The 111004-nt window shown below is 66.6% G+C and carries 106 protein-coding genes, 3 pseudogenes and 1 riboswitch (2 of these 110 only partly in view); of the genes and pseudogenes, 61 read left to right on the forward strand and 48 right to left on the reverse strand.

From position 1 onward, the window contains the following. The 3 genes from ACZY0R_RS15630 to ACZY0R_RS15640 all read left to right on the forward strand — a co-directional run. A protein-coding gene (locus ACZY0R_RS15630) for a hydrolase (protein ID WP_488859243.1) crosses the window boundary here: on the forward strand, window positions 1–114 show its 3' end. 573 nt of this gene lie to the left of the window's left edge; only the last 114 of its 687 coding nucleotides appear in the window; its start codon lies off the left edge, out of view; its stop codon occupies window positions 112–114. Between the two features lie 166 nt (window positions 115–280). Then, window positions 281–568: a XapX domain-containing protein gene (locus ACZY0R_RS15635; protein WP_488859244.1), complete on the forward strand. Its 288-nt coding sequence runs from the start codon at window positions 281–283 to the stop codon at window positions 566–568. 111 nt (window positions 569–679) lie between these two features. After that, entirely contained in the window at window positions 680–934 is a 255-nt protein-coding gene (locus ACZY0R_RS15640; protein WP_045240166.1) for a hypothetical protein, read from the forward strand. 48 nt (window positions 935–982) lie between these two features. Here ACZY0R_RS15640 and pstS read toward each other — a convergent pair whose 3' ends face one another. Together pstS and ACZY0R_RS15650 are read right to left on the reverse strand one after the other, a co-directional pair. After that, the gene (pstS, locus tag ACZY0R_RS15645) at window positions 983–2014 is read right to left on the reverse strand and encodes a phosphate ABC transporter substrate-binding protein PstS (protein ID WP_488859245.1); all 1032 of its coding nucleotides are present in this window, start codon (window positions 2012–2014) and stop codon (window positions 983–985) included. Window positions 2015–2265: 251 nt separating this feature from the next. Further along, window positions 2266–2769, reverse strand: coding sequence for a hypothetical protein (locus tag ACZY0R_RS15650; RefSeq protein ID WP_488859246.1), 504 nt, complete (start codon window positions 2767–2769; stop codon window positions 2266–2268). A gap of 17 nt (window positions 2770–2786) precedes the next feature. Here ACZY0R_RS15650 and ACZY0R_RS15655 point away from each other — a divergent pair, with 17 nt between their 5' ends. From ACZY0R_RS15655 to ACZY0R_RS15665, 3 genes are read left to right on the forward strand one after another with little or no spacing between them, the layout of a single operon-like run. Beyond that, entirely contained in the window at window positions 2787–6428 is a 3642-nt protein-coding gene (locus ACZY0R_RS15655) for a hydantoinase B/oxoprolinase family protein (protein ID WP_488859247.1), read from the forward strand. A gap of 11 nt (window positions 6429–6439) precedes the next feature. Then, the gene (locus ACZY0R_RS15660) at window positions 6440–6823 is read left to right on the forward strand and encodes a pyroglutamyl-peptidase I family protein (RefSeq protein ID WP_488859248.1); all 384 of its coding nucleotides are present in this window, start codon (window positions 6440–6442) and stop codon (window positions 6821–6823) included. Next, on the forward strand, window positions 6730–7701 hold the full coding sequence (locus ACZY0R_RS15665; RefSeq protein WP_488859249.1) for a Bug family tripartite tricarboxylate transporter substrate binding protein: 972 nt from the start codon (window positions 6730–6732) through the stop codon (window positions 7699–7701). Before ACZY0R_RS15660 ends, ACZY0R_RS15665 begins: the two co-directional genes overlap by 94 nt. Window positions 7702–7836: 135 nt before the next feature. On the opposite strand, the gene ACZY0R_RS15670 is transcribed toward ACZY0R_RS15665, so the two are convergent. Continuing rightward, window positions 7837–8658 (reverse strand): alpha/beta hydrolase, encoded by an 822-nt coding sequence (locus ACZY0R_RS15670; protein WP_488859250.1) that lies wholly within the window; start codon window positions 8656–8658, stop codon window positions 7837–7839. Window positions 8659–8717: 59 nt separating this feature from the next. Continuing rightward, the gene (locus ACZY0R_RS15675; RefSeq protein ID WP_488859251.1) at window positions 8718–9377 is read right to left on the reverse strand and encodes a helix-turn-helix transcriptional regulator; all 660 of its coding nucleotides are present in this window, start codon (window positions 9375–9377) and stop codon (window positions 8718–8720) included. A gap of 117 nt (window positions 9378–9494) precedes the next feature. On the opposite strand from ACZY0R_RS15675, the gene ACZY0R_RS15680 reads away from it, so the two are divergent. Then, window positions 9495–9959, forward strand: a complete 465-nt coding sequence (locus ACZY0R_RS15680) for a RidA family protein (RefSeq protein WP_488859252.1) — start codon at window positions 9495–9497, stop codon at window positions 9957–9959. A gap of 12 nt (window positions 9960–9971) precedes the next feature. Here ACZY0R_RS15680 and ACZY0R_RS15685 read toward each other — a convergent pair whose 3' ends face one another. Then, a complete protein-coding gene (locus ACZY0R_RS15685) occupies window positions 9972–10928 on the reverse strand; it encodes a LysR family transcriptional regulator (RefSeq protein ID WP_045240171.1) in 957 nt (318 codons plus the stop codon). Between the two features lie 340 nt (window positions 10929–11268). Between ACZY0R_RS15685 and ACZY0R_RS15690 the strand changes: the two genes are divergently transcribed. The 7 genes from ACZY0R_RS15690 to ACZY0R_RS15720 all read left to right on the forward strand — a co-directional run bounded on the left by ACZY0R_RS15690 (window position 11269) and on the right by ACZY0R_RS15720 (window position 20610). Further along, window positions 11269–12192, forward strand: a complete 924-nt coding sequence (locus ACZY0R_RS15690) for an alpha/beta hydrolase (protein ID WP_488859253.1) — start codon at window positions 11269–11271, stop codon at window positions 12190–12192. A 140-nt stretch (window positions 12193–12332) separates the two neighbouring features. After that, a complete protein-coding gene (locus tag ACZY0R_RS15695; protein WP_488859254.1) occupies window positions 12333–13640 on the forward strand; it encodes an efflux RND transporter periplasmic adaptor subunit in 1308 nt (435 codons plus the stop codon). A 223-nt stretch (window positions 13641–13863) separates the two neighbouring features. Then, complete coding sequence (locus ACZY0R_RS15700) at window positions 13864–17055, forward strand: efflux RND transporter permease subunit (RefSeq protein WP_488859255.1); 3192 nt, start codon at window positions 13864–13866, stop codon at window positions 17053–17055. A 35-nt stretch (window positions 17056–17090) separates the two neighbouring features. Continuing rightward, window positions 17091–18614: an efflux transporter outer membrane subunit gene (locus ACZY0R_RS15705; RefSeq protein WP_488859256.1), complete on the forward strand. Its 1524-nt coding sequence runs from the start codon at window positions 17091–17093 to the stop codon at window positions 18612–18614. A 173-nt stretch (window positions 18615–18787) separates the two neighbouring features. Further along, entirely contained in the window at window positions 18788–19348 is a 561-nt protein-coding gene (locus ACZY0R_RS15710) for an SRPBCC family protein (protein ID WP_488859257.1), read from the forward strand. Between the two features lie 77 nt (window positions 19349–19425). Beyond that, window positions 19426–19689 carry an oxidoreductase-like domain-containing protein gene (locus ACZY0R_RS15715; protein ID WP_488859258.1) on the forward strand — a complete coding sequence of 88 codons (264 nt, stop codon included), beginning with the start codon at window positions 19426–19428 and terminating at the stop codon, window positions 19687–19689. A gap of 60 nt (window positions 19690–19749) precedes the next feature. Further along, window positions 19750–20610 carry an NAD-dependent protein deacetylase gene (locus ACZY0R_RS15720; RefSeq protein WP_488859259.1) on the forward strand — a complete coding sequence of 287 codons (861 nt, stop codon included), beginning with the start codon at window positions 19750–19752 and terminating at the stop codon, window positions 20608–20610. Window positions 20611–20655: 45 nt separating this feature from the next. Here the strand turns inward: ACZY0R_RS15720 and ACZY0R_RS15725 are convergent, their stop codons facing one another. Then, a complete protein-coding gene (locus ACZY0R_RS15725; RefSeq protein WP_488859260.1) occupies window positions 20656–20853 on the reverse strand; it encodes a cupin domain-containing protein in 198 nt (65 codons plus the stop codon). Window positions 20854–21031: 178 nt separating this feature from the next. On the opposite strand from ACZY0R_RS15725, the gene ACZY0R_RS15730 reads away from it, so the two are divergent. The 3 genes from ACZY0R_RS15730 to ACZY0R_RS15740 all read left to right on the forward strand — a co-directional run bounded on the left by ACZY0R_RS15730 (window position 21032) and on the right by ACZY0R_RS15740 (window position 24135). Beyond that, complete coding sequence (locus ACZY0R_RS15730) at window positions 21032–21943, forward strand: LysR family transcriptional regulator (protein ID WP_035859863.1); 912 nt, start codon at window positions 21032–21034, stop codon at window positions 21941–21943. Window positions 21944–22105: 162 nt separating this feature from the next. Beyond that, window positions 22106–22801, forward strand: a complete 696-nt coding sequence (locus ACZY0R_RS15735; protein WP_488859727.1) for a hypothetical protein — start codon at window positions 22106–22108, stop codon at window positions 22799–22801. A gap of 74 nt (window positions 22802–22875) precedes the next feature. After that, window positions 22876–24135 (forward strand): MFS transporter, encoded by a 1260-nt coding sequence (locus ACZY0R_RS15740; protein WP_488859729.1) that lies wholly within the window; start codon window positions 22876–22878, stop codon window positions 24133–24135. On the opposite strand, the gene ACZY0R_RS15745 is transcribed toward ACZY0R_RS15740, so the two are convergent. The 5 genes from ACZY0R_RS15745 to ACZY0R_RS15765 all read right to left on the reverse strand — a co-directional run bounded on the left by ACZY0R_RS15745 (window position 24132) and on the right by ACZY0R_RS15765 (window position 28805). Continuing rightward, window positions 24132–24842 (reverse strand): GntR family transcriptional regulator, encoded by a 711-nt coding sequence (locus ACZY0R_RS15745; RefSeq protein ID WP_488859731.1) that lies wholly within the window; start codon window positions 24840–24842, stop codon window positions 24132–24134. The genes ACZY0R_RS15740 and ACZY0R_RS15745 overlap by 4 nt on opposite strands. 666 nt (window positions 24843–25508) lie before the next feature. Then, a complete protein-coding gene (locus ACZY0R_RS15750) occupies window positions 25509–25829 on the reverse strand; it encodes a Txe/YoeB family addiction module toxin (protein WP_488859261.1) in 321 nt (106 codons plus the stop codon). Next, window positions 25826–26089 (reverse strand): type II toxin-antitoxin system Phd/YefM family antitoxin, encoded by a 264-nt coding sequence (locus tag ACZY0R_RS15755; RefSeq protein ID WP_035859856.1) that lies wholly within the window; start codon window positions 26087–26089, stop codon window positions 25826–25828. The genes ACZY0R_RS15750 and ACZY0R_RS15755 overlap by 4 nt, the downstream gene beginning before the upstream one ends. A gap of 331 nt (window positions 26090–26420) precedes the next feature. Beyond that, a complete protein-coding gene (locus ACZY0R_RS15760) occupies window positions 26421–27401 on the reverse strand; it encodes a Bug family tripartite tricarboxylate transporter substrate binding protein (protein ID WP_488859262.1) in 981 nt (326 codons plus the stop codon). 42 nt (window positions 27402–27443) lie between these two features. Then, a complete protein-coding gene (locus ACZY0R_RS15765; protein WP_488859263.1) occupies window positions 27444–28805 on the reverse strand; it encodes a class-II fumarase/aspartase family protein in 1362 nt (453 codons plus the stop codon). A gap of 243 nt (window positions 28806–29048) precedes the next feature. On the opposite strand from ACZY0R_RS15765, the gene ACZY0R_RS15770 reads away from it, so the two are divergent. Together ACZY0R_RS15770 and ACZY0R_RS15775 are read left to right on the forward strand one after the other, a co-directional pair. Next, window positions 29049–29777: a GntR family transcriptional regulator gene (locus ACZY0R_RS15770; RefSeq protein ID WP_488859264.1), complete on the forward strand. Its 729-nt coding sequence runs from the start codon at window positions 29049–29051 to the stop codon at window positions 29775–29777. Between the two features lie 131 nt (window positions 29778–29908). After that, entirely contained in the window at window positions 29909–31402 is a 1494-nt protein-coding gene (locus ACZY0R_RS15775) for a fumarate hydratase (RefSeq protein ID WP_488859265.1), read from the forward strand. 20 nt (window positions 31403–31422) lie between these two features. Here ACZY0R_RS15775 and ACZY0R_RS15780 read toward each other — a convergent pair whose 3' ends face one another. Further along, window positions 31423–31635, reverse strand: coding sequence for a DUF3820 family protein (locus tag ACZY0R_RS15780; protein ID WP_035859850.1), 213 nt, complete (start codon window positions 31633–31635; stop codon window positions 31423–31425). A gap of 153 nt (window positions 31636–31788) precedes the next feature. Between ACZY0R_RS15780 and ACZY0R_RS15785 the strand changes: the two genes are divergently transcribed. Continuing rightward, the gene (locus ACZY0R_RS15785; protein WP_488859266.1) at window positions 31789–32259 is read left to right on the forward strand and encodes a DUF2127 domain-containing protein; all 471 of its coding nucleotides are present in this window, start codon (window positions 31789–31791) and stop codon (window positions 32257–32259) included. Here ACZY0R_RS15785 and ACZY0R_RS15790 read toward each other — a convergent pair. Beyond that, window positions 32251–34304 (reverse strand): annotated as a pseudogene (locus tag ACZY0R_RS15790) (ExeM/NucH family extracellular endonuclease). The gene ACZY0R_RS15785 and the pseudogene ACZY0R_RS15790 overlap by 9 nt on opposite strands. Window positions 34305–34511: 207 nt before the next feature. Between ACZY0R_RS15790 and ACZY0R_RS15795 the strand changes: the two are divergent. Further along, the gene (locus ACZY0R_RS15795; protein WP_488859267.1) at window positions 34512–35135 is read left to right on the forward strand and encodes an HAD family hydrolase; all 624 of its coding nucleotides are present in this window, start codon (window positions 34512–34514) and stop codon (window positions 35133–35135) included. A gap of 77 nt (window positions 35136–35212) precedes the next feature. Continuing rightward, window positions 35213–35845 (forward strand): CDP-alcohol phosphatidyltransferase family protein, encoded by a 633-nt coding sequence (locus ACZY0R_RS15800; protein WP_488859268.1) that lies wholly within the window; start codon window positions 35213–35215, stop codon window positions 35843–35845. Between the two features lie 50 nt (window positions 35846–35895). Here the strand turns inward: ACZY0R_RS15800 and ACZY0R_RS15805 are convergent, their stop codons facing one another. The 10 genes from ACZY0R_RS15805 to ACZY0R_RS15850 form a co-directional block, all read right to left on the reverse strand. After that, window positions 35896–38082: a phosphocholine-specific phospholipase C gene (locus tag ACZY0R_RS15805; protein ID WP_488859269.1), complete on the reverse strand. Its 2187-nt coding sequence runs from the start codon at window positions 38080–38082 to the stop codon at window positions 35896–35898. Between the two features lie 140 nt (window positions 38083–38222). After that, window positions 38223–39674: an aldehyde dehydrogenase family protein gene (locus tag ACZY0R_RS15810; protein WP_488859270.1), complete on the reverse strand. Its 1452-nt coding sequence runs from the start codon at window positions 39672–39674 to the stop codon at window positions 38223–38225. Between the two features lie 200 nt (window positions 39675–39874). Further along, window positions 39875–41698, reverse strand: coding sequence for an ATP-binding response regulator (locus ACZY0R_RS15815; RefSeq protein WP_488859271.1), 1824 nt, complete (start codon window positions 41696–41698; stop codon window positions 39875–39877). Between the two features lie 3 nt (window positions 41699–41701). Then, window positions 41702–42367: a response regulator gene (locus ACZY0R_RS15820; RefSeq protein ID WP_488859272.1), complete on the reverse strand. Its 666-nt coding sequence runs from the start codon at window positions 42365–42367 to the stop codon at window positions 41702–41704. Between the two features lie 443 nt (window positions 42368–42810). Then, window positions 42811–43710 (reverse strand): phosphodiesterase, encoded by a 900-nt coding sequence (locus tag ACZY0R_RS15825; RefSeq protein ID WP_488859273.1) that lies wholly within the window; start codon window positions 43708–43710, stop codon window positions 42811–42813. After that, window positions 43707–44774 carry an ABC transporter ATP-binding protein gene (locus ACZY0R_RS15830; RefSeq protein WP_488859274.1) on the reverse strand — a complete coding sequence of 356 codons (1068 nt, stop codon included), beginning with the start codon at window positions 44772–44774 and terminating at the stop codon, window positions 43707–43709. Before ACZY0R_RS15830 ends, ACZY0R_RS15825 begins: the two co-directional genes overlap by 4 nt. After that, window positions 44767–45651, reverse strand: coding sequence for an ABC transporter permease (locus ACZY0R_RS15835; RefSeq protein WP_488859275.1), 885 nt, complete (start codon window positions 45649–45651; stop codon window positions 44767–44769). Before ACZY0R_RS15835 ends, ACZY0R_RS15830 begins: the two co-directional genes overlap by 8 nt. Window positions 45652–45659: 8 nt before the next feature. Further along, a complete protein-coding gene (locus ACZY0R_RS15840) occupies window positions 45660–46478 on the reverse strand; it encodes an ABC transporter permease (RefSeq protein ID WP_488859276.1) in 819 nt (272 codons plus the stop codon). 273 nt (window positions 46479–46751) lie between these two features. Continuing rightward, complete coding sequence (locus ACZY0R_RS15845; protein WP_441629728.1) at window positions 46752–47774, reverse strand: ABC transporter substrate-binding protein; 1023 nt, start codon at window positions 47772–47774, stop codon at window positions 46752–46754. Between the two features lie 53 nt (window positions 47775–47827). Then, entirely contained in the window at window positions 47828–48901 is a 1074-nt protein-coding gene (locus ACZY0R_RS15850) for a substrate-binding domain-containing protein (RefSeq protein ID WP_488859277.1), read from the reverse strand. 514 nt (window positions 48902–49415) lie between these two features. Here ACZY0R_RS15850 and ACZY0R_RS15855 point away from each other — a divergent pair. The 8 genes from ACZY0R_RS15855 (at window position 49416) to ACZY0R_RS15890 (ending at window position 56626) form a co-directional block, all read left to right on the forward strand. Continuing rightward, the gene (locus ACZY0R_RS15855) at window positions 49416–50081 is read left to right on the forward strand and encodes a fumarylacetoacetate hydrolase family protein (protein ID WP_488859733.1); all 666 of its coding nucleotides are present in this window, start codon (window positions 49416–49418) and stop codon (window positions 50079–50081) included. Then, complete coding sequence (locus tag ACZY0R_RS15860) at window positions 50078–50842, forward strand: fumarylacetoacetate hydrolase family protein (protein WP_488859278.1); 765 nt, start codon at window positions 50078–50080, stop codon at window positions 50840–50842. Before ACZY0R_RS15855 ends, ACZY0R_RS15860 begins: the two co-directional genes overlap by 4 nt. A gap of 28 nt (window positions 50843–50870) precedes the next feature. Beyond that, window positions 50871–52331 (forward strand): 5-carboxymethyl-2-hydroxymuconate semialdehyde dehydrogenase, encoded by a 1461-nt coding sequence (gene hpaE / locus ACZY0R_RS15865; RefSeq protein WP_488859279.1) that lies wholly within the window; start codon window positions 50871–50873, stop codon window positions 52329–52331. 60 nt (window positions 52332–52391) lie between these two features. Further along, window positions 52392–53240, forward strand: coding sequence for a 3,4-dihydroxyphenylacetate 2,3-dioxygenase (gene hpaD / locus ACZY0R_RS15870; RefSeq protein WP_488859280.1), 849 nt, complete (start codon window positions 52392–52394; stop codon window positions 53238–53240). A 45-nt stretch (window positions 53241–53285) separates the two neighbouring features. Next, window positions 53286–53675, forward strand: coding sequence for a 5-carboxymethyl-2-hydroxymuconate Delta-isomerase (locus tag ACZY0R_RS15875; protein WP_488859281.1), 390 nt, complete (start codon window positions 53286–53288; stop codon window positions 53673–53675). 45 nt (window positions 53676–53720) lie between these two features. Then, window positions 53721–54524, forward strand: coding sequence for a 2-oxo-hept-4-ene-1,7-dioate hydratase (gene hpaH, locus ACZY0R_RS15880; RefSeq protein WP_488859282.1), 804 nt, complete (start codon window positions 53721–53723; stop codon window positions 54522–54524). 13 nt (window positions 54525–54537) lie between these two features. After that, window positions 54538–55341 carry a 4-hydroxy-2-oxoheptanedioate aldolase gene (gene hpaI / locus ACZY0R_RS15885; RefSeq protein WP_488859283.1) on the forward strand — a complete coding sequence of 268 codons (804 nt, stop codon included), beginning with the start codon at window positions 54538–54540 and terminating at the stop codon, window positions 55339–55341. Window positions 55342–55618: 277 nt separating this feature from the next. Then, window positions 55619–56626 (forward strand): Bug family tripartite tricarboxylate transporter substrate binding protein, encoded by a 1008-nt coding sequence (locus ACZY0R_RS15890; protein ID WP_488859284.1) that lies wholly within the window; start codon window positions 55619–55621, stop codon window positions 56624–56626. Between the two features lie 7 nt (window positions 56627–56633). Here the strand turns inward: ACZY0R_RS15890 and ACZY0R_RS15895 are convergent, their stop codons facing one another. After that, window positions 56634–57455 (reverse strand): DNA-binding transcriptional regulator, encoded by an 822-nt coding sequence (locus ACZY0R_RS15895; protein ID WP_488859285.1) that lies wholly within the window; start codon window positions 57453–57455, stop codon window positions 56634–56636. A gap of 133 nt (window positions 57456–57588) precedes the next feature. On the opposite strand from ACZY0R_RS15895, the gene ACZY0R_RS15900 reads away from it, so the two are divergent. The 9 genes from ACZY0R_RS15900 to ACZY0R_RS15940 all read left to right on the forward strand — a co-directional run bounded on the left by ACZY0R_RS15900 (window position 57589) and on the right by ACZY0R_RS15940 (window position 66010). Beyond that, entirely contained in the window at window positions 57589–58524 is a 936-nt protein-coding gene (locus tag ACZY0R_RS15900) for an alpha/beta fold hydrolase (RefSeq protein WP_488859286.1), read from the forward strand. Between the two features lie 35 nt (window positions 58525–58559). Further along, window positions 58560–60425: a bifunctional 3-(3-hydroxy-phenyl)propionate/3-hydroxycinnamic acid hydroxylase gene (locus tag ACZY0R_RS15905; protein ID WP_488859287.1), complete on the forward strand. Its 1866-nt coding sequence runs from the start codon at window positions 58560–58562 to the stop codon at window positions 60423–60425. A 1-nt stretch (window position 60426) separates the two neighbouring features. Beyond that, window positions 60427–61377: a 3-carboxyethylcatechol 2,3-dioxygenase gene (locus ACZY0R_RS15910; RefSeq protein ID WP_488859288.1), complete on the forward strand. Its 951-nt coding sequence runs from the start codon at window positions 60427–60429 to the stop codon at window positions 61375–61377. 17 nt (window positions 61378–61394) lie between these two features. Further along, complete coding sequence (mhpD, locus tag ACZY0R_RS15915) at window positions 61395–62186, forward strand: 2-keto-4-pentenoate hydratase (protein ID WP_488859289.1); 792 nt, start codon at window positions 61395–61397, stop codon at window positions 62184–62186. Window positions 62187–62237: 51 nt separating this feature from the next. Beyond that, window positions 62238–63215: a Bug family tripartite tricarboxylate transporter substrate binding protein gene (locus tag ACZY0R_RS15920; protein ID WP_488859290.1), complete on the forward strand. Its 978-nt coding sequence runs from the start codon at window positions 62238–62240 to the stop codon at window positions 63213–63215. Between the two features lie 26 nt (window positions 63216–63241). Then, on the forward strand, window positions 63242–64192 hold the full coding sequence (locus ACZY0R_RS15925) for an acetaldehyde dehydrogenase (acetylating) (protein ID WP_488859291.1): 951 nt from the start codon (window positions 63242–63244) through the stop codon (window positions 64190–64192). Between the two features lie 27 nt (window positions 64193–64219). Continuing rightward, entirely contained in the window at window positions 64220–65284 is a 1065-nt protein-coding gene (gene dmpG, locus ACZY0R_RS15930; protein ID WP_488859292.1) for a 4-hydroxy-2-oxovalerate aldolase, read from the forward strand. A gap of 66 nt (window positions 65285–65350) precedes the next feature. Then, window positions 65351–65494, forward strand: coding sequence for a hypothetical protein (locus ACZY0R_RS15935; RefSeq protein ID WP_488859293.1), 144 nt, complete (start codon window positions 65351–65353; stop codon window positions 65492–65494). Between the two features lie 12 nt (window positions 65495–65506). Beyond that, window positions 65507–66010: a hypothetical protein gene (locus tag ACZY0R_RS15940; RefSeq protein ID WP_488859294.1), complete on the forward strand. Its 504-nt coding sequence runs from the start codon at window positions 65507–65509 to the stop codon at window positions 66008–66010. A gap of 16 nt (window positions 66011–66026) precedes the next feature. Here ACZY0R_RS15940 and ACZY0R_RS15945 read toward each other — a convergent pair whose 3' ends face one another. Next, complete coding sequence (locus ACZY0R_RS15945; protein ID WP_488859295.1) at window positions 66027–66674, reverse strand: AraC family transcriptional regulator; 648 nt, start codon at window positions 66672–66674, stop codon at window positions 66027–66029. 133 nt (window positions 66675–66807) lie between these two features. Beyond that, complete coding sequence (locus tag ACZY0R_RS15950) at window positions 66808–67572, reverse strand: Crp/Fnr family transcriptional regulator (RefSeq protein ID WP_488859296.1); 765 nt, start codon at window positions 67570–67572, stop codon at window positions 66808–66810. A gap of 159 nt (window positions 67573–67731) precedes the next feature. Here ACZY0R_RS15950 and ACZY0R_RS15955 point away from each other — a divergent pair, with 159 nt between their 5' ends. Both ACZY0R_RS15955 and ACZY0R_RS15960 read left to right on the forward strand, forming a co-directional pair. Further along, window positions 67732–69369, forward strand: coding sequence for an acyl-CoA synthetase (locus ACZY0R_RS15955; RefSeq protein WP_488859297.1), 1638 nt, complete (start codon window positions 67732–67734; stop codon window positions 69367–69369). Between the two features lie 359 nt (window positions 69370–69728). Then, on the forward strand, window positions 69729–70172 hold the full coding sequence (locus ACZY0R_RS15960) for a hypothetical protein (protein ID WP_488859298.1): 444 nt from the start codon (window positions 69729–69731) through the stop codon (window positions 70170–70172). 150 nt (window positions 70173–70322) lie between these two features. On the opposite strand, the pseudogene ACZY0R_RS15965 reads toward ACZY0R_RS15960, so the two are convergent. The 5 genes and pseudogenes from ACZY0R_RS15965 to ACZY0R_RS15985 form a co-directional block, all read right to left on the reverse strand. Beyond that, a pseudogene (locus ACZY0R_RS15965) lies at window positions 70323–71496 on the reverse strand (IS3 family transposase); the annotation flags it as partial. 261 nt (window positions 71497–71757) lie between these two features. Then, window positions 71758–72942: a M20 aminoacylase family protein gene (locus tag ACZY0R_RS15970; protein ID WP_488859299.1), complete on the reverse strand. Its 1185-nt coding sequence runs from the start codon at window positions 72940–72942 to the stop codon at window positions 71758–71760. Window positions 72943–73004: 62 nt separating this feature from the next. Further along, on the reverse strand, window positions 73005–74312 hold the full coding sequence (locus tag ACZY0R_RS15975; RefSeq protein WP_488859300.1) for an MFS transporter: 1308 nt from the start codon (window positions 74310–74312) through the stop codon (window positions 73005–73007). A gap of 265 nt (window positions 74313–74577) precedes the next feature. Then, the gene (locus tag ACZY0R_RS15980; protein WP_488859301.1) at window positions 74578–75501 is read right to left on the reverse strand and encodes a LysR substrate-binding domain-containing protein; all 924 of its coding nucleotides are present in this window, start codon (window positions 75499–75501) and stop codon (window positions 74578–74580) included. Window positions 75502–75598: 97 nt separating this feature from the next. Then, complete coding sequence (locus ACZY0R_RS15985) at window positions 75599–76921, reverse strand: D-amino acid dehydrogenase (RefSeq protein WP_488859302.1); 1323 nt, start codon at window positions 76919–76921, stop codon at window positions 75599–75601. Window positions 76922–76969: 48 nt separating this feature from the next. Continuing rightward, a riboswitch (glycine riboswitch) is annotated at window positions 76970–77096 on the reverse strand. Between the two features lie 434 nt (window positions 77097–77530). Here ACZY0R_RS15985 and ACZY0R_RS15990 point away from each other — a divergent pair. Beyond that, on the forward strand, window positions 77531–78130 hold the full coding sequence (locus ACZY0R_RS15990) for an amino acid ABC transporter ATP-binding protein (protein WP_488859303.1): 600 nt from the start codon (window positions 77531–77533) through the stop codon (window positions 78128–78130). Next, window positions 78130–78372, forward strand: a pseudogene (locus ACZY0R_RS15995) (alpha-hydroxy-acid oxidizing protein); the annotation flags it as partial. The gene ACZY0R_RS15990 and the pseudogene ACZY0R_RS15995, both read left to right, overlap by 1 nt. Before the next feature lie 784 nt (window positions 78373–79156). Here the strand turns inward: ACZY0R_RS15995 and ACZY0R_RS16000 are convergent. The 5 genes from ACZY0R_RS16000 to ACZY0R_RS16020 form a co-directional block, all read right to left on the reverse strand. Continuing rightward, window positions 79157–79405: a GNAT family N-acetyltransferase gene (locus tag ACZY0R_RS16000; RefSeq protein WP_488859304.1), complete on the reverse strand. Its 249-nt coding sequence runs from the start codon at window positions 79403–79405 to the stop codon at window positions 79157–79159. An 18-nt stretch (window positions 79406–79423) separates the two neighbouring features. Then, on the reverse strand, window positions 79424–80458 hold the full coding sequence (locus ACZY0R_RS16005) for an IS630 family transposase (protein WP_488856757.1): 1035 nt from the start codon (window positions 80456–80458) through the stop codon (window positions 79424–79426). Beyond that, window positions 80427–80702, reverse strand: coding sequence for a GNAT family protein (locus tag ACZY0R_RS16010; RefSeq protein WP_488859305.1), 276 nt, complete (start codon window positions 80700–80702; stop codon window positions 80427–80429). Before ACZY0R_RS16010 ends, ACZY0R_RS16005 begins: the two co-directional genes overlap by 32 nt. Window positions 80703–81014: 312 nt before the next feature. Further along, complete coding sequence (locus ACZY0R_RS16015) at window positions 81015–81551, reverse strand: cytochrome b/b6 domain-containing protein (protein ID WP_488859306.1); 537 nt, start codon at window positions 81549–81551, stop codon at window positions 81015–81017. Between the two features lie 23 nt (window positions 81552–81574). Beyond that, window positions 81575–81841: a PepSY domain-containing protein gene (locus tag ACZY0R_RS16020; RefSeq protein WP_045240545.1), complete on the reverse strand. Its 267-nt coding sequence runs from the start codon at window positions 81839–81841 to the stop codon at window positions 81575–81577. Between the two features lie 291 nt (window positions 81842–82132). On the opposite strand from ACZY0R_RS16020, the gene hfq reads away from it, so the two are divergent. Then, a complete protein-coding gene (gene hfq, locus ACZY0R_RS16025; protein WP_045240544.1) occupies window positions 82133–82510 on the forward strand; it encodes an RNA chaperone Hfq in 378 nt (125 codons plus the stop codon). Window positions 82511–82796: 286 nt separating this feature from the next. On the opposite strand, the gene ACZY0R_RS16030 is transcribed toward hfq, so the two are convergent. From ACZY0R_RS16030 to ACZY0R_RS16045, 4 genes are all read right to left on the reverse strand, one after another. Next, the gene (locus tag ACZY0R_RS16030; RefSeq protein ID WP_488859307.1) at window positions 82797–83201 is read right to left on the reverse strand and encodes an FKBP-type peptidyl-prolyl cis-trans isomerase; all 405 of its coding nucleotides are present in this window, start codon (window positions 83199–83201) and stop codon (window positions 82797–82799) included. Window positions 83202–83467: 266 nt separating this feature from the next. Next, window positions 83468–84874, reverse strand: coding sequence for a short-chain fatty acid transporter (locus tag ACZY0R_RS16035; protein WP_488859308.1), 1407 nt, complete (start codon window positions 84872–84874; stop codon window positions 83468–83470). Window positions 84875–84884: 10 nt separating this feature from the next. Then, on the reverse strand, window positions 84885–85850 hold the full coding sequence (lhpI, locus tag ACZY0R_RS16040; protein WP_488859309.1) for a bifunctional Delta(1)-pyrroline-2-carboxylate/Delta(1)-piperideine-2-carboxylate reductase: 966 nt from the start codon (window positions 85848–85850) through the stop codon (window positions 84885–84887). A gap of 47 nt (window positions 85851–85897) precedes the next feature. Next, a complete protein-coding gene (locus tag ACZY0R_RS16045) occupies window positions 85898–89329 on the reverse strand; it encodes a molybdopterin-dependent oxidoreductase (protein ID WP_488859310.1) in 3432 nt (1143 codons plus the stop codon). Window positions 89330–89424: 95 nt separating this feature from the next. Between ACZY0R_RS16045 and ACZY0R_RS16050 the strand changes: the two genes are divergently transcribed. Together ACZY0R_RS16050 and ACZY0R_RS16055 are read left to right on the forward strand one after the other, a co-directional pair. Further along, complete coding sequence (locus ACZY0R_RS16050) at window positions 89425–90342, forward strand: LysR family transcriptional regulator (protein ID WP_488859311.1); 918 nt, start codon at window positions 89425–89427, stop codon at window positions 90340–90342. Between the two features lie 203 nt (window positions 90343–90545). Beyond that, the gene (locus tag ACZY0R_RS16055; protein ID WP_488859312.1) at window positions 90546–91778 is read left to right on the forward strand and encodes a bifunctional alpha/beta hydrolase/OsmC family protein; all 1233 of its coding nucleotides are present in this window, start codon (window positions 90546–90548) and stop codon (window positions 91776–91778) included. A 39-nt stretch (window positions 91779–91817) separates the two neighbouring features. On the opposite strand, the gene ACZY0R_RS16060 is transcribed toward ACZY0R_RS16055, so the two are convergent. Continuing rightward, complete coding sequence (locus ACZY0R_RS16060; protein ID WP_045240538.1) at window positions 91818–92219, reverse strand: OsmC family protein; 402 nt, start codon at window positions 92217–92219, stop codon at window positions 91818–91820. 167 nt (window positions 92220–92386) lie between these two features. On the opposite strand from ACZY0R_RS16060, the gene ACZY0R_RS16065 reads away from it, so the two are divergent. The 6 genes from ACZY0R_RS16065 to ACZY0R_RS16090 all read left to right on the forward strand — a co-directional run bounded on the left by ACZY0R_RS16065 (window position 92387) and on the right by ACZY0R_RS16090 (window position 97270). Then, window positions 92387–93037: a VTT domain-containing protein gene (locus tag ACZY0R_RS16065; protein WP_488859313.1), complete on the forward strand. Its 651-nt coding sequence runs from the start codon at window positions 92387–92389 to the stop codon at window positions 93035–93037. A gap of 265 nt (window positions 93038–93302) precedes the next feature. Beyond that, complete coding sequence (phnC, locus tag ACZY0R_RS16070) at window positions 93303–94142, forward strand: phosphonate ABC transporter ATP-binding protein (RefSeq protein ID WP_488859314.1); 840 nt, start codon at window positions 93303–93305, stop codon at window positions 94140–94142. Window positions 94143–94209: 67 nt separating this feature from the next. Then, window positions 94210–95202, forward strand: a complete 993-nt coding sequence (phnD, locus tag ACZY0R_RS16075) for a phosphonate ABC transporter substrate-binding protein (protein ID WP_488859315.1) — start codon at window positions 94210–94212, stop codon at window positions 95200–95202. Window positions 95203–95380: 178 nt separating this feature from the next. Further along, window positions 95381–96172, forward strand: coding sequence for a phosphonate ABC transporter, permease protein PhnE (gene phnE, locus ACZY0R_RS16080; protein ID WP_035860758.1), 792 nt, complete (start codon window positions 95381–95383; stop codon window positions 96170–96172). Window positions 96173–96233: 61 nt separating this feature from the next. After that, a complete protein-coding gene (locus ACZY0R_RS16085) occupies window positions 96234–96770 on the forward strand; it encodes a phosphonate degradation HD-domain oxygenase (RefSeq protein WP_045240534.1) in 537 nt (178 codons plus the stop codon). 11 nt (window positions 96771–96781) lie between these two features. Then, window positions 96782–97270 (forward strand): GNAT family N-acetyltransferase, encoded by a 489-nt coding sequence (locus ACZY0R_RS16090; RefSeq protein ID WP_045240533.1) that lies wholly within the window; start codon window positions 96782–96784, stop codon window positions 97268–97270. Between the two features lie 35 nt (window positions 97271–97305). On the opposite strand, the gene phnN is transcribed toward ACZY0R_RS16090, so the two are convergent. The 4 genes from phnN to phnF all read right to left on the reverse strand — a co-directional run bounded on the left by phnN (window position 97306) and on the right by phnF (window position 100905). Next, window positions 97306–97923 (reverse strand): phosphonate metabolism protein/1,5-bisphosphokinase (PRPP-forming) PhnN, encoded by a 618-nt coding sequence (gene phnN / locus ACZY0R_RS16095; protein WP_488859735.1) that lies wholly within the window; start codon window positions 97921–97923, stop codon window positions 97306–97308. A 35-nt stretch (window positions 97924–97958) separates the two neighbouring features. Continuing rightward, window positions 97959–98693: a DUF1045 domain-containing protein gene (locus ACZY0R_RS16100; RefSeq protein WP_488859316.1), complete on the reverse strand. Its 735-nt coding sequence runs from the start codon at window positions 98691–98693 to the stop codon at window positions 97959–97961. A gap of 36 nt (window positions 98694–98729) precedes the next feature. Beyond that, the gene (locus ACZY0R_RS16105) at window positions 98730–99926 is read right to left on the reverse strand and encodes an alpha-D-ribose 1-methylphosphonate 5-triphosphate diphosphatase (protein ID WP_488859317.1); all 1197 of its coding nucleotides are present in this window, start codon (window positions 99924–99926) and stop codon (window positions 98730–98732) included. A 244-nt stretch (window positions 99927–100170) separates the two neighbouring features. Further along, entirely contained in the window at window positions 100171–100905 is a 735-nt protein-coding gene (gene phnF / locus ACZY0R_RS16110) for a phosphonate metabolism transcriptional regulator PhnF (RefSeq protein ID WP_488859737.1), read from the reverse strand. 196 nt (window positions 100906–101101) lie between these two features. Here phnF and phnG point away from each other — a divergent pair, with 196 nt between their 5' ends. The 7 genes from phnG (at window position 101102) to ACZY0R_RS16145 (ending at window position 107171) form a co-directional block, all read left to right on the forward strand. Further along, window positions 101102–101602, forward strand: coding sequence for a phosphonate C-P lyase system protein PhnG (gene phnG, locus ACZY0R_RS16115; RefSeq protein WP_488859318.1), 501 nt, complete (start codon window positions 101102–101104; stop codon window positions 101600–101602). A gap of 70 nt (window positions 101603–101672) precedes the next feature. Further along, complete coding sequence (gene phnH, locus ACZY0R_RS16120; RefSeq protein ID WP_488859739.1) at window positions 101673–102251, forward strand: phosphonate C-P lyase system protein PhnH; 579 nt, start codon at window positions 101673–101675, stop codon at window positions 102249–102251. 1 nt (window position 102252) lies between these two features. Next, window positions 102253–103407, forward strand: coding sequence for a carbon-phosphorus lyase complex subunit (locus ACZY0R_RS16125; RefSeq protein ID WP_488859319.1), 1155 nt, complete (start codon window positions 102253–102255; stop codon window positions 103405–103407). Next, the gene (locus ACZY0R_RS16130; RefSeq protein ID WP_488859320.1) at window positions 103404–104300 is read left to right on the forward strand and encodes an alpha-D-ribose 1-methylphosphonate 5-phosphate C-P-lyase PhnJ; all 897 of its coding nucleotides are present in this window, start codon (window positions 103404–103406) and stop codon (window positions 104298–104300) included. The genes ACZY0R_RS16125 and ACZY0R_RS16130 overlap by 4 nt, the downstream gene beginning before the upstream one ends. After that, window positions 104297–105085, forward strand: a complete 789-nt coding sequence (phnK, locus tag ACZY0R_RS16135) for a phosphonate C-P lyase system protein PhnK (protein ID WP_488859321.1) — start codon at window positions 104297–104299, stop codon at window positions 105083–105085. Before ACZY0R_RS16130 ends, phnK begins: the two co-directional genes overlap by 4 nt. 2 nt (window positions 105086–105087) lie before the next feature. Further along, complete coding sequence (gene phnL, locus ACZY0R_RS16140; protein WP_488859322.1) at window positions 105088–105888, forward strand: phosphonate C-P lyase system protein PhnL; 801 nt, start codon at window positions 105088–105090, stop codon at window positions 105886–105888. Window positions 105889–105938: 50 nt separating this feature from the next. After that, the gene (locus ACZY0R_RS16145; protein WP_488859323.1) at window positions 105939–107171 is read left to right on the forward strand and encodes an alpha-D-ribose 1-methylphosphonate 5-triphosphate diphosphatase; all 1233 of its coding nucleotides are present in this window, start codon (window positions 105939–105941) and stop codon (window positions 107169–107171) included. Between the two features lie 60 nt (window positions 107172–107231). Here the strand turns inward: ACZY0R_RS16145 and ACZY0R_RS16150 are convergent, their stop codons facing one another. Beyond that, on the reverse strand, window positions 107232–107504 hold the full coding sequence (locus ACZY0R_RS16150; RefSeq protein ID WP_035860708.1) for a hypothetical protein: 273 nt from the start codon (window positions 107502–107504) through the stop codon (window positions 107232–107234). A 516-nt stretch (window positions 107505–108020) separates the two neighbouring features. Between ACZY0R_RS16150 and ACZY0R_RS16155 the strand changes: the two genes are divergently transcribed. Continuing rightward, the gene (locus ACZY0R_RS16155) at window positions 108021–109169 is read left to right on the forward strand and encodes an AGE family epimerase/isomerase (RefSeq protein ID WP_488859324.1); all 1149 of its coding nucleotides are present in this window, start codon (window positions 108021–108023) and stop codon (window positions 109167–109169) included. On the opposite strand, the gene ACZY0R_RS16160 is transcribed toward ACZY0R_RS16155, so the two are convergent. Beyond that, window positions 109166–109885, reverse strand: coding sequence for a Crp/Fnr family transcriptional regulator (locus ACZY0R_RS16160; RefSeq protein ID WP_488859325.1), 720 nt, complete (start codon window positions 109883–109885; stop codon window positions 109166–109168). The two genes, ACZY0R_RS16155 and ACZY0R_RS16160, sit on opposite strands and share 4 nt — an antisense overlap. A gap of 395 nt (window positions 109886–110280) precedes the next feature. On the opposite strand from ACZY0R_RS16160, the gene ACZY0R_RS16165 reads away from it, so the two are divergent. Continuing rightward, complete coding sequence (locus tag ACZY0R_RS16165) at window positions 110281–110940, forward strand: copper resistance protein CopQ (RefSeq protein WP_488859326.1); 660 nt, start codon at window positions 110281–110283, stop codon at window positions 110938–110940. Between the two features lie 30 nt (window positions 110941–110970). Here ACZY0R_RS16165 and ACZY0R_RS16170 read toward each other — a convergent pair whose 3' ends face one another. Further along, window positions 110971–111004, reverse strand: the final stretch of a protein-coding gene (locus ACZY0R_RS16170; RefSeq protein ID WP_035860700.1) for a LysR family transcriptional regulator. The gene runs 827 nt beyond the window's last position; the window shows 34 of its 861 coding nt (coding positions 828–861); its start codon lies beyond the right edge, outside the window — the gene reads right to left on this strand; it ends in the stop codon at window positions 110971–110973.

Consider the following 111004-nt stretch of genomic DNA (forward strand, 5'->3'; position numbering starts at 1 on the left):
GAGCATTCCGGCGCCTACGGCATGGGCGTGGACTACGCTTACACGATGGTGCACAAGGCCGCGCAGCGCACCAGCGGCAAGCACGATGCGCTGGCGCCGGTGCCCGCGCGCTAGCCAGTTCGATCCATCCGATTCCTGCTGCGAACACGCAGCGGGCAGCGTATCGCCGAGTTGGACGATGCGCTGCCGGTATTTGTCCGGCGCCGCCGCCTCATTGCACTGTCGCCACCGCCTGGCATGACTGGCGCTGTGGCACGCAACACTACCAAGGAGGAAAGTCATGAAGCTCTATCTGGTTTCGCTGGGCGCGGGAATCCTGGTTGGCATCATCTATGCGCTGTTGCAGGTCCGCTCGCCAGCTCCGCCCGCCATTGCCCTGGTCGGCTTGCTTGGCATGCTGATCGGGGAGCAGGTCGTGCCGACCGCCAGGCGCATCATGGCCGGGGAACCGATCACCGTGGCGTGGTTCCGCTCCGAGTGCATCCCGAAGATCAGCGGTGCACCCCCTGAGTCTCCGAAAGTAGTGACTGCGGCGGCGCCCACTGCGGGAGAGAAGGACGGCACGTGATCCGGGCGACGCGGCATTTTGATTTGCATCAGCGAAGAACAATGCCGGGGTTGTGATCCCATGCGCCGCTGCTAGAATGAATTTCCCCTTTCAGCATGCAGGAGCGCAGTCATGGCGACATACCAGCGCGGCGATCTTTTTATCGTCACTTCTGTCGAGGAACTGCCATGGGGGCGTTACCGGGGCTTTGTGACATTCACGGCGGGCGTACAGCCGGAGGCCTCCTCGCGGCACACCTGCACCAGATGCTGGGACAATCCGCTGCAGGCGCATGAGGACGCCGATGCCGAGGTCGAGTACGCCTACAGGCACTATCTGTCCGATCACACCGACTGGAGTTCCAGGGCCGGCAGTACCGAGCATTGACCGGCGCACCAGGCGCATCCCCTTGCCCGCTTGCGTGACTTACCACGCTTACTTGAAGTTGTCGCGCCAATAGGTTTCGATCTGCTTGACCAGTCCGGGTGGCAGCGCCACATAGTGCTCCGCAGCGGCGTCGGCCTGCCCGTCGTTGAGTGCCCATTTGAAGAAGGCAAGCGCACTCTGTGCGCTTGCCTGATCCTTCGGGAGTTTCGGCATGATCACGAACACGGCGCCGGCGATGGGCCAGGCCTGCGTGCCGGGCGCGTCCGTGATGACCTGGTAGAAATCCGTTTGCTGGGTCCAGCTCACGGATGCCACCGCAGCGCTGAAACTCTCGCGTGAAGGGCTGACGTATGCGCCGTCTCTGTTTTGCATTGCTGCGTAGGGCAGTTTGCGTTGCAAGGCGTAAGTCAGTTCGACATAGCCAATCGCCCCTTTGACATTCTTGATATAAGTGGCCACACCGTCGTTGCCGTTGGCCCCGACGCCGACGGGCCATTTGACGATCGTGCCGGCCCCCACGCTGTTCTTCCATTCGCCGCTGACCTTGGACAGATAGTCGGCCCAGTTGAACGTCGTTCCCGAACTGTCACTGCGATGCACGACCAGGATCTTCTGGTCGGGGAAGTGAATGCCCGGGTTGATTGCGCTGATGACGGGGTCGTTCCAGTTGGCGATCTTGCCGAGGTAGATATCCGCCAGCAACTGGCCGGTAAAGCGAATCTGGCCCGCCGCGACGCCATCCAGGTTCACAATCGGCACCACGCCGCCGATCACCAGCGGAAACTGCACCAGCCCGGCAGCGCGCAATTCATCCGGCTTGAGGGGCATGTCCGAGGCACCGAAGGTGACATTGGCCGCCTTGATCTGCCGGATGCCGTTGCCCGAACCCGTGGGCTGGTAGTTCACCTCCTGGCCTGTCTTGGTGTGATACGTGGCCGCCCATTTGACCAGCAAGGGGTAGACGAAGGTGGAACCTGCGCCGGTGATGTCGCCAGCGTGCGCAGCGAGTGCAAAGCCCGCGAGCGCGCATGCGAGGGTGGCTTGGCGCCACGTGTTCCGAAAGAACAGGGATCCAGTCATATCGCAACCTCCATGCCGGCGGATCGGGAGTGGGTAACGAGTAACGGAGAACGGGGAATGCGCCGGTGCATGCTCCGCCGAGGAGGTCACTTGCTCATCCTAGCACCTGGTCCCGTGCAGCCGGCAAGGCGTTTTTTTCGAATTCGCGCGGCGCTGTCACGAAACTGTCATACGCCGTGTTCGAATCCTTGCTGTTGTGCGCGTATCGGACGTATAGCGAAAAAATCGTGCAAAGGTGTTCGCGCATCGGATCAAACCTGGTGCACCGGCAAGCTCGCGCCGCGCGCTCCCCGATTCACCTCGCCGCCGCCTGCACCACCTGCGGCGTGAAGCCGTTGAAGCCGCATGAAGCCGCATGAAGCCGCATGAAGCCGCGCTATGCCCTGGCTTCGCAAGGGCCGTCCAAGTTGTTGCGGGCCGGCCTTAGGCGTCTTGGCGAGCTTGTCCATCAGTCCCTGTACTTCGGCTTGCAGCCGTCCTGCATCGTGATGCACGACCAGCGCGGGCACCGTGACCTTGCCGCCGTCCGCGAGCCGGATGGCGATGGCGGCCACCGACTGCGTACCGCGGCTGGTGCCGGCCAGCCAAGCGGGCAGGCGGGCATGGCTGCGCATTCCCTCCGATCTGCAGGGCGCGCCGGAAATCGCCGCCTGCCCGGTCCGCATCAGGTACTTAGGGAAATCCCCCGGTTCAAATGGTGCAAAACGTTGCCAATTTATCGACAAATCGTGGATATACTGCACGGGCATTTCCACTCGTAATGGCACACATCATGGCAAACGCAATCCTTCCCCGCTGGCAGTTCTGGATCGACCGTGGAGGCACCTTCACCGATGTGGTGGGGCGCCGTCCCGACGGCACTCTCGTCACGCACAAGCTGCTGTCTGAAAACCCGGAGCAGTACCGCGACGCGGCGGTGGCCGGCATCCGCCACCTGCTGGGCCTGGCGTCGGGCGAGCCGGTGACGGCGGACCTGGTCGAATGCGTGAAGATGGGCACCACGGTGGCCACCAATGCCTTGCTGGAACGCAAGGGCGAACCGACGCTGCTGATCACCACGCGCGGCTTCCGCGACGGGCTGCGCATCGCCTACCAGAACCGGCCGCGGCTGTTCGATCGCCATATCGTGTTGCCGGAACTGCTCTACAGCCGCGTGATCGAGGCCCAGGAGCGCATCGGTGCGCACGGCGACGTCGTCGAGCCGCTGGACCAGGACCACCTGCGCGAGCGGCTGTGGGCCGCCTACGATGCAGGGCTGCGCAGCGCGGCCATCGTCTTCATGCACGGCTACCGCTATGCCGCCCACGAGCAGGCCGCGGCGCGCCTGGCACGCGAGGTCGGCTTCACCCAGGTCAGCACCTCGCACGAGACCAGCCCGATGATGAAGTTCGTCAGCCGTGGCGATACCACCGTGGTCGATGCCTACCTGTCGCCGATCCTGCGCCGCTACGTGGACCAGGTGGCCGGCGAGATGTCAGGCGTGCGGCTGCTGTTCATGCAGTCCTCCGGCGGCCTGACCGATGCGCAGGCGTTCCAGGGCAAGGACGCCATCCTGTCCGGCCCGGCTGGCGGCATCGTCGGCATGGCGCGCACCGCGGGGCTGGCGGACCAGGCGCGCGTGATCGGCTTCGACATGGGCGGTACCTCGACCGATGTCAGCCACTACGCGGGAGAATTTGAGCGCGAGTTCGAGACGCAGGTGGCGGGCGTGCGCATGCGCGCGCCGATGATGAGCATCCACACCGTGGCGGCCGGCGGCGGTTCGCTCCTGACCTTCGACGGCGCGCGCTTTCGCGTGGGGCCGGAAAGCGCGGGGGCCAACCCAGGCCCGGCCAGCTATCGGCGCGGCGGCCCGCTGGCGGTCACCGATGCCAACGTGATGCTGGGCAAGATCCAGCCGGCCTGGTTCCCGCATGTGTTCGGCCACGGCGCCGACCAGCCGCTCGACGCGGAGGTGGTGCGCGAGCGTTTCGGCACGCTGGCGCGAGAGAGCGGCCGCCAGGCCGAGGAGGTGGCGCACGGCTTTATCCAGATCGCGGTGCAGCAGATGGCGAACGCCATCAAGAAAATCTCGGTGGCGCGCGGCTATGACGTGACGCGCTACACGCTGCAGTGCTTCGGCGGCGCGGGCGGCCAGCATGCCTGCCTGGTGGCCGATGCGCTGGGGATGACGCGCGTGTTCGTGCACCCGCTGGCGGGCGTGCTGTCGGCCTATGGCATGGGCCTGGCCGACCAGAACGTGATCCGCGAGCAGGCGGTGGAAACCCGCCTCGACGCGGCGGCGTTGCCCGCGATCGACGCGGCCCTGCGGCAACTGGCCGAGGTCGCGCAGACCGAGTTGCGGCGTCAGGCGGCGGGGGACGCGCCGGTCGTGGTGCACCGGCGCGTGCATGTGCGCTACGAAGGCAGCGATGCGTCCCTGGTAGTGCCACACGGCGATCTGGACGAAATCGTGCGGGGTTTCGAGTCGGCATACCGCCAGCGCTTCGCCTTCCTGATGCAGGGCAAGGGCCTGGTGGTGGAGGCGGTGTCGGTCGAGGCCGTGGTGCCGGGCGATGCGCCGGCCGAACGCGCACACCCGCTGCATCCGGTGCGCGAGGTGCCGCGGCGCGGCACCGTGCCGATGTTCACCGCGGGCACCGACGGCGCGCCGGCGTGGCAGGATGCCGCGCTGGTGGTGCGCGAGGACATGCGGCCGGGCGATGTGCTGGCCGGCCCGGCCATTATCGCCGAGAAGAACGCCACCACCGTGATCGAGCCCGGCTGGCAGGCCAGCCTGACGGCGCTGGACCACCTGATGCTCGAACGCACGATGGCGCGGCCGGCGCTGACCGCCGCCGGCACCACGGTGGACCCGGTGCTGCTGGAGGTGTTCAACAACCTCTTCATGAACATCGCCGAGCAGATGGGGCTGCAACTGCAGAACACCGCCTACTCGGTCAACATCAAGGAGCGGCTGGATTTCAGCTGCGCCCTGTTCGATGCCGCCGGCAACCTGATTGCGAATGCGCCGCATATGCCGGTGCACCTGGGTTCGATGGGCGAGAGCATCAAGGCGGTGATCGACGGCAACGCCGGCCGCATGCGCCCGGGCGATGTCTACGTGCTGAACGACCCCTACCACGGTGGCACGCACCTGCCCGACATCACCGTCATCACGCCGGTGTACGTGGGCGAAGGCGCCGAGCCCACCTTCTATGTGGGATCGCGCGGGCACCACGCCGATATCGGCGGCACCACGCCGGGCTCGATGCCGCCGTTCTCGACGCGCATCCAAGAGGAGGGCGTGCAGATCCAGAACTTCAAGCTGGTCGAGGCAGGCCGGCTGCGCGAGGGCGAGATGCTGGCCCTGCTGCGCAGCGGCGAATATCCGTCGCGCAATCCGCAGCAGAACATGGCCGACCTGCGCGCGCAGGTGGCGGCCAACGAGAAGGGTGCGCAGGAACTGCGCCGCATGGTGGACGAGTTCGGGCTCGACGTGGTGCAGGCCTATATGCGCCATGTGCAGGACAACGCCGAGGAATCGGTGCGGCGGGTCATCACGCGGCTGCGCGACGGCGAGTTTACGCTGCCGCTGGACAATGGCGCGCAGATCCGCGTGTCGGTGCGGGTGGATGCCGCCGCGCGCAGCGCCGTGATCGACTTCACCGGCACCAGTGCCCAGCAGGCCAATAACTTCAATGCGCCGCGCGCGGTGTGCATGGCGGCCGTGCTTTATGTCTTCCGTACGCTGGTGCAGGACGATATCCCGCTCAACGCCGGCTGCCTGAAACCCCTGCAGGTGGTCATTCCGCCGGGCTCGATGCTCAATCCCAATCCGCCGGCTTCGGTGGTGGCGGGCAATGTGGAGACCTCCACCTGTATCACCAATGCGCTGTACGGCGCGCTGGGGCTGATGGCGGCGGGGCAGTGCACGATGAACAATTTCACGTTCGGCAACGCGCGCTACCAGTACTACGAGACCATCTCGGGCGGCAGCGGCGCGGGCGGGTTCCATGACGAGACCGGCCAGCTGGCGGGCGGCTTCCACGGCAGCAGCGTGGTGCAGACCCATATGACCAACTCGCGCCTGACCGACCCGGAAGTGCTGGAGTTTCGCTTCCCGGTCCGGCTGGAGAGCTACCGCATCCGCGAGGGTTCGGGCGGCGCCGGCCGCTGGAAGGGCGGCAACGGCGGCGTGCGCCGGGTGCGGTTCCTGGAGCCGATGACCGCCAGCATCCTGTCCAACGGCCGCCACCATGGCGCCTTCGGCATGGCCGGGGGGCAGGCCGGCGCGCCGGGTATCAACCGGGTGGTGCGGGCCGATGGCCGCGTCGAGCCGCTGGACCATATCGGCCAGGCGGAGATGCAGCCGGGGGATGTGTTCGAGATCCACACCCCGGGCGGCGGCGGCTTTGGCGGCGGCGCTGCCTGAGGGTGCGAGCGATGAGCGTGCTTGTAACCGGCTTCCAACCCTTCGGCGCCGACAGCATCAACTCATCGTGGGAAGCGGCGCGGGCCCTGGACGGGGTGCGCACGGGGAATGCGCGCGTGGTTGCGCGCATTCCCGACAACGCGGGCCACCAGCCCATCGACCGGCTTTTCCACCCTGCCGATCAAGCGGATGGCCGCCGCGCTGCCTCCGGGACCGGACGCCGCTATCGGTTACGGCGCCCTTCATTGAATTTATTGTCGTGCCCTTTGCCGTACGCGGCGTTTTTCCCGGAGATATCCCCATGTTTGAGAAGCAATGGCTGGCCGCGTGTGCCGCTTTCGCGACCTTGTGCGCGCCCGCGCTCGCTGCCGATTTTCCCACCAAGCCGGTGGTGATCGTGGTGCCTTACGCGGCTGGTGGCGCCGCCGATTTCGTCGCCCGCACCGTTGCCGCGAAGCTGTCGACGCGGTTGAAGCAGCCGGTGGTGGTGGAGAACGTCGGCGGCGCCAGCGGCACCATTGGCGCCGCCAAGGTGGTGGCTGCCGCGCCAGATGGCTATACGCTGCTGCTGGGCTCCGGCAGCGAAGTGTCGATCGCGCGCCTGACCAATCCGAAGATCCGCTACGACGGCCAGCGCGACCTTGCGCCGGTGGCGCTGGTCGGCACCCAGCCCCTGGTCCTGGTCGGCGGCAACAGTCTGTCCGCGCGCACCATGGACGAGGTGCTGGCACTGGCCCGGGCCAACCCCGGCAAGCTGAACTACGGCACTGCCGGCGTCGGCACGCCCCAGCACCTGATGGGCGAACTGATCAATCTCGACGCCAAGGTGAAACTGTTCCACGTGCCCTACAAGGGTGCGGCTCCCATCATCAACGACCTGCTGGGCAAGCAACTGGACCTGGCGGTGGTGACCTTGTCCGGCGCCCAGGCCCATGTGAAGTCCGGCGGCATGCGCGCCATCGCGCTCAGTGAAAAGCGCCGCGCCGCTGCGATGCCGCAGGTGCCCACGGTCAGCGAAACGCGCGGGCTGGAAGCGGTCGACATGGGCGTCTGGTCGGGCCTGTTGGCGCCGGCAAAGACGCCGCCGGAAGTGGTCGATCTGCTGAACCGCGAAGTCGGCCAGGTACTGCGCCAGCCCGATGTGCAGGCGCGCCTGACCGAAGCCGGCTACCGGATCGTCGGCGGCAGCCCCGCATCATTTGCCGAGTTCATCTCCGCGGAAACGGAAAAATATCGCCGCATCGTGCAGGCGGCTGGCATCCAGGCCGAGTGACAGCACTCCGGGGGTGGGCGCGGCACTGCGCGCACGCCCGGGAAATTAACGGGTAACGGATAACGCGCCGGCGCATGATCCGCCGGGGGATGTCACTTGCTTATCCTGGCGGGTACAACAGCGCCAACCCCGCGCCTACCGCTCCCCGATCCACGTCGCCACCGCCTGCACTACCTGCGGCTCGATGCCGTTGAAGCCGTGATACGCCATGGCTTCGCAAGGGTCGCCCACGTTGTTGCCGCCATCGAACTGGATCAGGCCGGCCTTGGGCGTCTTGGCGAGCTTGTCCATTAGTCCCTGTACTTCGCTGAACGGGCAGAGCTTGCAGCCGTCCTGCTCGTGGTGCACGACCAGCACGGGCACCTTGATCTTGCCGAGTTCCATCGCTGGCACCGGGCGGCCGCGTTCCTCGCGCAGGACGGTGGAGGTCAGCACGATGCCGTCGGGGCCGCCGCCGTCCGCGAGCCGGATGGCGATGGCGGCCACCGACTGCGTACCGCGGCTGGTGCCGGCCAGCCAGACGGGCAGGCTGGTATGGCTGCGCATCCAGGCGATCACGGCCCTGGCGTCCTCGGCATGCTCCGCAGACTGGCGGAAGCCGTTCAGGAAGGGGGAGGTCAGGTGGTCGCTGGGTGCGTCGATGACCGCAACCGCCAGTCCGTTGTCGACGAAGAGCTGGCGTGCGCGTACCAGGAAGTTGCCGGCACCCCAGCCCAGACTGCCATTGGGATAAATCTGCAGGCCGCCGTGGCCGCCCGGGTAGAGGATCACGGCGGCCTTGGGCTGCGCGGGCGCGAGGTAGAGGAAGCGCTGCGTCACGCCGGGACGGGTCGGGATATCAATGACCTGTGCCGGCGCCGGCTGTGCCCGCGCCACCAGCGCGCAGAGCAGCAGGGTGGCGCAGAATGCGGCTTGCTGCAGCAATCCCATCGGCGTGTTCGCGTGGCGGCAGGGCATGGGCTGGGTCTCCGGTTTCTGTTTGCTTTCCGCTTGCTTTCTGTTTGTCCCCCGGCAACCTATGCCGCGGCCCTGACACGGTACACGCAGCGGCGCGCATTGCTGAGCAGGTGTTCCTCGCGCGTGACCGTCGCCTCGCTGCCGGCGACTTCCTGGAAGATCCGCAGCTCGGCCCGGCAAAATCCCTGGCAGGTCCGCGCCGCGGCGCAGATCGGGCAATGATCTTCGATCAGCAGCCAGTCCTCCCCGTCCTGCTCCAGGCGCGCCATATAGCCTTCGGCCTGGCGTAGCGCGGCGAGGGTCGCCAGCCGCTGCGCGAGCTGTTCCTGGCCGGCGACGGCCGCGAGGTATTGCTGGCGGGTTTCCGCTTCGCGCTGGCCGATCAGCTTGTCCAGCCCTTCCTCCCCGAACAACTGCCGCACCGAGCCGATCAACTGGATGGTGAGTTGCGCATGGGTATCGGGAAAGCGCCCGTGACCGCTGGCAGTCAGGGTCCAGTCCTGGCGCGGCCGTCCGGCACCGCTGGCGCTTTGCTGGCGGCCTTCGATCAGTCCGGCGGCGAGCAGCTTCTGCACCTGCTGGCGCGCGGCTTCCGCGGTACCTCCGAGCGCCTGCGCGATCTGCGTGGTCGAGGCCGCGCCCTTGGTCTTCAGCAGGAACAGGATGCGATCACCCGGAGAGCCAGTAGGGTTATCCAAGCTTTCAGTTGTGTAATTCATGCGGTGCGCCTAATATCCAAAAACGTTCTTGGATATTAGGGCAGGCGGGCAGCCTTGTCGAGCCTGCCCCGCATCCGGCCAAGCAGCGCATTGCCACCGAAAAAGGAAACTGCATCCATGTCAGCCTCACTCACGCATCCCGCCAGGCGCCAGCTCACCATGCTCAATCCCCTTGGTCTCTACGATCCGAGCGCCAACGGTTACTCCCATGTGGCGCTGGTGGCGCCCGGCGCAAGCCTGATCTGCGTGGCCGGGCAGGGCGGCGAGCGGGCGGACGGCAGCTTGCCGGACAGTTTCGAGGCGCAGGTGCGGCAGGCGCTGGACAACCTGCGCGTGGCGCTGGCCGCCGCCGGCTCGCACTTGCACCAGGTTGCCAGGCTGACCGTACTGGTGGTGGATCACGATGAGGCGCGCCTGCGTGTGCTGGCGGAGGTGCTGGCGCGGGCCTGGGGCGATGCGCCCAAGCCGGCCTGCACGCTGATCCCGGTGCCGCGGCTGGCGCTCGACGGGATGTTGTTCGAGGTGGAAGCGCTGGCCGTGGCGGATGCGTCCAACGTGTCCGCCAAGGCAAGCGCGAGCTAGCCCGTGGCGCGTTCAGGCCGCCAGTTTGGGCGGCTGGGGTTGCCGGGCCGGCCCCGCCTGTGTTTCCCCGAAATGCGGATGGCGCGCGAACAACTCGGCTGCCCAGTTGACGAAGACGCGCACCTTGGCCGACAGGTGGCGGTTCTGCGGATACATGGCGGCGATCGGCAGCGAGTCGGTGGGCCAGTCGGTCAGCACCTCCACCAGCCGGCCGCTTTCCACATACGGCAGCGCCATCACGCGCGAAATGCGCGCAATCCCGTGGCCTTCCAGTGCGCAGGCCAGGTAGACGTCGGCGTCGTTGGTGGAAATGGCCGAGGGCAGCAGCATTTCCGTGCGTTGCTCGCCTGCTCCCATCGGCCACGGCATCTCGCGGCCGGTGCGATTGGACAGGTAATTCACGGCCTTGTGCTGCACCAGGTCGCTGGGCTGGGTGGGCGTGCCATTGCTCTTGAGATAAAGCGGCGAGGCATAGAAGCCCAGCCGGAGTTGCCCGATGCGGCGCGCCACCATGGTGTCGTCCACCGGATCGCCCACGCGCAGCACCACGTCCACGCCCTCCTTGAGCAGGTCGATGGGCTTGCCGTTGATGGTCAGCTCCATCTTCAGTTCGGGATACGCGGCGAAGAACTCATGCAGCCTGGGGATCAGCACCAGTTGCGCCAGCCCGGCGGTGGTGTCCACGCACAGCGTGCCGCGTGGCGTGTTGTTCTGGTGGGTGAGCGATTGCTCGGCCTCTTCCACGTCCGCCAGGATCCGCACGCAGCGTTCGTAATAGGCGGCGCCGTCGGTGGTGACGCTGATGCGCCGGGTGGTCCGGTGCAGCAGCTTGACGCCCAGGTGCGTTTCCAGGTTCTGGATCAGGCGCGTGAGCGTGGCCTTGGGCAGGTCCAGCGACTCGGCCGCCCGCGCAAAGCTGCCTACATCCACCACGCGGGTAAATGCCTGCATTGATACGAGACGATCCATGTTCACTCCCCCGGATAAGGAAACAGGCAGGTCTGGCCGGCAGGGCAGGCACCCGAATGGGGTGCGCCCCGGCCAGGCGCATGACGGGTTGCGCGTGTGGCGCGGCTGCGGAAGTGCGGGAGTGGATCACAAAACGGATGACCTTGCACAGCGAAGGGTTTCCCGATCGCGGAAACCGCGATTATTTCATCTGAGAAACAGTGCATTGGCAAAGCCTCGCTTTATCCCACCTTTATCAACCACCATAATTCGCTGCATCGCAATATGCAATGGAGGCGCCGTTAACGTACCCGTTAGTGCACCCGCTAGTGCACCCGTTAGCGCGCAACAACTTACTGCCATGTCGCCCACGCAACCGAAATCCGCAGCAGCAGCCTCCGCAGCCGAACTGGCCGAGGGGCACACGACCGAGAATACGGTGGAAAGCAGCGGCCGCACGATCGCGGTGCGCCTGAGCTACCCGCCCGGCTATCCGGCAGGCAAGGCGGCGCCGCTGCTGCCCTGGCTGATCTACCTGCATGCCGGTGGCTTTGTCGACGCCAGCCTGGAGAAGTCCCAGCGCCTGGCACGCTCGCTGGCCGGCACGGTACCCGCAGTGGTGGTGACGCCGGCATACTCGCTGGCCCCCGATTTCCCGTTCCCGGCGGCGCCGGAAGATGCGTTCCATACCGCCGAGTGGGTGTTGCGCCATGCGCGCCGCCTCAAGGTGGACAAGCTGCGCTTTGCCGTGGTGGGTGAGGAGGCGGGCGGCAACCTGGCGATCGCGCTGTCGCAGATGCTGCGCGACCGCGGCTTGCCGGAGCCGCGCGCGCAGTGGCTGATCCGCCCGGTTACCGATCCCTGCCTGCAGCACGCATCGTGCGCGGTGGGGCAGGGCGGGCGCGGCGTGCCGCTGGAAATGCTGCAGCGGCTGGCCGGCTACTACCGCGATTACCTGCCTACCCCTGCCGCCAGCGTGCACCCTTACGCGGCCCCGGCCCATGCCTCGCGGCTGGCCGGCCTGCCGCCCACGCTGATCCAGGTAGCTGAGGAAGATGCGCTGCGCGCCGAAGGCGAAGCCTTCGCCGGCCGCCTGCTGACGGCCGGCGTGCCGTCCGAAGCCCGAATCATGGCCGGTGCCTGTGGCGCCGGCGTGGAAGAATCCCACGACCGATGTCAGGTGTGGATAAACGAAGGCGCGCGCTACCTGCAAGGCTATCTTGCCGGCGACGACGACGCCTCGCCCAAGGCCGAACGCCAGACAGGAGCCAGCCCGCCCGGCTGATCCCGAATAAAAAAGCCAAGCCGGCCTGCACATAGCAGGCGTACCGGGCGCGATCCCTTCACGCGCGCCGGCGGGGGCGTTCGTCCCATTTTTTGCTTTCCAGTTGAAGAAAACCGCAGACGGAATACGGAGTCAAGAAAATGAATCAGCAATATCGACGCACCATGATTGCCCTGGCCATCGTCGCTGTGCTCGGCGCTGGCCTGGCCACCTCGATCTTCAAGCCCTGGCACGCCGGCGAGGCGCAGGCCGTGCCCGCGCCGGCAGCGCCGGCCACCGTGGACGTGGCAAGCGCGCTGGGCAAAACCATCACCGAATGGGATGAGTTCTCAGGCCGTCTCGAAGCCGTGGACCGTGTGGAGATTCGCGCCAGGGTCGGCGGCACCATTGACGCCGTGCACTTCCGCGAAGGCGCGCTGGTGAAGAAGGGCGATCCGCTCTTTACCATCGACCCGCGCCCCTACGCCGCCGAAGTGGCGCGCGCCGAGGCCGCGCTGGCCGCCGCGCAAGTGCGTTCCAGCCACGCGCAGACCGAGCAGGCCCGCGCGCAGCGGCTGGTGCAGGACAACGCGGTATCGCGCCGCGAGTTCGACGAGCGCGACAACGGCGCCCGCGAAGCGGTAGCCAATGTGCGCGCCGCGCAGGCCTCGCTGGAAGTGGCGCGGCTGAACCTGGCCTATACGCGGATCACCGCCCCGGTCAGCGGGCGCGTATCGCGTGCCGAGATCACCGTAGGCAACCTGGTGGCGGCCGGTGCCGGCACGCCGGTGCTGACCACGGTGGTGTCGGTGTCGCCGGTGTACGCCAGCTTTGAACTCGATGAGCAGACTTACCTGCGCTATACGGCGAATACAGCGAATACCGCGGATAAGTCAGATAAGGCGGATACAGCCGGTGGCGCGTCCGGCGCGCAAGGCGGGCAGTCCAGGTTGCCAGTGTTCCTGGGTCTGGCCAATGAAGAGGACTATCCGCGTGAGGGCCGCATCCAGTCGGTGGACAACCGGCTCGACACCAAGAGCGGCACCATCCGCGTGCGCGCCGTGTTCGACAATCCGGACGGCCGCCTGCTGCCGGGCCTGTATGCGCGCATCAAGCTCGGTGGCGGCTCGCCGCACCCGGTGGTGCTGATCAACGACCGCGCCATCGGCACCGACCAGGGCAAGAAGTTCGTGCTGGTACTGGATAGCGCGAACAAGCTGGCCTACCGCGAAGTCACGCTCGGGCCGTCGTACGAAGGGCTGCGCGTGATCCGCCAGGGTTTGAAGGCCGACGAGAAGATCGTGGTCAACGGGCTGCAGCGGGTGCGTCCCGGCGTCACGGTCGCGCCCAAGCCGGTCGATATGGCGTTCAAGCGCGAGCTGGAGCAACGTGCCGAATCGGCTGACCGCAAGCAGGCGGCCACGGAGAAAACCACGGACAAGGCAGCCGATGGAAAACCGGTGACCTGAGCCGATCCTGCAAGAACCGCATGAGCTGAATCTGCCAAGGGTTTGCTCCCTCTCCCGCATGGCGCGAGAGGGGCCGGGGGAGAGGGCGGGCGCATCCACAGTGCGCCGGCATTGAAACTACCTCTCCCCCGCGGCTAAACCATATTTAGCTTCCCCGCTCCACATGGCGCCTGCATGCCAGGCCGCCAGGGGGAGCCTTTTCGCCAAGACTGCCGAGACTGAGATGAATCTCTCGAAATTCTTTATCGACCGGCCTATCTTTGCCGGCGTGCTATCGGTGCTGATCTTCCTGATCGGCGCCATCTCGATGTTCAAGCTGCCGATCTCGGAATATCCCGAGGTGGTGCCACCGTCCGTGGTGGTGCGCGCGCAGTATCCCGGCGCCAACCCCAAGGTGATCGCCGCTACCGTGGCGTCGCCGCTGGAGGAGCAGATCAACGGCGTCGAAGACATGCTCTACATGTCGTCGCAATCCAATAGCGATGGCCTGCTGACGCTGACCGTCACCTTCAAGCTCGGCACCGATCCGGACAAGGCACAGCAGCTCGTGCAGAACCGGGTGGCGCAGGCCGAACCGCGCTTGCCGGAGGACGTGCGCCGCCTCGGCATCACCACCGTCAAGAGCTCGCCCGACCTGACCATGGTGGTCCATCTGGTCTCGCCGAACGACCGCTACGACATGACCTACCTGCGCAACTACGCGGTGATCAATGTCAAGGACCGCCTGGCGCGGATCCAGGGCGTGGGCCAGGTGCAGTTGTTCGGCTCGGGCGACTACTCCATGCGCGTGTGGCTGAACCCGGAGAAGATGGCCGAGCGCAAGCTGGCCGCCGCCGACGTGGTCAAGGCCATCCGCGAGCAGAACGTGCAGGTGGCCGCCGGCGTGATCGGCGCCTCGCCGTCGCTGCCGGGCGCCGACCTGCAGCTTTCCGTGAATGCGCAGGGCCGGCTGGAAACGGTCGAGGCCTTCGGCGACATCATCGTGGCGACTTCGCCCGATGGCGGCGTGACGTACCTGAAGGACGTCGCCCGTATCGAGCTGGGCGCGTCGGAATACGCGCTGCGCTCGCTGCTGGACAACAAGTCCGCGGTGGCTATTCCCATCTTCCAGGCGCCGGGTTCGAACGCCATCCAGATCTCGGATGAAGTCCGCAAGACCATGGAGGAACTCAAGCAGAACTTCCCCGATGGCGTGGACTACAGCATCGTCTATGACCCGACCCAGTTCGTGCGCCATAGTATCGAGGCCGTCACCCACACGCTGTTCGAAGCCATCGCGCTGGTGGTGCTGGTAGTGATCCTGTTCCTGCAGACGTGGCGCGCTTCGGTGATTCCGCTGCTGGCGGTGCCGGTGTCCATCGTGGGTACGTTCGGGCTGATGCACGCGTTTGGCTTCTCGATCAACGCGTTGTCACTCTTCGGGCTGGTGCTGGCGATCGGTATCGTGGTGGATGATGCCATCGTGGTGGTGGAGAACGTAGAGCGGAATATTGCCGAGGGGCTGTCTCCGAAGGAGGCGACGTACAAGGCCATGCGCGAAGTCAGCGGCCCGATTATCGCCATCGCGCTGACGCTGATCGCCGTGTTCGTGCCGCTGGCCTTCATGACGGGCCTGACCGGCCAGTTCTACAAGCAGTTCGCGCTGACCATCGCCATTTCGACCATCATCTCGGCCTTCAATTCGCTGACGCTGTCGCCGGCATTGTCCGCGCTGCTGCTGCGCGGCCACGATGCGCCGAAGGACTGGCTGTCGCGCGCCATGGATCGCGTGCTGGGCGGCTTCTTTGCCCGCTTCAACCGCTTCTTCGGCGCCAGCGCCGACCGTTACGGCAAGGGCGTGAAGGGCGTGATCTCGCGCAAGACCGCGGTGTTCGGCGTGTACGCGGTGATGCTGGCGCTGACCTGGGGCGTGTTCCAGCTGGTGCCCAAGGGCTTCGTGCCGGCGCAGGACAAGCAGTACCTGGTGAGCTTCGCCAAGCTGCCTGACGGCGCCACGCTGGATCGCACCGAAGACGTGATTCGCCAGATGTCCGACATCGCGCTCAAGCAACCCGGCGTGGAATCGGCGATTGCCTTCCCGGGCCTGTCGATCAACGGCTTCACCAATAGCCCGAGCGCCGGCATCGTGTTCGTGTCGCTCAAGCCGTTTGAAGAACGCAAGACCAAGGAGCTGTCGGGCAATGCCATCGCGCAGCAGCTCAACGGCAAGTACGCTTCGATCCAGGACGCTTTCATCGCCGTGTTCCCGCCGCCGCCGGTCCAGGGGCTGGGCACCATCGGTGGCTTCAAGCTGATGATCGAGGACCGTGCCGCGCTGGGTTACGACGCGCTGTTCGACGCCACCAACGCATTCACCAACAAGGCGCGCGCTACGCCGGAGCTGGCAGGTATCTTCACCAACTACCAGGTCAACGTGCCGCAACTCGACGTGAAGCTGGACCGCGTCAAGGCCAAGCAGCTGGGCGTGCCGGTGACGGACGTGTTCGATACGCTGCAGACCTACCTCGGCTCGGCCTATGTCAACGACTTCAACAAGTTCGGGCGGACCTACCAGGTCAAGGTGCAGGCGGATGCGCAGTTCCGCGCGCACGCGGAGGACATCCTGCAACTGAAGACGCGCAACACCGCCGGCGAGATGGTGCCGCTGTCGTCGCTGCTCACCGTCAAGCAGGGGTTCGGCCCCGACAGCGTGGTGCGCTACAACGGCTTCACCGCCGCCGACATGAACGGCGGGCCGGCGCCGGGCTTCTCCTCGGGCCAGGCGCAAGCGGCGGCCGAGCGCATCGCCGCCGAGACGCTGCCCAAGGGCATCAAGTTCGAGTGGACCGACCTGACCTACCAGGACATCCTGGCCGGCAACGCGGGCGTGTGGATCTTCCCGCTGTGCGTGCTACTGGTGTTCCTGGTGCTGGCCGCGCAGTACGAAAGCCTGACGCTGCCGCTGGCCGTGATCCTGATCGTGCCGCTCAGCCTGCTGGCCGCCATGACGGGCGTGTGGCTGACCCGTGGCGACAACAACATCTTCACGCAGATCGGTTTCATCGTGTTGGTGGGGCTGTCGGCGAAGAACGCGATCCTGATCGTGGAGTTTGCGCGGGAGCTGGAGCATGAAGGCCGCTCCATCGTGGCCGCGGCGATCGAAGCCAGCCGCCTGCGCCTGCGCCCGATCCTGATGACGTCGTTCGCGTTCATCATGGGTGTGGTGCCGCTGGTGGTGTCCTCCGGCGCCGGCGCGGAGATGCGTCACGCGATGGGCGTGGCGGTGTTCGCGGGGATGCTGGGGGTGACGTTCTTCGGGCTGTTCCTGACGCCGGTGTTCTACGTGGCGCTGCGCATGCTCGCGACGCGCGGTGAGCGCCGCAAGGTGTCGGACGCACCGTCGGCGAGCCACAAGGCTATCGCCTCCGCTGAATAAGGATGATCGAAATGAACGCAACCATGACATCCAGCATGACATCGCTACTGCCCGCGGCACTGCCGCGCCTGGCCACGCTGGCCGTGGCCCTGGTCCTGGCGGGCTGCTCGCTGGCACCGACCTACAAGGTGCCGGAGAGCGCCACCGCCGCCACGCCCGCCTACAAGGAAGCCGAGGCCGCGCAGGCGGAAGGCGCCCAGTGGAAGGTGGCAACCCCGTCTGAAGGCGCGCAGCGCGGCGAATGGTGGAAGATCTTCGGCGATGCCGATCTCGACCACCTGATCGCCGCGGCGACCGAATCCAACCAGGATCTCGCCATTGCCGCGGCCCGCGTCAAGCAGGCGCGCGCCTTCACCGGCGTGGCCGAGGCCGACCAGTACCCGCAGCTCAGCCTGGGCCTGGACGCGTCCCGCACGCAGCTCTCGGCAGCCTCGCAAGGGCTGCCCGACGGTACGCCCGTATCGCCGCAGACGGTATTGAGGGCGCGCGCCTTCGCAGGCTACGAGGTGGACCTGTTCGGCCGCGTGGCCGACAACGTCAAGGCGGCGCGGGCGGAGGGCGAAGCCGCGGAAGACCTGTACCGCTCGGTGCAGCTCGCGCTGCAAGCCGACGTGGCGCAGGCCTACTTCGCGCTGCGCACGCTGGACAGCGAGCGCGACCTGCTCAACGCCACCATCACGCTGCGCGAGGATGCGCTCAAGCTGCTCAAGCGCCGTTTCGACGAAGGCGAGACCACCGATCTCGATCCCGCCCGCGCTGAAGCCGAGCTGGGCACGGCACGCGCGGACCTGGCCGGCATCGAGCGCCGCCGCGCCAACCAGGAGCACGCGCTGGCGGTGCTGACCGGCGCGCCGCCGGGCGCCTTTACGCTGGCTGCGCGCCCGCTCGACGCCGCGCTGATCACGGTGCCGGCAGGACTGCCTTCGGACCTGCTGGAGCGCCGTCCCGATATCGCGCAGGCCGAGCGCCTGATGGCGGCGGCCAACGCGCGCATCGGTGTGGCCAAGTCGGCGTTCTTCCCGCGCATCACGCTGACCGGCTTGTTCGGATTCGAATCGAACGACTTGTCGAACCTGTTCAAGTGGTCGTCGCGTGCCTGGATGCTGGGGCCGCTGATCGGCAGCACGATTGCGCAGCCGATCCTGGACGGCGGCCGCAACAAGGCCAACCTGGCGGCGGCGCGCGCGCAGCACGAGGAAGCGGTGGCGGGCTATCGCCAGAGCGTGCTGACGGCGCTGCGCGAGGTGGAAGACAGCCTGGCCGATGTGCGCTGGCTGAGCCAGCAGGCCGGTGCGCTGGACGGCGCGCTGGGCGGCGCCCGCCGCGCGGCCAGGATCTCGCGCAGCCGGTATGAAGCCGGCGCGGTGGATTACCTGACGGTGATCGACGCCGACCGCACGGTGCTGCAGTCGCAGCGCGAGGCCAACCAGGTGGCCGGGCTGCGCGCTTCCGCGACGGTGGCGCTGGTGCGCAGGCTGGGAGGCGGTTGGGGGCCCTTGCCCGAGGCCACGCCCGAGATGGCACAGGCCGGCCCCGGCCCGCTGGCCGCGAGCCACTAAGCGCGCCTGCAAGCCGCGGCAACCGCCCACGCGCGGTTGCCGCGCGTCATCCGATGCCGACCCGACGCGGCCGGCAAAGCTGACTAAACTGGAAGCATCGCGGCCACACGCGCCGGAAGGGCCGCTGGCGTTGCCGCAGTTTTCCTGCGCGCCATCCTTTCACGTTGCTCACCATGAGGCCGCACCGGACCCTTTTTGCTGCGCTGCTCATCCTGGTGGGCGCGGCCGCCATCCTGCTGCTGCCTGTGCCCGGCGCCTGGCGCGACGTTACGCATATCGTCAACGAGGTGACGATCGCGCAACCCGACGCGGTGGTCTTCGATTACGTCTCCACGCCCGCCAACTGGCCCGACTGGCATCCGTCTTCCCTGGCGGTGGCCGGCGCGGCGGACCATCCGCTGGTGCCTGGCGAGCAGGTTACCGAGACCTTCCTGGTGGGCGGGCGGCGCGGCAAGGTGGTGTGGACCGTGGTCGAGCGCAGCCGCCCCTCCGTCTGGATGATCCAGGGCACCATCGACGGGCGCGAGGCGGGAGCGGTGCGCTACACGCTCGCCCCGACGCCGCAGGGCACGCGCTTCCGGCGTGACTTCAGCTACGCGGCGCCGAACCTTCTTTTTGCGCTGACCAACCGCCTGCTGCTGCGCAAGCGCATCGAGGCCGAATCCACCGAGGCGGTCACGCGGCTGCGCGCGGTGCTGGAAGCCCGCAAGCCTGCGGCCGGGACGGGCGGCTGACCAGGGCGCCGCCTTTGCCGCCGGGCTTGCCGGTCCGGGTCGTACCGTATACTGATCGGGCAAATCAATCGGAGCAGATGGTGTCGGAAGAGAACCCGGCGTCCAAGGCAGGACGCAACCCAGAACCAGCGAACGCGCCGGAGCCGGCAGCGGCGGCATTACCGCCCAGGCCTGTTGCCCCGCCCACGCCGGATATCAACGATTGCTGCGGCAATGGCTGCGAGCCCTGCATTTTCGACCTGCACGCTGAGGCGATGGAGCGCTATCGCGCCGAACTCAAGGCGTGGCAGGCGCTCGCCGGCCAGACGGTGGACGCCGGCGCGGGTGGCCCCGTTTTCTGAGCCGCCGGCGCCGGTTCTCCTGGCGAATACGCCACACGCAACGCACAAGGAGCCTTCCCCGTGCCCGTTACCGACCAGCCTGTCCTGGCCGATCTCCATGCGTTCGTGCAGGGCCATCCCCGCCTGCTCGTACTGACCGGGGCCGGCATCAGCACCGATTCCGGCATCCCCGGCTACCGCGACGCGCAAGGCAACTGGCAGCGCACGCCGCCCGTGCAGGCGCAGGACTTCTTCCGCTCGCACGCGGTGCGCCAGCGCTATTGGGCGCGCAGCATGCTGGGCTGGCCGGTGCTTGCCAATGCGCAGCCGAACGCCGCGCACTTCGCGCTGGCGCAATTGCAAACCGCCGGGTTCCTGCGCCAGCTGGTGACGCAGAACGTGGACGGCCTGCACCAGCGCGCCGGCAGTACTGGCGTGATCGAACTGCACGGCCACGTTGGCAGCGTGATCTGCCTGGATTGCGGCACGCGCCGGACACGGGCCTCGCTGCAATCGCAGCTGGAAGCCGAGAACCCCGACCTGGCGGCGTTGCGCGCCTTGCCCGCCTCCGATGGCGACGCCCATCTTGAGCTGGCCAGCTTCGAGGCGGTACGCATTCCCGCCTGCGGACATTGCGGCGGCGTGCTGAAGCCAGACGTGGTGTTCTTCGGGGAATCCGTGCCGAGGGAACGCGTGGATGCCAGCATGCAGGCGCTGGAGCAGGCCGATGCACTGCTGGTGATCGGTTCATCGCTGACGGTGTTCTCGGGCTTCCGCTTCTGCCTCGCCGCCGGCAAGCTGGGCAAGCCTGTCGCCGCGATCAACCTCGGGCAGACCCGTGCGGATGGGCTGCTCGCGCTGAAGGTGGATGTGTCTTGCGCGGCGGCGCTGACGGACCTGGTAGTGCGGCTGGACCTGCCCGCAAGCGCCGCCGGCCACTGAGCGCCCCTGTGCAAAGGCTGCGGCGGCGTGGCTGCCGGGCAGGCTTCAGGGCGGATATAGAGCGTGGAGCGTGCGCAGCGATACCATGCCGCGGGCGCGCATGCCGTGCTGCACGCCCGCCGGCATCCATAGCGCGCGCTGCGGCGGGACCAGCCACAACGACTGGCCGGCCGTGACCTCGACCACCCCGGCAACCGCTGCCGGTGGGACCAGCCGGGGTGGCCGGTGGATGCGCCAAGGCAAGTTAGGGAATGCCACTACAGCACTGGCGCGGATATTGCATAAAATCGCTCTGTTAATTCTGTGAAATTTCACAAGGCGATAAACATGCATTTGCCGGAACCGGACCGATCTGGCCGGGAGCAGGTTTGACGGAAGGGGCGCACCGCTGTGGGGCGCGGCCGGGCCGGGGTGCCGCGCCATGAACACGCGCTTCGTCGAAGCCTTCATGTGGGTAGCCCGCCTTGGCAGCTTTCGCGCGGCGGCCGAGAAGCTGCACATCACCCAGGCCGCGATGTCCAATCGCATTGCCTCGCTGGAGCAGGAAATCGGCGCGCGCGTGTTCGAGCGCGAGGCGCGCGACCTGCGGCTCACGCCAGTGGGCCTGCGCCTGCTGGGCTACGGCGAACGGCTGCTGGAACTGCAGCGGGAGATCATGGTGCTGGGCCGCTCGGGTCATGAGTTGCTGGGGCTGGTGCGCATCGGCGCCATCGAGAGCGTGGTGCATACCTGGCTGGTGGATTTCCTGCGGCATCTGCAATCGTCCTATCCCGGCATCGAGGTGCAGATCACTTCGGAAACCACCGAAGGCCTGCACAAGACCTTGCGTGCCGGCGGCATCGATATCGCCTTGCAGACCGATCCCGCGGTGGGCGAGGGCATCACCAGCACGCCGTGCCTGCCGATGGCGATAGGGTGGATCGGGCCGGCCGGGACGGCACAGCCGGGCGAAGGAAAACTGGCCTCGCTGCTGCAGCATCCGACCATCACCATGAGTCCCGGTTCGCAGCCGCACCTGGCGCTCAAGGAGCTGTACCGCAAGGCGGGGTTGCCGGTCGGCAAAGTGCACTGCGTCAGTTCCATCGCGGCCATCGTGCGCCTGGTGAAAGCCGGCTTTGGCAATGCGCTGATGCCGCTGGCACCCGTGCGCGAAGAAGTCGAGCGCGGCGAGCTGCGCGTGATTGCGTGCGACGTGCCGCTGCCGCATCAGCGTCTGGTGGTAAGCCATCTCGATCACGCCGCGTCGGAGGCGATCCGGCTGGTCGCGGAGCTTGCGTGCCGCGAATCGGATCGCTTCGTGCGCTCGCTGCCTGCACCGTTTGCGCCGGAGTGATGCACCGCAGTGCGCTACGCTGGTGCGCGAACGCGGCCGGGTCGAACAGAAAAACTGATCGGAAACACGAAGAAAAACCCGTTTGTCGCGCGCGGCGATCGCGCCGATCATCAACTCACCGCTTTGGAATCAGCGTGGCAACCGGAGAGTTTGATGAGCGAGATGTTTGCAAGCGAGAACGAGAGTCTGACGATGGAACGCCTGACGGGGATCGCCCCGCAGGGCATGTTGTTCGTCGCGTCGAATGTGGACGCGGCCGATGAGGCCGATTTCAATCAGTGGTACGACCGCGAGCATGTCGAGGAGCGCGCCCGTATCGAAGGCTTTATCTCCGCGGCGCGCTATGAGGCCGTACAGGGCGGCCCGAAGTATCTCGGCCTGTATCGCACCGAGTCGCTTGCGGCATTCACTTCCGCGGCCTACCAGGCGGCGTTCCGCCGGCAGACGCCGTGGTCCGTGGCCAACCTGGCGCGCATGCGCCAGCCGATGCGCCGCGTGAGCGAAGTCACCGCCACGGTCGGGCAGGGCAGCGGCAGCTGGCTCGCCGTATTGCCGCTGGCGCAGCCGGAGGACGCGCTGGCTCTGGTCGATCTCGCCGGCGAGGTGGGCGGGCAACTCTCCGCGCGGGCCGGTTTCGTCCAGTCCTACCTGCTGATGCCGGATGCGGAGCTGAGCCAGCCCTTGCCGGAGGAAAGCCTGGCGGACCGGCAGTTGCTGCCCATCCTGGTGATAGAGAGCAGCGCCGCAGCCGCGAGCGAACTGGCACTGCAAGAAGCTGCTGCGCGGCTGGGCGCCTCGGTGCAGCAGGCTGCCCGCTACGCACTCAAGTGGAAGCTCTTCGCGCGGGAGGTGGTGTGATGCACAACGCCAACACGATTTCCGCCGCGCCGGGCGCATCCGATGCCGCCGCTACCGGCACCGCTGTGCCGAAGATGGGCCGCCTGGCCGCGGCCAGCACTATCGGCACCACGCTGGAATGGTACGACTTCACCGTCTATAACCTGATGGCCGCGCTGGTGTTCAACGCGGTTTTCTTCCCTTCGTTCGATCCGCTCACCGGCACGATCCTGGCGTTCTCCACCTATGCGGTGGGCTATGTCTCGCGCCCGCTTGGCGGCGTGTTGTTCGGGCACCTTGGCGACAAGCTCGGCCGGCGCTTCGTGCTGGTCGCCACGCTGGTCCTGATGGGCGTGGCCACGGGCCTGATGGGTTTGCTGCCCACCTACATGTCGTGGGGCATCTGGAGCCCGATCCTGCTGGTGGCGCTGCGCTTCCTGCAAGGCGCGGCCATCGGCGGCGAATGGGCGGGCGCGGTCCTGCTGTCGATGGAACATGGCGAGCAGCACCAGCGCGGGCGCAATGCTTCCTTTACCCAGGTGGGGCCGTCGTGCGGCACGTTGCTGGGCACTGGCTTTATCGCCGTGGTTTCGCTGTGGCTGAGCCCGGAGGACTTTCAGGCTTGGGGCTGGCGCATTCCGTTCCTGTCGAGCGTGCTGCTGGTCGTCTTTGGGTTGTGGCTGCGCAAGGGCGTTGAGGAAACGCCGATGTTCAGGGAGATGGAGGCGCGCAAGAGCACGGCCAAGACCCCGATCAAGGAAGTGTTCGTGGATCACTGGCGGCGCCTGCTGCTGGCCGGCGGCGTGCGCATTGGCTCCGACGTGCTCTATGCGCTGGTGGTGGTATTCACGCTGACCTACGTGACCAGCGTGCTGCACCTGTCCCGGCCGCTGGCGCTGACCGCGACCATGATCGGGGCGGCGTGCAACGCCATTGCGGTGCCTTTGTTCGGCAGCCTGTCGGACCGGCTCGGGCGCCGGCCAGTGTATATCGCCGGCGCCTTGCTGGCGGTGGTGTGGGCCTTCGTTTTCTTCCGGCTGATGGACAGCGCACAGCCGCTGCAGATCTGCGCGGCAGTGGTCGTCGGGCTGATCATCCACGCCATGATGTACGGCCCACAGGCGGCCTTCGTGACCGAGCAGTTCCCCACGCGGGTGCGCTATGCCGGGTCGTCGCTGGCCTATACGCTGGCCGGCATCGTGGGAGGCGGTTTCGCGCCGCTGATCATCGCCAGCCTGTACAAGTCGTATGGCTCGACGCTGGCAATCTCGCTGTATGTCAGTGCCGCCCTGGCGTTGACGCTGGCGGCTTTGCTGGCCGCCCGGGAAACGGCGAACAAGCCGCTGGCGCGCTAAGCCTGGTCCGCCGGCGCGAAGACGGTTTCGCGGCGGCCTTGCAGCAAGGACTGGCGAAAAGAAAGCACATGCGCCGTGACCGCGCTGGCCGCCGCCGCGGCATCGCCGTCGCGCAGCGCCTGCAGGATGGCGCGGTGCTCGGCGCCGACTTCGCCCAGGTGCCCTTCGGACGACAGGGAGATGGCCCAGAAGCGTTGCGAGCGCGCGTGCAGCACCTTGAGGATCTCGATCAGGATCGGATTACCCGATATTTCCGCGATCTGCTCATGGAACAGCCGGTCCAGGTGGGTCACCTGCGGCAGGTCGCGCTGCGCCACGGCATCGTCGACCTGGCGCAGGATGGCCTCGAGCTTCTGCAAGCCGGCGGGGGTGATGCGCTCGGCGGCCAGCCTGGCGCACAGCGTTTCGTTGGCCAGCCGTACGTCGATCAGGTGCAGGGCGTCGTCGATGGAAAGCGGCGCGACCACCACGCCCTTGCGCGGCAGGATCTGCACCAGCCCTTCGTTGGCGAGCCGGTGCAGCGCCTGGTTGATCGGCGTGCGGCCAATGTCGAGATCGTCCACCAGGGTGGAGATATTGAGATGCTCGCCGGGACGGTAGACCAGCGTGGTCAGCCGCTCCCGCAGGCCGGTGTAGGCCCGCTCGTTCTGCGATGGTTCTTCGGTCCTGGTCCGGGCGCGCGATGAGCCGGCGCTACGGCGATCCACTGATGGCAAAACTCTCTCCCGACAACACGGTAATGCTTGCAAGGGCGATATCGTACTACCAAAAGCCGGCGCGAACGCCTAGTCTTGCGCTCACTGTGCCTGGCGGTGCCGAAGACGTTTTCGCACGTGGATGCCGGCGCCGGTGGCGAAAGCCTTTGCCTGTGCGTTGGCGCGCCTTTCGGCGGCCGGGGCCGTCATCGTGGAACGCGACATGATCGAATTTGACGAGTCGCTCGACATCCGTGCGCTCGGCATGAGCACTGCCGCGCAAGCCCATGCGGTTAGTGCAGCCGCCACTCGGCCGTGCCAAGACGCTCTGGATCGGACTGCAGCGAACGATGGATGCTGCCGCCACGATTCAGGCTCTACGCGATGAGGGCGCATGACTTCTGTATAAGGAGATGCCTATACTTGGCCGGTCAACCAGTACGCCGCAGAGGGCGAGCGGCGAAGCGACTGGTTTGCCAAGGGCGGGCTCAAATAGCGCCGGATGTTGGGCTCTACGCTGAATACGCTGATCGATGCGGAAATTGCGATCCGCCGCGTTGAGGAGTTCGCACCGTCACCGGAACGTGAGCGGTTCATGATGCTGTTGATTTCCGCGCAGCACTTGCCATGATCAGAATAGCGCTGTGCCACGTCTCCTCCGCCGTGTGTTCATCGAAATCACCGGGATGGCTGCCGAGGACTTGTGTCAGAAACCGGCCTGAGCCGGCGTAACTTGTCGCCGTAATGGAAGCGGCAACTGGCGATGCGCAGCAAGTCGTCATCGGCATCGTAGACCAAGCGGTTCGCATCGTCGATGCGGCGCGACCAGAAACCGGACAGGTTGCCCGTCAAGGGCTCCGGCTTGCCGATCCCCGTGAACGGGTCGCGCTGGCACTCGGCAATGAGTTGATTGATGCGTCTGAGAATCTTCTTGTCTTGGGTCTGCCACCAGACGTATTCGTCCCAGGCGTTTAGTGCAAATAGGACTTTGCGCGTCATTCAGCGTCCGGGTCGATTAGGTCGTGTGGCACGGCCTCGCCCTGGCGCAGTTGTGCGATCGACTCCATCAGTCGCTTCGCGTTGGCCGGATTCGACATCAGATACATCGTTTCCATCCAGCTGTCATACTGTTCCTGGGACATGATGACGGCATTCGGCGCGTCGCGGCGCGTGATCAGAATGGCGTCATGATCGTCGATGGCCTGGTCGATGACCGCCTTCAGGTTGTTGCGGGCATCGGAGAAATGAATGGTGCGCATGGCACTTCTCCCATAGAACTTGTTCAATTACTTGGACAAGTATAGCACCGGAAGGATTCGGAGTGCGCTGGCTGCTGTTAGACGGCGATCGTCAACGCGTTCGGTCACGATTGGCTCGCTCCCAGCAGCCCGGGGCTGGCAGGGAACTTGACGCCAGTTGTACGAGAGCCTGCCAAACCGGGGGCTAAGCGGCGACACTGCGAACGCATTCACGGGGATCAGAGCCCCGGTGGCAGCGCAGAGTGCACTGGCCATCGCGGTATCTACTCCGTGATGCGCCAGAACGGCGCCCATCGCGGAACTCGACATGATTGAGTTCACCGAGCCGCCCTTAATCGAGCTTGATGTCAGCCGCGGTGATCACCGTCTTCCACCTGGCCACCTCGGCCGCGGTGTGCTGGTTCAGCGCCGCGGACTTGTAGGCGGCTTCGGGCAGCAGCTGGATGCCCTGTTCTGTCAGCTTCCTGGAGAAATCGGGGTCGGCGATGGCTTTCGCGAACGCGGCGTAGTTGCGGGCAATGATGTCCTTGGGCGTGCCCTTCGGCGCGTACAGGCCGTACCAGGTGGATGCCTCGAAGTTCGGCACCACCGTCTCCGCCACGGTGGGCACATTGGAGAACTGCGGCACGCGCTGCCTTGCCGTCTGGGCGATGGCGACGACCTTGCCGCCCTTGACCTGGGGCAGGGCCGTGTTGGTCTGGTCGAACATGCCGTCGACCTGCCCGCCCATCACGTCGGTCAGTGCCGGACCGGCGCCTTTATAGGACACCGGCGTCACCTTGATCTTCGCTTGCTGGGCGAACATGGCCGCCACCAGGTGGGAGGTGGAGCCCACCCCCGCGTTGCCGAAGTTCAGCTTGCCCGGGTTGGCGCTGGCGAAAGCGACGAGGTCCTGTACGGTCTTGAATTTCGAGTTCGCGCCCACAAGCAGCACCAGCGGCGTATCGGGGAAGCGGAACACGCCGTCGAAGTCCTTGACGGGGTCGTAGGACAGCTTCTTGTACAGCGACGGAGCGGCGGCCATATAGCCCATGTGCCCGACCAGGAAGGTATAGCCATCGGGCGCGGCCTTAGCCGCCTTGCCCGCGCCGATGGTGCCGCCGGCGCCGGCCTGGTTCTCGATCAGCACCGGCTGGCCGAGGTCGCGCCCGACGCGTTCGGCGATATTGCGGGCGAGCGCGTCGGTGGGGCCGCCGGCGGCAAAGGGCACGATCCAGGTGATGGGGCGGGTGGGGTAGGTTTGCGCCAGCGCGCCGGTGGTACTGGTGGACAGGGCTAGCAGGGCGAGGACGGCGGCGAGTCGCTTGGTCATGGTTGTCTCTTTCATCAAGATTGTTCTGGTTCTTCGGATGCTTTAACGGGGGGCCAGCACGGTGTCCTTCACCACCGCCAGCGCCATCCGCTCGGCGGCACCTAGGTAGTTGGCGGGATCGGTCAGGTAGCGGATCTGCGGCTCGCCCAGGCGTGCCACGATGTCCTGGTTCTCACACAGCACGGCATAGAGGCTGCGCTTGTGCTCGATGGCGTGGCGGCAAGCGTCGTAGACCACGTCGTGGGCCTGCTGGCGGCCGATGGCCGGCGCCAGTCCCATCATCACGGCCTCGGCCACGATCAGCCCGCCGGTGAGGTCGAGGTTGCCGCGCATGCGGGCGGTATCCACTGACAGGCCCTTGAGCATGAAGGTGGCCTGGCCCAGCGCGCCCGATGCCAGCAGGAAGCTCTCCGGCACCGCGCTCCATTCCAGGTGCCATGGCCCGGTGGCGCGTTCGAAATCCTGGATCATGGCGTCGAGCATCAACGCGGCGCGCTCGCGCAGCATCTTGGCTGCCGCCAGCATCAGCTCGCTGGAAATCGGGTTGCGCTTTTGCGGCATGGTCGAGCTGGCGCCGCGGCCTTCCACGAAGGGTTCGGCCACCTCGCCGAACTCGGACGAGGCCATCGTCATCACGTCCAGCGCGATCTTGCCCAGCGAGCCGCCGATAGCGGCCAGCAGCGAGACCATCTCCGCCAGGCCGTCGCGGGCCACGTGCCAGGTAATGCGCGGGTCGCGCAAGCCGAGCTCTTCGGCCAGGTTGGCGCGCACGGTGAGGCCGATATCGGTGTCGCCCAGCGAGGCGAGGGTGCCGGCCGCACCGCCGAACTCCACCAGCAGCGCGCGCGCCTTGGCCTGGGCCAGCCGCTCCGCATGGCGGTTCAGCGACGACAGCCAGACCGCGGCGCGAAAGCCGAAGGTGACCGGCAGCGCATGTTGCAGGTGCGTGCGCCCGGCGGTGACGGTACGCGCGTGCGCCGCCGCCAGCGTCTTGAGCGCGCCGCGCACTTCATCGAGCTGGGTCTCGATGATGGCCACCGCTGCCTTGCACTGGAGCATGGTGGCGGTGTCCATGATGTCCTGCGTGGTGGCGCCCCAGTGGACATAGCGGCCGGCTTCGCCGCACATCTCGCTCAGCTGGCGCACCAGCGGCAGGATGGGATAGCCCACGATCTCGGTCTCGGCGCGCATCGCGTCGACGTCGATCTTGTCCAGGCTGGCGCGCGCGGTGATCTCGCGGGCGGCTTCGGCCGGGATCAGGCCCGCCTTGGCCTGCGCCCTGGCCAGCGCGGTCTCGGTGTCGATGCAGCGCGCCACATAGGCGCGGTCGTCGAAGACGGCACGCATCTGCGGAGTGCCGAACATGTCGCGGAAGAGAACGGAGTCGAAGACGGTAGTGGCCATGAGTGCGGGTTCCTGAAAGTGTCGGCAATCGGGTCAGGGGCGGGCGCCAGGGACTGAACCTGTGCCTCATCCAACCTGCCAATATGTCTATCTAAAAAATATGTTTAAACATATTCTAGGAATATGGGTTTCGGCCGTCAAGCCGGATCTGCGTCAGGTTTACCCTTTGCGCTTGGCTTGCGGTCCGCCAGGCGCTAGCATTTGCTACGCCGCAAGCACATCGATCGATCATTCAGGGAACCCATGGAGCCACGCCACGCCGAGTTGACCAAGGCGCTCATTCACGACATTACGAGCGGGGTCTATCCTGTCGGGTCAAGCCTGCCGGGCGAACTGGAGCTGGCCGAGAAGCACGGCGTCAGCCGCGGCACCGTGCGTGTGGCGCTGATGCGCATCCAGGAGCTTGGCCTGGTTTCGCGCAAGAAGCGCGCGGGCACGCGGGTGGAAGCCGCCGCGCCACGCAGCAGGGAATACACGCCCAAGCTCTCCACCATCGACGAACTGGTGCAATACGGCGCCGCCACCCTGCGCACCATCCACGGCGCGCGCGAGATCGTGATGGATATCGAGCTGGCCACCCGCCTGGGCTGCCAGCCTGGCTCGCGCTGGCTCCATATCGAGACATCCCGCACCAATCCGGAAGCGCCATCCCATCCGCTGTCGTGGTCCGATGTCTACGTGATGGCGGCTGACGGCGCCAAGATCCGCAAGCTGCTCAAGACCGACACCAGCCTGATCAGCGATCTGGTTGGCAAGGCAACCGGGCGCCTGGTCAGGGAAGTGCGCCAGACCGTACGGGCGGTGGGGGTGCCGGCGGCGCTGGCCGAGGTGCTGGGTACCGCGCCGGACGCCCATGCGCTGGAATTCGTGCGACGGTATTACGACCAGTCCGACCGGTTGTTCGAAGTCGTGGTGAGCCTGCATCCGGCCGACAGGTTCACATATTCGACCGTGCTGCAGCGGCAGGGCTGAGCTTGCGCCGGGCCGCGCGCGCCGCGCGGGCGTGTTTGCGTTTGCCCCGCGGGTTGTGTCATTATGTATAGACATAATAGATGCGCGCAGCAGCGGGTCCGCCCGGTTCGCCCGTTGTGCCAGCCCCCGCCATGACTGTGATCTTCCAGGAAGACGTCGTCGACACCATTGCCGACGCGCTCCAGTACGTCAGCTACTACCATCCCGCCGATTTCGTCCAGGCGCTCAAGCGCGCCTTCGCAGCCGAGCCCGCGGGCGCGGCGCGAGACGCCATCGAGCAGTTGCTGGTCAACAGCCGCATGAGCGCGCAAGCCCATCGGCCGATCTGCCAAGACACCGGCGTGGCACAGGTCTTCATGACGGTGGGCATGAACGTGCGGTTTGCCGCGCGCGACGGCGGTCCGCTGATGCCGGTGCAGCAGATGGTCGATGCGGCGGTGCGCCGCGGCTATACCGACAGCGCCAACCCGCTGCGTGCCACCATGGTGAGCTCGGCGCTGGGTGAGCGGCGCAATACAGGCGACAACACGCCGGGCTTCCTGCAACTTGAACTGGTGCCCGGCGATACCGTGACGATGACCGTGGTGGCAAAGGGTGGCGGGGGTGACGTCAAGGCGAAGTTCGCCACGCTCAACCCGAGCGATTCCCTGGTCGACTGGATCCTCGCTGCCATTCCGCAGATGGGTGCCGGCTGGTGCCCGCCTGGCGTGCTTGGTGTAGGAGTGGGCGGCACGCCGGAGCAGGCTATGCTGGCGGCCAAGCGCGCCTTGTTCAGCCCCATCGATATCCACGCGTTGCGCGCCAGGGGCGCGGCGGACGACGCCGAGCAGCTGCGGCTGGAACTGTTCGACCGCATCAATGCGCTCGGCATCGGCGCGCAGGGGCTGGGTGGGCTGGCCACCGTGCTCGATGTCAAGGTGGCGGCCTTGCCTTGCCATGCCGCGACGCTGCCCGTGGCGCTGATTCCCAATTGCGCGGCGACGCGCTTCATCACGGTCGAACTGGACGGCTCGGGCCCGGCGCGGCTGGAGCCGCCGCCCGCCGACACTTGGGCGGGCATTCCCGCCGCGTTGACAGCCCCGCCAGGGCGCGTGGTCGACCTGGATCGCCTGGACGCCGCGGAGGTAGCGCAGTGGCGGGTTGGCGACACATTGCGGCTGCGCGGCCGCTTGCTGACGGCCCGCGATGCCGCGCACAAGCGGCTGGTGGCCATGCTCGACGCTGGCGAGCCGCTGCCGGTGCCGCTGCGCGACCGCGCGATCTACTACGTGGGCCCGGTCGATGCGGTCGGCGACGAGGCGGTGGGCCCGGCGGGTCCCACCACGGCCACGCGCATGGATAAGTTCGTGCCGCAGTTGCTGGAGCAGACAGGCTTGCTGGTCATGATCGGCAAGGCCGAGCGCGGTCCCTGTGCCATCGAGGCCATCCGCCGCCACGGTGCGGCCTACCTGATCGCGGTGGGTGGCGCTGCCTACCTGATATCGCGGGCGATCCGCAAGGCGCGCGTGCTGGCCTTTCCGGAGCTGGGCATGGAAGCCATCTATGAGTTCGAGGTGGAGGATATGCCCGCCACCGTGGCGGTGGACGCGCAGGGGCGCTCCATTCACCGGATCGCCGCCGGTTGAGCCGGCAGGCTGCGGATGCGCTAACGGCCGCGCAGCGGGTCCAGCAGGCCGGTCAGGCCGTTGTGGTCGAGTTCGTGCATCAGCGCCAGCAGCTTGCCGATCTCGCCTGGCGGGAAGCCCTCGCGCGCAAACCAGTTCAGGTAATTACCCGGCAGGTCCGCGATAACGCGGCCCTTGTACTTGCCGTAGGGCATGGTGCGGGTGAGCAGGAGGGGCAGGTGTTCGGGATTCATGTGACGGCCTCGGCCCGGCATCGGATGGCGCCGGCCGGGGAATGTTACCAGTGTGCCCCGGCGCCTTGAGCGCCTGGGCGGGGGTGCCGGGTTTGCCGCTGGCCTCCGCGCCGGGGTACGATCGCTACCTTACCGTTGACGAGGATAGGCAAGATGGCAAAGCACGGCTCAGGCACCGGCCTGAAGGGAATCGCGCTGTTCGAGGCCGCCAAGGGCGCGGTGGTGATCCTCGCCGGACTGGGGCTCATTGCGCTGCTGCACCGGGATGCGCAGGCGCTGGCCGAGGCGATCGTTGCCCGCCTGCACCTGAATCCGGGGAGCCGCTATCCGACCATCTTCCTGTCGCTGATGTCCGACCCAAGCAATGCCCGCCTTTGGGCCATCGGCGGCTCCGCCGCGACGTACTCGGCCATGCGCTTCACGGAGGCCTACGGCTTGTGGCGCCAGCGGGCCTGGGCGAAGTGGCTCGGGGTATGGTCGGGCGCGATCTATATCCCGGTTGAAATGTATGAGGCAGTGGTTCACCCCAGCGCGCTGCATATCGGCCTGGCCATCGCCAATGCGCTGATCGTGGCCTATCTGGCCAACAGCATCAGGCGCGATCCGGCGGGGGCATCAGCGTAGCGGAGAGCGGCCGGCAAAGCGATGCCATGCGGCCATCGCCGCAGTGCCGGCCAGGGCCAGGGCCACCATCACCCAGGGATCCACCACGCCACCACCGCCCCCGCCGCCGGTTTCCACGCCATTACCAGTGCTGCTGTTCCCCGCGTTGGCGCTTTCCGTCTTGCCGCCCGCCTCGGCGGTGTTGCCCTGTGCGGCGGCATCGTCGCGCATGGCGAGGTCCACCACCAGCGGGTCGTGGTCGGATGAGCGATAGGCATCGGGCGCATAAAAGGACTGTTGCTGGGCCTCGCTCTTGTGGCTAGCGGATAGGCCAGCGCGATCGGCTCGTCGGCATTGATACGCCAGTGGCGCGCCGCGAGAATGCGGCTGGCCGCTCCGGCATCGGCAAGCGCGTGGTCGATATTGCCGGCCGCGCCTCCGTAGACGTAGCTGTAGGCGCCGCCGCCCGCACCGGCGAAGCGGGCGATCATGTCGACATAGCCGCGCTCGGCCAGCAGGCGGATCGGGGCTTCCTGCGCATAGCTGTTGAGGTCGCCGATCACCAGCCGGCCATCGTCCGGCACGCCGGTGGGCGAGGTGGCGAGCCAGTCCGCGATTCGCGCGGCTGCCGCCACGCGCGTGGGGTTCCAGCAACTCTGGCCGTCGCGCTGGTCCGCATTGGCGCCGCGGGCATCGTTGCAGCGCTTGGACTTGAAATGGTTCACCACTACCGTGAGCTTGCGCGGAAGGCCGGGCAGGCGGAAGGTGGCGGCCAGGGGCTGGCGGGTCCGCTGGCCCAGCTCGAGCGTGGCCGGCTTGCCTGCCGGTTCCACGGTGCGGGCGTTGTAGACCAGGGCGACCTTGATGACATCGCGGCCGAGCTGCTCCACGCCGGGGTCGATAAAGCGCCAGTCGGGCCCGAGCTTGACCGTCAGCCGGCGGATGGCGCTCAGCGCGCCATAGCCGTTGTTCTCGATCTCCATCAGGCCGATCACGTCGGCGTTCAGCCCTTGCAGCGCGCTCAGGATCTTGACTTCCTGCCGGGCAAACTCGGCAGGGGTCCGGGCGCCGCGGTTGTCGGGGTCATCGAAACCCGCACCCCGGCCGTCGCCGTTGAAATAGTTTTCCACGTTGAACGCCGCAACGCGCAGGTCGGTGCGGGCGGTGCGTACCGGTGCGCCCGTGCGCGGGTTGGCGGGCCGGAACACCGGTGGCGGTGCGCCCGGAACGGGCTGCACGCGCCAGCCGCCATGGCGCCGTTCCAGCACGCCCTGCACGTCGGCGACGGTATCGCCGCCGCGCAGCGTATTCGAGGCGCCGAGACCCGGTGCGGGATGGATGACGAGCGGCGGGTTTTGCCGGCTGGAGCCGTCGTCCAGCGTCAGGCGGTTCAAGGCATTGGCGGCGGCCTGGGCGGCGGCGGCGGCGCCCGGCAATGCCACGTTGGTGGGCAACGGCAGACGGCCATGGCTGAGCACCACGCTGCCGTACCGGCCCAGTTCGAAGGTTTCGCTGACGGTGAGGGTCTGCGGCAGCCGCACCAGCATGCCTTCATAGGCCGCCAGCGCGCCCGTGTGCGGCACCGGCAGCGTGACCACGGCCGGGGTGACGGCCTGGGCCGATGCACAGACCGTCGCCTGGCCGGACTGCCTCAGTTGCATCTGGCCGGACCGCTCCTCGACGGTGCCGAGCACGCGGACCAGGTCGCCGGCACGCGCCGCCGCGCGCGGCGCGTGCACGAACAGTCCTTCCGACACGCCGGGGCGGTTCTGGCGCCGGGTGTCGGCCTGCTGCACGAAGTAGCCGCTGATGCCGCCGGTGCCCGAGTAGTCCGCCGTGACCACCGCCTCCACCGCCACCCTGCGGCCGACGGAAGGCGTGCCTTCGCTGGCGTCGCGGAGACTGGCGATCAGCGTGGCCGGCGCGCCGCATTGCGGCGAGATGGCGGCAGGCAGCGTTCGCGGCGATTCGGCATGGCCCACGTCGGCGTGGGCGGACCAGGCGATGCATAGCCATGCCAGGCAGGCTGGCATGAAGCGCGGAAGGAAGGGGCTTGGCGGGGACATGGAATGGGCTCGGCGGATTGCGTGGCATGGCGCCAGCCGCTGTCGGGGCGTGGCGCTTGTGTGACCGGGGCGCCCACGGGGCGCATGGACCGGTAACGGCAAGCTTAGGGGGAATGCCGTGCACGCATGTTGAGAGAAATCTCATATTGACGGCCGGCAGACTCTGCGAGAATGCTGTCTTGTCTTCAACCCAGCCAACGAGATACCGTGACCGTCCGTGCCGTAGTGTTCGATTTTGGTGGCGTGCTGTTCGACTGGAGCCCGGAGTACCTCTATCGCGAGCTGATTCCGGACCCGCAAGAGCGCGCGCGCTTCCTGTCGGAAGTCTGCTCGCCCGCCTGGAATATCCGCCAGGACGCGGGCAGGCTGCTGCGAGAGGCTACCGAGTCGCTGGTGGCCGAGCATCCGGCGCAGGCCGGCCTGATCCGCGCCTTCTATGACCGCTGGCCGCAGATGCTGCGCGGGCCGCTGGCCGACGGCGTGGCGTTGCTGCGGCGCCTGCACGCCGCGCGGGTGCCGCTGTTCGGCCTGACCAACTGGTCCAGCGAGACCTATCCGCACGCCATGCGCAGTGGCGATTTCCTGTCATTGTTCCGCGATATCCTTGTGTCCGGCGAGGTTGGCATTGCCAAGCCCGATCCGGCCATCTATCGGTTGATGGAGGCGCGCATCGATACGCACCTGCCGGGGATCGCGGCGCGGGAGCTGCTGTTTATCGATGACAGCGCCGCCAATGTGGCGGCGGCACGGGCCCTGGGCTGGCAGGCAGTGCATCACGTCGGCGCAGGTGGAACCGCCAGCGCGTTGCGCGATGCGGGATTGCGTTTCTAGCCACGCCGCCGCCTGGTTCGCTTCTTGTTGGCGAACCGGGAGTTTTCATGCGCCAGAGGATTCAGGAGTTCGCCCCCATGGCATCCACACCAGAACGTCCCAAGCATTTCTCCATGGTCCGCGAGCTGCATCTCGCCGACCTGTTCACACTGGGCAACGCGGCCTGCGGCATGGCATCGGTGTTCTTCGCCATGTTCTACGTCGCCACGCAGTCGTCCGCCCATTTCATGGCGGCGGCAGCGCTGGCACCGGCGGCCTTTATCTTCGACGTGCTCGACGGCCGCATCGCGCGCTGGCGGCACCAGCACTCCGCGCTGGGCCGCGAGCTGGATTCGCTCGCGGACATCATCTCGTTCGGGGTCGGCCCGGCAACGCTGGCGTTTGCCGCCGGCATGCGCGGTGGCTGGGACATGGCAGCGCTGGTGTATTTCGTCTGCTGCGGCGTGAGCCGCCTGGCACGGTTCAACGTGACCGCCGAGACCTTGTCCGAGGGCGGCGACAAGGTGGCGTACTTCGAGGGCACGCCAATTCCCACCAGCGTACTGCTAACCGGCGTGCTGGCCTTCTGCGCGTGGCAGGGCCGGGTGGGCGATGCGCTCTACGGCGGCGTGTGGGCCATCGGGCCGGCGGACCTGCATCCGCTCGCGCTGCTGTTCGTGCTGTCCGGCTCGCTGATGATCAGCAAGACCCTGCGCATCCCGAAGATCTAGGGGCTGCACGGAGTTTGGCCGGCACGAATCTGCAAGACTGGGAAAGTTCTTCACGCAGGCGCCGGTGCTCCCGCCGGCTGCCATTGCTCCCCGATGGCACGGCCACCCATGGCGGGGTCGCTCACCGAGGGCGCGCCGGTTTCCATGCGCCCGGCACAGCGCCGCGCGTAGCCGGGCAGGGCGGCCACGGTCACGGTGAAGTCGTACCAGCCGCCCGACGCGTCCACTGGCCATGCCAGGGTGCTTCTGGTGCGGCCTGCCACGGTAGTGCTGCGGGCCGCGCCGCTAACGTAGGCGTTGGCAGCCAGCATGAACGTGCAGGGCTGGTCCGCATCGTTGCGCAAGGTGATGCGCAGGCTTTGCGCGGGGATGTCGTAGACGATCTCGATCTCCGGTGCAGGCACTGCGCCGGCGGGACCGGTGAAATGCCGGTGCCAGCCGTTGGGGCCGAGCACCCACAGGTCATAGCGGCCGCCGTCGGCGCGCGTGTTCCACCTGCCTGCCAGGCCCTTGCCGGCCTCGACCGTATAGCGGCGTGGCAGGCGCTCCAGGTGCAGCCGGTCGTAGACATGAAACACTGCCCCGGCCCGGCCGCTATTGGTAAAGCTCAGGTGCAGCGCGGCACTGCCGGCATCTGCCAGGGCCTGCGCGTGCAGCGCATAGGGGAGCGCCCGCGAGGGGCGCGTGCCGCCGGCTTGCACGGGCAACTCGGGTAGCGCGGGGATGACCGGTGTGCGCGTTCCCTTCAGCGCCCGTGCTCGCGCCGCGCGTGGCGCGGTGGCCGGCAGCGACGCCACGGCGTCGGCATGGTCCGGCGCGGCGAAATCGAACAGCGAGGTGAGATCGCCGCAGACCGCACGGCGCCACGGCGTGATATTGGGCTCGTGCACGCCGAAGCGGGCTTCGATGAAACGAATCACCGATGTGTGGTCGAACACCTCGGAGTTGACCCAGCCGCCCTTGCTCCACGGCGAGATGGCGATCATCGGCACGCGCATGCTGAGACCGTACGGACGATGCAGGTAGCGCGGCAGGTCGTCGGCCTCCACGCCGGTGATCAGCTCGTGGTATTCGCCGCGGGTGTCTGCGGTGGAGGCGCCGGCCAGCGTGGCCCGTGCCGGGTCCGCGTGCCACGCGAGGTACGATGGCACCGCCGGCGGCGGCATATGGTCGAAAAAGCCATCGTTCTCGTCGTACATCAGCAGCAGCACGGTCTTGCTCCAGACCGCCGGGTCGACTGTCAGCGCGTCGAGCACGGCGGACACATAGGCCGCGCCCTGCGCCGGGCTGGACGGGGAGGGATGCTCGGAGCCCTGCAACGTGGGGCAGATCCACGACACCTGCGGCAGGCGGCCTTCCAGCACGTCCTGGCGCAGCAGATCCAGGTTGCGCGTGCGCAGCGCCTTGTCTTTGAGCGCAGCCTGCGCACCCGGCACGCCGCGATAGGCATCACGGTAGGTCTTGAACCCGACGGTGGCATTGAGCGCGTAGTTGTCGGCCATGTCCTGGTAGATCTGCCAGCTGACGCCGGCGGCTTCCAACCGTTCGGGATAGGTGGTCCAGGCATAGCCGCCATCGGGATTGCCGCCGCCGAGCTTGTTGTAGGCATTGCCGATGGCCGGGCCGTTGCCCTTGCCCAGCGGGTCGTTGGTGCCGCTCCACAGGAAGCAGCGGTTGGTATTGGTGCCGCCGAGAAACGATGCGTGGTAGGCATCCGCCACCGTAAAGGCATTGGCCAGCGCGTACTGGAAGGGCACGTCGCCCTCCTTGAAGTAGCCCATGGCGTGACGCTTCTTGAAGGTGGGCCATTGCTGCATGCAGCCTTGGCCCCAGGCGTCCTGCGTATTCGACCAGGTGTGCGGCGTGCCGGTGACGCGCATGAGTTCGAACACGTGCTCCGTATCGAGATGGAACGGCGCGAGCGTTGCGGGTGAGGCCGGGTCGGTCACGTCGCGCTGGTACCAGACCGTCTTGCCGGCGAGGCCCGGGCCGTCTGCCACCGGTATCGGGAAGCGGTCGGCGAAGCCGCGCACGCCCCGCATGGCACCGAAGTAATGGTCGAAGGCCCGGTTCTCCTGCATCAGCACCACGATATGCTCGACGTCGCGCAGGCTGCCGGTGCGATGGTTGGCGGGAATGGCGAGCGCCTTGCGGATGGCGGGCGGCAAAAGGGAAAGCGCGCCCGCGCCGGCAACGGTGCCGGCCGCCGCGCGCAGGAACTTGCGTCTGTCAGGCATGGAGGAGGGACGTAGTGAACGGATCGCGTGGCGCGCAATGCCAAAAACAACACCGGCAAATCCGGCGATGCCGGCGCATCCGCGATCTTAACCCTCCTGGCGGCGGGCGGGGAGGCGCCGTCGTGCCTCCCCTCGTTCGCCTACTGCCGCAGCGACAGCCAGATCGCCTTGGGCTCGGTGAAGTTGTCGATGGCGGCGTCCCCGTGTTCCCGGCCCAGCCCGGAGTCGCCGGCGCCGCCCCAGGGCAGCCGTACGTCGGTTTGGCCGTAGGTGTTGATCCATACGGTGCCGGCCTTGAGGTCTGCGGCTACCTGGTGCACCCGCCCGATGTCGGCGCTCCACACGCCAGCTGCCAGGCTGAATGCGGTGCCATTGGCGATGCGCACGGCGTCGGCTTCGTCCTCGAAGCGGATCACGCTGGCGACCGGGCCGAAGATCTCCTCCTGCGAGACGCGCATTTCGTGCTCGACGTTGGCGAACACGGTGGGCTGCACGAAATAGCCCTTGCCGCCCACGCGCGCGCCGCCGGTCACCGCGATGGCACCCTCGCGCTTACCGATCTCCACGTAGTCCAGCACGGTCTTCATCTGCGCGGATGAGACCAGCGGCCCCATGGTGGTCTCCGGCGCGGCCGGATCGCCCACGCGGATCGAGGCGGCGCGGGCGGTGAGCTTTTCCACCACCTCGTCGTAGACCTCGCGCTGCGCCAGGATGCGCGAGCCGGCCGAGCACACCTGGCCGGCATTGAAGAAGATGCCGGAGGCTGCCGCGCGCACGGCGGCGTCCACGTTGGCATCGGCAAAGATCAGGTTGGCGGACTTGCCGCCCAGCTCCAGCGTGACGCGCTTGAAGTTGGCGGCGGCGCCCTGCATGATGCCGCGCCCCACGCCGGGCGAGCCGGTGAAGGTCACCTTGTCGATGCCGGGATGCGCCACCAGCGCATTGCCTACCACGCTGCCCTTGCCGGTGACGATATTGAGCACGCCGGGCGGCAGGCCGGCTTCCAGCGCCAGTTCGCCGACGCGCAGCGCGCTCAGCGGCGTAATCTCGGCGGGTTTGACAATGAGGGTGCAGCCGCAGGCCAGCGCCGGCGCGATCTTCCACATGCCGATCATCAGCGGGAAGTTCCACGGCACGATGGCGGCGACCACGCCGACCGGCTCGCGCACGGTGTAGGTCAGCGCGCCGGGGCGGGTCGGCACCACCTGGCCGTTGATCTTGTCGGCCCAGCCGGCGTAGTAGCGCACGGTATCGATCACCGCCGGCATGTCCTGGCGCCGCACGGCGGCCAGCGGTTTGCCGGCATCCAGGCTCTCGAGCGCGATCAGTTCCTCCTGATGCGCTTCGAGCAGTTCGGCAAAGCGGTACAGGATGCGGCCGCGCTCGGCCGCGCGCAGGCCGTTCCAGACTTTGAGAGCGGCGCGCGCGGCGGTCACCGCGAGGTCCACGTCGGTGGCGCTGCCCTGGGCGACCAGGGCAATCGGCTGTTCCGTGGCAGGGTTGATATCGGTGGAATATTCTCCAGTGCCGGGTGGCAGGCGCTTGCCGTCGATCAGCAAGTCGTGTCTTGGCAGTTCGGGCTGCGTGCTCATGATGGCTCCTCGCTAGGATCGGTGAAACCTGGCGGCACGTTGGCGAGAAAGCGATGCGGCTTGCTGATGGCGCCCGTGCCGACTGTCACGATGCAGTTTGGGTGGGCACCGGCTCTAAGTCCAATTAATAGGACGGATCGATTAATACGAAAATTGCATGAATGAGGGGGCGAGGGGCGCGGGCGGGCCGCTCAGTCCCCTCAGCGCCCGGCTCGCGCCATGCGGTCCGCGCCATGGCCGGCGGCGGCACGGGGGATCTCCTGGCGCCAGCCTGCGTCGCGCAGCAGGGCGGTCATGGCGGTATGCAACTGTTGCGCCACTACGGGCTTGTGCAGCAGTGCGGCGCCACCGGCATGCACGCTGCGCAGGCGATCCGGGGCGGTATCGCCGGTGATGATGACGGTGGGCAGGGCGTAGCCCAGCCGATCGCGGATCGCCATCATCGCTTCCTGGCCAGTGCGCTCGCCGCGCAGGCGGAAATCGGCCAGCAACAGGTCGGGTCTGAAGGTGTCAAGTGCCGCCAGCGCTTCTTCCTCGGATTCCACCGCCAGGCAAACGGCTTGCCAACTCTCCAGCAGCGCGCTCATGGCGATGCGGATCTCCTGGTCGTCGTCGATCACCAGCACGCGCAACCCGCGCAGGCCGGGCCTTTGGTGCAAGCCGGCGGCGGGCGTCTCGGCGCGGTCTTCGGTCACGGGCAGGGCGAAGCGGAACACCGAGCCGCGGCCGGGCCGCGAATTCAGCAGGACCCGGGTCGACATGGTGCGGGCCAGCCCTTCCACGATGGCCAGGCCGAGTCCGAGGCCTTTGCGCTGGTCACGCTCCGGGTTGCCCAGCTGGTGGAACTCCTTGAAGATGGCGCGATGCTGGGACGCGGGGATGCCGGCGCCGGTATCCCAGACCTCGAGCACCATGCTCTTGCCCCGGCGGCGGCATGCCACCAGCACGCCGCCCTGGCTGGTGTAGCGGATGGCGTTGGCGATCAGGTTGCGCAGGATCAGCTCGACCAGCGTCGGATCGGCAAACACGGTGGCGGTGGTATCCCGGGTGCGGTAGAACAGGCCGCGCCCGTCGGCCTGCGGCGCAAACTCGTTCTCCAGCTTGTACAGCAACGGCTGCAGGTGGAACGCGCGCGGCCGGGCGGTGATCACGCCGGCGTCCACCTTGGAGAAATCCAGCAGCGTGTTGAGCATCTCGCGCGCGGCACAGGAGGCGGCCTCGATGTGCGTAAGCAACTGGCGCTGTTTGTCGGTGAGATCGGACCGGCCCAGCGTGACCACGAACAGGCCGAGCGCGTGCAGCGGCTGGCGCAGGTCATGGCTGGCCGAGGCCAGGAATACGGATTTGGCGCGGTTGGCTTCCTCGGCCTCGCGCTGGGCGTTTTCCGCGCGGGCGGTCTGCTCGCGCAATTGCGAGATCAGTTCCACGTTGGCAAAGCGCAGCGCGATGCCGTGGCGCGCCACGCGCGCGTAGTTGCGCGCAAAGATCATCAGCACCGCGAGATAGAGCGGCGTGCCGAGGAACATGGCCAGATAGGCGACATCGCCGGTGGCGATGAAGACCGCCCAGACCGGCACGATGGCCGGCACGAAGAAGCCCACGGCGACCGGCAGGCAGGCGGAGAACACCGCCAGCGCGGCCGCGCTCATGCCGGCGATCAGCGACAGGATGCAGATCACCGTCGCTGGCGACTTCATGTCCATGTACAGCCATGCCGCCAGCCCCCAGAGCACGCCGATCAGTGTGAGCAATGCCGTCATGGCGCGGGCGTAAAGACCCGCTTTGGCCTGGCCGGTGCGGCCGGGCAGCAGGCGCCGACCGAAGTGCCCGGCGGCGCAGGCCAGGCCCATGGCGAGGGCCCACGCGAAGGCGCCGGGATTCGCGCCGCCCAGCACCAGCCCGAGGGCCAGGATGAAGGCCGCCAGCGCGCAGCCCAGCATGGCGATGCCAAAGCTCTGGTCGATCAGTTCCATTTCCGCGGCCAGCAGGCGCGGTTCGTCGAAGCGGGGGATGAGCAAGGCCATGACCTACCTGCCCGTCTGCACCAGGCCGCGGCGCTGCGCCTCGAGCACCGCCTCCACCCGGCTGACCACGCCGAGGTGATCGAGAATGGCTGCCACGTGAACCCGGACGGTGTTCTCGGAGAGGCCCAGATGGTGGGCAATGATCTTGTTCGAGCGGCCCTGGCTGAGTTGCTCCAGCACCTCGAGTTGGCGCGGGGTGAGCGAGCTGGACTGGTAAGCAATGCCGCTGGCCGCGCCGTCTGGCGCGCCGACCGGATTGTCGTGGCTGTCGCTGGCCGGGTCCGGGCCGAAGTAGGTGTCGCCCTGCAGGCAGGCGGCGATGGCCACCTCGATCTGCACGCTGTCCGCGGATTTCGGCAGGAAGCCGGCAATCTCCCTGCGTGCCTCGGCCGGGATGGTCTCCAGCCCGGAGGTGCCGGATACGATCAGGATGCGCGCAACGGGAAAATGGCGGCGCAACACCTTGACGCCTTCGATGCCGTTGAGACCGGGCATCTGGACGTCGAGCAGGATGATATCCACGGTGGCGCGGCGATGCTCCTCCACCGCGCCCATGACGGAACCCGCCTCGATGATGCTTGCCACGCTTGGGCTGTCAGCCAGCACCAAACGCAGGCCGGTGCGGAACAGTGTGTGGTCGTCGATCAGCAGCAGGTGGGCGTTGAGCATGGTAGGAAGTTGGACGGCGGCCGGCGCGCCGGCAGCGGCCGTTGGAACCACGGTAGTGCGAAAGGAGCGCCGGTTCAAAGCGATCGCCAAGGGCGAATTGGACTAGATTATTACCGTGTTGTCCATTTCCCCACTAAGGAGGGGATACGCAATGCGGGACCCGGCTTGTGTTCCGGGGGGGGGGCCGTGCCGCGCGCGCCCACGCGGCTTCCGGGATGTGGCCGGAAGGCACGCCGGGGACTGCCTGTGCAATGCAAGGTGGCCTTCTAGTCCGGAAGGATTATTTCGCTCGCGGCCGCGGGGTGTCACCATACGGAAGTGGGCGATTTCCGCGACTTGCCCACACCACTTTTATTACCCACATCCACCCGGCTGTGGGTTTTTTTTGTCCGGCCGCCTCCGGGGCGGATCGGGGTGCAACCGGTTGCATCCCGATCCGCCGCTCAGTCGATCAGTTTGCCGGCGGCATCGAAGAAGGGGTGGTCGGCACCGAACGCGCCGATGACCGCCGCATGGCTCACCAGCCCATGCGCGGGATGCCACCAGTGCAGCAGGTAGCCGGGCGGCTCCATGCGAAAGCGCGAAGCGGCTTGCGGGTCGAGGTCCAGCGTGACCTGGTGCGCCGGCCCCGGCGCCGTCATGGCCACCGTGCCGCCGAAGCGGTGCGTGATGTGCCGGTGCAAATGGCCGCACAGCACGCGCTCCACCTGCGGATGCCGGCGCACCACCGCCTCCAGCAGTCCGGCGCCGTCCAGGCCCTGCTGATCCATGTGGCCGATGCCGGTGTGGAAGGGCGGATGATGGAGCATCAGCAGCGTGGGCCGGTCCGGCTCGGCCGCCAGCGTGGCTTCGAGCCACGGCAGCGCGGCGGGATCGACCCGGCCGCCAGGCTTGCCCGGCACCGTGCAGTCGAAGGCGACCAGGCGCAACGGGCCGGCTTCCACGCTGTAGTGGATGGGCGCATCGCCATCGCCGGCGGCGAACAGGTAATCGTGATCCGCGAAGACACGGCGCAAGGTAGCCCGGTGGTCATGGTTGCCCGGCAGCAGCCGCACCGGCATCGGCAGGCCTTGCAGGATGCCACGCAGGAAGCGGTATTCCTCCTCGGTGCCGAAGTCGACGAGATCCCCGGTGATGACGACCGAATCCGGCCGCTGTGGCGCGTCCAGCAACGTGTCGATGCAGCGCTGCAGCGCGCCGGCGGTGTCCACCATGCGGTAGGACAGCTTGCCGCCGGCCTTGATGTGCAGGTCGGTGATGTGGGCGAGCAGGTAAGTGCCGGCCGGATCGCCGGGGTTGCCGGGGTTGCCCGGATTGCCTGGAGTGCAGGTCAGGGAGTTCATGCTGCGAGCGCTTCGGAAAGCGTGATCAGGTGGCCGGTATCGAGGCGCAGGCCGACGCGGTCGCCCGCACGCCAGGCATCGCGCCGGGTGGTGTCGACGACCAGCGGCGCCGGTGCGCCAACGTCGACCAGCAAGCGCGTGTAGTTGCCCAGGAACAGCGCGGTGACGACCGAACCGCCCAGGTGCGCCTCCTCGGCCCGGGCCAGCGCCACGTCCTCGGGGCGGAACAAGAGTTCGGCGCGGGCCGGTTGCGCGGCGCCCGCTGCGTTGTCCTGGCGCGGCACCAGACCACCCGGCACACGCCAGACACCGGCTTCCGGCACCGCCGGCAAGCGGTTCATGGTGCCGATGAAATCCGCCACGAAGGCATTGGCCGGCGCCCGGTAGATCTGCTGCGGCGTGCCGGTCTGGGCAATGCGGCCGCGGTCCATCACGATGATGCGGTCGCCCAGCGCCATCGCCTCGGCCTGGTCGTGGGTGACATAGACGGCGGTGATATGCAGGCTGCGCAGCAACTGGTTGATGTCGGCGCGCAGCGCATCGCGCAGCTTGGCATCCAGCGCGGTCAACGGTTCGTCGAGCAGCAGCACGCGCGGCTGTACCGCGATGGCGCGGGCCAGCGCCACGCGCTGGCGCTGGCCGCCGGAGAGCTGGTCGATGCGCCGCTCGGCGAAGGGCCCGAGTTGCATCATGGACAGCATCTCGTCCACCCGGCGGCGCCGCGCGGCGGGATCGGTCCGGCGCACGCGCAGGCCATAGGCAATGTTCTCCGCCACGGTCATGTTGGGAAACAGCGCATAGCTCTGGAACACCATGCCCACGCCGCGCTGCTCGATCGGCAGGGGCGTCACATCGCTATCGCCAAACATGACCACGCCGCCGGGATCGGGGAATTCCAGCCCGGCGATGATGCGCAGCGTGGTGGTCTTGCCGCAGCCGGAAGGACCAAGCAGAACCACGGTTTCGCCGGCGCCGATGTCGAGGTCGAGGGGTTGCAGCGCCAGCGTACCGTCGGCGAAGGTCTTGCCGCAGTGGCGCAGGGTGATGGGGGTCGGTTCATGCATGGCGGGCCTCGGATGGGGAAAGCGGATCGGCGCCGGAGATTGCCCCGGCGCCGGCGCTGTCGGCAAGCGGCTGGTGCTTGCGGGCGCGCGCGCCAAGCGCGGAGAGGCCCTGCATCAGCACCAGCAGCGGAATGATCATGAAGAAAAACACGATGGTGTAGGCCGAGCCGATCTCCAGCCGCATCGATGCATAGCTATCGGCAAGACCCACGGGCAATGTCTGCGTGGTGGGCGTATGCAGCATCCAGGTCAGGTTGAACTCACCCACCGAAAGCGTCACCACCATCAGCGCGCCGGCCAGGATGCCCTGGCGGCAGTTGGGCAGAACCACGGTAAAGAACCGCTGCAGCCGGCTCGCGCCCAGGCTGGCGGCGGCGTCTTCCAGCGTGCGGATATCGATGGCCGACATGATGGACAGCACCGCGCGCACCATGAACGGGAGCGTGAACAGCACATGGCCAACCAGGATGAATACCCAGCTGGTGCGGAACGCCTGCCAGCCGCCATAGAGCAGGATCAGGCCGAGCGCGGTAGCCAGGCCCGGCACTGCCACCGGCAGCATCAGCAGCTCTTCGATCAGGCGCGTGAGGCGGCCGCGCCGCAGTGCCATGTAGTAGGCCGCCGGCACGCCCAGCACCAGCGTGCAGGCAAGGCAGGCCAGCGCGATGCCCAGCGACAGGAAGATGGTATTGCGGTAGAGCGACCATACCTCCACCAGCCAGCGCGTGGTCAGGCCGCTGGCCACGCCGATGAAGATATTGTTGGTCAGGCCGGCCAGCACCGACAGCACCACCGGGACCACCATGAAGAGGCAAACCAGGAGCGTGAGCGCGAGTTGCAGCCAGTAAGCATTGCCGCGGCGGGAAGTCGTAGTCATGGCAATCCTCATGCGGTGGCGGCGACGGCGTCGCCCGAGAACCATCGCGCCAGCGCCAGCAAGGCCCAGGTGACCGTGCCGAGCAGCACGGACAGGGCAGCGGCCATGCCGAAGTTGGCGTAGTTGGTGAACTCGTTGTAGATGGTGAGCGGCAGTACATCGAGCTGCGTCGCCAGCGTGAAGGCGGTGCCGAAGGCGCCCATGCTGGTGGCGAAGCAGATCGCGCCGCTGGAGATCATGGCGGGCATCAGGGCGGGCAGCATGACGTCGCGCACCACGCGCCAGCGGCCTGCGCCGAGCGAGCGCGCGGCTTCTTCCAGGGAGGCGTCGAGCTTGGCTACCGCGGCCATCACGGTCAGGATGACGCGGGGGATGGAGAAGTACAGGTAGCCGACGAACAGGCCGGTGAGGCCGTAGGCGAAGGTCCAGCGGTCGCCCGCTAGCCAGTCGCCTGCCATGGCCAGCAGGCCGTTACGGCCGCCCAGCATAATGACCATGAAGCCGATGACTACGCCGGGGAAGGCTAGCGGGAAGGTCAGCATGGCTACCAGCAGGGCTTGACCGGGGACGGCGTTGCGTTGGAGGAAGGTGCCGGTGATGCCGGCGATGATCAGGGTTGCCAGGGTTACGGTTGCCGAGAGCAGTACCGTTACCATCAGGCTGTGGAGGTAGCGTTGGCTTGAGATTACGGTCCAGTAGACGCTTGCGCCTTTTTCTCCGGTGATGCTGATGGCCAGGAGTTTTGCCATTGGGAGGCAGAAGAAGGCGGTGAAGATGATTAGGGCCGGGAGGGCGAAGAGGAGGAGGGGGGGGCTTTGTTTGGGCATGATTGGGGATGCTCCCGGGGTTTGGAAATCAACTTCAACTTCAACTTCAAAGGCTTAAAGTCAAAGGCGGTTTCACCCCCCCCTGCGGGGGGGCGACCTACTTTCTTGTCTTGCCAAGAAAGTAGGCAAAGAAGGCGCCCCATACGGCCTGGTACACCTTGACGGCTCGCTTCGCATCGCGCACCGGTGTGGACCGCCCCCACGGGCGCTCCACACGGCTACGCCCAGCGGGCTCTTGGGAAGAGCGATGGCGTCGCGCGGCCATCCATTCCTTTATCGGACCTCTTTCAAATACTGATCGCTGAACCCTTTCTGCGCTTCCGCCATCTTGCCGAAATCCACGGGCTTGGCGCGCGCATAGTCCGCCGCGGGCAGGAACCTGGCTTGCACTTCGCTGGGTATCGCGGCGCTGCGCACCGGCCGCAGATAGGCGTTGGCCCATAGCGCCTGTCCGGCATCGGACAAGACGAAATCGAGCACCTTCTTGCCTTCGGCTTCGTGCGGGGCCTTGTTCACCAGGCTCATCACGTAGGGCACCACCACGGTGCCTTCCTTGGGGATCACAAAGGCCACGTTGGATTTGTCCTTGTAGCGTGCGCGATAGGCATTGAAGTCGTAATCGAGCAGGATCGGGATCTCGCCGGAGAGCACGCGGGCATAGGCGGTCTGCTTCGGCACGATGGGTTGGTTCTTCTGCAGGTCGCGGAAGTATTTGAAGGCAGGGCCGAAGTTGTCCATCGAGCCGCCCAGGGCCTGGTTGATGGCGACGGCGCCGACGTAGCCGACGAAGGCGCTGGCGGGGTCGAGGTAGCCGATCAGGCCTTTGTATTCGGGCTTGAGCAGGTCGGCCCAGGATTGCGGTACGGGCTTGCCGCGCAGGGCGTCGACGTTGACCATGAAGCCGAGCGTGCCGGAGTGGATGGCGAACCAGTTGCCTTGCGGGTCTTTCAGACCGTCGGGGATGTCGTTCCAGTGGGCCGGCTTGTAGGCGGCGGTGACGCCGTCTTTCTTGGCCTGGATGCCGAAGGTCACGCCGTAATAGACCACGTCGGCGACGGGGCTGCCTTTCTCCGCGACGAGTTGCGCGAGCGACTGGCCGGAGTTCTTGTTGTCGTGCGGCACCGTGACGCCGGTCTTTTCCTTGATGGCGCGGATCTGCGAGGCCCAGTCGGCCCATTCGGGCGGGCAGTTGTAGCAGATCGCAGTTTGCGCCGCCACGCCCTGGCTGAAGGCGGCGGCGCCGAGTGCGATGGCGATCCAGCGTAGCGGTTTGGGCCAGGTACGGCTTGCTTGCATGGTGAACTCCTTGAGTAGCGGACTGGGGCTGGGGAAAGCGGGTGGGAAGGGATTCATGCCGGAGCAGCGACTGTGCCGCCCAGGCGCAGGGTGTGTGGCAACAGGGTGATGCGTCCAGGCCGGGCGCTGTCCTGTTTGCCGGCGCCGGACGGCGCGAAGCGCGCAAGCAGGCGCGCGACGGCGCGCTCGCCGATTTCGGTATTGGGTTGGACCACCGATGCCAGTGCCGGCTCCACCAGCGCGCCGAGCGCAATGCCGTCGTAGCCGAGCACGGAGATGTCGCGCGGCACGCGCAGGCCGAGCCGTTTCAGGTCCGAGATCACGCCGATCGCGAGCAGGTCATTGGTGCAGAAGAAGGCGGTCGGCGCGTCCGGCCCCACGGCCAGCGCACGGATCTGTTCGGCGTTGCTGGCCGTGTGGGTGGGCAGGCATACCGGTGGCGCGGGTTCCAGGCCGTGCGCGCGCATGGCGTCGCGGTAGCCGTCGAAGCGCTGGCGGGCACGGTCGGACGCGATGAAGGCGCCGGATACCACGCGGATGCGGCGGTGCCCGGCGGCGATCAGCGCTTCCACGCCTTCGCTGGCGCTGGCGCGGTTGTCCACCGAGACGGAATGGCGCTGGCCGCGGGCGGCAGCCTGGTTGTAGGCCAGCACGTAGGGCACGCCTTCCGCGTCGAGCTGGTCGAGCACGGCGCTGCGGGCGGCATCGGCCACGGTCAGCACCATGCCGTCCACGCGGTGGCGCAGCAGGTATTCGATGCGTTCGCGCTCGCGCGCCGGATCATAGGCGCTGGTCACCAGCATCAGCGAGTAGCCGGCGGCCAGCGCCGCGTCTTCGATGCCGCGCCAGCATTCGGCGAACACGGCGTTCTCCAGCGTCGGCAGCATCACGCCGATCATGCGGCTTTGCTGCGCGCGCAGTTTGCTGCCAAGCAGGTTGGGGCGGAAGCTGAGTTGCCGGGCTGCGTCCAGCACGCGTTGCACCGTGCCTTCGCGCACCAGCGCCGGGCTGTTGAACGCGCGGGATGCGGTGGCCAGCGAGACGCCGGCGGCCTGCGCCACGTCCGCCAGGGTGGCGGTGCCGGGGGCGTCGGGCAGGGCGGGCGATCGGTCCTGGTTGCGCTTCACGTGTGTCGTTCCGGCCTCGGTTAGCGAAGAAGGCATGCGGCAGAAATGAAAACGTTTTCATTCAAGCTGCAAAAAAATCGGGTAGCAAGCTCTTTTGCTGCTGCGGCGCATTAGTAAATTTGCGCTGCCGCAAGGCCTGACCCGGTACAGGGCGAATTCTGGCGATGCTGCATGACAGCACGATGACAGGCCCGCGCCCGCGTTCCCGGAGCCGGGTAGCCTGAACCTGCCTGCGGCCGCAGAATGTGTGAGAAGCCGGACGGCACAAAGCACTTGAAACTCCCGCGCAATCTTATTAACATGTTAAGTACAGGCGGCGCCAACGGGCGATTCGCCGCGACGATCCGCAAGCCGGGCAATGCAATGGCCGGGCGCAGAGCGGGCGCAACCAGACAGGAGCACGATGCGACAAGCCAGAATCGCTGCCGGCGGCCGGCCGGCGCGGGCAATGCCGGTGGACGAAGCCACCTTGCTGCCGTGGAACGGGGCGCGCGCCCTGGGTGAAGACGAGTTCATGTGGCAGCCCGCCATCACCGGCACGGTCTACGGCACGCTGCTGAATTTCAAGGGCGCTCTTGCGGCCCTGGGCGACAGCGTCAACGCCGCGCCGTACCAGGCGCCTCCGGCCGGACCCATCCTCTACATCAAGCCTGCCAATACGCTGGCCGCCCACGGCAGCGACGTAGCCTTGCCGCCGGAGCAGGACACGCTGGAGATCGGCGCCGCGCTGGGCATCGTGATCGGCCGCCGCGCCACGCGCATCGATGTGGCGCGGGCCGCGGACTATATCGCCGGCTACACGGTGGTGTCCGACGTCAGCGTGCCGCATGCCAGCTACTATCGCCCGGCGGTGCGCCACAAATGCCGCGACGGCTATTGCCCGATCGGCCCGTGGGTGACCGCGCGCGAGCAAGCGGGGAACCCGGATGCGCTCGCGATGGTAGTGCGCATCAACGGCGAGGAACGCCAGCGCAATCACACCGGCAACCTGCTGCGCCCGGTGGCGCAATTGCTGGCCGACGTCACCGCCTTCATGTCGCTCGAAGCCGGCGATGTGTTGCTGGCGGGCGTGCCGGAAGGCGCGCCGCTGGCGCGTGCCGGCGACACCGTGGAGATCGAGATCGAAGGTGTAGGGTGCCTGCGGCACCGGGTCGTGGCAGCCATTGGGGAGAGCGCATGAGAACCGCCCGCGTGGCCTTCGATGGCCTGGTCCACAGCGCGCAACCGGCGGGCGCGGGCGCACTGCGTCTCGACGATGGCCGTGTGGTCAGCGAGGACGCGGTGACGTGGCTGCCGCCGCTGGCGCCGCGCACCACGTTCGCGCTCGGCCTGAACTATGCCGATCATGCGCGCGAACTCGCCTTCAAGGCGCCGGAAGAACCGCTGGTCTTCCTCAAGGGGCCGGGCGCGTTCATCGGCCACCGCGCCCACACCATCCGGCCTGAAGGCGTGAAGTACATGCACTATGAGTGCGAGCTGGCGGTGGTGATCGGCAGTACCGCGCTCGGCGTCAAGGCGGCGCAAGCCTATGACTACGTGCGCGGCTACACGGTGGCGAATGACTACGCCATCCGCGACTACCTGGAAAACTACTACCGCCCCAACCTGCGGGTGAAGAACCGCGATACCTGCACTCCGCTCGGGCCGTGGCTGGTCGATCGCGACGACGTGCCGGACCCGATGAACCTGGCGTTGCGCACCACCGTAAACGGCAAACTGACCCAGCAGGGCAACACGCGCGACATGATCTTCGGCATTCCGTGGCTCATCGAATACTTCAGCAGTTTCATGACGCTGGAGGCGGGCGACGTGATCCTCACCGGCACCCCGGAAGGGCTGGCCGATACACAGTCCGGCGATGAAATCGTCACGGAAATCGAAGGCGTGGGGCGGCTGGTTAACACCATCGCCTCCGCCAGCGGATACGGCAGCGTGCGCTGATACGCCACGCGCCAACAAGGAGGAAGACATGATCAAGCATTGGATCAACGGCAAGCAGGTCGACAGCAAGGACACCTTCGTGACCTGGAACCCCGCCACCGGCGAGGAGATCGCCACCGTGGCCGCGGGCGGCGAGGCCGAGGTCAACGCCGCGGTCGCGGCGGCCAAGGCGGCCTTTCCCAAGTGGGCCAATACGCCCGCCAAGGAGCGCGCGCGCATCATGCGCAGGCTGGCGGACCTGATTACCGAGCACGTGCCGCACCTGGCCGCGCTGGAAACCCAGGACACCGGCCTACCGATCGCGCAGACCGGCAAGCAGCTGATTCCGCGGGCCGCCGAGAACTTCAATTTCTTCGCCGAGGTGTGCGTGCAGATGAACGGCCGCACCTATCCGGTCGACGACCAGATGCTGAACTACACGCTCTACCAGCCGGTGGGTGTGTGCGCGCTGATCTCGCCGTGGAACGTGCCCTTCATGACCGCCACCTGGAAGGTCGCGCCGTGTCTGGCGCTGGGCAATACCGCGGTGCTGAAGATGTCGGAGCTGTCGCCGCTGACGGCGGACCAGCTCGGCATGCTGGCGCTGGAAGCCGGCGTGCCGGCTGGCGTGCTCAATGTAGTGCAGGGCTACGGCGCCAGCGCGGGCGATGCGCTGGTGCGCCATCCGGATGTGCGCGCGGTGTCGTTCACCGGCGGCACCGCCACCGGCAAGCGCATCATCGAACGCGCCGGCCTGAAGAAGTTCTCGATGGAGCTGGGCGGGAAGTCGCCGGTGCTGGTGTTCGACGACGCCGACCTGGAGCGCGCGCTGGATGCCGCGCTATTCACCATCTTCTCGATCAACGGCGAGCGCTGCACCGCCGGCTCGCGCATCTTCGTGCAGGACACCGTCTATGACGACTTCGCGCGCAAGTTCGCCGAGCGCGCCAGGCGTTTGCGCGTGGGGGACCCGACCAGCGAGCAGACGCATGTGGGTGCCATGATCACCCAGCAGCACTGGGAGAAGGTCACCGGCTATATCCGCCTGGGCGAGCGGGAGGGCGCCACCATCCTTGCCGGCGGCGCGGAACGTCCGTCCGATCTGCCGGCGCACCTGCGCAACGGCAACTTCGTGCAGCCTACCGTGCTGGCGAATGTGGAAAACCGCATGCGCGTGGCGCAGGAGGAAATCTTTGGCCCGGTGGCCTGCCTGATCCCCTTCAAAGGCGAGGATGACGGCCTGGCCATGGCCAATGACACCGCCTACGGCCTGGCCTCGTATATCTGGACGCAGGACGTTGGCAAGGTACACCGGCTGGCGCGCGGCATCGAGGCTGGCATGGTGTTCGTCAACAGCCAGAATGTGCGTGACCTGCGGCAGCCTTTTGGCGGCACCAAGGCGTCCGGCACCGGGCGCGAAGGGGGCGAGTTCAGCTTCGAGGTGTTTGCGGAGGTGAAGAACGTTTGTATCTCGATGGGCGGGCATCACATTCCGCGTTGGGGCATTTGAGAGTAGCCGGCGCGCCGGTCGGCCGCGAACCGGCGCCATGACAAAACTGGAGACACCGCAATGGGCAAGCTTTCACTCGCCGCCAAGATCACGCACGTACCGTCGATGTACCTGTCGGAGCTACCAGGCAAGCACCACGGTTGCCGCGAAGCGGCAATCGCCGGCCACCGCGAGATCGGCCGGCGCTGCCGCGAGCTTGGGGTGGACACCATCGTAGTGGCCGATGTGCACTGGCTGGTCAACGCCGGCTACCACGTCAACTGCAATGCGCATTTCGAAGGCATCTACACCAGCAACGAGTTGCCGCATTTCATCAAGGACATGGCCTATGCCTACGACGGCAACCCCGAACTGGGCCGCCTGATCGCCAGCACCGCGACCGAACGAGGCGTGATGACGCGCGCCCATGAGATCGCCAGCCTGGAACTGGAATACGGGACGCTGGTGCCGATGCGCTACATGAACGCCGACCGCCACTTCAAGGTGGTGTCGGTCGCGGCCTGGTGCGCCTGGCACCAGCTCGACGAGAGCCGCCGCTTCGGCGCCGCGCTGCGCGAGTCCATCGAGGCCAGCGACGCCAATGTGGCCTTTCTTGCCAGCGGCTCGCTGTCGCACCGGTTCAACGACAACAACAGCCCCGAGGAAAGCATCCACCAGATCAGCCGCGAGTTCTTCAGGCAGGTGGACCTGCGCGTGGTGGAACTCTGGAAGCAGGGCGACTGGGCCACCTTCTGCCGCATGCTGCCCGAGTACAACGAGCACTGCATCGGCGAGGGCGGCATGCACGATACGGCCATGCTGCTCGGCTTGCTGGGCTGGGACAAGTACGACCGGCCCGTCGATATCGTCACCGACTATTTCACCAGTTCCGGCACGGGCCAGATCAATGCGGTCTTCCCGGTGCGCTGACGGATCACAGGATCACTGGATCACGACTCACCAACGAGGCCGCCAATGCCCCACATCATCGTCGAGTACACCGATAACATCCGGGCCGAGGCGCGCGTGCCGGCCCTGCTCAAGACCATCAACGACGTGCTGATCGCGCAGGACGGGGTGTTTCCCACCGGCGGCATCCGCTCGCGCGCGCTGGCGCTGACCGACTACCGCATGGCGGACGGCGAGGAAGACTATGCCTTCGTCCACATCACCCTGAAGATCGGTTCCGGACGCTCCGAAGCGGTAAAAAAGGCGGCCTGCGACGCGCTGTTCGATGCCGTCAAGGCGCACTTTGCCGAGCTCTACGCGCGGCGCTACCTGGCGCTGTCGATGGAACTGGTCGAGTTCAACGAGGGCGGCAGCTACAAGCACAACAACGTCCATGCCCGCTTCAAGAAAGCTTGACCGGCGCCGCGCCCGGTCAAGCTCAACGCTACCCACGGAGACCCCATGCTCAGCTCTGAGCTGATTCGCCAGCTTGCCCATCGCCTGCACGACGCGGAACAATCGCGCAAGCAGATCCGGCAGATCTCGCTGGACCATCCCGACATCACCATCGAAGACGCATACGCCATCCAGCGAGAATGGGTCGCGCACAAGCTGGCCGGGGGCCGCACCGTCAAGGGCCACAAGATCGGCCTGACCTCGCGCGCCATGCAACTGTCCTCGCAGATCGACGAGCCTGACTACGGCACCTTGCTCGACGACATGTTCTTCCAGGACGGCGCAACGATTCCCCCCGGCCGCTTTATCGTGCCGCGGGTGGAAGTGGAACTGGCCTTCGTGCTGGGCAAGCCGCTCAAGGGACCGCACTGCACGCTGTTCGACGTCTACGACGCCACCGCCTACGTGATCCCCGCGCTGGAGATCATCGATGCGCGCAGCCAGTCGATCGACCCGGACAGCAAGCGCCCGCGCAAGGTGTTCGACACCATCGCCGACAATGCCGCCAATGCCGGCGTGGTCATGGGCGGCCGGCCGGTGCGGCCCTTCGATGTGGACCTGCGCTGGGTCTCGGCCATCATGTCGCGCAATGGCGTGATCGAGGAAACCGGCGTGGCCGCCGGCGTGCTCAACCATCCGGCCAACGGCGTGGCCTGGCTGGCGAACAAGCTGCATCCGTTCGGCGTGAGCCTGGAAGCTGGCGAGGTGATCCTTGGCGGCTCCTTCACCCGGCCGGTGGCCGCCAGCCCGGGTGATACATTCCAGGTGGACTACGGCGCGCTGGGCGCCGTGGCTTGCCATTTCGCATGAATCCGAGGCCATCATGGAATTTCCCCTCAATACCTTCAAGCGCGCGCTCGCCGCGGGCGAGCAGCAGGTCGGGCTCTGGCTCGGGCTGGCCAGCCCGTACGCGGCGGAGGTGCTCGCCGGCGCCGGCTTCGACTGGTTGCTGATCGACGGCGAGCACGCCCCCAACACGGTGCCGTCCATCCTGGCGCAGTTGCAGGCGCTGGCCGCCTATCCGGTACAACCGGTGGTGCGCGCGTCCTGGAACGACACCGTGCAGATCAAGCAACTGCTCGACCTTGGCGTGCAGACGCTGCTGGTGCCCATGGTGCAGGACGCCGCCGAGGCCGCCGCCGCCGTAGCGGCCACGCGCTATCCGCCGCAAGGCGTGCGCGGCGTGGGCAGCGCGATGGCGCGCGCCTCGCGCTGGAACCGCGTCGATGGCTACCTGGGCCGCGCCAATGGCGAGATGTGCGTGCTGGTGCAGGTGGAGACGCGTGCCGGGCTTGAACATCTGGATGAGATCGCGGCCACCGAAGGCGTGGACGGCGTATTCATCGGCCCGGCGGACCTGGCCGCCGATCTGGGGCATCTTGGCAATCCGGGCCATGCGGAGGTACAGAGCGCCATCGCCGACGCCATCGCGCGCATTCGCCGCGCCGGCAAGGGGGCGGGCATTCTCAGCGCCGATGTGGCGCAGTCCCGCAAGTACATGGCCCTCGGGACGACGTTTACCGCGGTTGGGGTGGATGCCACGATGCTGGCCCGTGCGGCGGAAAGCCTGGCCGCGCAGTTCAAGGGGCAGGGCGGTGCCGGGGCCGGCGGGGACAAGACGTACTAGGGGCGCAGCGCCAGCCGGTGCTCCAAAGCCCTCTGCAATGACGACGGCTGTTACTCCCTCTCCCCTCACGGGGAGAGGGTTGGGGAGAGGGGCTGTTTGGCTAGGAGCCACTGGAAGCGGAGCCAATGGTCTTTTTCCAGCGCGACAGCGTAACCAGCGCCCGCCCTCTCCCTCGACCCCTCCCACAAGCGAGAAACGCGAGCAAACCAGTGCATCGGAAGCAGGTCCCAACCTGGCGGCAGAACGAAAAACAAGAAAGAAAACGAGGAGTCACACTATGCAAGCATCAGCCTGCCCGCCAAGCGCGCGCTCGCTCTCTATCGTGCGGCAAACGCTCCGTGCCGCGGTCCTGCTGACGGCATCGCTCTGCGGCGTCACCCAGGCCCTGGCGGCCGACCTCGCCGCGCGCTGGGTGGTGCCCTACACCGCCGGCGGCGGCAGCGACCTGGCCACGCGCATCGTCGCGCAGAAGGTCGCGCCGGTCATGCACCAGAACATCGTGGTGGACAACAAGCCCGGCGGTGCCACGATCCTGGCCGCGCAGGACGTGGCCAAGGCCCGCGCCGACGGCGCCACGCTGCTCACCGCGGGGCAGGGCACGCTGGTGCTCAACCCCGCGCTGTACCGCAAGCTACCTTACGACGCCAGCAAGGATTTCACAATGGTCACGTCGCTGGTGAAGCTGCCGGTGGTGCTTGTGGCCAGCCCGGCGCTGCCGGCAAAGACGCTGCCGCAGTTCATTGCCTGGCTGAAGGCGGCCCAGGGCAAGGCCTCCTATGCTTCGGTGGGCACCGGCAGCCCGCATCACCTGAGTGCCGAACTGATGCTGGACCGCGTGCAGGCCAGCGCGGTACATGCGCCCTACAAAGGCACGCCGCCGGCGCTGCAGGATGTGGCGGGCGGGCAGGTTGATTTCATGATGGCGGATCTGTCGGCGGCGGTGCCGCTGATCCGCGCGGGCCGCCTGCACGCTATCGCGCTGCCTGCGGAGCAGCGCTCGTCGGTGCTGCCGGATGTGCCGACCTTTGCCGAAGCCGGGCTGGCCGGATTCACGGCATTTGCCTGGCAGGGCGTGGTGCTGCCAGCAGGTACGCCGGCAGCGTCGGTCGACAAACTCAACGCGGCGATCACCGCCGCGCTGAAGGATCCGGCTGTGGTCAGGCAGATGCAGGAGCTTGGCCTTGAACCCATGGGCGACACGCGGGCAGGATTTGCCGAGTTCGTGGAGCGTGAGCGCGCGAAGTGGGGAGCCTTGATCCGCGCGCACAAGATCGTGCTGGACTGAGCCGCGCCTAGGTGGCCCGCCGTGCTGACGCTGGCGCGGCCATTCCCTCCTGGACGCGATTCGCGATGTCCTGCAGCGGCGCAACGAACCGCTTGATCGCCTCTTCCTCGCTCAGGGCACGCGCGAGATACACCACGTTCAGGCTGCCGCGCACGCGGTCCTGGTACCGGATCGGCACGGCGACGGCGCCGATCTTGCGCTGCTCGAGCCAGTCGCCGCGATTGGAGCCAAAGCCATCCGCGCGCACGCGTTCCACAAGCTTGCGGACATAGGCAGCGTTATTGGCCAGCGCGGCTTGTTCTTCGCCCCCCGCCCCTGAACGCAGCAGGTTGAGGATGTCTTCACGTTCGGCGTCGCCGCAATGCGCGAAATAGGCCCGCCCGGCCGCCGTCGAGAGCATCGGCAGGCGGCGCCCCACCATCGCACGGTGAAAGGACAGCGGGCTGAAGCGATGCGTGGTTTCGCGAATGATCATGGCGTCGCCATCGGGCGTCGTCAGGTCGGACGGCCACAGCACGCGCTGCAGTAGTTCTCCCATCAGCGGCGCGGCGATGGTGGAGATCCACTCATCGTCATTGAAACCTTCACTCAGGGCCCGTACCTGCAGCGTCAGGCGATAGCTGTCGTCCGACTCGCTGCGGCGCACGTAGCCTTCCGCGATTAGCGTCTCCAGCAGGCGCCTGACCGTGGTGCGGTGCAGCCCGGTCAGCTCGCTCAGTTGCAGGGCGGTCCCGCGCCCGCTTTCCATCCGGTTCAGCGCCTTCAGCACGTCCAGTCCACGGGTAAGCCCGCGCACGCTGGCATACGGGGAGGTTCGGCTATGCGGCATAAATTACCCTAAAAAATCCTTTTAAATCAACGTTGTGCACTCCTTGCACATTCTGTTCGTTTTTTTGTCGGGATGCAATCGGGTCTCTACACTCCGCTGTACTACTTAGAAATTCACGAACGAAGGAGACACGATGTCCAGCGCCGCCACCAGCCTCAAGCCCGTCCCGTCCAGCCAGGCCTGCCAGCCGTTCCAGAGCATCTGGGGCGAGTTGCGCGGCGTTTCCTTCAGCCAGGGCTGGCTCGATGCCAAGGGCATCCGCACCCGGTACCTGCATGCCGGCAGCAGCGACAAGCCCGCATTGATTCTGCTGCATGGTGTCGGCGGCCACGCCGAGGCTTATGTACGCAACCTGCAATCGCACGCCGAGCATTTCGACGTATGGGCCATCGACATGATCGGCCACGGCTGGACCGACAAGCCGGCAGGCGGGCGCGAGATTTCCGACTACGTCGACCATGTGATCCGCGTGATGGATTCCCTGGGCATCGAGCGCGCCTCGTTCAGCGGTGAATCGCTGGGCGGCTGGGTGGCTTCGCGGCTGGCCATCGACCATCCCGAGCGGGTGGAGCGGCTGGTACTGAACACGGCCGGCGGCTCGCAGGCGGACCCGGTGGTGATGGAGCGCCTCAAGACGCTGTCGATGCGCGCCGTGGAAGAACCGGGCTGGGACTTCATCAAGGCCCGCGTGGAATGGTTGATGGCCGACAAGGCCAAGGCCTTCGACGACCTGATCGCCACGCGCCAGGCCATCTACGCGCAAGCGGGCATGGTCGAGGCCCAGCGCGGCAATATGGTGCTCCAGGACATGGAAACGCGCCAGCGCAACATCCTGCGCGCCGAGCACTATGGCCGTATCAAGGCCCCGACGCTGGTGCTGTGGACCTCCGACGACCCCACCGCCGATGTCTCGGAAGGCCGCCGCATCGCCACCATGATTCCCGGCGCGCTGTTCACGGTGATGGATGGCTGTGGCCACTGGCCGCAGTTCGAGGATGCCGCCACCTTCAACCGCATTCACCTGAATTTCCTGCTCGGCAACGCCGTGCCGGAAGCGACCACGGTTTAAGCCCGCCAGATCCGCGAAACAGCAGGAGAGGAGACATGAACAACGCCATCGAGATGGCGGGCGGAGACGCTCGTCCGCAGGACCTTGCCACCGACGTCGCCATCATCGGCGCCGGGCCGGTTGGCCTGATGATCGCCAATATCCTTGGCCTGCAGGGCGTGCGCGTCGTGCTGGTCGAGAAGCTGGACCAGATCATCGATTACCCCCGCGCCATCGGGCTCGACGACGAGGCACTGCGCGTGTTCCAGTCGGTCGGCCTGGCCGATGCGCTGCTGCCGCATACCACGCCGCACCACTGGATGCGCTTCGTTACGCACACCGGCCGCTGCTTTGCATCGATCGAGCCGCGCACCGACGAGTTTGGCTGGTCCCGCCGCAACGCCTTCATCCAGCCGCTGGCCGACCGCATCCTGTATGACGGCCTGCAGCGCTTTGCGCATGTGAAGGTCCTGCTGGGCCACGGCATCTCGGCCTTCACACAGGACGAACATGGCGTGACCCTCGGCGCGGAAGACGCGCAGGGGCGGGTCACGTCGATCCGCGCTGCCTATATGGTGGGCTGCGATGGCGGCAACAGCATCGTGCGGCGCACGCTCGATGTGCCGTTCGAAGGGCGCACCAAGCCGAACCAGTGGATTGTGGTCGACGTGCGCAACGACCCGATCGGCACGCCGCATATCTACATGCATTGCGACCCGAACCGCCCCTATGTCTCGGCCGCGCTGCCGCACGGGATCCGCCGCTTCGAATTCATGGTCATGCCCGGCGAGACGGAAGAGGAACTGTCCCTGCCGGAAAACCTTGCCGCGCTGATCCGCAAGGTGGTGGCCGAGCCGGACAAGGTCGACTACATCCGCAAGCGCGTCTATACGCACAACGCGCGGCTGGCTCGCACGTTCCGCGTCAACCGCGTACTGCTAGCGGGCGACGCGGCGCACATCATGCCGGTCTGGCAGGGGCAGGGTTACAACAGCGGCATCCGCGATGCGAGCAACCTGGGCTGGAAGCTGGCGATGGTGGTCAAGGGCGTGGCGCAGGACCGCTTGCTCGACACCTATGGCATGGAACGCCGCGCCCACGCGCGCTCGATGATCCACCTGTCGGAGGTGGCGGGCGACATCTTCGCGCCCGCCAGCCGCTTCGGTGCGTCGCTGCGCGACGGCCTGACGCGGGTGCTGAACGTGTTCCCCCCGGTAAAACAGTACTTCGTGGAGATGCGCTTCAAGCCCATGCCGCGCTACGAATCCGGGGTGGTGCTGTTGCCCGGGCGCCAGCGGGGCGACGGCTTCCTCGCGCGCTTGCTGGAGCGTTCCGGCAATTCGCCACTGGGACGCATGCTGGGGCTGATGAGCGAGAAACGGGATTCGCTGGTGGGAAGGCTTGTCCACGGCCGCGATCCGGCCGGCGGCTCGCCGGTAGGGCGCATGTTCATCCAGCCGATGGTGCGGACTGAGGCAGGCCATACGGTGCGCCTCGACGACGTGATCGGCAATCGTTTCGCCATTGTTGCCTGGGGTGCCGACCCGACCTTCGGCCTGACGCCGCAAGCGCGCGCCGTCTGGGAAAAGCTGGGTGCCTGTTTCGTGATGGCCAAGCCCGATACGCAGCTCGCCTATCGCGACGATGTGCCGGACGGCGTGATTGCGATCGGCGATGCCGCCGGGCGCCTCAAGGAATGGTTCGGCAAGGTGCCTGACTCCGTGGTGCTGCTGCGTCCCGACCGCTTCGTGGCCGGCACGTGCTCGCCGCAGCAGGTGTCGGAGGCCATCCAGGCGCTGGCCGGGAAGCTTGCCCTGGCCGACGTGTCGCCGGCGGCATCTGCTGTCTCGGGCGCTCTGCCTGCGCAGCCGGATGCGGCGCCGGTGCCCGGCCGCGCGATCGCCTTTGCCCGGGGAGCCTGACATGCCGATGCATCTCGAATGCCTGTCCCATACGCCGCTGCACGGCTATTACGATCCCGCACCGGAGATCGTGGCCGAAGTGGAGCGCGCGCAGGCCGCGGCGCGTGCCCGGGTACAAGCCTTTGCGCCGGAACTGGTGGTGGTCTTCGCCCCGGATCACTTCAACGGGTTTTTCTACGACGTGATGCCGCAGTTCTGCATCGGCGTCGAAGCCAGCGCCATCGGCGACTTCAAGAGCCTCGCCGGCCCGCTCGATGTGCCGCGCGGCACTGCCCTTGCGATGGCGCAGGCCGTGCTGGCCAGCGACGTGGACGTGGCTGTGTCGTACCGCATGCAGGTGGACCACGGCTGCGCGCAGGCACTGGAAGTGCTGCTGGGTGGGCTCGGCCAGTGCCCGGTGATTCCCGTCTTCATCAACTCGGTCGCGCCGCCCATGGCGACGTGCCGCCGTGCGCGGCTGCTGGGCGAGGCCATCGGTGGCTTCCTGCAAGGCCTGGGCAAGCGCGTGCTGGTGGTGGGGTCGGGCGGCATTTCACATGAGCCGCCCGTGCCGGAAATCGCTTCGGCCAACGCGGAGGTCGCTGAGCGCCTGATTGCCGGGCGCAACCCGTCGCCCGAGTCGCGTGCTGCCCGCCAGGCGCGCACCGTGGCCGCCGCGCAAGCCTTCACCAAGGGCGACAGCCCCTTGCATCCGCTCAATCCGGCATGGGACAGGGCTTTCCTGGAACTTCTCGCCAGCGGCAACCTGGGCGGGGTGGATGCGATGCGCAATGACGACATCACGCGCGACGCCGGCAAGTCGGCACACGAGATCCGCACCTGGATCGCCGCATTTGGCGCGCTGGCCGCCGCCGGGCCTTACCAGGCATCGGTCGAGTACTACCGACCAATCGACGAATGGATCGCAGGCTTTGGCGTGATGCAGGCACAGCCTGCCACCGGGCACGCATAACCCAACCAGGACCAACCATGTCAAACCAGGAAATGACGCTCGCGCTTGCCAGGCGGCTGCGCGAGGCAGAGCAGACCCGCACGCCGGTCGAACCGCTGCGCGGAGAAATCCCGCCCGGCGATGCGGCGATGGCCTATGCCATCCAGCGCGCCAACGTCGACGCGTGGCGGGCTCAGGGCCGCCGCGTGGTGGGCCGCAAGATCGGCCTGACTTCGCCAGCGGTGCAGCGCCAGCTTGGCGTGGACCAGCCCGACTTCGGCACCTTGTTCGCGGACATGGTCTTCGGCGACGACGAGCCGATTCCGGTCGCGCGCACCCTGCAGCCGAAGGCGGAAGCCGAGGTCGCGCTGGTGCTCTGCCGCGATGTGCCGGAGGAGGACGCCACGCTGGTGGACCTGATCAACGCCATCGCCTACGTGCTGCCTGCGATTGAAGTGGTCGGCAGCCGTATCCGCAACTGGGATATCTCGTACGTGGATACCGTGGCCGACAACGCTTCCAGCGGCCTGGTGGTGCTCGGCGCTGTCCCCGTGGCGCTGGCCGGCCTGGACTTGAAGACCGTGAAGATGGAGATGCTGCGGGACGACGAGCGCGTCTCCACGGGTTCGGGGGCGGATTGCCTTGGCCATCCGCTCAATGCCGCGGTCTGGCTGGCCCGGAAGCTGGCTTCGCTGGGCGACCCGCTGTGCGCCGGCGACCTGATCCTGACCGGTGCGCTCGGCCCGATGGCCGCCGCCGGACCGGGGCAGTGCTTCGAGGCCCGCATCAGCGGCATCGGCAGTGTGCGGGCACGGTTCGCACAGGGCTAGCGCGCCGCGCATCAAGCGATTTACCCCATTAGAAATACACAAGGAGACAACATGAAATACGCAAAACCCATCCTGGCAGCACTGCTCGTGACCGCCGGCCTCGCTGCCAACGCCCCCGCCATGGCCGACACCTTTCCCAGCCGGCCGCTGACCATCGTCGTGCCGTTCCCCGCCGGCGGCGTGACCGACATGATCGCGCGCCAGATGGCGCAGCAGATGCAGACTAGTCTCGGCAAGCCGGTCGTGGTCGAGAACCGGCCCGGCGGTGGCGGCCAGATTGCGGCGCAATCCGTCAGGCGTGCCGATGCGGACGGCTACACCCTGTTTGTGGCCGCCACCGAAATGTTCGCGATCAATCCCGGCCTGTACCGCAATTTTTCGTACGACCCGCTCAAGGATTTCAAGCCGGTGACGGCGCTGGCTTCGTCGCCGCTTGTGCTGGTGGTGCCGCAGGGCAGCCCGGTCAATTCCGTCAAGGAGCTGGTGGCGCTATCCAGGAGCAAGCCAGACGGCGTGAACTATGCCTCGCAGGGCATCGGCTCGATCGGGCACCTGCTGGGCGGCCTGTTCGCCGACAAGTCCGGCGGCCATATGACCCATGTGGCCTACAAGGGCTCGGCCCCGGCCTTGCAGGATGTGATGGCAGGGCAGGTCGACATGATGTTCGACCCGGTGATCACTACCTCGCCGCTGATCAAGGGCGGCAAGGTCAAGCCGCTGGCCATCGCGGCGCCTCGCCGCTCGCCTTCGCTGCCGGACGTGCGCACGCTCTCCGAACTCGGCATAGGCGGGCTGGATGCCGGCGTCTGGTTCGGCATGGTGGTCAAGACCGGCACGCCTGATGCCATCGTCGCGCGTCTCAATGAGGCAGCGGTCAAGGCGCTCAAGGCACCCGAGGTGACCAGGCGTTTTGCCGACCAGGGCCTGGAAGCGCTGCCCATGACGCCGCAACAGTTTGGCGCCTTCCTCAACAGCGAAAGCACGCGCTGGGCCCCGCTGGTCAAGGCCAGCGGCGCCAGCGTGGAATGACGCGAAACAAGCAACAGGAGAACTACATGACCCGCAAGCTGAAAGCAGCCATCATCGGTTCCGGCAATATCGGCACGGACCTGATGATCAAGATCATGCGCCACGGCGAGCAGATCGAGATGGGCGCGATGGTCGGCATCGACCCGGCGTCGGACGGCCTGGCACGCGCCGCGCGCCTCGGCGTGGCGACCACCCACGAAGGCGTGGAAGGACTGACGCGCCTGCCCGTGTTCGGCGACATCGACATCGTGTTCGATGCCACCAGCGCCGGCGCGCACGTGAAGAACGATGCGTTCCTGCGCGGCCTGCGCCCGTCGCTGCGCATGATCGACCTGACGCCGGCGGCCATCGGTCCGTACTGCATCCCGGTGGTCAATGGCGACGCCCATCTCGACGCGCACAACGTCAATATGGTCACCTGCGGCGGACAGGCCACCATTCCCATGGTGGCCGCTGTCTCCCGCGTGGCGCCGGTGCTGTACGCCGAGATCGTCGCGAGCATCTCCAGCAAGAGCGCGGGCCCCGGCACGCGCGCCAATATCGACGAATTCACCGAGACCACCTCGAAGGCGATCGAAGCGATCGGCGGGGCCAGGAAGGGCAAGGCCATCATCGTGCTCAATCCCGCCGAGCCGCCGCTCATCATGCGCGACACGGTCTACTGCCTGAGCGAGATGGCGGACCGGGACGCGGTCGCCGCGTCGATCGACGCCATGGCCGCCGAGGTGCAGCAGTATGTGCCGGGATACCGCCTCAAGCAGAAGGTGCAGTTCGAGACGATCCCGGCCAATGCGCCGCTGGTGGTGCCGGGCGTAGGCCGGGTGAGCGGGCTCAAGACGTCGGTATTCCTGGAGGTGGAGGGCGCCGCTCACTATCTGCCCGCCTATGCGGGCAACCTCGACATCATGACCAGCGCCGCGCTGACCATCGCCAGGCGCATGGCCGGCGCCATGCTGGCCCAACGCGCTGCCGCCTGACGCGGCCGCTCATCAGGAAAGACTGTCATGCAAGACCAGAAGAAACTCTATATCTCCGACGTGACGCTGCGCGACGGCAGCCACGCCGTCCGTCACCAGTACAGCATCGAACAAGCCGTCCGGATCGCCAGGGCCCTCGATGAGGCCAGGGTCGACTCCATCGAAGTGGCGCATGGCGATGGCCTGCAGGGGTCCAGCTTCAACTATGGCTTCGGCGCCCATACGGACCTGGAATGGATCGAAGCTGTGGCCAGCGTGGTCAGCCATGCCAAGGTCGCCACCTTACTGCTGCCCGGGATCGGCACCGTCCATGATCTCAAGGCCGCCTATGGTGCCGGCGCGCGTATCGTCCGCGTGGCCACGCATTGCACCGAGGCGGACGTCTCGCGGCAGCATATCGAGTACGCCCGCCACCTGGGCATGGAGGCGGTCGGCTTCCTGATGATGAGCCACATGACCACGCCCCAGCACCTCGCCGCGCAGGCAAAGCTGATGGAGAGCTACGGCGCCACCTGCTGCTACGTGGTGGACTCGGGCGGCGCGCTGACCATGAACGATGTCCGCGACCGCTTCCGCGCCTTCAAGGACGTGCTGAAGCCGGAAACCCAGACCGGCATGCACGCCCACCACAACCTGAGCCTGGGCGTGGCCAACAGCATCGTGGCGGTGGAGGAGGGCTGCGACCGCGTCGACGCCAGCCTTGCCGGCATGGGGGCCGGCGCCGGCAATGCGCCGCTGGAAGTCTTTATCGCGGCGGCGGAGCGCATGGGATGGAACCACGGCTGCGACCTCTACAAGCTGATGGATGCTGCCGACGACATCGTGCGTCCGCTGCAGGACAGGCCGGTGCGGGTCGACCGCGAAACGCTGGCGCTGGGCTATGCCGGGGTGTATTCCAGTTTCCTGCGCCACAGCGAGGCCGCGGCGAGCAAATATGGCCTGAAGACGGTCGACGTGCTGGTCGAACTGGGGCGCCGGCGCATGGTGGGCGGGCAGGAAGACATGATCGTCGATGTGGCGCTGGATTTGCTGGAGGCGCGCAAGGCCAGCGAGGCAAAAGGTGCGAGGGCCGTTGCCCGGGAAACCGCCTGACAAGGTCCATCCGGCGGCGGCTTGCGGCAGCAAGGCAAGCCGCCGCCGCCGGGGTAAGGCGTCGGCATGATCAATGGCGTCGCCCGCCAGCCTGCTGCCATTCCTCAAACCAACTCAAACAAAAAGCCGCCTCCGCGCAAGAACGCGGAGGCGGGGCTGAGCGGCGGCCTTGATTGCCGCCGCGAGCCAATTCGTTATGCCGGCAAGTAATTAACGCTGGCCTTGCTGGCCGCTTTTCTGGCCTTGCTGGTTTTGCTGCCCAGCCTTCTTGTCGTGCTGGCCGCCTTGCTGGCCCTGACCACGGTCCTGCTGTTGCTGCTGGCCGGCCTTCTGGTCCTGGCTGCCGGACTGGCCGCCTTGTTGACCGGATTGCTGCTGTTGCTTGCTTTGGTCTTGCTGGCCTTGGCCGGGTTGCTGTTGCTGTCCCATCGTGCTCTCCATGGCGCGGCGGAATGCCGCGTTAATGGAAGGGTGCAAGGCGCGTGCCACGCTGCGGGTATCCATGCCACCTGCCGGTCACCCGAGATCGCGTGCGCCCCGCAACAGACCGGCTGGCAAGGGTTTGCGCGTCTCCCGGGCCTTGCTTTTCCTTACCGCCACCAGTCGGGCAAGGGCGCGATGTTCACGGCCCCGCACATGCCGGGCACTATGGACCGCAGGCAAGCCAGTGCTTTTTACAAACGCCGCAGGTTTTTTACAAGCGCCATGAAGGCCGCAATGAAGTGAAGCCGGAGGCGGTGCTTCAGGCCGCCAGCGTGAATGCCGGACGGAGTCCGGCAGGGGCAGCCTGGCTGCTTCTGTCCGCCAGCAAGCTCAGGGCAGAGGGGCCTAGCGTGTTGGCGCAGGCTGCCCTTAACGCAGCGACGCCCGCCAGTCCCACTTGCCTGGCCAGCCACTCGGGGGGGGCGTCCTTGTCCATCGCAAGCAGGTAGATCGTATGCGCTACCCGCTGCTCGCGCAGCAGGGTGCGCAGCGATTCGCCTTCCGCGAACAGGCGTGCGCGTACCAGGCGCGGCGTGGCCTGCCAGCGCTCGGCCACCAGCGCCGCATTCCAGGCCAGCCTGGGCTGTTCGAACATCTCGCCGGCGAGGGCGCGCGACCAGTATTTCTGCATGGGGTATGTGCAGCCCGGCGTGGCGGCCAGCGTCATGCGCGGACAGGCGTCGTCCGGCACCGGGCGCAGCGCGATCACCGCGCTGCGCCCGGGCGCCGGCAGCAAATCGCAATCGAAATATGAAAAGGCAGGGACCACGAACGGATTCCCCGGCCACACCTCGCGCCGCGCGTTGGCGTCGCGCAGGCGCGCGCTGCCACGCAGGGCGTCGACGCGCACCGCGAAGGGAAAGCGCAAGCGGGACAGGCGCAGATCGGTTCTGCTGACGAGGGCCATGCGAAATTCAGGAGGGTCCGGCTGGCAGGCGACGCGCGGGGCGCGAAGCGGAACTCGCATTGTACGGGTTCGCAAGGCCAGTGGCTTCCGGGATGGCGAAGGAAGGTTTCATCGGCCGCGCTGGCCACATTGGCTACAGTTCGGACAATCCAAAGTGACGCAAGCGCTCAAGATCCGTCACCCGGATGCTCTGGTAGGACAGGTCCACCATGCCCTCCGACGCCAGCCGCCGCAGCGCCTGGTTGACCCGCTGGCGGGAAAGCCCGGTCAGCAGGCCGATCTCCTCCTGGGACAGTTCCAGCACCTCGCTGGTACGCGGATACAGCGCGGGATGGAACAACTGGGCCACCGCTTGCGCCACGCGCGCATCGACGCTCAGCAGGCGCTCGTTCTGCACGGTGGCGATGAACTGGCCCATGCGTTCGTTGAGCTGGCGCACCACGAAGCTGGCGAAAGGCAGGCTCTCGGCCAGTAAGGTGTGGAATACGGTGTCTGGCACCAGCGCCACGCGCGAGTCGCGGATGGCGATCACATCATATCTCCGCGCTTCGCGCTTGATCACGCTGCCTTCTCCGCACCAGCCGCCCGCCGGCACGCCCGAGAAGGTGCAGCCGCGCCCGTCCGGCGTGTAGACCGCGAGCTTGATCAGGCCACGCTCCACGCCGATCCAGTAGCGCGAAGGCTCGCCGCGATGCGCCACGAAGGCACCCGCGGCAAAGTCCCGCACGACCAGTTGCCGCGCCGCCAGTGCCTGATGGCCGGGCGCGAGCGCGGCGAACCATTCATGTTCCGAGAGCAGGGCGGCATGGCCGGTGCACTGCGGGGATGCTGGCGGCTGTGTGGCGGCTGCAGGGGGAGAGGTAAGCGCTTCGGGCGTGGCTGCTGGCAGGCTGGACATGATTTCGGCTTGGCCCGGCGCGGGCATTGTCATCCGGACGACAGAGCTTCGTCGTGTGCGATGATAGCCTTGCACGGCGAAAAGTAACAGCGACCGGCAGCGCGTGGTTCATCCTGTGGAAAGGAACCGGCCCCGCCGGCGCATGCGGAGACTACAGTAATGCCAAGCGATTTCGATACCGGCCTGGGCAAGAACCCGGCCAACCACGTTCCCCTGACACCGATCGACTACCTGGCGCGCGCCGCCGAAGTCTATGGCGACCGCCTGGCCATCGTGCACGGCCCGGTGCGCCAGAACTGGCGCGAGACCTACGCGCGCGCGCGGCGCCTGGCCAGCGCGCTGGCGAACCTGGGCGTGGGCAAGGGCGATACCGTTGCGGCCTTGCTGCCCAACACGCCCGCCATGGTGGAGGCGCATTTCGGCGTGCCGATGGCCGGGGCGGTGCTCAATGCGCTGAATATCCGGCTGGATGCCGCCAACCTGATCTTCATGTTGCGCCATGGCGAGGCCAGGGTGCTGCTGGCCGACACCGAGTTTGCCGACCTGGCGCGGCAGATCGCCAACGAGATCCCGGGGCTGAAGGTAGTTGCCGTGGTGGACGCACTGGGTCCGCAGGACGCGCAGCCCTTCGGCGAGACCGACTACGAAAGCCTGCTGGCCTCCGGCGATCCCGCATTCGCCTGGCAGATGCCCGCCGACGAGTGGGATGCGATCGCGCTCAACTACACCTCGGGCACCACCGGGGACCCCAAGGGCGTGGTCTACCACCATCGTGGCGCGGCCATCAACGCCATCTCCAACATCCTTGAGTGGGACCTGCCCAAGCACGCGGTGTACCTCTGGACGCTGCCTATGTTCCACTGCAACGGCTGGTGCTTCCCGTGGACCATCGCGGCGCGCGCCGGGGTCAATGTGTGCCTGCGCAAGTTCGAGCCCAAGCTGGTATTCGACCTGATGCGCGACGAAGGCGTGACCCACTACTGCGCCGCGCCCATCGTGCATACCGCGCTGGTCAACGCGCCGCCGGCCTGGCGCGAAGGGCTGCGCGGCCCGGTGCGCGGCATGGTGGCGGGCGCGCCGCCGCCGGCGGCGGTGCTGGCGCAGATGGAGGAAATGGGCTTCGAGCTGACCCATGTCTATGGCCTGACCGAGACCTACGGCCCGGCCGCGGTGTGCGCCGAGCAGGACGACTGGGCTGGCTTGTCCCAGGAGGAGCGCGCCACCAAGAAGGCACGGCAGGGCGTACGCTACCACCTGCAGACCGAGGTGGCGGTGCTGGATCCGGATTCGATGCAGCCCGTGGCCGCCGACGGCGAGGAGATCGGCGAGATCATGTTCCGCGGCAATATCTGCATGAAGGGCTACCTGAAGAACGAAAAGGCCACCCGCGAGGCCTTCGCCGGCGGCTGGTTCCATACCGGCGACCTGGGCGTGTGCACGCCGGACGGCTACGTCAAGATCAAGGACCGCAGCAAGGACATCATCATCTCCGGCGGCGAAAACATCTCCAGCGTGGAGGTGGAAGACGCGCTCTACCGCCATCCCGCCGTGCTGGCGGTGGCGGTGGTGGCCCAGCCGGACGCGAAATGGGGCGAGACGCCCTGTGCCTTTGTCGAACTCAAGGACGGCGCCAGCGCCACCGCGGAGGACCTGATCGCGCATTGCCGCACCTTGCTGGCCGGCTTCAAGGTGCCCAAGGCGGTGTACTTCGGGCCGCTGCCCAAGACCTCGACGGGCAAGATCCAGAAGTTCGAACTGCGCCGCAAGGTGAAGTCGGATACGGCGATTGACGTGTAAGTGCCTCGGCCGAAGCCGCCGGGTGCGCCAGAGCCGTCTGCGATGATGACGGCTGTCACTTCCTCTCGTCCGGTTGCTCTCACGCAAGCGGGCGAGGGGAACACGTACCTGCAAGTCCGTGGCGGGTCACGTTCCTCTGGATCACCCGCTAGCGACTTCATAGCCGAGCCCGCACAGCTAACAGTACTCATTCATGAGGTTTCCCACTTTCCCGAGGCGATGAACTCTGAAGACAAGTGGTACAACATTCTCCTGTCAAGGCTTCGGGCCAAAGCGCGCAATCAGTTTTGCATCGTCAATGCAGACAGCATCGCATATTACGTGACGAACATCCCAAATTGGAGCTACAGGCAGCCAGCATGGAAACCGTGATGCAAAAGCTGCTCGTCGCATTCGTCTTACTCTGTGTGTTGCCTGCATATGCTTGCCGCCCTGCATTCTTGACGCACGAACCCATCTTCGAGCGTGGCGCTGCGAAGCTCTCTGCCCCCGAAATTGCTCGGCTGGCCGCGTGGCGCAGTGATACACGGCAAGCATTTCCTGCGGGCTTCGAGGTATTCATGTCGCTGTGGCAGAACGAGAGCGCCGGAATCTCAAGCAAGCTTGCCGAAGCGCGTGCGCGTTGGCTCGCCGATCTGCTGGAGCATATGGATGTCAACCGGGCCGACATCCACCAGCCAGAGATTCGCGACATCGACAACCGCCACGTCTCACCAGCGGATGCCGCCACGTTCCTAAACACTGTTACGATAGCTGTAAATCCGCGATGCCCACACGCATGTTGCGACAAAGAGAGCCGGTGAGTTGGTTTCCGGGCGTACTGGGGCGTGTAAAGTGGACCCCTCAGTCAAGACAGCTTTCAACCGAACTTAAGCTGCATCCATTTCTTCACATGCAGCGGAACAGCGCTGCCCTGGTTGTGCGCGGGGAGAATCCCCTGCGCAGCGTAGCGGAGCAGGGGATTCTCCCCGCGCACCGCCGAACTTATCGACAATCATTGCCCCACCGCCCTCGCCGCTGGCATAGACGGCATCCGGCGTTTTGTAGCCCAGCGACTGGTGCGGTCGTTCCTCGTTGTAAAACGAGAAGTACTGCGCCAGCCCGATCATCAGCTCCGCCATGTTGGCGTACCCCTTCAGGTACACATCCTCGTGCTTCACGTTGCGCCACAGCCGTTCGACGAAGATGTTGTCCAGCGCCCGGCCGCGACCGTCCATGCTGATGGCGATGCCCTCGCGCTTGAGCACGCCCGTGAAGACGTGGCTCGTGAACTGGGAGCCCTGGTCGCTGTTGAACATCTGCGGCCTTCCATACTCGCGCAGCGCATCCTCCAGGCAGTCCACGCAGAACGACGCGTCCATGCTGTTGCTCAGGCGCCAGGACAGCACCTTCCGGCTGTACCAATCGATAATCGCCACCAGGTAGGCAAAGCCGCGCGCCAGCCGGATGTAGGTCACATCGGTCGACCACACGTGGTTCGGCCGCGTCACCGCCACGCCGCGCAGCAGGTAGGGGTAGACCTTGTGCTTCGGATGCTTGGCGCTCGTCGCCGGCCCTGGCGCCATGCCCGCCAACCCCATCTCGCGCATCAGGCGCTGCACACGCTTGCGGTTCACCACGCAGCCCTGGCCGCGCAGGAACACCACCATGCGCCGGCTGCCGTAGAACGGCCGGTTCGTATATTCCTCGTCGATCAGCCGGCACAGCCGCAGATCCTCGTCGCGCTCTTCCCCAGCCGCCGATACACCGTTGCGCGCGACACTTCCGCCAGGTCGCACTGCCGGCTCAAGGGCAATTCCTCCGCGCCATCGATCCATCCCATCCGGGCTTCCCGGCTCATTCCCCCAACTTTTTTTTGAGCCAGTCCACCTCCATCTTCAGCCGCCCGATCTCGCCGTACAGGCGATCCTCGCCGCTCTTGTCCTCGGCCGGCTTCGGGCCGCGCCTGGCTTCGAACAGGGCGCCGGCCCGCTCAAGAATTTCTTTCTTCCACTGCCCAACCAACACCGGATGCACGCCGTATGTCTGCGCAATCTCGCTGATCGTCTTCACCCCGCGCACCGCCTCCAGACCAACCTTGGCCTTGAATTCCGCCGTGTGCACCTTGCGTTTCTTGCCTTCACTCATTCGCCATCACCCCGTCAAGGACGACAGCTTAAACTACCGCCTGATCACTGCCTCAAATCATGGGTCCACTTTAGTGTCCCCTGGTGCAGAGTCGTCTTGCATACCGATAAGCCGCAGCGCAATGATGTCGTTCTCTCTCACGATTTCGCCAGTGTTGCCTGGGTCGACGTAGCCACCTGTAGGCAGATTTCCCCGATGCTCTGTAAATGGCCTCAGATAAGGTCTTGGTGAAAGAGAGGAGCAAACGGCCATGTCGCAGCCTCAAGCCCGCAGATACCCCTCCGCCAGCGCGACCCAACACGCCGCGCCAAGCGGAATCAACTGGTCGTTGAAGTCGTAGCCGTCGTTGTGGATCGAGCAGCCCACCCACTCGCCGGTGCCATTGCCCAGCGCGAAGTAGCAGCCCGGCATCTTCTCCAGCATCCATGCGAAATCCTCGCTGCCCATCTGCATCGACGGCGGCACCTGGATGACCTTGTCGCTGCCAAGCACGCTGGCCACGGCCTGCCGCGCGATGGCGGTGGCTTCCACGGTATTGCAGATCGCGGGCGCGAGGCGCTCATAGGTGATGTCCACCGCCACGCCACAGGAGGCGGCCTGGTGCGTCACCACCTCGCGGATGCGGTTTTCCAGCAGGTCGCGTACCTCCGGCACGGTGGCGCGCACGCTCAGCTTCAGCGTCGCGGTCTCCGGGATGATGTTGTAGGTGCTGCCGGCTTCCATCTGGCCCACGCTGATCACGCCGGCATCGACCGGCGCCACGTTGCGCGCCACGATGCCCTGCAGCGCAACCACGGTAGCCGCCAGCGCCAGCGTGGGATCGGCGGCGCGGTGGGGCATGGCGCCATGGCCGCCTTTGCCGCGGAAGGTGATCGTGGCGCGGTCCGACGAGCCGCCCATCGGGCCGCTCTGCACCACCGCCATGCCCACCGGCAGGCCCGGCGCATTGTGGAAGGCGTAGATCGCATCGCAGGGGAAACGCTCGAACAGGCCGTCGTTCATCATGGCGAGCGCGCCGGTCATGCCTTCCTCGTCCGGCTGGAAGATCAGGTTGAGCGTGCCGTCGAAGTTGCGCGTGGCGGCCAGGTCTTCGGCGGCCGCCAGCAGCGTGGCGGTATGGCCGTCGTGGCCGCAGGCGTGCATGCGGCCGGCCACCTGGCTGGCATAGGGCAGGCCGGTGCGCTCCTGCAGCGGCAGCGCGTCCATGTCGGCACGGATGCCGATGCTGCGCGTGCCGTTGCCCACCTTCAATTGCGCCACCAGCCCATGGCCGCCGACGGTGTGCACGTCGTAGCCCCACTCGCGCAGCAGGGTGGCGGCCATCCCGGCGGTGCGCGGCACGTCGGCGCCAAGCTCGGGATGCGCGTGGATGCGGTGCCGCAGTTCGGCGAAGCGCGCCGCGGATTCGTTCAGGGCGGACGGGACATTGCCTGGGGTCTGGGTCATGACAGTACGATCCTGGATGTGCTGTGGAATAGGGAAAGAGGGGAAGACGATCCTGGCGCGCGTCAGTCGCGGCCCGGGTGGCTGGGGAACATGGCCAGCGCGCTCAGGCTGATGCAGGCAGAGGCAAACAGGTACCAGGCCGGCGCCATGTTGCTGCCGGTGGCGGCGATCAGCCAGGTGACGATCAGCGGGGCGAAGCCGCCGAACACGGTCACGCCAAGGCTGTACATCACCGACATGCCGGTGGCGCGATGGTGGCGCGGCAGCGCCTCCATCATCAGCGCGGCGCCGGCGCCGCTGCTGACCGACATCAGCGCCACGGCGCCGCCGATCAGCGCCATGGTGAGCGGCAGGCCCGGCCCCGACGAGAGCAGCATGAAGTTGGGGTACACCAGCGCCAGCGATGCCAGCCCGCCGGCAAACAGCAGGGGCTTGCGGCGCGGCAGCCGGTCGGCCAGCAGGCCGGACAAGGGCGCTACCACCAGCATGGCGAGGCCGGCCATGCAGGCCGCCAGGAACGCGGTGACGGGCGGCATGTGCAGCGTGTTCACCAGGTAGGTGGGCATGTAGAACACCATGATGTACATCGACGAAGTAGAGCCGGTCATCAGCAGCATGCCCAGCAGCAGCGTGCGGCCATGCTCGCGGAACACCGCGCCGATGCCGCCGTGTTGCCCGCCCTCATGCGTTTCCTGCAGATTGCGGCGGATATACATGCCCACGGGCGCGATCAGCAGACCTAGCAGGAACGGCAGGCGCCAGCCCCAGTCATGCATGGCTTCCGGGCTGAGCAGGGCCGATACCGCAGCACCTGTCAGCGCGCCCAGCAGCGCGGCGCCGCCTTGGGTGGCGGCCTGCCAGCTAACCAGGAAGCAGCGGTTGCGCTTGCTTGCCGACTCCAGCAGCAACGCGGATGCCGCGCCGACCTCGCCGCCCGCCGACAAGCCTTGCAGCAAGCGGCCGAGCACGACCAGCACGGTCGCTGTCACGCCGATGCTGGCGTGGGTCGGCGTGAACGCGATCAGCGCCGTGCCCGCGGTCATCAGCGCAATGGTGAGCGTGAGCGCGGTCTTGCGCCCGCGCCGGTCGGCCAGGCTACCGATCAGCACCGCGCCGAGCGGACGCATCACGAAGCCGGCGCCAAACGTGGCAAAGGACAGCAACAGCGAAGCCAGCGGGCTGCTCGACGGAAAGAACAACTTCCCGATGGTGGCGGCGAAGAAGCTGTAGACGGTGAAGTCGTAGATCTCCAGCCCGTTGCCGATCGCGGCGGCGACGATGGCGCAGTGCGAATGCGGGCGGGCCGCGGTGGGGGCGGCGGCGGATGCCGTGCCGGCGGGGCTGGATAGCGCGGTAGGCGCGTGTGTCATGCTTTCCTCCTCGGGTGGGATTGGCTCGGGACGGTTGCGGCGCGGCGCCGTCTCTAGTGGTGTGCTGGCATGGTAAGAGCGAGGCGCCGGATAAGCACTTCGCTTTTTTTCATGGGTATGAGAATCTGGAATAGGCGGGAATAGGCGGGCATGGGCGCCAGCCATCGGGAATGGCGGGCGATGCTCAAAGGGGGGAGGGGTGCCGCGCAAGCCGGCGGGGGGGCAGCTTACGCGCGTCCATGCAACGGCGCAGGCGCAGGCCAGTTCAGGGGGCGGCCGCGCCGCCCAGCGCCGGGGAGTCACCGGAAAGCGCTTCCAGCATGGCATCGTGCAGGCGAGCCGCGGCCCAGGTCAGCACGTGCCGGTCGCGCGTGACCAGGGAGATGGTGCGCTCGGGCACCGGCTCTTCCACCTCGATGAAGTCCATATTGTCCGTGACGAACTTGCTGCCGCGCGATTCGCTGGAAAGCAGGATCAGGGTATCCGCCTTCCAGCACAGTTCCAGTGCCAGTCCCATGGAGGTGCACTCGATCACCCGCGCGGGGGGCGCCAGGCCATTGCCCGCGAACAATTGATGAAAGGGCGAACTGGTGTCGGAGAGCGGGTCCAGCACCAGCCAGTCGGCCTGCTGCAGCAAGCGCACCGAGCGGGCCGCGCGCAGCGGATGCCCGCGCCGCGCGGCAATGATGGTCGGCAGGCGGCAGGCCTGGGTGCAATCCAGTCCGCGGTCTGCCGGCAGCAATTGGGATGTCACCGCAAAGTCCATGGTGCCCTCGCGCAGGTGCTCCAGCAACTGCGTCGGTCGCATCTCCTGCACGCGCAGGCGGGCGTTGGGAAACTCGCGCCGGAAGGTGCTCAGGCAGGCCGCCATCGGCCGCATCACCGCCGTGACCGGCGTCACGCCAACCGTGATCTCGCTGACCACGCTGCCCATCATGTCTTCCAGGTCCTCGCGCGCGCGCCGCACGTTCTCGCTGATCAGCCGGGCATGCGTGACCATCCGCTGGCCATGGGGGGTGAGGCGCACGCCCCTGCTCGAACGCACGAACAAGGTGGCGCCGACGCTGCTCTCCAGTTCCTTGATGGCCTTGCTCAGCGCGGGCTGCGTCAGGTGAAGGATGCGCGAGGCTTCCTGGATGCTGCCGGTGTCAGCGATGGCGGCCAGGGCACGCAACTGGTTAAGCTTCATGGGGAGCCTGCGGGGTCGTGGACGCACATGGTAACGGCAAAGCGCCCGGCGCAGGTGGCCGGGCGCAGGGCGCAGTAACGAGCGCCGCAGTTCGCGCTCAGTGGGCCGTTACGCCGGCCGGACTTGCCGCCACGGAAAGCGCCCGTGGGCCCTTGTGCACCGGCAGCTCGCCGCTGAAGGCAAAGTCCACTTCCGGCACATAACCGCTGATGATGTCGGCAATGGCGCGGCCCGAGCCGCAGCCGTGCGTCCAGCCCAGCGTGCCGTGGCCGGTGTTGAGGTAGAGGCCGTCGATCCCGCTGGCACCGATATACGGCACGTTGCCCGGCGTGGCGGGGCGCAGGCCAGTCCAGAAGCGAGCGAGTTCAGGACGGCTCATGCCCGGGAACACGTCCAGCGTGCGTTTGACGATGGCATCGCAGCGCACCGGGTTCAGGTCCATCGCATAGCCATTGAGTTCGGCGGTGCCCGCCACGCGCAGGCGGTCGCCAAAGCGCGAGAACACCAGCTTGTACTCGTCGTCGGTCAGGCTCACGCTGGGCGCGCGCGCGGGGTCGAGCACCGGCAGCGTCACCGAGTAGCCCTTGGCGGGATAGATATCCAGCTTCACCCCCAGCGGGCGCGCCAGCATCGGGCTGAAGCTGCCCAGCGCAAGCACATAGGCATCGGCGCTTTCGATCTGGTAGCCGCCGGTTTCATCGGCGATCTCCACGCCGCGCATCCTGCCGCCATCGGCATGCAGGCGCTGCACCCGTACGCCGTAGCGGAAGCGCACGCCAAGCGCCTCGCACTTGGCCGCCAGCTCGGTGGTGAAGCGGTGCACGTCGCCGGATTCGTCCTCGCTGGTATAGGTGGCGCCAGCCAGGCGCGGCGCGATATTGGCCAGCGCCGGTTCCAGGCGTACGACTTCGTCGGGCCCGATCACGCGGCGCTCGCAGCCCAGTTCGCGCATGATGCGCGCCGGCTCGATGGCCGCGTCGAACTCCTTCTGGCTGGTGTAGAAATGCAGGATGCCGCGCGTCAGGTGGTCATACTCGATGCCGGTTTCCTCGCGCAGGGCCTGCAGGCTGGCGCGGCTGTACGTGCCCAGGTTCAGCAACTGGATCATATTGTGGGTGGAGCGCTTAGCCGTGCACTCGCGCAGGAACTTCAGGCCCCATGACCATTGCGCCGGGTCGGCGCGCAGGCGGAACAGCAGGGGCGCATCCTCCCGGCCCAGCCAGCGCAGCATCTTCAGCGGCGCGGCCGGGTTGGCCCATGGCTCGGCATGGCTGACCGAGATCTGGCCGCCGTTGCCAAAACTGGTTTCCCGGGCGGCGCCCGCATTGCGCTCCAGCACCACCACCTCATGCCCGGCCTTGGCCAGGTACCACGCAGAAGCGACGCCGATCACGCCGGCTCCCATCACGATGACTTTCATTCTTCAGGCTCCGGACAGCAAAAAGGGGCAGACAGGCCATCTGGCCTGTCTGCCCCCACTGTCCTTTTGCCTGAGAGATTCGCCGCACCCACCACGGGTGCCGGCTTGCCCCTTCGGCGGCCGCATGCCGCGCCACGCTTGGTGGTCCGGTCCGGCGCTCTCCAGTTTTATCGGTTTCCAGTCTTCTGCACCTGAGCGTTTCAGGGGTACGCCTTCGGTAGAAACGCCCAACCTGATATGACGGGGGGCGCCTCGTTCTCCTGGAAGCCGCACCATAGCACGCGTGGCGGGGAGACTGCAAGGGCAGTATAGGTAGCGGGCGTCGGGCCCGCCCGCCGATGTAGCAGCGTTTTGTAGCATCTCCTTCTGGAGTCGCCGATTCTTAAACGTTTGAAGTAGCCGCGCGCCGTACCGCTGGAGGAAATCCGGGCATCCGCCCGGCAAGTTGCGCGAGTGCGTCATATCGGACTCACGGAGCTAATCGCACTGACATGGTTCCCCAGCCTCGTAAGGAAACTAAAAGGAGCGTATCCGCAGGTCACGCTCCAACCCGACGTGGACCTTTCGGCTTCATTGCGCGACAAGAAAAGGCCAGGAATTGCTTGAGCTTTGCGAAAGCTGAATCGCCTGGAAGAAATCCAGAAGGGCAGTATCACACTCGATGGGCAAGATATTCACGCGCCATCACTGAACATCAATAAATTCCGCAGCCACGTTGGCTTTGTTTTTCAGCAGTTCAATCTCTTCCCGCATTTGTCCGTGAGCGAGAACATCTGTCTCGCACCGACAAAGGTCGCGTCGAAGAGCAAGAGTGAGCCGAAGCAAAAGGCGCTCGCGCTGCTCGAACGCGTCGGTCTTGGCCACAAGGCTGAAGCGTATCCTCAGCAGCTCTCCAGTGGGCAGCAACAGCGGGTCGCCATCGCACGCGCGTTGGCGATGGACCCACCCGTCATGCTGTTTGATGAGCCTACGAGTGCGCCGGACCCGGAGATGGCGGGAGAGGTGCTGAACGTCATGAAAGGCTTGGCTAAGGACGGCATGACAATGGTCTGTGTCACCCACGAGATGAACTTCGCCCGAGAAGTCGCAGACCGCGTCTGGTTCATGGACCGGGGTGCCATTCTCGAAGAGGCGGCTCCGTCAGCATTCTTCTCGTCGCCGCAACATCCCAGAGCGAAAGCGTTCCTTTCCGACCGCCGTTCGCACTAACTGGCATCCGCCGCGGAACGGATATTCTGAAGGCCATTGCCCTCGGTGCCAAGTTCGTATTCGTCGGCCGGCCATTCGCATACGCAGCCGCCATTGCCGGTGAGGCCGGCGTCACCCACGCCATTGAGTTGCTGAAGGCGGAAGTCTCGCGGGACATGGCAATGCTTGGCATCAATTCCCTTTCCCAACTGGACGCGACGGAGTCGCCTTACCACCATCGCTTACTGCCCGGGCGACGATAAAGAAAGCGAACTGACTCAGGTCCAGTCGGTCAGCGCCAGAACGTCAGCGCCCCTGTCGAGAATCGCGGCCCGCTGCAGCAAGTCGCTAGGGTCGCAGAGCCCAACACAAGTGCCGGCAAGGGTCATCCTTGCCTGAGCAGTTGCGCGCAGGCTTGCCGCTTCGTGGCGCAGGGCCTTGATGCCGGCCGAGACAGTCCAGCGAGTCCTTCTCCCACTGCGAGCGCCGGCTAGCGACGCGTCGTTCGTGACCACGGGAGAAGCGAGAGCTTGATGCATATTGACCTTCAAATTTTTCTATGCCTCGTTTCGCTTGGCGGTATCTCGCGAACGGGCGTTCTTTTTTGTTTTGGCAAACATGCCAGAGTCTTGCTGGCCACTAGCGGCGATGAACTCGCCGATGACGTTGCAAATAACCGCTCGCGTATTTAACTGGACCTAGATGACAATTTGGAGTCAGGTGAGTGCCGAAAAAGACGGATATCAGTGGGGCGCGGGTTAACCTTAGCGCTGTGTCATGGCGACTTGCCGACCACCTACCATGCCATGGGTGGTGAGGGTCACAATGGCCAAGAGATAAGCCGGAAAAATCTATTTAATTCTCAGATTAAGAATTTTTAATTCTGCATGGACTCGCGATATAGTCCTGCGGCCACCGTGTCACCAGTTTCCGGCGACGTGGTTTTTTTTGTGCGCGAACGTGCACTGAATTTTCTTCTGGCAGCAAGCGCCTACGGGGCCATTGAGCGAGGCAAGGTCCTTCACGCGTCAGGCGCGCGTTGCATGCCTACTTGAGCTCGCAGTACATGCATAGCGCTGAGCTTTGTGCAGCATTGCGGAACTCCCGTGAGGCTTGGACTTCAGGCGGAGCCTTATCGAACGGGATGTGGCAGAAACCCCAGCGCGCGAAATAGGCGGGAGCCGATGCAGACAAGAGAAAAGCATGTCGGACTTCAGTGCCGCGGGCGCGCACGAGAAGCTTTTCTACGAGGCGGCTCGCGACGCCCCTATCTCGATAGCCGGACTCCACTGCCACGGACCGGATGATAATTGCTCAGCAGTCAGAAATATATGCGACAGAAGGATGGCGGAAGAATGAGCGTACAAGCGTCGGGTTTTCCGCCACGGTTTGAAGCTGTTCGTTAACCTTTTGTTGCAGGTCCTCACCTTTACGAAGAGGCCTGCGTGCCACACCTGTGCGCTTGGTATGACTCCACACCAACTCGTCTGGATTAAGGTCGGGCGAGTAGCCAGGCAAGAAGTGCAATGCGAGCTTGCCCTTTGTCGATTGAACGTAGCGCTTCACGCATGCCTTCTTGTGCGCGGGCAGTCCATCGACCACCATGTGCACGCTGTTTTTTCGCCCGCGCATCAACTTTTTGAGGAGTTCGACGAACAGCTCTCCCGTCAGACCGCCTTTGTAGGTGGCGAACCAGAAGGCCCCCTTGGAGTTGACCGCCGACGCGGCACTGATGCTCTGGCGCTGCCCCGGCCGATCGATCACCGGGGTCTTGCCACGCGCACCCCATGTCTTGCCATGCACGGTGTCGGCACGAAAGCCAGACTCGTCCCAGAAGAAAATGTCAGCCTTCTGTGCCTTTGCCGCCTTCGCGATGGCAGGAAAGGTCTCCTTGCGCCATGTCTCAACGGCCATTGGATCGCGTTGATAGGCGCGTTGCAGTGGCTTTTGCGGCGTCAGTCCCCTGCGCGCCAGAAGCGCACCGATGCTAGCCAAGGACAGATCCACTCCGAATTTTTCTTCCACCAACAACTGAACAATCTGGCGCGTCCACAAACCAAAGTCAAAACCGTATTGCGTCGGATTCTTGCCATTGATCCAGCGAAACACCTGGGCTTCTTGGCTGTTCGTGAGTTTGCGTGGCCTGCCACTACCTTTGGTTGAGCGCAAAGCCTGCAAGCCCTTGCCGCGGCCCATGGTCATAGCGCGACATCGGAAGGCCCAGGAACGATGCATGCCAAAGGACTTGGCCACGTCCTCGGGATGCTCACCCTCCCTCATCCGCTGCACCGCCAGTACGCGCATTTCCTCAAGGGTGTTATGCGCCAAGGTTCGTCCATCTCGTTTCATTAACGTCGGATTTCAACAGATCATGGAAGTTCAATTTTTGTCGCATATATTTCTGACTGCTGAGTGAGTGTCCACGACGCTCCGCTGCAGCACAGCCAACGATACGACCGTCACAAAGCGCAATCTGGAAGCTGTCGAGGATCTCCGTCACGTCCTCCGTGGCTAGGCCGCATTCTGCCAGCAACGAAGTCATCGGCTCGATGTCGGCTTGGGACGCCGAACGGAGATAAACGTGGGTAAGCATAAAGCTGTCTCCGGTCAGTGCTCGATGAGGCTCTGGGCGCCCTGGCACTTTGTTGATGCCGCGCGTCAGCACCCACTGCTGATACGATGCAACTAGTTGCGGGATGCTACCAGCTTGAACGCTCTCGTGACAAGCCCGAGGCAACTCCAATTTGTATCACTATGTGATATATGTGTCGCCAGCGCGCGCAGACCGGAGCCTGGCAGAATTGCCGTTCTCCTGGAAGCCGCGCATTAGCACGGGCTAAGCGGAATCGCAATGACTGGTGGGAGGCCCGTATCGGGACAATGCTCCCATGCTGCCGCGGCACCTTCAAGTGCCGCCACCGCGCCGCTTGTTGCCGGTGAGCATGGCGGCGATGAGATTCTCCTTGTGAGCCATGCTCATCGCGACGGCGGCAATGAGGTGTATGACGATCAGCACCATCAGGGCTTCGGCCAGTAACTCGTGCACGTCCTTCGGTCCATCCTCACCCCAGAATGCGTCCAGCCTCGACATCCAGCCCGTCACGGCGAGCGCGATGATGATGGCCCACATGGTGATCATCATCATCGCGCCGAGCGGCGTGTGGCTCAGATACCGGGGCGGGCGGTGGGCAATCAGTGCCTTGAGGTAGGCCAGGAGGCGGGAGGGCGTGGGCAGCCACGCGGAAAACCTGGCAGGCTCGCTACCGATGAAACCCCACAGGATCCGGAACAGGACCAGTCCGGCGGCAACATAGCCCATTGCGCGGTGCGACGGGCCGCCGGAGTCCTCGACCAGGCCCCGCAGCACAAGCGCGGCCACGCTCCAGTGCGTCAGGCGCACGGCAATATCCCAAACGCGAACCGACGCAGCGCCTGTCATCATGGCGTGCCCGCCTGAGACCGCCGTTACTTCTCGATTTCCGATTTCACGACATCGAGGGTCTTGGTGTCATAGTAGATCTCGGCCTTCTTGCCTTCCTTCGTCGTGCCGTAGATCTCGTAGCAGTTGCCGTCCACCTTGAACTTCTTGATGGTGTAGCCCTGGGCTTCGATCGTGGCCCTGGCGTCGGCTTCTTTCATCCATTCGGCTTTGGGATGGGCGACGCACTTGGCACCAGCGATTGCTCCCGTTGAGAACACGCCAGCTAGGAGGAACAGGCAAATACGCTGCATGGAAGGCCTCGGCTCAGTCATATGTGACAGCGAAGCATAGACAAACAGGTAACGATTCGCAATACGGATTTGCCCCTGCCGCCGCGAGGGCAGCGTATCGGTTTCAGGGGGACTGATCGGCTTGCGCTAGAATGGCTAATGCAGGCCAGGATTGCGCGGCGCCATTCCGGCGTGCGCGGCACATGGCGCATGTGCGTGCAAGCACCGATGTGGTGCGCCGGCGCCGGCCAGGCAACGCCGCAGTAGCCCAAGTTTCCCGCAGCGCTTCGCCTGCCCCATTTTTGAATTCACATGCAGCTTGACGATACCAACCCGCAAAACTCCTTCCTGAACACAACGCGCAAAGAGCGCAAGCGTGTGCAGGTGTACCTGGTCAGCGGCATCCGGCTCGTCGGCTCCATCGAGTCATTCGACGCCTTTGTGGTGATGCTGAGCACACCTGGCGGCATGCAGACCATCTACAAGCGAGCCATATCGACCATCCAGCTGGACACCGGCACGCGCCCGCCCGGTGGTGGCGGCGGCGGCGCGCGTGCGCCGGGCAGCGGCCCGCGCACGCCGGGCGTTGGTCCGCGCACGCCACGCGTGACGTCCGACGGCAACCCCCAGGCACCCCTTGTGGTGACGCGAAAGCGTCGCTCCATGGTGCCCGGTAGCGGAAACGAATAGGCTGCCACGCTGCCGCGAAGTCCGTTTTTGCCGGATGCGTTGCTGATCGCCGCGAATTGCTGCGTCCGATAGCCGCTGGCCGAGTTTGTCCTCGCCATGATCGGGTCGAGTGGCTCGAACCCGATCCGACAGTGATGAATCGCCCGGCCCATCCGGTGGCACGTGCTGGCGATGGTCACATCCCGGCCTCTTCACGTTCTTCCCGGGCGACTTGCTCGTAATCGTCAGCTCGTCAGCGCCCCGGCGGGCTCGCCGGGGCCTGGTCAAACTGTGGAACCGCCCTCCGTCAGTTGCCGATGCCGAGCAACTCCACTTCAAAGTTCAGCGTGGCATTCGGCGGGATCGTGCCCGGCACGCCGCGCGCGCCATAGGCGGTCGGGCCGGGGCAGACCAGCTTGGCCTTGCCGCCGACCTGCATCTTCTGCACGCCTTCGGTCCAGCAGGGGATGACGCGGTTCAGCGGGAACGAGATCGGCTGGCCGCGCTTGTACGAGCTATCGAACTCGGTGCCGTCGGTCAGCGTGCCGCGGTAGTGCACCTTTACCGTGTCCGACGCCTTCGGCGTGGCGCCGGTGCCCTTGACGATTTGCTCGATGGACATGCCGGACGGCAGGGTTTCCGCGGCCGGAGCGGCTGCGTGGGCGACGGAGGCCATTCCCAGGGCGGCAAGTAGCAGGGCAATTTTCTTCATGTGTCAGTTTGCAGAGTGGTGGGGGTGAAGTCCGGGCTGGCAAGGCCGGCCGGAAACCAGCATCTTAAACCGGGATGGCCATCGCAAGCCGCAACTGGGCTGAACCCAGGGGGCCGGGCGCGATGGCGCCAGCGCCGCCAGATGCCGTCGCGAAGCATGGACTCCCCGATGGCCGGACTCAACCGGGCAATGCGCCGGAGGCGCCGGAATATCCGGTTGAACAGGGGCCGTCCCAGGCCTCCACGGCTCGGCGTAGCCTGTACGCATCAAGGCATCATGGGCGGGCGGTAAGGCAGCGTCGAAGCAAATGCCCAGAGCATGAACAGCACAAGCGGCGTGTGAACCAGCAGCTGGGTGAAGGTAAAGCCCACCACGTCCTTGGCCCGGATCCCCAGCACGCCCAGCAGCGGCAGCATCCAGAACGGGTTGATCAGGTTGGGCAGCGCCTCCGCGGCGTTATACACCTGCACCGCCCAGCCCAGGTGGACCTGCAGCGCGTTTGCCGCCTGCATCACGTAGGGCGCTTCGATGACCCATTTGCCGCCGCCCGACGGCATAAAGAAGCCGAGCACGGCGGAGTACACGCCCATGACGGCGGAAAACGATTCCCTGGTGGCAACCGAGACAAAGGCCGACGCCAAATGGTGCGAAAGGGTCGTGCCGTCTACGCCGGCAGCCTTGGTAAGGATGAATGCGATGCCGCCATACAGCGGAAACTGGATCAGCACCCCGGCGGTGGAGGGCACCGATTTGGCCACGGCGCGCAGGAAGCGCTTGGGCCGCCAGTTCAACAGCATTCCCAGCATGAGGAACAGGAAGTTGTAGGTGTTGAGATTGGAGATCGCGAGGACAGGATCCTTGGTGGTGAACTCGCGGACCAGCCATCCCGCGCCCAGCGCCACGATCAGCAAGGTCAGCAAGGGGCTGTACTCCAGCCATTCGCCGGGACGCGTGGGACGGCCGATGCCATCGCCGGCGTCATCGAGATCTACGCCCATGTCCTGCGCAGTACGCGCGCGGTCTCCCGCCGGTGCCGAGAAATATGCCACCAGCAATGACGCAACGATCAGCACCGCCGTCATCGCCATCGACTGCCACAGGAAGATGGTCTGGGAGAAAGGGATCACGCCGGTGATATCGAGCAGTGATTTGGGCAGGCTGGCGGGATTGGCCTGCAACTGCGCGGCGGAAGAACTCAGTCCCAGCGCCCAGGTGGCCCCCATCCCCAGGTAGGCCGCCGCGCTGGCCGCGCGGTAGTCCACGCGCAGTCCGCTGCGCCTTGCGATGGCCCGCACCAGCAGCCCGCTGAGGATCAGGCTGATGGCCCAGTTGAGCAGGGAAGTCAGCAGGCTCACCAGCGCGACAAAGGCGATGGCGCCCCGCGCCGTCCTTGGCAGGGCGGCGAGCCGCCGGATCAGCAGCGAAGCAGGGGGCGAAGCCGCCACCACATACCCGGAGATGGCCACCACCGCCATCTGCATGGTGAACGGGATCAGGCTCCAGAAGCCGTCGCCGAATGCTTGCGCCACGCTTTGCGCCGGCGCGATGGCGGCGAAGATATAGGAATCGGGGAACCAGCGCTCGGACCAGTCGGTGACCTTGACGGCCAGCCGTTCGAGTCCGCCGCGGCCTGGATGGTCCGCCGCGTCCAGCGATAGGGGGGTGCTTTTCATTGCTGTCTCCTTACATTGACATGGCTTCTGCGTTCGGCGTGGCGCCTTGCGAGCCCTTGAATCCTTCATAGGCCATGACGGCCGCCGCGAGATCTTCCAGCGCGGTGCCGACAGCCTTGAAGACGGTGATTTCCGCGTCGTCCACGCGGCCGGGATGGCACCGCTGGCACAAGTCCGCGAGCGTGGCCCGGATGTCGGCCGCGTTGAGCACGCCGGCCTCAATCGGGTGCAGCAGGTCGCCGGCCTTGAGCACGGCCTCGCCCGTGTCGACGAAGACGGAAGCCGCATTGAAGCAACCGTCGTCGGCCTCGCGCATGGCTGGCGTGAAGCCGCCGATCAGGTCCAGGTGGGTGCCGGGCCTGAGGAACGCGCGATGCACGAGGGGCGCGGTGGAGAGCGTGGCGGCGGTCACGATGTCGGCGTCTTCGCAGGCGGCGGCGATCGTCGGGACAAAGCGCGCGTCGAAGCCGTCGGCCTGCAGTCGTGCCACCAGCGCTTCGCCTTGCCGCGCATGGATATCCCAGACGGCAACGCGCCCGATCGGCCTGACGGCGCGATAGGCATGGGGCAGCAGGCTGGCGACCCGGCCCGAACCAAGCACCAGCATCGACGACGCATCCTTGCGGCTCAGGTACGAGGCCGCCATCGCCGACGCGGCGGCGGTGCGCCTGGACGTGATCTCGTTGCCATCGATCATGGCCAGCGGCTTGCCGGTGCGCGCGTCGTGCAGCAGGTAGGTCGAGTACAAGCCCGGCAGGCCTTTCGCCGTGTTGCCGGGGTAGATCGTCACGGTCTTCACGCCAAGGTAGGCGCCGGCCCGCCAGGAGGGCATCAGCAGCATGGTTCCGTCCGCATCAATGGCATGGCTGTGGCGCTGCGGGACTTCGCAGCCCCGGATAAACGCGTCGCGCAGCGCGGGCACGAGATTCTCGAACGGCAGCAGGGCACGGGTGGTGTCGGAGTCCAGTATCAACATAGTCGCTTTGGTGGGGGGGGGAATAAGGCAGGCACCGGCGATCGCGATCACGCATTCAGCACGATGTCGCTGGCCGGAACGGCCTGGCACGCCAGGCACACGCCGGCATCGTCGGGATCCTCGCCGTGCAGGTGCCGGATGCGGCCCGACACGATGGATACCGCGCAGCTTTCGCACTGGCCGACCCGGCACCCGCTGGGCAATGCCAGGCCGAGTCTTTCGGCGAAGCCCAGCAAAGGCCCGTCCGCCGAGCGCCAGGTGCTGGACATGCCGGACCTGGCGAACACCACGTTGAACTGCTGGCCGGTCCCGGCCACCGTCCGTTCGGGGGAGCGGAACACTTCCCGGAAGATGTCGGAGCGGGGCACGCCGCGGGCAGCCAGCGCATCGGCGAAAGCGATCATCATCGGCGCGGGGCCGCACATATAGACGAGGGGGCGCTGGGCAAGCAGGCGTGCCGGGACATGGTCGGCGCTGACGCGTCCGGTTACGTCGTAGTCGACGCCGGGCGCGTCGCATTCCGCCGGACGGTCGTAGAAGTCGACGACTTCCAGCCCCCGGAGGGTTTGCCGTAGTGCCCGGATGCGTGACCGGAATGCATGGGCAAGGCTGTTCTGGTTCGCATAAAGCAGCAGGATCTTCGGCGGATCGGCGAGGCTGGCCAGCGATTCGAGCAGGCAGACGAACGGCGTGATGCCGATCCCGCCGGCCAGCAGCACCAGCGGCCGCCGGGTATGCAGCGGCATGACAAAGGTGCCGGACGGCGCCCGCAGCCAGACCGTATCGCCGGCCGCAAGGCACAGGTTGATATGCGAGGAGGCGCGCCCGAATACGGTCTCGCCGGTTTCCGACACGCCCACCGCGCGGCGCACGGAGATAGAGTAGCCGCGCCGGTCCGGCACGAGGGCCGGGCCGGTGAGCGAATACGAGCGCACGATCTCCTCGCCGGCGGGTGGCACCGTCAGCCTGATCGTCACATGCTGGCCGGGCTGGAAGTCCGGCAGGCCGCCGCCATCGGCGGGTTCCAGAAATACCGACGTGACCTCGCGGGCTTCCTTCACCAGGCTGGCGACGCGGAAGGCGCGATATCCGTCCCACCTGCGCCGCCCCACATCGACGCCGGGATCGCGCTCCACGTTGCAGCGGTAGCCGCGCAGCGGCACGGAGCCGCTGACGGGGTCGATGCTGTCAGCGGCGATCAGGCCGTTGTAGTTGCTGTTGCCCTGTCCCGAGACAGCCAGCGCGGATTGCGCAAGTGCATCGCAGCGCTGCCACCAGCCAAACTCGCCGACCACTACGCGCGGATGCAGGCCTTCCCTGACCTTGGCGATAAACCTTGCGCTGCCGACGGCTGTGCTCACCCGGATCGCATCGCCGCTCGCTATGCCGCGCGCGGCCGCCATCGCGGCAGGGATCTCCGCTTCGGGCTGGAGCGCACGGCGCCTGAGCGAGGGCAGGCCGCGATGCTGGCTGTGGCAGTAGTAGCCGCTCTTGGCCGAGGTCAGCACGAACGGGAAGGCATCGCCCGAAGCGTCCTCCGCATCCACAGGAGACTGGTCCGGGCGTGGCAAGGGCGGATAGCCGTGGCGCAGGAGCTGCTCGGCATACAGCTCCACCAGCCCGGTCGGCGTATTGAAGGCACGATCGCGTGGCCTGCCCGCATACTTACGTTCCACGTCGGCGACCGGCACGCGGATGCCTTCCGGCTGCTCGCGCAACTTGCCCACCGTCAGGCCGCAAGGGGCCAGCATATGATTCCACCCCGCTTCCAGGCTGCCGCCGAAGAAGGCCTCCGACATGCCCAGCCGGACAGCCAGATCGAACACGATGTCGTTGTCCGCGCGCGATTCGCCGCGCGGCGACACCATGCGCTGGCGCAACTGCACCAGTTGTTCGGCCTCGGCGGAGATCTCGAAGCCGATGCGCAGGCCTTCTCGCTCCCACGGTGTGTTGACCGGCAGCAAGACATCGGCGTAGCGGGCGCTGGGTGTCTCGAACAGGTCGCAATGCACGTAGAAGTCCAGGCTGCGCAGGGCGCGCGCGCCGTCTTCTACGTCGGCCTGCGATAGCAGGGGATTGGTGCCAAAGGCGACCAGGGTGCGCACGGCGTAAGGTTGCGCGTGCAGGATGGCCCGATACAGGTCGCGCGCCGTGACCCATCCTTGCGCGGGCGGGCCGAGCGGCCTCGCCTCATAGCCCAGCGCCTTGCGTTTTTGCTCCGGCGGCAGCAGGTCGAAGCTGCTGACGGGATTGTACGGAGGCTTTTGATAAATGCGGTTGCCGCCCTGCTTGTCGAAGCTGCCGGTCAAGGCATAGAGGCAGGCAATCGCCCGGTCCGTCTGGGTCGCATTGTCATGCTGGCCGACGCCGGACCACGCGTGATAGGCCACGCGATCAGCCGCGCCGAACAGGCTGGCCGCATGGCGGATATCCGCCTCCGCCACCCAGGTGAGTGCCGCGGCAACGTCCGCCGGATAGCGGGCGCATTCGCTTGCGTACAGGTCGAAGGCGGGCCGGCAGGCGAGGGTGGGGGGACCCGGCCGGTTGGCATTGCCCACTTCGAACGTCCCCCGCAGCGCGAGCTGCTCGAAATCCCGCCCGGCCAGCGCCGATGACGGCCGGACTTGTCCCGCGCAGGCATCCCATACCAGGCAGGCCTCGCCATCGGCGAGCCCCACGTCGCGGCCCCGCAGCAAGCGCCCGTTGTCGTTGCGGACCAGCAAGGGGCCGTTGGTCCATTGGCGCACGAAGACGAGATCGAACGCATTCGCCTCGATCAGCAGGTTGGCGATTGCCATGGCGAGCACGGCATCCGTCCCCGGCCGCACGCGCAGCCATTGCTCCGCCTGGCCGGCCAGCGCCGTTTCCCTGGGGTCCACCACCAGCAGCTTGGCGCCGGCGGCCCTGCCGGCGCCAATCGCCTCGGCCTGCGCCAGCCAGGTGTTGGTCGGGTTATGGCCCCACAGCACGATGAGGTTGGCGTTGCGGTAGTCCGCGGTCGGCATGCCGCAGCCGAAGGTGAAAGCATGCGCGTAGTCCTTGTGCCAGTTGCAGATTTCCGTGGCATAGCAGGTGTTGGGGCTGCCGAATAGCCGGATAAACCGCTCGATCCAGTCGATGCTGTCGGACAGCGGCGTGCCGCTCGGCGTGGTGACAGCAAACGCAACCGATTCGGCGCCGCCGTCGCGCCGGGCCTGGAGCATCCGCCGCGCCACTTCGGACAAGGCCTCTTCCCACGAAATGCGTTGCCAGCCGGGATCCGCATCGGTCTTGGGGTTGGTCCGCCGCATCGGATGAAGGAGGCGGTCCGCGCTGTGGACCAGTTCCGGCGCCGATTTGCCCTTCATGCACATCGCCTTGCCCGTGGGGTGCGAGGTGTCGGGGCGGACTTCGATCAGCGCATCATTCGCCACCACGTTCACCGTGCCGCATCGTGAGCGGCACAACGTGCAGTAGCCGCGCTTGTCTTCCTTTGTCATGAGTGTCACCGCATCTTGTCTCCTGACCGGATGCTAGCTAGCATGTGGAGGTATTTCTAATTCATAATTTCGACACAGTAATATCGTAAAAATCGATGACACCAACTTTGAAGCAAATGCAGCATTTCGTGGCCATCGCCGAGACCGGGCAGGTGTCGCGTGCCGCACTTCGCTGCCATGTGTCGCAGTCGTCGATGACGGCATCCCTGAAGGCGCTGGAGGAAGCGGTGGGCGCTCAGTTGTTCACGCGCCATGCCGGCGGCGTCCGCCTGACCGACGCCGGCACGCGATTTCTCCGGCATGCGCAGCAGATCGAGGACGCCGTGCTGGACGCGGTGGAAGCCGTGAGCGTTGCCCCGGTGGAGATCGCCGGCACGGTGCGCGTGGGTGTGACAGAGACCATCACGGCCTATGTGCTGCCCGGCTTGCTGGAGTCGATCGAGCGAAAGTTTCCCGGGCTCCGGCTGAAAGTGCTCGAGCGGGAGCGGCATGACATCGAACGCGGCGTCCTGGCCGGCGAGATCGATATTGCCTTGCTGCTGGTCTCGAACCTGCCCGGTCTCGACCACGTCGCTTGCGAAACGCTGCTGCGCTCGCCGCGGCAGCTATGGGGCCATCCCGAGCATCCGCTGATGATGGTGGACCGCATCGGTCTGGCGGACGTGGCACGGCACGACTACATCCTGCTCGACATGGACGAGCATATCGCCACCGTCGGCAAGTACTGGGGGCAATATGGCCTGGCGCCGCAGGTGCGCTACCAGAGTTGCTCGATCGAGGCAGTGCGCAGCCTGGTCGCGGCCGGGCGCGGCATCGCTATCCTGTCCGATCTGGTTTACCGGCCTTGGTCGCTCGAAGGGCAGCGGATCGTGCGGCGCGCGATTGCCGACAAGGTACCGTCGATGGATGTTGGCCTGGTGTGGAAACGCGAGCCCGCCACGCCGGGTAATGTGGTGGCGCTGGCCGACTACCTGCGCAGTGCGTTGAAGGGCAGGGATAAGGCGCGTGCCTGAGGGAGACGAACAAGAGATCCAATTGATCTGCCCGCCTGCGCGGGGCGCATTGCATTTTGTACATCGGAAAGCCGGACGCTGGCAAGCCTCCACAAGGCTGTTGTGCGTTGTGCGCCGACGGTCATGCGGCGCCAGTGGCACCCGGCGGCAAACTTGGCTAGAGTGGGAACCTCATACAGCTTGCGTCATGCATGAGGACATCAATGGAAGCACAGCGCCTGCAGTTCCCGGGAAGTGACGGCCAGCAACTCTCCGCGCGGCTGGACTTGCCCGTTGGCCCGGTCCGGACCTTTGCCTTGTTCGCCCATTGCTTCACATGCGGCAAGGACGTGCTGGCGGCGACGCGCATCGCGCAGGCGCTGACCGCACACGGCATCGCTGTCCTACGCTTCGATTTCACCGGTCTTGGCGGCAGCGGCGGAGACTTCGCCAATACCAATTTCTCGTCCAATGTGGCCGACCTGCTGGCGGCGGCGGACTATCTCCGGCAACAACACCGCGCGCCAGCCCTGCTGATCGGCCATAGCCTGGGCGGCGCGGCCATTCTCAGCGCCGCGCTCGGCATCCCAGAGGCCAAGGCGGTTGTCACCATTGCCGCGCCGAGCGATCCCAGCCATGTCGTCGGCCTGTTCAAGGACCAGGCTGCGCGCATCGAAGCCGACGGCGAGGCCGAGGTCCGTCTTGCCGGGCGCCCGTTCAGGATCAAGCGGCAGTTCATCGAGGATGTGGCCGAGCAGAGACTGCTCGACGGCGTGGCCAGGCTGCGCAAGGCCTTGCTGGTCATGCACGCGCCGCAGGACGATACGGTTGGCATCGACAACGCCACGCAGATCTTCATCGCCGCGAAGCATCCCAAGAGCTTTGTCTCCCTGGATCGCGCCGATCACCTGCTGACGCGCAAGGAAGATGCCGTCTACGTGGCCAACACGATTGCCGCATGGAGCCAGCGCTACCTCGATATCAATGTGGAAGAGGTGCCGGCCGCCGTGGCGGAAGAGGGGCTGGTGCGCGTGGAGGAAAACCACGCCGGCAAGTATCAGCAACGTATCACCGCCGGGCCGCATCACCTGCTTGCCGACGAGCCGGTTTCTTTCGGCGGGCTCAATGGCGGGCCGGCGCCTTACGACCTGCTGCTGGCCGCGCTTGGCGCGTGCACGGCCATGACGATGCGCATGTACGCGGAGCGCAAGGGCTTCCCGCTCGAACACGTGGCCGTGTCCCTGCGCCACGAGAAGATCCACGCGGCCGATTGCGCGGAGTGCTCGACCACCGAAGGCAAGATCGACTGGATCGAACGGGAGATCACCATGCGCGGTCCGCTGGACGAGGCCCAGCGCGCCGCGTTGCTGGAAATCGCGGATAAATGCCCGGTGCACCGAACGCTGCATTCGGAGGTGATGGTGCGGACGCACGAGGCGGAGACGGCGGCCAGTTAGGCAGCGAGGGGCGGCCTGCGCGGCCGCTCCTTTCGGCCCTCAGAGAAGGGTGGTCTCGATCCGCGATGCCGCCTTCAGGAACAGCGTCACCGGCGTACGCTCGCAGATCTCGGCGAGCCGCTTGCGTTCGGCCTCGCCCAGTTCAGCGCCGCTCACCCGGACTTCACGCCGGATGAAGCGTGCCTCGTCCTTGCCCTGGAAGACTGCGGTGACTTCCACGTCCGCCACGGGCCATTGTTTGCGCTGCATATACATCTTCAGCGTGATGGCTGTGCACGATGCCAGCCCGGACAGCACGAAGGCGAAGGGCGGCGGACCCTGGTCGGTGCCGCCCAGCCCGGCGGATTCGTCGCCGACGAGTGCGTGGCTGCCAGCCTGGAGGTGAACGAGGTAGTTGGCGTCGGCCGGGCCGATCCTGGCGGTGGCTTGGGAGTTTGACATGGTATTTCCAAGGGTTGGTTGAGCGGATATTACGCAGATGCGGGCGCGAGGGAAAGGACCGGCCGGCGCCGGCGGATTTGCTTGCCGATGTAACGCCGCCTGGACAGGCTACCCGCCGGCTCGCCCGCGCCTACACTGTAAGCACAGCTTTGAGAGTCGGGGCGAGCATGAATTCAACGCAAATATTGCCGTTGCTGCTGCATTTCGATCAGCATCTCGGTCCCGCCATCGCGCAGTACGGCCTCCTGGTCTACGGCATCCTGTTCGCCATCGTGTTCTGCGAGATAGGCCTGTTGCCGCTGTTCTTCCTGCCGGGCGATCCGCTGCTGTTTATCTGCGGCGCCTTCTGCGCCTCGGGGGCGTTGAAGCTGTGGGTGCTCCTGCCGTTGCTGCTGATCGCCGCGGTCACTGGCAGCCTGCTGAACTACGCCATTGGCAAAGCCATCGGGACACGCGTGTTTGCCGGCGGCTACCGCTGGATCAACCAGGACGCGCTGCGCAAGACGCAGGACTTCTGTCAGCGGCATGGCGGCCTGGCCCTGCTGCTGTCGCCCTTCGTCGCTGTGGTGCGTACCTTCGCGCCCTTTGTCGCGGGCGTGTCCGACATGCCGGTAGCGCGCTTTGTGCTGGCGGCTAGCGCCGGTGCGGCGGTGTGGGTGATCTCGCTGCTGGTCGGTGGCTATCTCTTTGGCAATGTGCCGCTGGTGCGCGACCATATGAGCGCCATCGTGCTGCTCGGTCTCGCGCTCGGCCTGGGTTCGCTGGTGGTGGCGAGTGCATGGCGGGCGGTGCGGGGGCGGCAGGGGGCGCGGGGGTGATACTGTTGGCGGCCGGTTGCGCTTTGCCCGGAATAGCGATGCCTTCGGTCTAGGGGGGCGCCTGCGGGCAGGAAAGCGGGAACCGTCCCGCAAGGAGGGGAGCCCGGGAGGGCGGCCCCGAGGCGCCGGGCGCGTTCGCCTGGCCAGCTGCGCTCCGACAGGAAGTGACGCTTATCCGGTCCGATTCGCAATTGCCTCACAACCTTCATCGTTTTGTCATCAGCACCACCCAGAATGCGCTCACTGTTGATGCAAGGAGAGTGGGATGACGCATGCGATTGAAGTGCGCGGCCTGTCCAAGTCGTTCCAGGCGGGACGCAAGGCGCTGGATAATGTTGGCCTTGCCGTTGCGCCCGGTGAGATGGTTGCCCTGCTGGGCGCCTCGGGCTCGGGCAAGTCCACATTGCTGCGCCATGTAGCGGGTTTTGTCGCAGCCGATGCGGCTGGCGCTGGCGAGGTGCTGGTCAACGGCCGCACCATCCAGCAAGGCGGCCGGCTGGCCCCCGATGTGCGCGGCGCGCGCGCCGAGATCGGGTTTGTGTTCCAGCAGTTCAATCTGGTGGGACGCCTGCCGGTGATCACGAACGTGCTGACCGGCATGCTGCCGCGCGTTCCGCTGTGGCGCAGCCTGATCCGCTTTTTCCGTAACGAAGAGATCGACGCCGGGCTCGATGCGCTTGCCCAGGTTGGTATAGACGACTATGCGTTTCAGCGGGCCTCGACGTTGTCCGGCGGCCAGCAGCAGCGCGCGGCGATCGCCCGCACGCTGGTGCAGAACGCGCGGGTGATCCTGGCCGACGAGCCGATCGCTTCGCTGGATCCCGAATCGGCGCGGCGCGTCATGGAGTTGCTGGCGCAGATCAACCGCACGCGCAAGGTGGCGGTGGTGGTGTCGCTGCACCAGGTGGACGTGGCAATGCGCTATTGCCCGCGCGTGGTGGCGCTGCGGCATGGCAAGGTGGTCTACGACGGCCCCTCGGCGGCGCTGACGCCGGGCATGCTGCGAGACCTCTACGGCACCGAAGCCGCCGAACTGCTGCCCGACGGCGCAGGGCTGGATGCGGCGGCTCCCGCCATGATGCCCGGCGGCCTCGCCGCAGCCTGATTTCCCGGATTTTTTGACAAGTTTTTCCGCAAGCACCCCCAACAAGGCTTTTCCCCGGAGTTCCCTTATGCTGCGCAGAACCCTTTTTGCCCTGATCGTCACGAGCGCCGCGGGCGCGCTGTCGTTTCCCGCTTTCGCCCAGGAGGGCAAAGTCCTCAACATGGGTTTTATCTCGACGGAGACTTCGTCCAACCTGAAATCCGCCTGGCAGCCCGTGGTCGATGACCTGAGCAAGCAGCTGGGCGTACAGGTGAAGCCGTTCTTCACTTCCGACTACGCCGGCATCATCGAAGCCATGCGCTTCAACAAAGTGCAGATCGCCTGGTTTGGCAACAAGTCCGCCATCGAGGCGGTGGACCGAGCCAACGGCGAGGTCTTCGCTTCGGTGATCGACAAGGATGGCAACCCCGGCTACTGGTCGCTGCTGATTGTCAACAAGGATAGCGACCTGAAGACGCTTGACGATGTGCTCAAGCAAGGCAAGTCGCTGAGCTATGGCGCCGGCGATCCGAACTCCACCTCCGGCACCGCCGTGCCCGGCCACTACCTGTGGGCTGCCCACAAGATCGAGCCGAAGACGTTCTTCAAGACGGTGCGCGTGAGCAATCACGAGACCAACCTACTGTCGGTGCTGAACAAGCAGGTCGACGTGGCGGTGAACAACACCGAGAACATGGAGCGCTACCGCATCAATACCGGCAAGAACGCCTATGATCAGGTGCGCGTGCTGTGGAAGTCGCCGCTGATCCCGGCGGACCCGCTGGTCTACCGCAAGGACCTGTCGGCCGACGTCAAGGCCAAGGTCAAGACCTTCTTCGTCAACTACGGCAAGGGCGCCGATGCCGCGCGCGAGAAGGAAAACCTGGCCAAGCTGACGTATCAGGGCTTCCGCGCTTCCAACGACGCGCAACTGGTGCCGATCCGCCAGATCGAGCTCGCCCGCGAAAAGACCAAGATCGAGACCGATACCACGCTGGCCGCCGCCGACAAGGAAAAACGCCTTGCCGACCTGAGCAGCAAGCTGGCTGAACTCGACAAGATCGCCGCCAGCGCGCAGTAAGCGCAAAGCAGTCCGCCGGGCGCGATCGCGCGGCCCGTCCCGATGCTTGGGGCGGGCCGCCACGTATCCGCTGCTGCGGCGTGCTGCCCTTGCTGGTTGCTACTGCCGCTTCATCGTAATTGCCGCTGTACCCACCGTTGTCTTTGCCTCCCCCATGCTGCCTTCCGTCAACACCGCCATGCCTCCAGCCACTCCGTCTCGCGCCGGCCGCCCGCCGCGGGCCAGCCTGCCAGTCCTGTTCGTCTGGGCGGTGGTGCTCGCCTTGCTGGCCATGTCGTGGCAGGGCGCCGACATGCGCCCGTTTGACCTGTGGAAGGATTCCGGCAATATGGCGAAATTCGCCGCCGACTTCTTTCCGCCCAGCTTCCGCGACTGGCGCATCTACCTGGACGAGATGCTGGTGACCGTGCAGATCGCGATCTGGGGCACCTTCCTGTCCATTGTGTTTGCCGTGCCGCTGGGCCTGGCGTGTTCTTCGAACATCGTGCCCGCCTGGGTCTACCAGCCGATGCGGCGCGTGATGGATGCCTGCCGCGCCATCAACGAGATGGTGTTCGCCATGCTGTTTATCGTGGCGGTGGGGCTGGGGCCGTTCGCCGGCGTGCTGGCTCTCTGGGTGCACACCACCGGCGTGCTCGCCAAGCTCTTTTCGGAAGCGGTGGAGGCGATCGATCCGCGCCCGGTCGAAGGCGTGCGCGCCACCGGCGCCAGCGCGATCGAGGAGATTGTCTATGGCGTGATTCCCCAGGTGTTGCCACTGTGGATCTCGTACGCGCTGTACCGTTTTGAATCCAACGTGCGTTCGGCCACGGTGCTGGGCATCGTCGGCGCGGGTGGCATCGGTACCGTGCTGTGGGAGATCATCCGCAGCTTCCAGTATGCCGAGACCTGCGCGGTGATCATCATCATCGTCGGCTTTGTCACGGTCATCGATTTGCTGTCGGCGCGCATCCGCAAGGCGCTTGTGTGACGCGGGCATCAGCCCGCCTCGTATGCCAGCCACTCAAGCAAGCCACCACCCCTGAATCTTCATGACCATCCTGCGCCGCATCGAAATACTCTTCTCAGGCCACGGCACCGCCTTCTACGGCGGTGAGGCCATCACGCAGACCGAGCACGCGCTGCAATGCGCGCAACTCGCCGAGCAGGCCGGCGATCCCGAATCGCTGATCGTGGCCAGCCTGCTGCACGATCTTGGCCATCTCGTGATGTCCGAGGACGGCACCACCGACATGCGGCACCAGGAGGTGGGCGCCGATCTGCTGGCGGTCGGGTTCGGGCCCGCCGTGACCGAGCCGGTGCGCCTGCACGTGGCGGCCAAGCGCTACCTGTGCGCCATCGATCCGGGCTACCAGGCAACGTTGTCGCCAGCCTCGCTGCACAGCCTCGCCTTGCAGGGCGGCCCCTACGATGCGGCGCAAGCCGAAGCCTTCGTCGCGCATCCGCATGGCCCGGACGCGGTGCGCCTGCGCCGCTACGACGATCTGGCCAAGGTCGTGGGCCTTGCCACGCCGCCGCTGGAGCACTACCTTCCGATGGTGTCGCGCTGCATCCGGCGCATTTCCTGAACTACCGATCCATGAACGACCAGGAAGGAAGCCGGGGAGCTGGCGGCCTGGCCCTGCGCGAAGTCACCGGCACCGACACCGAACTCGTGCAGGTGGCCGCCTTGCTGTCCGAGATGGATGGCGAGGCACCGCTGCCACTGCCCCGCATGCGCGCGTTGTTTGCGCAACTGAAGGCAATGCCGGACTATCGCTGCTACCTGATGCTGGCGGATTCCGGCGAACCGCTTGGCACGTTCTGCCTGCTGATATTCCCGGTGCTGGCGCATGACGGGCGCAGCGAGGCTATCGTAGAAAGCGTGGTGGTGGCCCGCACCGCGCGCGGCACCGGCGTGGGTTCGGCCATGATGCGCGCGGCCATGCGGCTGGCCGAGGAGGCGGGCGCCGCCAAGCTGGCGCTTTCGTCCAGCGCCAGGCGCCTGCAGGCCCATCAGTTCTATCGGCGGCTCGGTTTTACCGAGCACGGCATCAGTTTTAGCATCGGGTTGCCGGTGGCGGCTTAGCCGGACGGCTTGCCGCGCGGCGGCGACGTCCGGGATCAGGATCGCCCGGCCACCGTCAGCCCGGTCTTCCCCCCATGTCCCCCCTCGCGCGTCAGCCGCAGCAACGCCTGCGCTGCCGTCTCCAGTGCGCCGCTGTTGTCGATCACCGTCAGCCTGCAGCCAGCCGGCACCGCGAACGGTTCGCCGGCGCGCTGCAGGCGCCGGACGATGGCTTGCTCGTCCTCGCGGCCACGCAGGCGCAGGCGCTCTCCCAGTACCTGCAGGCGCACGCTGATCTGTACCGCGTGCAGGGCGGGGTAGCGGGCGTGGGCGGCGGCGAGGTGTTCGCGTGAGCCGTTGACGACCACGCTCAGGCCTTGCGCCAGCCAGGCGTCGAGTTCGATGCCGATGCCGTAGCACAGGCCGTGGCTGCGCCAGTGCAGCGCGAAGCCGTGTTGCGCGGCGCACCGCTCGAACTCGGCCTGGGTGATCGCGATGCTGGCTTCGTCGGCGCTGCTGGCGCGGGTGATGTAGCGCTGTGCTATCCGTACGCGCCCATTGTCCTGCAGCTTGTCGCGCAAGACGCGCAGCAAGGAGTCTTTGCCGCTGCCGGAGGGGCCCATCAGGTAGATCAGGCGGCTTCCGCCGGCGGCTTGAGCCGGTGCCGCGGGCATGTCGGCCCGGGCGGCGGTGCCTGTTGCCTGGGTATTCATGCCGTGGTTTCCAGCAGGGCCGCGCCGGCGGCGTCGGTGATGCTGCCGTCGAAGCCGTAGTGGCGCGCCGCCATGAAGGGCGCAACCGGTGCCGGCTGCACGAACAGGCTGACATCGCGTACTGGCATCGGCGCTTGCAGGAGCGTGCCGCTGGCGGCTTGCAGCATGGCGATGGCTTCGGCTTGTTCGGCTTCGTCCAGCATGCCGGTCAGCGTGATGTGGAATATGAAGGTTTCGAATGCGTAGGGGTAGCCCCAGGCGTCCAGCATGCGCCGGGACTCCGCGCTGAGTTGCGCGGGTTTGCGGCGGGCAAGTTCGGCGCTGCTGGGCGGCGCGCGGAAGTCGTCCAGTTCCCGTACAGCGGCGTCCGCCAGGGCGTGCATGCGCGCATTGGCGCTCGCGTCGCCGCCCAGGCACCAGGCCAGGAAGCCGCGCAGGTTTTGCAGGGCGAGCGGAACGGCGAAGGGCTGGCGGTCCAGGGCGAAGGCGCGCATGGCGGCGTCGAGCCCGGCTGGCGTTTGGCTGTCCGCAAGGCGGAACGGTGCCTTGAGCGTGGCATGCAGGCCATAGTGGGCGGGTGCTTCGGTCCAGCAGGCAATGCGGGCATCCTCCCGCGCGGGGCGTGCGATGGCTGCGCCCGTGTCGGCGCAGCGGCCCAGCCACTGCGCGCCCACCTGCCGGAACGGCGCGGCGGGATTGAGGTAGATGGCGTAGCGATAGGCCCGGGACATTGGGTTTGGTACGGTGCTTGGTATCATGGGAAACGGTCAGGCGGCGCGCCGTTCGTCGCCGGACAACACCAGCGGGAAGGCGCGGGTGGCGTGCCGCAACACGCCGCCGACGATGGCGGCGCAGACTTGCGGCAGGGCGGGATCGCGGTCGTCGACGATGATGGCGTCGGCGCGCAGGCCGGGGCCCAGCGTGCCGCGGTCGTTCATGCCGGCGGCGCGCGCGGGGTTGCGCGAGACCAGGTTCCAGGCGGCCGGCAGCGGCAGCACGCCGAGCTGCGCCAGCCGGAACGCCGCTTGCAGCGGCGCGGGGTAGTAGTAGTCGGAGGCCAGTACGTCGCACAGCCCGGCGGCGATCATCTCGGTGGCGTCCGGGGCCCCGGTGTGGCTGCCGCCGCGGATCACATTGGGTGCGCCGAATACGGTGTGGTTGCGCAGGGCACGGGCGGCGCGGGCCACGTCGACGGTGAGCGGAAATTCCGCCACCGTGCAACCTTGCTGGTGATAGCCCTGGCGCGTGGTGGCATCGCCGTCGTCGTGCGATGCCACCTGCAGGCCGGCGGCGCGGGCGGCGGCAATCAGCCGGGCCACGCCGGCGGGCACGGCGCCGGCCTGCGCGGCGGCCTGTTCCAGCCGTTGGCGGAAGGTGGCTGGGTCGCATTCCGCGCGGTCCGCGTACTGCGCCAGCTTGCGGGCGTCGTGCATGCGGGTCGCCATCAGCGGCAGGTGGTCGTTGATGGCGACGAAGCGCACTTTGCCTGAATCGATCCAGTCCAGGGCTGTCTCCAGCCCGGCCAGGTGGTGCGCCTCGAAGCGCAGGTGCACGTGGTGCTGCGCGCCCAGCGTGCCGCGCATGCGTTCCAGGCCGTCGAACATGCGTTGGGCGTACGCCTCGCCGCGCAAACCGCCTTCCCACGACAGCGTCACGCCATGCAGTTCGGTGGTGATGCCATGCGCGAGCAACTGGCGATCCACGTCGAACAGCGCGCTGGTGTACGGGAAGCTAACGCCGGGCCGCGGCATCACCGCGCGCTCGAAGGCGTCGCCGTGGATGTCCACGATGCCGGGCAGCACCAGCAGGTCGCCCGCATCGAGGGCGGCTCCCGGCGTACTGGCGGGCCCCGCCAGGCAACCATCGCGGAAGGCGAAGGCGGCCGGGGCGATGCCGTTGGCGGTCAGGACGCGCCGGCCGCGCAGGCCGGCGAGGGTGGGGTGATATGCGTGATTGGTATCCATGCTGGCGACCTTAGCGCGGGCAGATGACAAGCGGATGTCTAGACCAATTGCGGTGCGATTCGTGCATTGGCAGATTGTGTCGTTGCATCGCCGCCTGCGCAACCCGCGGCGACGCTATCGTGTCCCGGTATGCGATTGCCACCAGTGCTGCACGCCATACCGGAAGTAAGCAATTTGCGGGCCGGCCGATGTCCGGCCCATGTTCCGTCCATCCCTGTGGCGCGAAGATCATGGCCGGTGCCGCCTAGTCCTGGTCGGCCACGGTCAGTTGCACCCAGTCGCCGGCGAAACGCACCACGCTGTATTGCAGCGGCACGCCTTCCGGGTCGACATTGAGCGCTTCCACCTGCAGGATCGGCCGGGTCTTGGGCTGGTTGAGCTGGCGGGCCACCGGCGCGGTCGGCATGGCCGCGGTGATGCGCGACCATTTGCGCGTGTAGTCGGTGATGCCGTAATGGGCGAACGCCTTGGAGATGGACTGGCGCGCGCGCAACTGTTCATCCATGTCGGGAAAGCGGGCGGCATCGAAGTAATGATCGGCGACGTCGATGGTGCGGGCTTCGGCCTTGCCCAGCATCTGCACGCGCAGGATGGGGGCGCTGCGCGCCAGCCCCAGGTGCTTGGCGATCTCGGGCGCACGCAGCGTTTGCGATTCGAGCACTTCGATGTGCCCGCGCATGCCCTGGCTGGCCAGGTTCTGCGAGAAACGGGTACGGCGCCCGATGGCGTAGTCGATCGCGTGCTCCTGCACGAACGTGCCCCTGCCTTGCTCGATGCGTACCAGGCCGTTCTGCTCCAGTTCGCCCATGGCGCGGCGGATGGTGTGGCGATTGACGGCGAACCGGCTGGCCAGCTCCGGCTCGGGCGGCAGCCGCTCGCCCGGCATGTAGAGCTTGTTGCGGATGTCGAGCGCCAGGGCTTCGCCGATCTGGCGCCATACCGCAACTCCCGAACCGCGTTCGACTTCCTGTTCCACCATCCTGTCCTGCCTTTTCGTCATCCTGCGTTAATCATTGGCGTGCTTCAATGGAATGCGATTGTGCCTCAACCGCGCAATGCGGTGCGTAGAACCAAACAACGTCGCCAGGCGTCATCAAAGCTTCATCTGGCTATGTTGTAGTTCGGCCATGGATGGTATTCTACATCCAAACGTATAGACGTATAGGGGATGTGAAATGGATCGAACGGATACCGGATCCGGCACGCAGCCAGCGGCGGCGGCCCAGGAACAGGCCGGCCAGGCGGCCCGCGCCGCATGGCTGCGCGTGCTGGCCCTGGCGGACCCGGAAGCCTTGGAGCAGGCCGTTGGCCGCCTCGGCGCGCTGCCGGCGTATCGCCTGCTGCGCAAGCCGGAAAGCGGCATGGCGATGGTGCGAGGGCGCGCCGGCGGCACCGGTGCGCAGTTCAACCTGGGCGAAGTCAGCGTAACGCGCTGCGCGGTAACGCTGGAGCCGGGCGTGGTGGGCGTGGGCTACGTGCAGGGCCGTACACACCGCCAGGCGGAGCAGATCGCCGTGCTGGATGCCCTGTTGCAGCTTCCAGGCTGGCACGAGCGCGTGCAGGCCGAAGTGGTCGCGCCGCTGGCCGGGGAGCGCGCGGCGCGCGGCGAACACGAGGCCGCGGTAGCAGCACAGACAAAAGTTGAATTTTTTACCATGGTGCGTGGAGAGGATTGAGATGCCAGGCCAACCGATTGCCGCCCAGGCGGCTGGATACGACAACGCGCCTGCGGGCCGCCAGGCGCCGATGCTCTTGCCCGGCTTCGACGATGCGGTGCAGTCGGCGCAGCGGACCTTCCGCGCCGCGCTGGACGCCATGTCACACCCCGGCACCATCGGCGAGCTGGCCGAGCCGTGCGGCGTGCCGCCGGGCCTGTCGCCTGCGCTGAGCGCGCTGCTGCTGGCGCTGGCCGATAGCGATACGCCCGTGTGGCTGCCGCCGCAAACGCCCGAGGGCGTGCGCGCCTTCCTGCGTTTCCATTGCGGCTGCCCGCTGGTGGCCGAAGTGGGGCAGGCCACCTTCGTGGCGGTGCCGGCCGGCCATGCCGTGCCGGATCTCGCGGCGTGCGCCCAGGGCGATCCGGCTTATCCGGACCGCTCCGCCACGCTGTTGCTCGAAGTGGAGTCGCTGTGCGATGGCCCTGCCGTCACGCTGCGCGGCCCCGGCATCGAGCGCCAGGCGACGCTTGCCGTGCAAGGCTTGCCGGGCGGTTTCTGGACCCAGTGGCAAGCCAACCATGCGCGTTTCCCGCTCGGCGTGGATGTGCTCCTGACCGGTGCCAGCCGCCTGTGCGCGCTGCCGCGCACCACCCAAGCGGAGGCTTGATATGTACGTTGCCGTCAAAGGGGGCGAACGCGCCATCCTCAACTCCTATCGCATGCTGGACGACTACCGCCGCGGCGACCGCGCCGTGCCTGAGCTGACGCTGGCGCAGGTGCGCGAGCAGATGCCGCTGGCCGTGTCGCGCGTGATGGCCGAGGGCTCGCTGTACGACCCGCACCTGGCCGCGCTGGCCATCAAGCAGGCCGCGGGCGACCTGATTGAAGCCGTGTTCCTGCTGCGCGCCTATCGCACCACCTTGCCGCGTTTCGGCTATTCGGTGGCGCTCGATACCGGCGCCATGCGCTTGCGGCGCCGGATCTCGTCCACCTTCAAGGACGTGCCGGGCGGGCAGGTGCTGGGCCCGACCTACGATTACACCCAGCGCTTGCTGGACTTCACGCTGGAGGCCGAGCGCGAGAATACGCCGTTGCCGCCGGCGGCGTCCACGCTGGACGCGCGCATGCCCCGCGTGACCGACCTGCTGCGCCAGGAATCGCTGATCGAGCCGGAGACGGTGCCCCCGCTCGATCCCGCGCCGCCCGACCTGACGCGCGAACCCCTGGAACTGCCCGCCGCCCGTCCGGCGCGCTTGCAGAACCTGGCACGCGCCGATGAAGGTTTCTTGTTGTCGATGGGCTACTCGACCCAGCGCGGCTACGGCAACTCACACCCGTTCGCGGCGGAGATCCGCTACGGCGCGGTGGAGGTCGAACTGTTCGTGGAAGAGCTGGGATTTGCCGTGACCATCGGCGAGATCGAGGTCACCGAATGCCAGATGGTGAGCCAGTTTGCCGGCAACGCGCAGGATGGACCGAGCTTTACGCGCGGCTATGGCCTGGTGTTCGGCTACGGCGAGCGCAAGGCAATGTCGATGGCGCTGGCCGACCGCGCGATGCGCGCCGCCGAACTGGGCGAAGCGGCCGACGCGCCCGCCAATGACGTGGAGTTCATGCTCTACCACAGCGACAACGTGGAAGCCTCCGGCTTCGTGCAGCATCTGAAGCTGCCGCACTACGTGGATTTCCAGACCAATCTCGAACTGCTGCGCCGGCTGCGCGCCGAGCGCGGGCAGGGCGTCCCCGCACCGGCGCCGGTGCCGCCGGAGAACGACACCGCCGCCATCGCTCAAGCCCCGTCGCAGGAGGCCATCGCATCATGAACGACACCAATGCCAACGCCGTCGTGCGCGACGAACATTACAACTTCGGCTATCTCGACGAGTCCACCAAGCGCATGCTGCGCCGCGCGCTGCTCAAGGCGGTGGCGATCCCCGGCTACCAGGTGCCGTTCGGCAGCCGCGAGATGCCGCTGCCATACGGGTGGGGCACCGGCGGTATTCAGGTCACGGCCTCCATCATCGGCAGCGACGACGTGCTCAAGGTGATCGACCAGGGCTCGGACGACACCACCAACGCCATCAATATCCGCCGCTTCTTCGGCCGCGTCACCGGCGTGCAGACCACCGAACGCACCGCGCAAGCCTCCATTGTGCAGACCCGCCACCGGATTCCGGAAACGCCGCTGGCCCAGGGCCAGGTCATGGTGTTCCAGGTACCGATCCCGGAGCCGCTGCGCTGGCTGGAGCCGAGCGAGACCGAGACCCGCACCATGCATGCGCTGGCGGAATACGGCGCCATGCATGTCAAGCTGTACGAGGACATCGCGCGCCATGGACGCATCGCCACCACCTACGACTACCCCGTGATGGTCAACGAGCGCTACATGATGCGGCCGTCGCCCATCCCCAAGTTCGACAATCCCAAGCTGGACCGCAGCCCGGCGCTGATGCTGTTCGGCGCGGGGCGCGAGAAGCGGGTCTATGCGGTGCCGCCCTACACCAGCGTCAAGAGCCTGGATTTCGACGACCATCCCTTCGCCGTCGAAACGTGGTCGGGCTGCTGCGAACTGTGCGGCGCCACCGACAGCTATCTCGATGAAATCATCACCGACGACGCGGGCGGCCGCATGTTCGTCTGCTCCGATACCGAGTACTGCGCCACGCGACAGGAACAAGGTGAAACCGGCGCCAACGCCAGCAAGGAGGCCGCATGAGCCGCACCGATCCGCACCAGCCGCTGTTGTCCGTGCGCGGCCTGACCCGCACCTGGGACGGCGTGCACGGCTGCCACGATGTCAGCTTCGATCTCTTTCCCGGCGAAGTGCTGTGCGTGGTGGGCGAATCCGGCTCCGGCAAGAGCACCTTGCTGCAGGCGGTTTCCTGGCAGGCCGCGCCGGAGTCCGGCAGCGTGCGCTACGACATCCGCGAGCAAGGGCTGGTTGACCTCGCCACGCTGTCCGATGCCCGTCTGCGCCTGCTGGCGCGCACCGACTGGGGCTTCGTGCGCCAGAACGCGCGCGATGGCCTGCGCATGCGCGTGAGCGCCGGCGCCAATATCGCCGAGCGCCTGATGGCGGTGGGCGGACGCCACTACGGCGAACTGCGCGAGGTCGCCGGCACGTGGATGGAGAAGATGGAGCTTGACCTGGGGCGCCTGGACAACGCGCCGGCGAGCTTCTCGGGCGGCATGCAGCAGCGCCTGCAGATCGCCCGCAACTTGGTGACGCATCCGCGCCTGGTGTTCATGGACGAGCCCACCGCCTCGCTCGATGTCTCCGTGCAGGCCCGTCTGCTCGACCTGTTGCGCCGGCTGGTGGCGGACCTTGGCCTCGCCGCAATCATTGTGACCCACGACCTGGCCGTGGCACGCCTGCTGGCGCACCGCACGCTGGTGATGCAAGGCGGGCGCGTGGTGGAAAGCGGCCTGACCGACCAGATCCTCGACGACCCGCACCATCCGTACACCCAATTGCTGGTGTCTTCCATCCTGCAGAGCTGACCATGACGCAAGACTCCAACAGCCATCAAGGCAAAGCCGATAGCAATACCGTCGACGCCGCCGGTGCCAGCCGCATCCAGGTGCGCGGCCTCGGCAAGACCTTCGTCCTGCATAACCAGGGCGGCACGCGCCTGCCCGTGCTGCAGGCCATCGACTTCGACGCCGCCGCCGGCGAGTGCCTGGTGCTGGCCGGCAGTTCGGGCGCGGGCAAGAGCACGCTGCTGCGCTGCCTGTACGGCAACTACCTGGCCACCGAAGGCAGCATCCGCATCCGCGACGGCCACGACTGGGTGGAACTGACCCGCGCGCCTGAGCAGCGCATCCTGCAACTGCGCCGCGAGGTGATCGGCTATGTCAGCCAGTTCCTCCACGTGATCCCGCGCGTTAGCACGCTCGACGTGGTGGCCGAGCCGCTGCAGCAGCGCGGCGCCGGCGCCGGCGCCGATGAAGCGCGCGAGCGCGCGGCGACGCTGCTGGCGCGGCTGCAGGTGCCGGGCCGTCTGTGGAGCCTCCCGCCGGCGACGTTCTCGGGCGGCGAGCAGCAGCGCGTGAACATCGCGCGCGGGTTGATCGGCGGTCATCCGGTACTGTTGCTCGACGAGCCGACCGCCTCGCTCGATGCCGACAACCGCGCCGTGGTGGTGGCGCTGATTCGCGAGGCGCTGGCCGAGGGCCGTTGCCTGGTCGGCATCTTCCACGACGAAGCGGTGCGCGATGCCGTGGCCACCCGGTTGCTGCCCTTGCACCCGCCCGCCGTCACCGAGGCCGCGCCTGCTGGCAAGCTTGCCGCCGTGGCTGGCTGAGCCGATTCGTTGTTGCTTTTATCCGTTTCCAATCGTTTCCGGAACCGACCATGCTTCCTGCCTACCTGACCCATGCGCGGATCGTCCTGCCCGACGGCGTGCTCCCCGACAGCGCACTGCTGATCGAGAATGGCCTGATCGCGGCCATCGAGCCGGATGCCGCCGCCGTGCCGCGCGCCACCCAGGTGATCGACCTGCGCGGCCAGACCCTGATGCCCGGCCTGATCGACCTGCATTGCGATGCGATCGAGAAAGAAGCCGAACCGCGCTCGCGCGTGATGTTCCCGCTCGATTTCGCTGTGGCGCAGGTCGACCGCCGCAACGCCGCTGCCGGCATCACCACGCCCTATCATGCGGTGTCGTTCGCCAGCAATACGTTCGGCGTGCGCAACTACGACACCGCCGACGCCCTGGTGCGCGCCGTCACGGCTTTCCGTGATCACAGCCTGGTGGATAACCGTGTCCATTGCCGCTACGAGGTCACCGATGCCAGCGCGCTGCCCGTGCTGGAGCAACTGATGGAGGCCGGCGTGGTGGACCTGGTCTCCGTGATGGACCACTCGCCCGGCCAGGGCCAGTTCAAGACGCTCGAAGCGTACCTGGCCTACATGATGGGCAACCACGCCATGAGCCGCGAAGAAGCCCGCGCCGCCGCCGACAAGAAACTGGTGGAGCAGCATGGCGCGCTGGATCGCGTGGAACGCCTGCTGGCGCTGGCCGCGCGGATGGGCATTCCCGCCGCCAGCCACGACGACGATTCGGTCGAGCGCATTACCACCATGCAGGCGCTGGGTGTGCGCATGAGCGAGTTCCCGATCAACCTGGAGACCGCGCAGGCGGCCAAGGCGCAAGGGCTGCCGACCATTCTCGGCGCGCCCAATGTGCTGCGCGGCCAGAGCCAGAGCGGTTCGATGCGCGCCATCGACGCCATCCGCGCCGGCGTGGCGGATTGCCTTTGTTCGGACTACCAGCCATCCACGCTGATTGCGGCGGCCTTCGCCGCCGAGCGGCAGGCGGACCTGAGCCTGCCGCGGGCTGCCGCGCTGGTCAGCGCCAACCCGGCGGCGGCCTGCGGGCTGTCCGACCGCGGCCGCATCGCGGCCGGGCTGCGTGCCGACCTGGTGGCGGTGGCAACGGTGGCGGGCCAGCCGCTGGTGACGCATACGTGGTCAGCGGGCCGCCTGGTGTTTGCCGCACGGTATCCGGCAGGCGTCATGAGTTCCGACAGCGCCGGCGTCGTCCGGATTCCAGCTTCTGCAGAGGAAGGGCGCGCAGCCGCGTGACGCTGCCTCCGGCCATATCGGAGGCTGGAACGGGGCCGGGCGAGGCCGGACGGCAGCGCCCTAGCGGCTGGAGGCGCGAGCGGTGGCGCGGGGGGCGGCGTGCCAGTCGCCCGGTATGTCGGGGAAGATCTCGCACTCGCCGCGCACGATCAGTTCCACCGTTGCGCATACGCCTTTGACGCCGCGCGGGCCGACGCAGACCAGGCTGTGAGGGTGCTCTGAATGATTGGGAATGGCGTACACGCGCATCCCCTCCTGATACAGGGGATGGGCGGGCAGCCTGGCGTTCAGCATCTCGACAAAACGCAAGGGGCTTACGACTGGCTTTTCCATCGTGCTCTCCCATGGAGCATGGGCGTAACCTCCGGCGGGCGCCGGATGGCCAGAAAGTGCGGGGAGGACGGAAGGCGGGAATCCCTCCGGCCGTGATATCTGCACAAACCAAGGATGTGGTCCGGGCGCCGCGGCGGGCGCGGAATGCGGCGCGATAGCCGCTCGTCGCGGTTCTCGAAGCAGGGGTCCACTTGGTAAGGTTAGGCGATCTGCCGGCGGGTTCAAGCTTGCCAATGGCATGAAAGGCCGGGTGGGACGAGGCCGCCACTCCGGGCTGCGGCAGGCCGCCGGAATGCGGATCGGGACGCCCGCGCCTGCCTTTGTGCATGGTCCGGCGCATCAGGGCACCATCCCCGGCGCCGGCTAGTCGGGAAGGCCGTTTGCCGTGCTGAGGTATATTGCACGGATGCCAGTCTCCGGGACGCCTCGGTTGCCATTCCCCGCGCCCCGGGTCTTGGTCATGAATATTTAGCCGGGCCCGCGCGATGGCGCGCCCCTTACCGAATTCCTTCCCGCATGAACGTTACGCCAACCCTTGCCGCAGCCGGTGCTGCTTCCATTTCCGCGTCCGTTGCCACGCTGCTCGCGCACTACGATGCCGCCATCCTGCCGCTATGGAACGGTCCGGGCTGGAATGCCGCCATGCAACTGCCCTATGAGGCGCTGTCGGCCACCGATCGCCAGCCGCTGCCGGTGGCGCGCTATCGCGCCATGGCATGCGCGCGCCAGCTTTATGTGTTTTCCCGGTGTGAGGGCGCCGACGCGGCCGCCCACGCCGCGCGGCTGTTCGCGTCGCTGCGCGGCCGTTTTGCCGATGGCGAGTACGGCGGCTTCGTCTACAGCATCGATGCGCACGGCCAGCCGCTCGATAGCACCAAGGATTTGTACACCCACGCCTTCGTGGTCTTCGCTTGCGCGGCGTATTTCAAGCGGACGGGCAGCCCCGAGGCGCGCGCCTTGCTGGACGGCACGGCGCGGCTGATCGAGCAGCGTTTCGGCATGGCGGACGGCCTCTACCACGCCGGGCTTGCGCAAGACTTCAGCCCTGCCGGCGGCACGCCACTGCAAAACCCGATCATGCACCTGACCGAGGCTTACCTGGCGGCTTACGAGGTCTCGGCGGACCATTTTTACGCGGACCGGCTGGCGGGCATTGCCGCAGCCATGCTGGCCAGCTTTGTCGATCCGGCCAGCGGTTGCATCACCGAGTTGCCGTTGACGACGGACATCGCCGGCAACCGGATCGAGCCCGGACACCAGTTCGAGTGGTTTTCGCTGCTCGCTTCGGCGCCGTCCCTGTTCGACGGCTCGCCGCTCAGCCAGGCGCTGACGCGGGCCTTCGACTTCGCCCTGGGGCACGGTGTCGATACCGGCACCATGGGCGTGGCGGCGGCGCTGAACCTGGATGGCTCGGTGCGCGACCCGCTCCAGCGGATCTGGGCGCAGACCGAATTCGCGCGGGCGCTGGTGGTGCGTGGCGATCGCATTGCGCTCGCACACCTGCAGGCATGGCTGCAATCATTCCCGGCGCGTTTTCTCCACGCGGGCGGCTGGTACGAATGCCTGTCGGCGCAGGGCAAGGTGGAGCGGGCCGAGATGCCTTCGACCACGCCTTACCACCTTGCCACCGCTTACCAGGCGCTGGCACATTCCACTGCCGGCTAGCTGGCGGCAGGGCTGAGCAGGCGGTCGAATTCGTTGCGCACGATGCGGTAGGACTCGCCGGAGAAGCCTTCCAGCCCGGCGCGGTCGATGACGGTGATATGGCCACGGCTGTGGCTGATCATGCGCAGTTCCGCCAGCTTGCCCACGGCTTCGGTGACGCCCTCGCGGCGCACGCCAAGCATGTCGGCGATGGTCTGCTGGGTGACATCCAGCTCGTTGCAGGGCGAACGGTCCAGCGCCAGCAGCAGCCAGCGGCACAACTGGGTGGTCAGCGAATGATGGCGGATGCAGACCGCCGTTTGCGAAACCTGCGTGAGCAGCGCCTGCATATAGAGCAGGGCCATGCGCTGCAGCATGGGCAGCTCGGGGTAGATGGCGCGCAGGTCGCCGGCGGCCACGCGGTAGCCGCATCCGCTACTGCGTACCTCGATGCGGTTGGGCATGGTCTCGCCGCCGGTCAGCGCGGGCAGACCTACCATCCCCTCGCGGCCCACCGAGGCCAGTTCGATGGTAGCGCCGCTTTCCTGCAGGGACATCATCGAGATCACCGCGGTGCTCGGGAAGTAAAGATGCCGGATGCGTTGGCCGGAGTCGCTCAACAGTTGCCCCGTGCGCAGGTTGACGCTATCCAGCCGCGGAATGAGCAGGCGGCGCTCGCGCTGCGGCAGTGCGCCCAGCAAATGATTGCCGGACAGGTCCAGTTCTGTGTCGGTCATCCCATTCTCCCCTAGTCGAAAAGTCCCGGCCACGGCGTCAGCCGTTCTGTCTTGTTCTGTTCGGTTTGCCACGCAGCAGCGCCTGACCCGTTACTGTATTTAGCGTCATGCGTGCGCTTGCCGACACTGGCCGGAGGTTGGAGATCGTCACGGTATTGGGGGGGATAAGCCTTTGGCTGAGTTCATCCTTTTGACTGGAAGATGACTGGAACAAGGCCTAGGCCAGTCAGGTCCGGGCGGGGCAGGGCGCAGCGTCGGGCTGCGCGGCGCGTCCACGTGCAGGGCACCGCACGCGGATCGAGGCGGACGGGTTTCGGCAAATAATCTGAAAAAAACCTGTAAGTTCCATCGGGTGCCGGCGACGAATGGGCTCATTCACCCAGTTGGAGATTGCCATGTACCCGAACCTCGCCAAGTCCCTGTTTGCCGCCGCCGCCATTGCCGGTGCCGTGTTTGCCCTGGGCAGCGCCCATGCCGCCAGCGCGGCTGCCGATCGCGCTGGCAACGCGCCCTATGCCCGGTCGATGCACAGCGGTGCGCGCGACGTATTCAGCGACGGTGCGCGCACGGCACCCGTGAGCGCATTCACCGATGGCGCCCGTGGCGGCAGGTTCGATAGCTTCACTGACGGTGCCCACGCCCGCACGGCCGATCCCTTTACCGACGGCGCGCGCATTGCCGGCCTGGACCGCACGGGTCCTTCCGCCGATCCTGCCCGCAGCATCGACCCGTACACGGACGGTGCCCGCACCCGCATGGTTGATCCGTTCACCGACGGTGCCCGCATTGCCGGCCTGGACCGCGTTGGCGTCTCGTCCGATCCTGCCCTCAGCATCGACCCGTACACCGACGGTGCCCGCACTCGCATGATTGATCCCTTCACCGATGGCGCCCGCATCGCCGGCCTGGACCGCAGTGGCGTCTCGTCCGATCCGGCTCGCAACATCGACCCGTTCACCGACGGCGCGCAGAAGCTGGCCGGCATGGACACGCGCGGCGTATCGGCATCCCCGGCCCGTAGCTTCGACCCGTACCAGGACGGCGCCCATGCGTGAGCCGGGGCGGGAATCGCACGAGGGTGCTGGCTATTCGTCCAGCCAGGACCCGCGCAGATCGCTC

It is taken from the genome of Cupriavidus sp. F041, assembly GCF_057814235.1.

Excerpts from the sequence above, each read along its gene's own strand:
- ACZY0R_RS15635 (WP_488859244.1), top strand. The coding sequence starts at position 281 with ATGAAGCTCTATCTGGTTTCGCTGGGCGCGGGAATCCTGGTTGGCATC.
- ACZY0R_RS15640 (WP_045240166.1), top strand. The coding sequence starts at position 680 with ATGGCGACATACCAGCGCGGCGATCTTTTTATCGTCACTTCTGTCGAG.
- pstS (WP_488859245.1), bottom strand. The coding sequence starts at position 2,014 with ATGACTGGATCCCTGTTCTTTCGGAACACGTGGCGCCAAGCCACCCTC.
- ACZY0R_RS15655 (WP_488859247.1), top strand. The coding sequence starts at position 2,787 with ATGGCAAACGCAATCCTTCCCCGCTGGCAGTTCTGGATCGACCGTGGA.
- ACZY0R_RS15660 (WP_488859248.1), top strand. The coding sequence starts at position 6,440 with ATGAGCGTGCTTGTAACCGGCTTCCAACCCTTCGGCGCCGACAGCATC.
- ACZY0R_RS15665 (WP_488859249.1), top strand. The coding sequence starts at position 6,730 with ATGTTTGAGAAGCAATGGCTGGCCGCGTGTGCCGCTTTCGCGACCTTG.
- ACZY0R_RS15670 (WP_488859250.1), bottom strand. The coding sequence starts at position 8,658 with ATGCCCTGCCGCCACGCGAACACGCCGATGGGATTGCTGCAGCAAGCC.
- ACZY0R_RS15675 (WP_488859251.1), bottom strand. The coding sequence starts at position 9,377 with ATGAATTACACAACTGAAAGCTTGGATAACCCTACTGGCTCTCCGGGT.
- ACZY0R_RS15680 (WP_488859252.1), top strand. The coding sequence starts at position 9,495 with ATGTCAGCCTCACTCACGCATCCCGCCAGGCGCCAGCTCACCATGCTC.
- ACZY0R_RS15685 (WP_045240171.1), bottom strand. The coding sequence starts at position 10,928 with ATGGATCGTCTCGTATCAATGCAGGCATTTACCCGCGTGGTGGATGTA.
- ACZY0R_RS15690 (WP_488859253.1), top strand. The coding sequence starts at position 11,269 with ATGTCGCCCACGCAACCGAAATCCGCAGCAGCAGCCTCCGCAGCCGAA.
- ACZY0R_RS15695 (WP_488859254.1), top strand. The coding sequence starts at position 12,333 with ATGAATCAGCAATATCGACGCACCATGATTGCCCTGGCCATCGTCGCT.
- ACZY0R_RS15700 (WP_488859255.1), top strand. The coding sequence starts at position 13,864 with ATGAATCTCTCGAAATTCTTTATCGACCGGCCTATCTTTGCCGGCGTG.
- ACZY0R_RS15705 (WP_488859256.1), top strand. The coding sequence starts at position 17,091 with ATGACATCGCTACTGCCCGCGGCACTGCCGCGCCTGGCCACGCTGGCC.
- ACZY0R_RS15710 (WP_488859257.1), top strand. The coding sequence starts at position 18,788 with ATGAGGCCGCACCGGACCCTTTTTGCTGCGCTGCTCATCCTGGTGGGC.
- ACZY0R_RS15715 (WP_488859258.1), top strand. The coding sequence starts at position 19,426 with ATGGTGTCGGAAGAGAACCCGGCGTCCAAGGCAGGACGCAACCCAGAA.
- ACZY0R_RS15730 (WP_035859863.1), top strand. The coding sequence starts at position 21,032 with ATGAACACGCGCTTCGTCGAAGCCTTCATGTGGGTAGCCCGCCTTGGC.
- ACZY0R_RS15735 (WP_488859727.1), top strand. The coding sequence starts at position 22,106 with ATGTTTGCAAGCGAGAACGAGAGTCTGACGATGGAACGCCTGACGGGG.
- ACZY0R_RS15740 (WP_488859729.1), top strand. The coding sequence starts at position 22,876 with ATGGGCCGCCTGGCCGCGGCCAGCACTATCGGCACCACGCTGGAATGG.
- ACZY0R_RS15750 (WP_488859261.1), bottom strand. The coding sequence starts at position 25,829 with ATGACGCGCAAAGTCCTATTTGCACTAAACGCCTGGGACGAATACGTC.
- ACZY0R_RS15755 (WP_035859856.1), bottom strand. The coding sequence starts at position 26,089 with ATGCGCACCATTCATTTCTCCGATGCCCGCAACAACCTGAAGGCGGTC.
- ACZY0R_RS15760 (WP_488859262.1), bottom strand. The coding sequence starts at position 27,401 with ATGACCAAGCGACTCGCCGCCGTCCTCGCCCTGCTAGCCCTGTCCACC.
- ACZY0R_RS15765 (WP_488859263.1), bottom strand. The coding sequence starts at position 28,805 with ATGGCCACTACCGTCTTCGACTCCGTTCTCTTCCGCGACATGTTCGGC.
- ACZY0R_RS15770 (WP_488859264.1), top strand. The coding sequence starts at position 29,049 with ATGGAGCCACGCCACGCCGAGTTGACCAAGGCGCTCATTCACGACATT.
- ACZY0R_RS15775 (WP_488859265.1), top strand. The coding sequence starts at position 29,909 with ATGACTGTGATCTTCCAGGAAGACGTCGTCGACACCATTGCCGACGCG.
- ACZY0R_RS15780 (WP_035859850.1), bottom strand. The coding sequence starts at position 31,635 with ATGAATCCCGAACACCTGCCCCTCCTGCTCACCCGCACCATGCCCTAC.
- ACZY0R_RS15785 (WP_488859266.1), top strand. The coding sequence starts at position 31,789 with ATGGCAAAGCACGGCTCAGGCACCGGCCTGAAGGGAATCGCGCTGTTC.
- ACZY0R_RS15800 (WP_488859268.1), top strand. The coding sequence starts at position 35,213 with ATGGCATCCACACCAGAACGTCCCAAGCATTTCTCCATGGTCCGCGAG.
- ACZY0R_RS15805 (WP_488859269.1), bottom strand. The coding sequence starts at position 38,082 with ATGCCTGACAGACGCAAGTTCCTGCGCGCGGCGGCCGGCACCGTTGCC.
- ACZY0R_RS15810 (WP_488859270.1), bottom strand. The coding sequence starts at position 39,674 with ATGAGCACGCAGCCCGAACTGCCAAGACACGACTTGCTGATCGACGGC.
- ACZY0R_RS15815 (WP_488859271.1), bottom strand. The coding sequence starts at position 41,698 with ATGGCCTTGCTCATCCCCCGCTTCGACGAACCGCGCCTGCTGGCCGCG.
- ACZY0R_RS15820 (WP_488859272.1), bottom strand. The coding sequence starts at position 42,367 with ATGCTCAACGCCCACCTGCTGCTGATCGACGACCACACACTGTTCCGC.
- ACZY0R_RS15825 (WP_488859273.1), bottom strand. The coding sequence starts at position 43,710 with ATGAACTCCCTGACCTGCACTCCAGGCAATCCGGGCAACCCCGGCAAC.
- ACZY0R_RS15830 (WP_488859274.1), bottom strand. The coding sequence starts at position 44,774 with ATGCATGAACCGACCCCCATCACCCTGCGCCACTGCGGCAAGACCTTC.
- ACZY0R_RS15835 (WP_488859275.1), bottom strand. The coding sequence starts at position 45,651 with ATGACTACGACTTCCCGCCGCGGCAATGCTTACTGGCTGCAACTCGCG.
- ACZY0R_RS15840 (WP_488859276.1), bottom strand. The coding sequence starts at position 46,478 with ATGCCCAAACAAAGCCCCCCCCTCCTCCTCTTCGCCCTCCCGGCCCTA.
- ACZY0R_RS15845 (WP_441629728.1), bottom strand. The coding sequence starts at position 47,774 with ATGCAAGCAAGCCGTACCTGGCCCAAACCGCTACGCTGGATCGCCATC.
- ACZY0R_RS15855 (WP_488859733.1), top strand. The coding sequence starts at position 49,416 with ATGTGGCAGCCCGCCATCACCGGCACGGTCTACGGCACGCTGCTGAAT.
- ACZY0R_RS15860 (WP_488859278.1), top strand. The coding sequence starts at position 50,078 with ATGAGAACCGCCCGCGTGGCCTTCGATGGCCTGGTCCACAGCGCGCAA.
- hpaE (WP_488859279.1), top strand. The coding sequence starts at position 50,871 with ATGATCAAGCATTGGATCAACGGCAAGCAGGTCGACAGCAAGGACACC.
- hpaD (WP_488859280.1), top strand. The coding sequence starts at position 52,392 with ATGGGCAAGCTTTCACTCGCCGCCAAGATCACGCACGTACCGTCGATG.
- ACZY0R_RS15875 (WP_488859281.1), top strand. The coding sequence starts at position 53,286 with ATGCCCCACATCATCGTCGAGTACACCGATAACATCCGGGCCGAGGCG.
- hpaH (WP_488859282.1), top strand. The coding sequence starts at position 53,721 with ATGCTCAGCTCTGAGCTGATTCGCCAGCTTGCCCATCGCCTGCACGAC.
- hpaI (WP_488859283.1), top strand. The coding sequence starts at position 54,538 with ATGGAATTTCCCCTCAATACCTTCAAGCGCGCGCTCGCCGCGGGCGAG.
- ACZY0R_RS15890 (WP_488859284.1), top strand. The coding sequence starts at position 55,619 with ATGCAAGCATCAGCCTGCCCGCCAAGCGCGCGCTCGCTCTCTATCGTG.
- ACZY0R_RS15895 (WP_488859285.1), bottom strand. The coding sequence starts at position 57,455 with ATGCCGCATAGCCGAACCTCCCCGTATGCCAGCGTGCGCGGGCTTACC.
- ACZY0R_RS15900 (WP_488859286.1), top strand. The coding sequence starts at position 57,589 with ATGTCCAGCGCCGCCACCAGCCTCAAGCCCGTCCCGTCCAGCCAGGCC.
- ACZY0R_RS15905 (WP_488859287.1), top strand. The coding sequence starts at position 58,560 with ATGAACAACGCCATCGAGATGGCGGGCGGAGACGCTCGTCCGCAGGAC.
- ACZY0R_RS15910 (WP_488859288.1), top strand. The coding sequence starts at position 60,427 with ATGCCGATGCATCTCGAATGCCTGTCCCATACGCCGCTGCACGGCTAT.
- mhpD (WP_488859289.1), top strand. The coding sequence starts at position 61,395 with ATGTCAAACCAGGAAATGACGCTCGCGCTTGCCAGGCGGCTGCGCGAG.
- ACZY0R_RS15920 (WP_488859290.1), top strand. The coding sequence starts at position 62,238 with ATGAAATACGCAAAACCCATCCTGGCAGCACTGCTCGTGACCGCCGGC.
- ACZY0R_RS15925 (WP_488859291.1), top strand. The coding sequence starts at position 63,242 with ATGACCCGCAAGCTGAAAGCAGCCATCATCGGTTCCGGCAATATCGGC.
- dmpG (WP_488859292.1), top strand. The coding sequence starts at position 64,220 with ATGCAAGACCAGAAGAAACTCTATATCTCCGACGTGACGCTGCGCGAC.
- ACZY0R_RS15935 (WP_488859293.1), top strand. The coding sequence starts at position 65,351 with ATGATCAATGGCGTCGCCCGCCAGCCTGCTGCCATTCCTCAAACCAAC.
- ACZY0R_RS15945 (WP_488859295.1), bottom strand. The coding sequence starts at position 66,674 with ATGGCCCTCGTCAGCAGAACCGATCTGCGCCTGTCCCGCTTGCGCTTT.
- ACZY0R_RS15950 (WP_488859296.1), bottom strand. The coding sequence starts at position 67,572 with ATGTCCAGCCTGCCAGCAGCCACGCCCGAAGCGCTTACCTCTCCCCCT.
- ACZY0R_RS15955 (WP_488859297.1), top strand. The coding sequence starts at position 67,732 with ATGCCAAGCGATTTCGATACCGGCCTGGGCAAGAACCCGGCCAACCAC.
- ACZY0R_RS15960 (WP_488859298.1), top strand. The coding sequence starts at position 69,729 with ATGGAAACCGTGATGCAAAAGCTGCTCGTCGCATTCGTCTTACTCTGT.
- ACZY0R_RS15970 (WP_488859299.1), bottom strand. The coding sequence starts at position 72,942 with ATGACCCAGACCCCAGGCAATGTCCCGTCCGCCCTGAACGAATCCGCG.
- ACZY0R_RS15975 (WP_488859300.1), bottom strand. The coding sequence starts at position 74,312 with ATGACACACGCGCCTACCGCGCTATCCAGCCCCGCCGGCACGGCATCC.
- ACZY0R_RS15980 (WP_488859301.1), bottom strand. The coding sequence starts at position 75,501 with ATGAAGCTTAACCAGTTGCGTGCCCTGGCCGCCATCGCTGACACCGGC.
- ACZY0R_RS15985 (WP_488859302.1), bottom strand. The coding sequence starts at position 76,921 with ATGAAAGTCATCGTGATGGGAGCCGGCGTGATCGGCGTCGCTTCTGCG.
- ACZY0R_RS16005 (WP_488856757.1), bottom strand. The coding sequence starts at position 80,458 with ATGAAACGAGATGGACGAACCTTGGCGCATAACACCCTTGAGGAAATG.
- ACZY0R_RS16010 (WP_488859305.1), bottom strand. The coding sequence starts at position 80,702 with ATGCTTACCCACGTTTATCTCCGTTCGGCGTCCCAAGCCGACATCGAG.
- ACZY0R_RS16015 (WP_488859306.1), bottom strand. The coding sequence starts at position 81,551 with ATGATGACAGGCGCTGCGTCGGTTCGCGTTTGGGATATTGCCGTGCGC.
- ACZY0R_RS16020 (WP_045240545.1), bottom strand. The coding sequence starts at position 81,841 with ATGCAGCGTATTTGCCTGTTCCTCCTAGCTGGCGTGTTCTCAACGGGA.
- hfq (WP_045240544.1), top strand. The coding sequence starts at position 82,133 with ATGCAGCTTGACGATACCAACCCGCAAAACTCCTTCCTGAACACAACG.
- ACZY0R_RS16030 (WP_488859307.1), bottom strand. The coding sequence starts at position 83,201 with ATGAAGAAAATTGCCCTGCTACTTGCCGCCCTGGGAATGGCCTCCGTC.
- ACZY0R_RS16035 (WP_488859308.1), bottom strand. The coding sequence starts at position 84,874 with ATGAAAAGCACCCCCCTATCGCTGGACGCGGCGGACCATCCAGGCCGC.
- lhpI (WP_488859309.1), bottom strand. The coding sequence starts at position 85,850 with ATGTTGATACTGGACTCCGACACCACCCGTGCCCTGCTGCCGTTCGAG.
- ACZY0R_RS16045 (WP_488859310.1), bottom strand. The coding sequence starts at position 89,329 with ATGACAAAGGAAGACAAGCGCGGCTACTGCACGTTGTGCCGCTCACGA.
- ACZY0R_RS16050 (WP_488859311.1), top strand. The coding sequence starts at position 89,425 with ATGACACCAACTTTGAAGCAAATGCAGCATTTCGTGGCCATCGCCGAG.
- ACZY0R_RS16055 (WP_488859312.1), top strand. The coding sequence starts at position 90,546 with ATGGAAGCACAGCGCCTGCAGTTCCCGGGAAGTGACGGCCAGCAACTC.
- ACZY0R_RS16060 (WP_045240538.1), bottom strand. The coding sequence starts at position 92,219 with ATGTCAAACTCCCAAGCCACCGCCAGGATCGGCCCGGCCGACGCCAAC.
- ACZY0R_RS16065 (WP_488859313.1), top strand. The coding sequence starts at position 92,387 with ATGAATTCAACGCAAATATTGCCGTTGCTGCTGCATTTCGATCAGCAT.
- phnC (WP_488859314.1), top strand. The coding sequence starts at position 93,303 with ATGACGCATGCGATTGAAGTGCGCGGCCTGTCCAAGTCGTTCCAGGCG.
- phnD (WP_488859315.1), top strand. The coding sequence starts at position 94,210 with ATGCTGCGCAGAACCCTTTTTGCCCTGATCGTCACGAGCGCCGCGGGC.
- phnE (WP_035860758.1), top strand. The coding sequence starts at position 95,381 with ATGCCTCCAGCCACTCCGTCTCGCGCCGGCCGCCCGCCGCGGGCCAGC.
- ACZY0R_RS16085 (WP_045240534.1), top strand. The coding sequence starts at position 96,234 with ATGACCATCCTGCGCCGCATCGAAATACTCTTCTCAGGCCACGGCACC.
- ACZY0R_RS16090 (WP_045240533.1), top strand. The coding sequence starts at position 96,782 with ATGAACGACCAGGAAGGAAGCCGGGGAGCTGGCGGCCTGGCCCTGCGC.
- phnN (WP_488859735.1), bottom strand. The coding sequence starts at position 97,923 with ATGCCCGCGGCACCGGCTCAAGCCGCCGGCGGAAGCCGCCTGATCTAC.
- ACZY0R_RS16100 (WP_488859316.1), bottom strand. The coding sequence starts at position 98,693 with ATGTCCCGGGCCTATCGCTACGCCATCTACCTCAATCCCGCCGCGCCG.
- ACZY0R_RS16105 (WP_488859317.1), bottom strand. The coding sequence starts at position 99,926 with ATGGATACCAATCACGCATATCACCCCACCCTCGCCGGCCTGCGCGGC.
- phnF (WP_488859737.1), bottom strand. The coding sequence starts at position 100,905 with ATGGTGGAACAGGAAGTCGAACGCGGTTCGGGAGTTGCGGTATGGCGC.
- phnG (WP_488859318.1), top strand. The coding sequence starts at position 101,102 with ATGGATCGAACGGATACCGGATCCGGCACGCAGCCAGCGGCGGCGGCC.
- phnH (WP_488859739.1), top strand. The coding sequence starts at position 101,673 with ATGCTCTTGCCCGGCTTCGACGATGCGGTGCAGTCGGCGCAGCGGACC.
- ACZY0R_RS16125 (WP_488859319.1), top strand. The coding sequence starts at position 102,253 with ATGTACGTTGCCGTCAAAGGGGGCGAACGCGCCATCCTCAACTCCTAT.
- ACZY0R_RS16130 (WP_488859320.1), top strand. The coding sequence starts at position 103,404 with ATGAACGACACCAATGCCAACGCCGTCGTGCGCGACGAACATTACAAC.
- phnK (WP_488859321.1), top strand. The coding sequence starts at position 104,297 with ATGAGCCGCACCGATCCGCACCAGCCGCTGTTGTCCGTGCGCGGCCTG.
- phnL (WP_488859322.1), top strand. The coding sequence starts at position 105,088 with ATGACGCAAGACTCCAACAGCCATCAAGGCAAAGCCGATAGCAATACC.
- ACZY0R_RS16145 (WP_488859323.1), top strand. The coding sequence starts at position 105,939 with ATGCTTCCTGCCTACCTGACCCATGCGCGGATCGTCCTGCCCGACGGC.
- ACZY0R_RS16150 (WP_035860708.1), bottom strand. The coding sequence starts at position 107,504 with ATGGAAAAGCCAGTCGTAAGCCCCTTGCGTTTTGTCGAGATGCTGAAC.
- ACZY0R_RS16155 (WP_488859324.1), top strand. The coding sequence starts at position 108,021 with ATGAACGTTACGCCAACCCTTGCCGCAGCCGGTGCTGCTTCCATTTCC.
- ACZY0R_RS16160 (WP_488859325.1), bottom strand. The coding sequence starts at position 109,885 with ATGACCGACACAGAACTGGACCTGTCCGGCAATCATTTGCTGGGCGCA.
- ACZY0R_RS16165 (WP_488859326.1), top strand. The coding sequence starts at position 110,281 with ATGTACCCGAACCTCGCCAAGTCCCTGTTTGCCGCCGCCGCCATTGCC.